Below are 100,780 nucleotides of genomic sequence, written 5' to 3' on the forward strand. Positions count from 1 at the left end.
TTTGGATTTATTCGATTTCTGGCTAAAACCGCCCACCTGCTCGATATAATCCCTAGCATTCAGTCCGTTACTGTATTCAATCCCGTTCGGGAAAGCAACTTCGCCATGTACCATGATGACCGAGGTCTTTTCCGGAATATAGAGAATATCGCCCTGTTCCAGGATCACATTCTGAAAAGAATCCGGATTGAGAACCACCTGTCCTTTAGGCTGCACCTGACGTGCTTTGACGATGAACTGCTTGACCAGTTCTGCATCACGCAAGCGCAAGGTGGCTTCTTCCTGGGTACTGGAGCGGGCATTGAAGGTGGTTTCCTCCAGCTTGTCCAGGGCAACATTCAGCATCTCTTTTTGTCGCGTAGCCACAGAAGCACGGTAAAGCTGTAAGGACTCGACTTCGGCCAAAGCATTGGGCTGCAGTTGTACCAGGACATCTCCGAGTCTGGCACCATAAGGCAATACAATAGCATGGGCACCATTATGTGCACCGTCAATCCGTACCTGAATAGTGCCTGCATAGCGGTCAGCTGTTACCGTAACCACATCACCATCTTCAACCGTGATATTCGGTGCCTGACTCAGCGAATAATATTCACTGCGGTATTCTGTACCCTGCCGACGCTGAATGCTGACATTGGTCGCGCCCGGTTTGAGTTTGGCAAAAGTCAGGGCCTGAGCCAATGTGATGGCTGGAGAATTAAACTCAAAATCATTCTGGTTATAGACTTCACCCGAAACATTGAAGGTATGAGTCCGCTGTCCTACCACAATGACATCGCCATCGCGAAAGGAAAAAGGCTGAATCTGGCCTTGTAACAGGAAATCATACAAGTCGACCTGCTGCACGGTCCGGCCATTGCGCAGCACCTTGATATTGATATAACTGCCACGTTCCGGATCTACCCCGCCAGCACGGTCCAGGTAAGCAATCACGCTATCATTGGACACACCACCATAATTCCCGGGCTGATTGACAAAGCCGGTAACCATGACTTTGACTGGCTGGGCTTGTTCCAGCGCTGCATATACGCCTACATTCGAGACATAAATACGCCGTACCTGTGCTTCAACTACCGATTGCAGATTACCGTTTCGAACACCGGCAACCCTGACCGGGCCTACATTGGGAATAAAAATATTGCCTTGGGGATCGACGGTTTGTGTGCCATTAAACTGATAGGCGCCCCATAGACGTAAATTGATATTGTCGCCTGGATTAATCTGATAACTGCTATTAAACGTCGAGCCTGCCGTAGAGGCAAAAGCCCCCTTAAAGAGCTGCGAACCAAACATCCGGTTTACTGTCGGGTATTTCATCGAGCTACCGGGAGAAAGCTCAACGATCGATTGACTATTCAGCAGCGTATTATTATTGGTACTGGCTGGCGCCAGATTTAGACTATTCAAATCCTGAGAGATTTCAGTAGGCAGCAGGCTGGAATCCAATGCATAGGTTTGTGCCGCACATGCCAATGATAAAACTGATAATAAAGCAATTTTTTTCATAATTTATTCCCTGTGCTCACGGATAATGGAATGGATCAGCAAGCCAATACCAAAAATGATATTCAATAACAGAAATGAGGTCAGGCTGATATACACTTTGCGTGGATATAAAGCTTCCTGCGCCAAACGCGGGGTGGAAATCACGATCAGCTTCTTCAGTTTACGTGAGGCTTCCAAACGCGCTTTTTCCAAAGAAACCAGGGAAATTTTATAAAGATCCGCTGCAAATTCGACTTGTGCTTTGAGTGCCTCAAAATCGGCAACATTTTTATTCAGCTTTAAATTATTCGGTGAAGTCAGTTTGGCATTTTCGGTATTGATCTGCTGTTGCAAGGCGGCAATCTGGCTACGTACAGCGATCACCTGGGCGGCTTCCGGGGTCAGATAGCTCAGCAAGGTGCGCTCTTCGGTTTTCAGTTGCGCCAGGCTACTCTGCAGACCTGCAATCAGTGTCGCTACCGCTTTGGCCTGTAATTCAGGATCGAAAATTTCATTTTCATTTTGATATTGAAGGACAGCCCGACGTGCCTGATCTAGCTGTTTAGCGGCATCGCTATACTGTTGCTGGGCAAAGACCTGCTGTTCTTCCGCGATGGCTTGCGAGATTTCATTAATGAAAGCATCACTCTGCTTCAGCAGTTCCTGATTCAGTTTCAATGAAAATTCTGGTGAAAAGCCCTGATCATGCACATGCAGCATCATGGTTTTTTCATCCAGTTCAACCTTGATCATCTTATTAAAGTATTTCACCAGATCTTCAATCGGTGCATCCTTGGGCAGGGCAAAGATCGGGTCATGGACGGATGAAAATTCTTCACGCAAATTCAGGGTCTGATCCAGTTTCTCAATCATGTCGCGCGAAGTAATGTACTCTTTAAGAATCTGTGAATCTTCACGGCTGGTATTGGGCATTCCCAGCAAAGCACCGATTCCTGAGGCATCTGCCACCGGGGTATCGGCGACCTGCTTTACCAGGACGATGGAAGAAGACTGGTAACGGTCTTTGGCAAAGGCGAACAGATAAATGACTATGATCACCACCGGGATCAGGACACAGCAGGTATAGGCGACCCAGAGTCGCTTATTTATTTTAGCTTGCATACGCTTTATAGACCTCTACTGCATCTTGCACATTATCAAAATATTCCGCCTGGCCATCTCGCACCAGAAAGGCGACATCACAATTACGGGTTAAATCTTTCAAGTCATGAGAGACCATAATAATATTTGAGTTTTCTTTGAGTTCATCCAGCAAAGCCTGACTTTTCTTGCGAAAAGAAGCATCCCCGACCGCACCGGCTTCGTCCAGCAAATAATAATCAAAATTAAACGCCATGCTTAAACCGAAACCGATCCGGCCGCGCATGCCGCTTGAATAGCTTTTCATCGGCATATCGAAGTATTTACCAATTTCGGCAAACTCTTCAACGAATTTGACTACATGTTCAACTTCATCATGATTACTCACATAAAGTCTGGCCACAAAGCGTACATTTTGCCGGGCAGTCAGGCTGCCCTGAAACCCCCCGGACAATGCCACCGGCCAGGAAATGGTTTTATTGGTGATTACCTTGCCCGAATCTGCGTAGTCAATTCCGCCAATCACACGCAGCAAGGTACTCTTGCCCGCACCGTTTTTCCCCAACAGGGCCACGCTTTTATTTTCCGGTAAAACTGCATTTAAATCTTTAAACACATAATGCCGTCCTTTGGGTGTGGCGTATGATTTTGTTAGATTTTTTAATTCAATCATTTTGATTTCACCATATGGCGTTCAAAGCGTTTATATAGTAATAATCCGATGAATAAGGAGACAATGATCCATATGACAAAGTAACTCAAACTGATTCCGGGCACTAAACTATAAGTCGGCGCAACCGCATGGCGCATTAATTCGAAGATATGAATCAACGGGTTATAGAGTAAATATTCGCGATATTCGACTGGAACAATATGGATGGAATACAAAATCCCGGACAGGAAATAAAGAATTAAAAAGAACACCGAAAGAAACTTGTTCAGTTCCCTGGAAAAATCACCAATCACGATAAAAATCAGGCTACATGCCGTCATGAATAGAAATAACAGCACCCAGTAACCCAAAAGCTCAGGAATGTGTTCAAAACTGATGCTGTAACCAAACCACACAAATGCCGCGGTAAATGCAACATAAGCAGTAAATTTAAGCAGAAATTCAAGAACATTCCGTGCCAGTAAGGCATCGATCGGTTTGACCGGACGGTAGCTGAATAATCCCCGGTTGGATTCGGTGGCACTGATCGCCAGGGTAACCCCTGTCCTGAACATAAAGAATGGAATAATGCCGTTAATCAAAAAAACCGGATAATCCATACCCGGCAAGGTCCTCTGCATGAGCGTACCAAACAGCACCACCATAATCCCGATGGTCAGCAGAGGCTCAAGAAAGACCCATAAATATCCCAAACGGTATTGACCAAAGCGGGTTTGTAACTCCCGAAGCAATAATGCACGTATAGATGCATACATCACTTGTAAACCACCTCGAGCTTTAAGCCGCGGGAGTTTTTTTAAGGGCATCTGTGACTGTGATTCCATTATTATTACTTGTAAATTTTTTATGTAAAATTTTCACTATCATACAGCGATCAATAGGCAGAAGAAAGTTAAACTCCTGAAAATATCTCTCACCATACTTAAGTTGTAGAAGGCCAGATTGAATAACAGATCGGCTTTATTTCCAGAGCAATCAGGAGTACTTAGTACCCTCCCCTATGCCTGCTCTAACTGAAACCCGACCCTACTTATTTACTGGTGAGAACGGCAGAATCAGTGGCACGCTTATTACCCACTTTCTTCCAGGGATTATTGCGCTGGAATTTCTTTTCCATAAAGTCCAGACCTGACCAATATAAAGGCACTAGATTTGACTTCAGAAAGGGCAAGGAAAGTGGATCACCCCCCAACCAGGGCACAAATGGATTTCGACGTGCATAGGCCCATAGCTCAATCCTGACTGAAGGTTTGAGACTCTTTGCTCTGGCATGAAAACCATAGGTATCCGCAATCACCAGGGTATTGGCTTTTACAGCAAAAGCTTGCGGTTTTGCATAGCCTAATTCCAGTATTTCACTTTCAGAAACTCGAAAAGAGCCTCGGCGGGTCATCACATCAGTTTTTGCTGTAATTGCTTCAGATTTCTGCTGTTCCCAGTTTAATCGTGCAGGATTTAACAGATGCGAGCCGGGTACATACACAAACGGACCTTCATCTTCAGCGACATCTTCTAGAAATAGCCAGGCTTTTGCACTAGGGTGAAAAGTATCACTGTGTAAATTCGTTTGCGGGTCCGCTTTGGCTTTTCTGACATGCGAAAAGATGACTTGCAGATAAGAGATGGGTTGAACTTTAAAGCTAGCCACATAGTTCAGCAGGTTTCTCCATTTCGCTGAATGCAGGAATTGTCGGGTTACCGGCATGTGCTTCAAGGTTTTGCCATCCAATGCCATACGGCGTGTTACCGTATCCCCCTGTAAGGTTTCCCGTGTTTCCAGAGGCGTGGTCAGCAATTCCTGTTTTAATTGCGAAAACTCTTCTGCAGCTAAAAAGTTTTCTCTGAATATAAACCCGTTTTTTTGAAAATTTTCAACGTCTGCGGGATGAATGAACTTCGCTAACTTTGATCTGCGTTGAGCTGCCATTTGTGCAGCAAACTGCACCCGAAAACGGTGTAAGCCGAGTTGGTTTAATCTGGAGTTTCCCAAGACAGAATTGGCTTCAAAGGATTTAGACTGCGTGAACAAAGCCATACTATCTAAGATAAATTTGCTTGGGGAGTGAATAAACATCTTGCCTAGTTCCTGAGCCACAGCTATTTTTTTTTGTTTTTTCTGGTCCAGTTTTTTAATATTTTCAAAAATATTTTTTTTAAATAAATTCAATGGAAGTAGCCTTATTCTATACTTGATTCATATTTGGAAAAATTATAACTAAAAACAAAGTTGTCCGTTAATACTTCTCTTCTCTCATTTACACCCGAACCCTTAAGCCTCTAATAAAATTGTCTTTATCTTTTTAAGCTGGAAGTCTGAGGTTGCAGTCTACTTTGCCTGCTTCAGCTGTAAGGCCCTGATCTTTTTTTATGAGGGTTATTTTTATATTCGAACTCTTTCATCCACATTTTTCAAACATTAAAAAATTTTCAAGGGAGCCCCTTCTTGCGGAAACAAGAAGAGGCTTTAAATACTATTTAAAATAGTAATGTATGATTATTTCCTGATTAATCAAACAATCCTATTCTTGCCCGGGCATCAAATAAACTCAGGCTAGCACAGCAAAATTTATTTGACCTCATTAAAAGGTGCTTCGCTTATAATCACGGTATTTTGGCGTCCAGAAATTACGCTCAATTGCCTGCTGTAAGCTTTCCACACTGACTTTCGGTGCTACCCCGTCTTCAATCGCAGCAAGCGCTACTTTTAATGCAATCTGCTTTGAAATAGTCTGCAAACTATCCAGACTTGGCAGTAAATCTGCCTGAGGATCTTGCAGTTTTGGTGAACAATCGGCCAAAGCATTACTGGAAGCTATCAACATATTATCTGTCACACGCTTGGCACCCGAAGCAATCACTCCCAAACCTATACCCGGAAAAATATAAGAATTATTACACTGGGAAATATGATGGATCTGACCCTGATAATTCACGGGAGCAAATGGGCTGCCCGTCGCAATCAGTGCCCTGCCCTGGGTCCATTGCAAAATATCTGCCGGCACGGCTTCTACTTGGGAGGTCGGATTCGACAGGGGGAAAATAATCGGTTGCATACTGTTTTCAGCCATGGCTTCAATCACTTCCTGAGTGAATAAACCGGGCTGTCCTGACACTCCAATCAGTACCGTCGGTTTGGCGCGCTTGACTACATCCAGCAGAGAAATCATGCGTTCGGCATCTGCCCAGTTTTCTACATTTTCAAGCGGCTGTGCCAGTTTACGCTGGAAGTTCAGTAAATTCGGCTGATTTTCAGTGATCAGACCAAAGCGGTCGACCATAAATATGCGTGCACGCGCTTCAGCATCACTCAAGCCTTCAGCCACCATTTGCTTAATGATCTGTTCTGCAATCCCGCAACCGGCCGAACCTGCTCCTAGGAATGCAACGACCTGATCTTTAAGCTGCTTGCCTGCTGCACGCGAAGCAGCAATCAGACTACCGACAGACACCGCAGCGGTGCCTTGGATATCATCATTAAAACAGCAGATCCGATCACGGTATTTTTCCAGCAAAGGCATGGCATTTTTCTGGGCAAAGTCTTCAAACTGGATCAAGGCATCAGGCCAACGCTGTTGAATCGCCTGAATCACGGTCTCGACAAAAGCATAATATTCATCGCCGCTGATCCGCGGTTGGCGCCAGCCCATATAAATCGGGTCACTCAACAGTAGCTGATTATTGGTGCCGACATCGAGGGTAATAGGCAAGGTATAAGCCGGACTGATCCCGCCACATGCGGTGTAGAGCGCCAGTTTGCCAATGGGAATCCCCATGCCGCCAATGCCCTGATCTCCAAGACCCAGAATGCGCTCACCGTCCGTAATGACAATAACTTTCACATTTCTTTTACTGATATTGTGAATAATCTGGTCGATCTGGTCGCGGTCCGGATAGGAAATAAAAATCCCGCGGTGACGGCGATAAATATCAGAAAAGTGCTGACATGCCTCACCTACTGTTGGAGTATAAATAATCGGCATCATCTCGCTAAGATGATGTTCAATCAGATGGTAAAACAGGGTCTCATTGGTATCCTGGATATTTCGCAGATAAATATGCTTGTTAATATCACTGTTAAACGCACTATATTGCTGATAAGAACGCTGACTTTGTTCCTCAATCGTTTCGGTAACATGAGGAATCAAGCCATGTAAATTAAAACTTCTGCGCTCTTCTTCAGAAAATGCAGAGCCTTTATTGAGTAAAGGGAGTTCTAACAGAGTATTTCCAGCATAAGGAATATATAAGGGGCGCTTACTGTTCAAATTTTCTCTGGGCATTCTTTAACTCATCTAATCAATTTTCGGCAATCCTACCAAAACAATCACATCACTTTGCTTATTTTATATAGCTTAGCCTGATTCTGAGCGGTTAGGTCATTTAGTAAATTGATAATACTTTTAGCAGGATTTTATAATCTGATAACACTCATTTTCCCGCATAGGTTCGGGGCTGATTTTAAAATGAACCGGTATTGGTATTATTAATTCAAGTGAGCAGCAAGTTCCGTTTGACAAAAAACTGCAGCTCATCAAGGATAAAGTATAATTTCAAGAAAACGATGAGTATAACAATGAGTGAACTACAGCCCCTTTATCAGCCCGATATCCTAGGGACAGGTTATGAGCAAGCGACCTTGAACTTTCCCGACGATTATGAGGGCAAGGTAGTCGCCACGCTGATCCGTAAAAAAGCGGCACAACCTACATCCAAAGCAGTTTTATATATTCACGGATTTATTGACTATTTTTTTCAGACTGAAATGGCAGAGCGTTTTAATCAGCAAGGCTTTGATTTTTATGCGCTGGATTTGAGAAAATACGGCCGTTCGATTCTGCCCCATCAAAAATATTATAACGTGCATGATCTGTCTGAATATGATGCAGAAATTACCCAGGCGCTCGACATTATAGCAGCAGAGGGCCACGATGCTGCCCTGCTCTGTGGTCATTCTACCGGTGGTCTGATTACGACCTTATATGCAGCGCATCATCCGCAGCACCCTTTAATCAAAGCGCTTTGGGTCAATAGTCCATTTTATGACTTCAACATGAATCCGATCAAACGCGCGCTGGGTCTCCCCCAGCTGAGCAGGCTGGCTAAAACCTTCCCGAATCTTAAATTTCCAAGTGAGTTAAACACGTGGTATACCGCCAGTCTGCACAAGGACTTAAAAGGAGAATGGGACTTCAATCTGGACTGGAAAAAGACCCGTTACCCTAGAGTAAGGATCAGTTTTGTTCGTGCCGTTCATGAGGCACAAAAGGAAATTCATCGCGGTGTTCAGATTGATATTCCGGTACTGGTCATGCATTCGCACCAAACGCTCAATCCTAAAAAATGGGGCAAAGCGGCACAGAGCAGTGATGTGATTTTAGGCATTAAAGACATTCAGAAATATGCCAAAAAAATCAAAGGTGATGTCACGGTTCTGAGTATTCAGAACGGTTTACATGATCTGGTACTTTCAGAGAAATCAGTACGTGAGCAGGTTTATCAGCAGCTGTTTCAGTGGCTGCATGACCAAGGCCTTTAAACACTTTAAATAAAGCAGCGAGGAGAAATGAAAATTTCATTCGTTTCTCCATTTTGGCTGTCTGGTAAAACCCGCACTATGGTGTGAATGTAAGCAGACACATTGAAAATATGCCAATCTTTCGACATTTTTAAACTTCCATAACTCATTGTTTTTAAATTTAAGAATTGAGAATTTATAGCTTTTATTTCTCTAACGCTTGTCTCCAAATATTGTCTTTTGTAGCAAGCCTGTAAACAAACAACCGTCCGTCTTGTTCCCTCTTTATAGTAGAGCTGAATGCAGAAGCGCCTATATTTTTTGATCAGCAAAATGCGCTCAGCCTGCACCACTAACAATCATATAAAGGAATAGATTATGCGTTATGCAGATCCCAATACTGACGGTTCAAAAATTCAATTTAAAGCACAATACGATAATTTCATTGGCGGCGAATGGGTCGCTCCGGTCAAAGGCGAATACTTTGACAACATTTCTCCGGTAGATGGCAAAGTCTTTACCAAAGTGCCGCGTTCCTCTGTAGAAGACATTGAGTTGGCGCTTGATGCAGCGCATAAAGCCAAAGAGCAATGGAACCGGTCATCGCCGACCACCCGCTCCAATATCCTGCTGAAAATTGCAGATCGTCTGGAACAAAATCTGGAAATGCTGGCCGTGGCAGAAACCTGGGACAATGGTAAGCCCATTCGTGAAACACTGGCTGCCGATATTCCACTGGCGATCGACCATTTCCGTTATTTTGCCGGCTGTATTCGTGCCCAGGAAGGTGGCATTTCCGAAATCGACGAAGATACTATTGCTTATCATTTTCATGAGCCGTTGGGTGTGGTGGGCCAGATTATCCCGTGGAACTTCCCGATTCTGATGGCTGCATGGAAACTGGCACCTGCCCTGGCTGCGGGTAACTGCATTGTGCTGAAACCTGCGGAACAGACTCCGGTCAGTATTCTGGTGCTGGCTGAACTGATTCAGGACATTTTGCCACCGGGCGTGTTGAATATCGTCAATGGCTACGGGGTTGAGGTGGGCCGTCCGCTTGCGACCAACCCTCGTATTGCCAAGATTGCCTTTACCGGCTCGACCGCAGTGGGTCAGCTGATCATGCAATATGCCACCGAAAACATTATTCCGGTGACCCTCGAGCTTGGTGGTAAGTCACCGAATCTGTTCTTTGCCGACATCATGGATCAGGAAGATGACTATCTGGATAAAGCGCTGGAAGGCTTTGCCATGTTCGCCCTGAATCAGGGTGAAATCTGTACCTGCCCTTCCCGTGCCCTGGTGCAGGAAAGCATTGCCGATGAATTTCTGGCGCGTGCAGTAGAACGGGTGCAACGCATTAAAACCGGTCATCCACTAGATACTGACACCATGATTGGCGCGCAAGCCTCACAAGAACAGCAGGACAAGATTCTGGGCTGTATTGCCACTGGCCGTGAAGAAGGCGCACAAATCCTCACCGGTGGTGAAGCACGTCAGGAAGTGGGTCAAGGTTTCTATATTGAACCGACCATCTTTAAAGGCACCAATGACATGAAGACCTTCCAGGAAGAAATCTTCGGGCCTGTCCTGGCTGTGACCACCTTTAAAGACTTCGATGATGCGATCAAGATCGCCAATGATACGATTTACGGACTCGGTGCCGGGGTCTGGTCGCGTTCTGCGCATACCTCCTACCGTGCCGGTCGTGCCATTCAGGCGGGTCGGGTCTGGACCAACTGTTATCACATCTACCCTGCGCATGCAGCTTTCGGTGGCTATAAAAAATCCGGTATTGGCCGCGAGAACCACAAAATGATGCTGGACCACTATCAGCAAACCAAAAACCTGCTGGTGAGCTATTCAACCAAGCCTGCCGGTTTCTTCTAAGAAATAAAGTCAGTTTAAAGCGAGCTTCGGCTCGCTTTTGATCCCCTGATATTCATTTTTTAATATCAGGTAAAAATTTTCTGCTATTTCCCTGCCTGCTCCTGTCAGTCCAGCTTCAAAATTCTATTGGCTGAACCAGTGAGGATAAAACCTGGATAAAACATCTGCCGAATGTCTGCACTTATATTAACTTCACCTAAGTTTCTAATTTTTTATGCTTTTTGTTTGTTCAAAAATTCCGCATAAAGTTCAGGCTTTCATTTAAAGTTGGCTTTTCATGTTTATTAAGACTGTGTATAACAATGGACCACTAGAGGGAAAACAATAAGCATAGGCAAAATTGCGCAAAAAGCGTTAGACTATGTACCCAATAATGTCATGATTCGGTCTGATCAAGATCAAAAAAGAAGGTGAAGGTTGATGCCGCTCAATACTGTTGAAGAGCTTGTAGCAGATATCCGTGCAGGAAAAATGGTCATCCTGATGGATGATGAAGATCGTGAAAATGAAGGTGACCTGGTCATTGCTGCCACGCACGTACGTCCTGAAGACATCAACTTCATGATCACCCATGCACGCGGTCTGGTCTGCCTGACTTTAAGTAAAGAGCGCTGCCAGCAGTTAAATCTGCCGTTGATGGTAGATGCCAACGGTGCGCAGCATGGAACCAATTTCACCCTGTCGATTGAAGCAGCCAAAGGTATTTCTACCGGTATTTCACCGGCTGAACGTGCGCACACGATTCAAACTGCAGTGGCTGCCCATGCCAAACCGGCAGACATTGTACAGCCAGGACACATCTTCCCGTTGATGGCGCAACCAGGCGGTGTCTTGCACCGTGCCGGGCACACCGAGGCAGGTTGTGACCTTTCTCGTTTAGCAGGACTGGAACCCGCATCAGTTATTTGTGAAATCATTAATGAAGATGGCACGATGGCGCGCCGTCCGGATCTGGAAGTCTTTGCTGAAAAGCATGGCCTGAAAATCGGCACGATTGCCGATCTGATTCATTACCGCATGACCAATGAACAAACGGTGGAGCGTATTGATCAGCAAAGTATTGATACTGAATACGGCAGCTTTGACCTGTACCGCTATCGTGAACTGGGTAATCCGGATATCCATCTGGCCTTGGTCAAAGGTGAGCCTAAAGAGGGCGTGACCACAGTGCGTGTACATGGTTTTAACCCGACCCGCGACTTGCTCAAACTGAAAAAACAGGATGGCGAGCCAGCCTGGAACCTGGATCGTGCCCTGAAAGAAATTTCCAATAGTGATCGTGGTGTCTTGGTCTGGATTGGCCAACGTCATTTACAGGATTTGGGCCCGGCATTAGATACCCTGAAAACACCAAAAAATGTAAAATCAAATTCTGCACTGTCTCAGCAGTATCAGACCATTGGTGTGGGTGCACAAATTTTGCGTGATCTAGGCGTTGAAAAAATGAAGCTGCTGAGCTCTCCATTACGTTTCAATGCCCTGTCAGGCTTTAACTTAGAAGTGGTGGAATACATCACCGCACAACAAACATCTTAAGAAATCATCGAGGTTGTTATGGCAGTTCGCCGTATTGAAGGTATGTTACATCTCGCGAACGAAGACCGTTATGCGATTTTAGTTGGTCGTTTTAACAGCTTTGTGGTTGAACATCTGTTAGAAGGTGCTATTGATACATTGAAACGTCATGGTGTATCAGAGGATAATATCACTGTTGTTCATGCACCTGGTGCCTGGGAACTTCCTGTGGTTGCGAAAAAACTGGCAGCTTCAGATCGTTTCGATGCCATCATTGCGCTTGGCGCCGTGATTCGTGGCAGCACGCCTCACTTCGATTTCGTTGCAGGCGAATGTGCCAAAGGTTTGGGCGTTGTTGGCCTGGACACTGGCTTGCCTGTCATTAACGGTGTACTCACTACGGATAGTATTGAACAAGCGATTGAACGCTCTGGAACAAAAGCAGGCAATAAAGGTAGCGAAGCTGCCCTGACTGCGATTGAAATGGTTAACTTGTTAAAGGCTATTTAACGCTATGTCGCAAACACTTCAAGCAACTTATGCAGCAAAACGTAAAGCACGTCGCTTTGCTGTACAAGGAATTTATGAATGGCAGATGAGCCACAATCCGGTGCATGAGATTGAAGCACGTACGCGTGTGGAAAATGCCATGCACAAAGTGGATCTGAGCTATTATCATGAATTGTTGACTCAAGTGGTTGCCAATCATGAAGAGCTGGATGCGCTCTTGGTTCCGGTACTTGATCGCGAACTTTCAGCACTGGATGGTGTCGAGCTTGCAACCCTTCGTCTAGGCGCTTATGAACTCAAAGAACATCTTGAGATTCCATATCGCGTGGTTCTGGATGAAGCAATCGAACTGGCTAAACATTTTGGCGGTGCCGACAGCCATAAATACATCAACGGTGTATTGGATCGTTTAGCGACAACCTTGCGTGCAGCAGAAAAACAGCAGTCTAACTAATAGCGTAGATATGTTGGATGGCTGAATTTTCGATTATCGACACCTATTTCAATCGCAAGAATGCCAATTCTGTCGATTTAGGCGTCGGTGACGATTCAGCCTTGCTCACCCCCCCGCCTCAGCAACAACTGGTCATCTGTGCCGACACTCTGGTTGCTGGACGCCATTTTCCAATAGACACCGAACCGCATGCGATTGGCTGGAAAGCCGTGGCTGTCAATTTATCTGATATTGCCGCGATGGGCGCAACTCCACACAGTATTTTACTCGCATTGAGCCTACCCCAGATTGATCATGACTGGCTAAAAGCTTTTAGTCAGGGCCTATATGATTGCTGCGATCAATTTGGGGTGAGTTTAATCGGTGGTGATACCACTCAAAGTCCTCATTTAACCCTGTCTGTCACTGCATTAGGCTGGGTTGATATTGGCCAGGCTGTGCCACGCTCAGGGGCCAAACCGGGTGATCTGGTCTGTGTCAGCGGCACCGTTGGAGATGCGGCTTTTGCACTACAGCATCTTGGCCATCCGCTACAGCAACGTCTGGACTATCCAACGCCACGCTGTCAGCTTGGTGCTGCTCTAAAGGGACTGGCCCATAGCATGATTGATGTCTCGGATGGTTTGGCTCAAGATCTTGGACATATTCTCAAAGCTTCTCAAGTCGGTGCCAGGCTGCAACTTGAAAACCTGCCAATCAGTCCTGCCTTGCAGGCATTAGACGATGCACAAAAATGGCAGTATGCACTGGCAGGTGGTGACGATTATGAATTATGTTTTACAATAAGCCCGCAAAATTACGAAAAATTATTGCAAAAACAACTTGATGTTTCGATTAATATGATCGGCACAATTCAGCAGCAAGACGGCTTAACTTTTGAAAAAGATGGCACAGACCATTTATTTCAATTCAATGGGTATCAACATTTTGCATAAACCTGCGATCAATTTTAAAGCCATGTCATGGACCGACCGACTGATTGTATTTAGTGGGGTAGGATTTGGTTCTGGCCTCATTCCCAAAGCACCGGGTACTTTCGGTTCGGCCTTTGCACTTTTATTTACCCCTATCTGGCTGCATCTTGGTTTTCTAAACAGTGTTTTTGCCATTGCCATCATGTCCCTGATTGGCATATATATCTGCGGACATACTGCCAAGGTCATGGGAGTTCATGATGATGGCCGCATCGTCTGGGATGAATTTGCCGGACAATCTATTACCTTCTTACCACTGATTTATTTAGGTCAGATGAACTGGTTATGGTTGCTGGTCGGTTTTGCCCTGTTCAGATTATTTGATATTTGGAAACCTTGGCCGATCCGGGTGGTTGACCGACAGGTCGACGGAGGCTTTGGCATTATGCTGGATGATATTATTGCCGGTCTTTGGGCTGCTCTTTGTATTTTGCTTTATTTTTACTTCATCGTGGCATAAGCCATATTTAGGATTAGAACATGTCAACGACTGTTATTATTCTTGCTGCAGGTAAAGGAACGCGCATGCGCTCTAGCTTACCGAAAGTATTACAACCCCTTGCAGGACGTCCTTTACTGGGTCATGTCATTGAAACGGCAAAAAAATTAAACGCAGATAATATTATTACCATTTATGGTCACGGCGGTGATCGGGTTCAGTCAGCATTTGCACAACACGCTATTAAATGGGTAGAACAGGCTGAACAACTCGGTACCGGTCATGCAGTGCAAATGACCCTGCCTGTCCTGCCTCAAGATGGCGTATCACTGATCCTCTCCGGTGATGTACCCTGTATTAATCCTGTGACCTTGCAAAAATTACTCGATGCCACTACAGCAACCGGCATTGGTCTGGTAACCCTTACCCTGCCAGATGCCAGTGGTTATGGTCGTATTGTCCGTGAAAATGGTGAAATCCAGGCCATTGTAGAGCACAAGGATGCTTCCGAAGAACAGCGTCAGATCAAGGAAATCAATACCGGTATTTATACCGTCAGCAATGCTAAATTACATGAATGGTTGCCAAATTTAAGCAATGACAATGCGCAGGGTGAATATTACCTGACTGATATTGTCGCGATGGCTTTGGCAGATGGTATGCAAGTTGCATCGGTAGAACCTGAGCAGGCTTTTGAAGTTGAAGGGGTAAATGACCGTGTACAGCTCGCTGCTTTAGAGCGTCAGTTCCAGTCTTATCAAGCCAAACAGCTAATGCAGCAAGGTGTACATCTGATTGATCCTAGCCGCTTTGACCTGCGTGGCAATTTAACTGTCGGCCAGGATGTCCGCATTGATATCAATGTGATTATCGAAGGTGATTGCGAGTTGGGCGACAACGTTGAAATTGGCGCCGGCTGTATTATCAAGAATACCAAGATTGCAGCTGGCACCAAGGTTCAGCCATATAGCATTTTCGATAGCGCCATCGTTGGGGAAGATACCCAAATTGGACCTTTTGCACGACTACGTCCGGGCGCACAACTGGCCAATGAAGTGCATATCGGTAACTTTGTTGAAGTTAAAAATACCACGATTGGTCTAGGCTCTAAAGCCAACCACTTTACCTACCTGGGTGATGCAGAAGTTGGCAGTGGTTCAAACATCGGTGCAGGGACTATTACCTGTAATTATGATGGTGCAAACAAATTTAAAACGATTATTGGTGATCAGGCCTTTATTGGTTCGAACAGTTCATTGGTTGCACCTGTGAGAATTGGCAACGGCGCCACAGTGGGTGCAGGCTCGACGATTACCCGTGATGTGGAAGATAACAGTTTGGCAGTAGAGCGCTCTAAGCAATTTGTCAAAGAAAACTATCCACGTCCGCAAAAAATCAAGAAATAAGGGGAACAAATATGTGTGGTATTGTCGGTGGCATTGCGGAACGTAGTATTACCAATATTTTGGTTGAAGGCTTAAAACGCCTGGAATACCGTGGTTATGATTCAGCAGGTTTGGCCCTTATCAACAATCATCAGGTCTTACGTGAACGCCGTGTCGGTAAGGTTTCCAACCTTGAACAGGCGGTGAATGAATCAAAAATTAGTGGTTCACTTGGCATTGCGCATACGCGCTGGGCAACCCATGGTAAACCGACTGAAGAAAATGCCCATCCGCATATTTCTGAAAATGTGGCAGTGGTGCATAACGGAATTATCGAAAACTATCAGGAGCTCAAGGATGATCTTGAAGCTTTGGGCTATGTGTTTACCTCACAGACCGATACTGAAGTGGTTGCCCATCTGATCAATGATGCGCTGAAATCTACCCCGAGCCTCTTAGAGGCTGTACGCCAAGTGGTTCCGCAACTGAAAGGTGCTTATGCTCTGGGCATCGTGCATACGGATCATCCAGATGAACTGATTACCGTGCGTGAAGGTTCGCCACTGGTGATTGGTGTCGGTATTGGTGAAAACTTCATTAGTTCCGATCAGTTGGCATTGCTTCCAATTACCAATCGTTTTATTTATCTTGAAGAAGGTGATATTGCCCGTTTGACCCGTACCACGATTGAAGTCTTTGTCGATGGTCAACTGGTCGATCGTCCGGTCAAGGAACTGGATGCTGCCGTCAGCAATGCTTCTAAAGGTGAATACAAGCACTATATGCTCAAGGAAATTTATGAGCAGCCGGAAGCAATCCAGCAGACCATTTCACAAGCATTAGATGGTCATGAACTGCGTGAAGACTTCCTGACCAATGCAGAACATGACTTCTCAAAAATCCAGCAAATCCAGATTATTGCCTGCGGTACCAGCTATCATGCCGGTATGATCGCCAAATACTGGTTTGAACAGCTGATTGATCTGCCTTGCCAGGTCGAGATTGCCAGCGAGTTCCGTTATCGCACTCCGGTGATTGTGAATAATACGCTATATATATGTATTTCCCAGTCCGGTGAAACTGCCGATACCTTGGCTGCCTTGCGTGATACACAGAAACGTGCAACTGCCAAAGGCCTGGACATTAGCACGATGACGATCTGTAACGTGGCAACCTCTTCGATGGTACGTGAAACAGATTTCAGCCTGCTGACTTTAGCTGGTCCTGAAATTGGCGTGGCTTCCACCAAAGCCTTTACCACCCAGCTTGCCGCCTTGATGCTGTTGGTACTGAAAATCGGTTCTGTAAAAAATACTATTTCTACAGAAAAAATGACGGAAATTACCACAGGACTTTGGCATATGCCTAAAGTCATGCTGGATACCTTGCGTCATGATGATGAAATTTTACGCCTTTCTGAACTTTTTGTTGAGAAGCAGCACTGCCTGTTCCTGGGTCGTGGTACGCACTTCCCGATCGCGCTGGAAGGTGCACTCAAGCTGAAAGAAATTTCATATATTCATGCGGAAGGTTATGCTGCAGGTGAGCTGAAACATGGGCCATTGGCACTGGTCGACAATGACATGCCGGTGGTGATTCTGGCACCACAGGATGACATGCTGGACAAGCTCAAATCCAATATGGAAGAAGTTCAGGCACGTGGTGGTGAACTGTTTGTTTTTGCTGATGAGCACAGTGGCATTAAAGCTAAAGAGCGCAAGCATGTGGTCCATATTCCGTCAGTCAATGCAGTACTGGCACCGATTGTGTATAGCATCCCGGTGCAGTTACTCTCTTATCATGTGGCAGTGCTACGTGGTACGGATGTGGATCAGCCCCGTAACCTGGCAAAATCGGTTACTGTAGAATAATTAAAATTGAATCGAGGCTGGGAAACCGGCCTTTTTTCTTCTAAATGGAGAGCCTCTAAATGACAAAACTGACTTGCTTCAAAGCCTATGACATTCGCGGCAAACTCGGCACAGAACTCAACGAAGAAATTGCCTACAAAATTGGCCGGGCTTATGGACAGATTTATCAACCTGAAACAGTAGCCATTGGTTGTGATATACGACTCAGCAGTGAAGAGCTAAAACAGGCCACCATTCGCGGCTTGAATGATGCCGGGGTCAATGTGCTGGATCTTGGCATGACCGGGACTGAAGAAGTTTATTTCGCAGCTTTCCACCTGGATGTCCAGGGTGGTATTGAAGTCACTGCCAGCCATAATCCGATGGACTATAATGGCATGAAACTGGTGCGTGAAAATGCCCGTCCGATCAGTGCAGATACCGGTCTGAAAGAAATTCAGGCCTTGGCAGAATCAGGGCAATTCATTGAAGTTAGCAAAAAAGGTCATACGGAAAAATATAATATCCTGCCAGAATTTATCGACCACCTGATGACCTATATCGATCCGGCAAAAATCCGCCCGATGAAACTGGTGATGAATGCGGGGAATGGTGCCGCAGGTCATGTGGTGGATGCGCTTGAACAGAGGTTTCAACAACTACAGATCCCGGTTGAATTTATCAAAATTCACAATGAGGCCGATGGTAACTTCCCGAATGGCATCCCGAATCCAATTCTGGTTGAAAACCGTGATAGCACCCGTGATGCGGTCATTCAGCATGGTGCGGATATGGGCATTGCCTGGGATGGTGACTTTGATCGCTGTTTCCTGTTCGATGAAAAAGGGCAGTTTATTGAAGGTTATTATATTGTTGGCCTTCTGGCGCAGGCATTTCTGCTGAAGCAGTCTGGTGAAAAAATTGTCCATGACCCGCGTCTGGTCTGGAATACGCTGGATGTCGTGGAGCAATATCAGGGGATTACCGTCCAATCAAAATCGGGGCATGCCTTCATTAAAGATGTCATGCGTGAACATAATGCAGCTTATGGCGGGGAAATGAGTGCCCATCACTATTTCCGTGATTTTGCTTACTGTGACAGCGGCATGATTCCATGGTTACTGGCTATGGCGGTACTGTCTGAAACAGGAAAATCCTTATCTTCTCTCGTGGAAGAAATGATCGCCAAGTTCCCATGTTCAGGTGAAATTAATTTCAAAGTGACCGATACCCAGGCAACCATCCAAAAACTTTTCGATCATTATGCCGATCAAAAACCAGAAATCGACCAGACCGACGGCGTCAGCCTGAATTTTGGCACATGGCGTTTTAATGTGCGCGCCTCCAATACTGAACCATTATTGCGTTTGAATATTGAAAGCCGCCGTGATCATCATCCACGCCCAATGCAGGACTATGTCGATGAGCTGACCCAGCTGATCCAAGGCGAAGCTTAAGTCCTCAAAAAAAACCTGAAAACAGTACCCTTTAAACCAGACAAAAGATTCCAGTTTTTAGGGTACTTTTCCGGCCTGAAGCTTTTATGGAAAATGTTTTTTGAGTATATCCACTGTGATATTTGTATTCATTTTTCGCGCAAACAGCATGCCTGACTGCTTCATTTTATCAAAATCAGACACATCTAAAGTTCTTGGATAATCCGGCCCGGAATCCCAGTCAATATATCTTAGCCCTGTTTCACAATCCTCTATCCTATGCTGGACATGATAGATGCGTTGCTGAAAATGGGAATTATAAATAATGGTATGGAAAAAGATTTCATCTGCACAGAGTGAAGATTTAAAGGTTTTTGCATAATCCGGATTCGCTTCCAGATAATCCAGAATAAATGTCACCGCCTGATCGGTGAGAGTAATCCAGTTTGAACCTTTATATAGTTTAGGTAAATGAGAAATATCCTGTTTACGGAAGTGCCGGCAATACCATAATGCCCATCTGTTCAGGAACTGAAATAATGGTGATTTAGCTTTCTGATACATAATCGGTAAATACAGGACATTAACCCGTTGTTTCACATCATCTGCTAAATCATCATGACCCACAAACTCGGTCTGTTTCTGATATTCTTTTTCTAGAAATAATTCTCTTGCGGTATTGGAACATAAAGGAATGTCATCTCCAGACAGGAAGAAAAAATAGCCGTAATCATATTTTTGCGCTTCCTGCAGGAGTTTTAACATGACTTCAATTTGGCTATAGCTGCCCCATCGTACATCTGTCCGGTCTGCTAAAAAATATACCTGATCATGCTGTCCGAATTGAGTATGAAATGGGGCAAGGTCGGCTTTCTGATCGACATGAATAAGAATAATACTATGAGGACTTTTCAGCAGCTCATTCACCAGGAAAACCAGTGAATGGGTAAGTTGATGACAAATAACCCCATAAATAAAATTCATATCTATGATCCATATCCTTTGGGATTCTGCTTCTGCCATTTCCAGCTGTCAGCGAGCATATCCTCCAAGCCATATTCGGGTGTCCAGCCCAACTCTTTTACTGCACGCGCATTGTCTGCATAGAAACTTGCCAGATCACCGGCACGTCGTTCAGCAAACTCAAATGGAATCTGGATCTGATTCACTTTCTCAAAAGTATCTTTCAGGGTTAATACCGATATCGGTTGGCCCGTACCAATATTCCAGGCCCGGCAGCCTTGATGATTTAAACGATTCTGAATGGCTAAAACATGTGCTTTCGCCAAATCCACCACATGAATAAAGTCACGTTCACAGGTACCATCAGCCGTGTCGTAATCATTCCCGAAAATACACAGCTTTTCACGCAGACCTACCGCCACTTGCGTCACAAAAGGCATCAGGTTATTGGGAATACCCAATGGATCTTCACCAATCTGGCCGCTTTTATGCGCACCGACCGGATTAAAATAACGCAACAAAGCAATGGACCAACGTTCATCTGCAATCGCTGCTTTTTCTAACATCTGCTCAACAACCAACTTGGTGTAACCATAATTATTATTCGGCATATTTAAGGGCATGTCTTCCTGATAGGGAGACGGATTATTTTCCCCATATACCGTGGCTGAAGAGCTGAAAACCAGTTTAAATACCTGTGCGCGCTGCATCGCCTGAACCAGACTGATGGTACCGGCAATATTGTTGTCAAAATAGTCCAAAGGAATCTGCTGACTCTCACCAACGGCTTTCAGTCCGGCAAAATGAATCACTGCATCAATCGAATTTTGCTGAAAGACCTGATCGAGTAACTGGCTATTCCGAATATCACCTTCCACAAAGGTCAGACTTTTCTGGGTTAGCTTTTCTACACGGTTTAAGGATTCAGCTGAGCTATTACACAGATTATCCAGTACAACGACCTCATGTCCGGCATTCAGCAATTCCACACAGGTATGTGAACCAATATAGCCTGCCCCGCCTGTGACCAGAATTTTTGCCATTTTACTTTCCTAATAGAACCTTAATGAGGCCTTGGGTAGACCCATCCAGACCACTCAAGTCAGCCTGCTCACCATTCAGGATGGGCAGTAACTGGTTGGCAATTTCCTTGCCCTTTTCCACGCCCCACTGGTCAAACGGATTGATATTCCACAGCACCGACTGGACAAATACCTTATGTTCATAGAGTGCAATTAGCATGCCTAAACTGTAGGGATTGAGCTCCTGCAATAACAGGGTACTGCTCGGTTGATTACCTTCATACTGTTTATAGGCTGGCAAGCTCGCCAATTCAGACTGATCCAGGGCTTCATTACCAAAAGCCAGTAAGCGCGATTGCGCCAGACAGTTGGATAAGGCCAAATGATGTTGTTCTACCAATGCTTCGGCACTGTCTACATAGGTATATTGCTGGCTGTTATAACGCTCTACCGGCGCAATAAAATCACAGCTGACTGACTGAGTGCCCTGATGCAATAACTGATAGAAGGCATGCTGGGCATTCGGCCCCACCTCACCCCAGATGATCGGACAGGTATCGAACTGGACTTTCTCCCCATTGCGCTGGATTGACTTACCGTTGGATTCCATTTCCAGCTGTTGCAGATAGGAGGCAAAATATTTCAGTCGGCCATCATAAGGTAGAATTGCATGGGTCTGGATATCCAGAAAATTGGTATTCCAGGCTCCTAATAATCCCATCAATACCGGAATATTGCGCTCAAAAGGCTGGTACTGGAAATGCTGGTCAACGGCATAGGCACCCGCCAGCAGCTGCTTGAAGCCTTCAATCCCGATACTCAAGGCAATTGGCAGTCCGATACAGGACCAGAGTGAATAACGCCCGCCGACCCAGTCCCAAAGCAATAACTGGTTTTCCGGTGCGATACCCCACGCGGTCATTTTTTCCGGTTTGGTCGATACCCCAATAAAATGATGCTTAAGAATATAAGGATGCTGACCTAAAGCCTTTTCCAGCCATAAACGGACTGTTTGTGCATTGGTCAGAGTATCAATAGTGCCAAAGGATTTAGAAGAAATAATAAACAGTGTCGTTTCCGGACGCAGCTGATGTAACAGCTCGGACAGCTGACTGCCATCCATGGTCGAAACAAAATGTACGTTGAGTGGCTGGGCAGACTGGTATTTAAAATCAGATAAAGCGTGCGTGACCATCAAGGGACCCAGATCCGATCCGCCAACACCAATATTGACCACATCCTGAATCACTTCCCCGGTAGCACCGCGGCGCTGTCCGGCATGAATCTGTTCCACCAGGGCATACATCCGTTCCAGCTGGGCATGTACATCCGCTGCCAGATCAGCATGCTGTTGATCCTGTTTGGGTAGGCGCAGTGCCCAGTGCATGGCAGCACGCTGCTCGGTATAGTTGATTTTTTGATTGGAAAATAGGGAGCCAATCCAGGATCTGAGATTCTGTGCATCGGCCCATTCGATCAGGCCCTGCAGCACATTTTTATTGATTCTGTGTTTGCTATAGTCAAACAGCAGTTGTTCAAACTGGATAGAATATCGATTAAAGCGCTCCGGGTCAGCAGCAAACAGCTCCCGCAGATGCTCAGACTGAAGCTGTTCTTTATTCGAGGCGAGTTTCTGACACACAGTTTCAGTGTCGAGATTTGGATTAAAATGGCTCAACATTAACGTCCTACCCCAATATAATTAAAACCACGTGTCTTGACATACGTCGGATCATACAGATTACGCCCATCCAGAATCAGGGGATGCTGCATCAGCTTGATCAAATATGGATAATCCGGACTGCCATACTGTTTCCATGCCGTAATCAGACACAAGGCATGCGCCCCTTCCACAGCCTGATACTGGTCTGTACACAGGATCAGGTCTTCCCGTGGCCCATAGACCTTTTCAATATTTGCGATTGCCTGAGGATCATGTAGCTTGACCGTCACGCCTTGCGCCCACAAAGCGGTCAACATGGCATGTACCGGAGACTGCTGGATACTTGGGGTATTTTCCTTAAAGGCTGCACCCCAGATCGCAATGACTTTACCCTTCAAGTCTCCACGGAAATAGTTCCAGAGTTTACGGAACAATAATTCTTTTTGCTGTTCGTTAATGTCCCAGACCTGTTCCAGCAGCTGGTTTTTTACCCCTGAATCTGCCACGGCGTGAGTAAGCGTCCGGATATCATGGGAGAAATTCTCTCCACCAAAACCAACGCCGGGGAACAGATAGGCAGAACCAATCCGGTTATCTGCAGCCATGCCTTGCCGTACCTGTTCAATATCAATGCCAAGCTTTTCTGCCACACTGGCCAGATCATTCATATAACTGATCCGGGTGGCCAGCATGCCGGAAATACTCAGCTTGGTAAATTCGGCATCCAGAACCGGCATAAATAGATACTGCTGTGCGCGTGGAAAAAGAGGCCGTAAGAGTTCTTTGATTTTAGGCTGGATATCTGCATGATCACAGCCCACAATCAGCTGGGTGGCCTGAGTAAAGCTACGCAGTGCATTCCCTTCCTGAATAATATCTGGCAGATAAATCCAGTCATCATTCGGCAGCAACTGCTGAAAGCGCTGGGTGCCATGCAAGCCAAAGGTCGAAGCATTAATCATTAGTTTGGGATGGGCAAAACAGGCATGCCGGATGGTGTCCAGCATCTGAAATGCCTGCTGTTCTTCAGTCGCATTAAAACTAAAGAAAAAAACATCCTGATTAAAATCTAGATGCTGAAAATCGCAACAGTTTAAAAAGCCAGATTTTTCCTGTTTTTGCAGTAATTGTTGTAGAGATTCATCCTGGAAATAGGGCCGGGCCGACTCATCTGCATTGAAGCTGTTACACCAGACCACCTGGTGACCACACTCAGATAAAAGAGCTGACATGACTCCGGAAAATAAGGTTTTTCCCAATACTGCGACTTTCATAATATTCCTTTCTTATAAAGCAAGTTCCTGAATCAATGCTTTAAACTCGCTACCGAGTTTAGGATGATCGATGCCATAATGTAAAACAGCCTTTAGATAACCCAACTTGCTGCCACAGTCGAAGGTCTGACCTTTCATGCGATAGGCTTCTACGGCTTCGGTTTGCTGCAGCATGGCAATCGCATCAGTGAGCTGGATTTCATTACCTGCCCCGCGTGGGGTCTGTTCCAAAAGCTGCATGATTTTGGCCGGCAGAATATAACGTCCGACCACAGACAGATTTGAAGGTGCAGTACCGACGGCCGGTTTCTCGACGATTCCTTGCATGACGATACTTTCCCCTTCCTCAGGTGATGCTGCAACATCAACAATGCCATACTGGTCGACCAGATGTTCAGGTACCGCTTCCACCATGATTTGTGACGCTTTAGATTCTTCATAACGCTGAATCATACGTGCCAGGTCATTTTCCGGATCCTGATCTTTCACCAGTACATCCGGTAATAACACCGCAAAATCATCATCGCCAATCACTGCTTTGGCACACAATACTGCATGGCCCAGACCCAGAGGCTGTGGCTGGCGTACACTAATCACACTCACGCCTGCAGGCAGAATCTCAGTAATTTCTTTCAGCAGGTCAGTTTTGTTTTTTTGCTCAAGAGTAGTTTCAAGCTCAAAGTTACGGTCAAAATAGTTTTCAATCGAAGCCTTGGAAGAGTGGGTCACCAGAATAATCTGCTCAATTCCAGCAGCAACTGCTTCACGGACCACATATTCAATCGCAGGGCGATCCACGACAGTCACCATCTCTTTCGGAATGGATTTGCTGGCAGGTAAGAAACGCGTACCTAGACCCGCCACAGGGAGAATTGCTTTTTTGATCATATCTATAAAAACCTAGTTCACTTTAATTTCGTTACCGCGTACATAACCGTCGACATAATGTTCCAGTTGTGCCAGTGCCCATTCAACATCGGCCTGAGTCGCGGTAAGTTCATGTATACGGTTAAATACTGCCAGAATTTCTGCCAATGGATAATGTTTTTCGACAGAACGCAGAATACGCGTATGCGCGGTAATTTCCGTATTTTCTTCATCAATCAACAGCTCTTCATACAGCTTCTCGCCCGGACGTAATCCGCTATATTGAATTTCAATATCACCATCTGGAGTTTGTTCTTCACGAACCTTGAGTCCGCTCAGCGCAACCATTTGTCGTGCCAGATCCTGAATCCGTACCGGTTCGCCCATATCCAGCAGGAATACGTCTCCACCGGTACCCAAAGCACCGGCCTGAATCACCAGTTGCGAAGCTTCCGGAATGGTCATAAAGAACCGGGTCACTTCCGGATGAGTCACGGTAATCGGTCCACCCTTGGCAATCTGCTGTTTAAACAGCGGCACCACCGAACCCGAAGAACCGAGTACATTACCAAAACGCACAATACTGATCTGGGTCTGGTTCTGGGCTTCTGCCATGGCCTGACAATACAGCTCTGCCATACGCTTGGTCGCTCCCATCACATTGGTGGGACGTACCGCCTTATCAGTTGAAATTAACACAAAGGTTTCGACGCCTTTTTTTACTGCTGCATTCACACTAAAGGCGGTTCCGACGGCATTGTTTTTCAGCCCTGCTAAAGGATTACACTCCACTAGCGGGACATGTTTATAGGCGGCAGCATGGTAAACAGTCTGTACACCATATTGTTCAATTACCCGTTCCAGCTTGGATTCATCCAGTACAGAGCCCAGAATCGGAATAATTTCACAGCTAGCGCTAAGGCGTAACTCTTTTTCAATACTATACAGCGCGAATTCAGTCAGTTCATAAATAACCAGTTTGGCCGGCTGGTTTTTAATGATCTGGCGGCAGAGTTCTGAACCAATCGAACCACCCGCACCGGTGACCATCACCACTTTATCTTTAATGTTTCTGGCCAGCAGCTCCGGCACTGGCGGCACCGGATCACGCCCCAGCAAATCGATAATATCCACTTCTTGAATATCAGAAATTCGGATTTCACCATCCACCAGTTTGGTCAGCCCCGGAATCTCGGTAATTTTTAAATGTGCCGGTTCTAAAAACTTGATGATTTCACTTTTACGGACCCGCCCTACTGAAGGCAAGGCAATCAGGATTTCATCAATTTTTTGCTTGCGCATGAGTTTTAAGGCAGTCTGGGCATCATAGACTTTAAGTCGACCCAGCTGCTGTCCGGTCAAGGAGCGTTTGTCATCAATAAACATGACGGGTAAATGCTCATTGGAGCGATACAGTGCAGCAGCGACCTGTTGGCCTGCATTACCCGCGCCATAAATCGCAATGCGTTTTTTCTGTACGTCGGCCTGCAAATAGGAACGTATAATAAAACGGATGATGCCCCGGCTAAACCAGATCCAGGCAAACATCATAAAGCCAAACATGAGTGGAATAGAGGTCGGAATAAAGGCCGGGGTAAAATAGGCCAGGGCATAAAGACCAGCGACAGTCAATGCTGTCGCCAGTCCCATCTTGATCATAAACACTTCATTATACGTACGGACAATAAAGCGATAGACCCCACACACGAATAGGGACACGACTGCAATTACACTGACCCAAACTGCACCAAAAGCCAGATCCGGTACCACTTCTGCACCTAAATCAAAACGGCGAATGGCATAACACAGCCAGATCAAGACAGGAAAAGCACAAAAATCTAGAATAATTAAAAATGCAAGTTTGGCGGCTCGTGGTGATTCTACGAAAGGCGTAATGATCGATTTCACTGGATGCGTTGTCTCAATTCTAATAAATTTTTAATAAGTCACAATGCGATGAGTAACTTAAAAACATATTCTATATAAGTTAAATGCACCGAACACGGTGCACTTATATTCTTAAAGTTTAAGCAACTATTCTATTAATAACTTGTTGAATTGCGGTGACTGTTTTGTTAATACTTTCATCGCTTAAAGTAGGATGAACCAAAAACATCAGACTGGTTTTACCCAATTGCTGCGCATTTTTCAAACGCTGTGCTGGACGCCATGGCGTGCCATCAAATGCATGTTCCAGATAGACCTCTGAACAGGAGCCACTGAAACAAGGCACATTCTGCGCACTGATTTCCTGCATAATCCGGTCACGTGACCACCCTTCAGGCAAAGCATCGATATTGACCTGCACATAACATTTATAGGCAGCGTGCATATAATCACCTGATGGACGATGGACGCTAAAATATGGACTGTCTGCAAATGCCGCATAAATCTTTTCCATATTGGCAAGGCGTTTTGCCGTCCATTCCGGCATTTTTTTCAGCTGAATACGGCCGATCACACCCTGCATTTCCATCATGCGCCAGTTGGTGCCAAAGGAGTCATGCAGCCAGCGGAAACCCGGTGGATGCTGCTTGTTGTAGATGCTGTCAAAGTTTTTGCCATGATCTTTATAGGACCACATCTTTTTCCACAGGGTTTCGTCATTGGTGGTGACCATGCCGCCTTCACCGCCTGTCGTCATAATCTTGTCCTGACAGAAGGACCAGGCCGCAACATGACCGATTGAACCGGCAGATTTACCTTTATATTTCGCGCCATGCGCCTGTGCACAGTCTTCGATTACATACAGGCCTTTATCGGTAGCCAGCTGCATGATCGGGTCCATGTCGCACATCCAGCCTGCCAGATGCACACAGATGATGGCCTTGGTATTGGGTGTGATCACCGCTTCAATGGTACGGCGGGAAATATTTTGGGAATCCAGTTCAACATCGGCAAAGACTGGATTGGCACCAGCGGTGACAATGGAACTGGCAGATGCAAGGAAAGTACGTGAAGTCACAATTACGTCATCGCCTGCACCAATGCCTAATGCTTTAAGCGCGACATCCAGCGCGACCGTTCCATTGGCCAAAGCCACTGCATATTGGGTTTCTGCGAACTGGGCAAATTCTTTTTCGAACTCGCGGCATTCCTGTCCGGTCCAGTAGTTGACTTTATTCGACAACAAAACCTGGGAAACCGCATCCGCTTCTTCCTGAGTAAAACTTGGCCATGGTTCAAATGCAGTGTTTAACATGATGTGTCCTGAATTTTTAAAATTTAAAAACTTATTTTTTCTCTAAGATCCGTGCCGGATTGCCGACTACGGTCACACCCGGTGGAACGCTCTTGGTGACCACAGCCCCCATACCAACCACAGCCCCCTTACCAATCACTAAAGGCTTGTCAGGTGTACCCTGTTTAATCACAGCACCTGTACCAATATAGGCATGATCTTCGATATGGATATTGCCATTGCATTTCACCCCGGGAGCAAAGGTGACGTAATCGCCAATCACACAGTCATGAGCAACATAGCTATAAATATTGGCATGAAAGAATTTTCCAATTTTAATATTGGATGTCAGACAAGTGAAAGGACAAAGTAAGCTTCCTTCACCCATATGCACTTCATCTAGAATAACGGTATTACTGGCCTGAACATCTAAATGCTGAATCTGGTCTTCAGTTAAACGCTGGACCAGTTTTTCACGAACTTGGCTGTTTGCTATAGCAATCGTTACAGCCTTATGTGTATTCGGTTTAGCAAGAAAATCCTGATAACTTAAAACAGCATAGTCATTTAAACTATTGCCGGCTTGGCCATCATCGATAAAAACAAAGCTATCTTTGGCTAAGGTTGGAAATTGCTGGCGAACCAATGGCATAACTTCTTTACCAAAACCACTTGCACCATAAATACCAATATATAAAGCTGTCATCATGTTTCATCCTTGTTTTGTGAGCCAGTAAAGCGTGTCATAGTGGCTTCGCCTTCGGCACTGATATCATCTTTTGCTAAAACTTTATGTACCGTTTTAAACATGATTTTAAAGTCGAGCCAAATCGACTGATTTTCCACATACCAGGTATCCAGCTTGAATTTTTCTTCCCAGCCAATTGCATTGCGGCCATTCACTTGTGCATGACCTGTCATACCCGGACGAACATCATGACGTTTGGCCTGTTCAGGGCTGTAAAGCGGCAGGTATTCCATCAACAGTGGGCGTGGGCCGACAATACTCATATCGCCTTTAATCACGTTCCACAGTTCCGGCATTTCATCCAGACTGGTAGAACGCAGCATTTGTCCAAAAGGCGTTAAGCGTTCACTGTCTGGAAGTGGATTGCCCTGTTCATCCACAGCATCTTTCATAGTTCGGAACTTGATCATTTCAAAAGGCTTGCCATGTAAACCGGGACGTACTTGACGAAATAGTACAGGCGAGCCCAGATTTTTTCGTACTTTGTAAGCGACAAAGGCATAAAGTGGTGAAAGCAGGATCAGGGCAATGGAGGCAATGATAATATCAAGTAAGCGTTTAATCATAATATTTCTGAGTAATTGAATCTGGTGTGATATTACTTGTGTTAACAGTATTCATTAAAACCTGGTTTAATTGCTCTGCAAGCACATCTCGATGAAATTGAGTATTTGCCAGTCTTTTAGCATTAGCTGCAGAAATTTCATAAGATTCTGAGTCAGCTATAAAACTAGCAACCTTTTGAGCAGCAGATTCGATATCTAGATTCCACGTCACTAAACCACAGTTATTTTTTTCAATTAAATCAACCATCCACCCACCATAATTGATCATAATTGGTTTTCCAGCAGCAAGTGCATCAAAGAATTTATTTGCTGAGTTTGCCCGCATTTCAGGTTTATCAATGAATAAAGCTGTACATAAGGTTGCAGCATTCAATATAACTGGAATATCTTTTTTAGGTACTTGTTTCATCATAAACAGGTTATTGTTTAGTACACCTTGCTCTTGAGCAAATGAAGTTACTTGGTCAAATTCAATACCATCACCCACCAATAAGATGCGAATTTCAGGATTAATATCCTTTAACTTCGCAGCCAACTCTACAAGGTAGCCAACGCCATTAATATGACCAAAAGTGCCCGTATATACAATGAGCGGACGATTTTGCAACCAAGTCAAAGATTCTCTAAATTGCGTAATCTTTTCATTTTCGATATTAAATAATTCCAAATCAGAGCTATTTGGAATTACAGCCACTTGCTGTTTAGGGTAGCCAGTTTTGACAATACCCTCTTTCATACCAGGAGAAAGAGCAACGATCGCTTTTGAATTGTTATATGACCAACGCTCTAAACCATGCGCTAACTTTTGTGCAAGGGGGTTATTAAGAGCCCCCATAGCGATAGGAAGTTCTGGCCATAAATCTCTGACTTCAAATACCATGGGTACTTTTAACTTTTTAGCCGTAGAGACCGCAGGTAAAGCAATAGTTAAAGGCGTACTTGTTGCAAAAACCACATCAGCATCTTTAAAAGTTTTTCCCTTTTTAGCCGCATGAAAAGCAAATCTAAAAAATGCTTTAATGCGATCTATATAAGACATTTTATTATTATAATAGTTTGGAAACCAATGGACATGAATTCCTGCTTCATTCGTCACATACCAATCGGTTTGATCCGTTTCTTTAACCCAAGAAGTAATCATATGGATTTCATGGCCAGCAGCAACTAAGCGACGAGCCATTTCATACGAACGAGTGCCACCTGACATTTCTGGTGTGTTAAAATATTGATGGAAATAAAGAATTTTCATGATTTCTCTCAGTTGATATTAAAAAGATCACGAGTATAAACTTTATCTACAATATCAAGCAGATCATCATCCATACGATTACATAAAACTAAATCAGATGATTTTTTAAAAGCTATAAGATTATGTTCAACAGGACATTCATTAAATATATCTAAGCTTAAAGTCGGTTCATAAATAACCACTTTAACACCGTTTTTTTGCAATGAGGAAATAATACTATGAATCGCAGAATATCTAAAATTGTCTGATCCATGTTTCATTATAAGTCTATATATACCTACTGTCTTAGGCTTTCCAGATAAAATCTGATCAACTATGAATTTTTTCCTAGTATTATTTGAATTAACTACAGCTGTAATAATATCATTAGGAATATCTTTATAATTGGCTAATAACTGCTTTGTATCTTTAGGCAAACAATAACCTCCATATCCAAAAGAAGGATTATTATAATAATTACCAATACGTGGATCTAAGCTAATACCTTCAATAATTTGTTTAGTATCAAGATTTTTCAATTCTGCATATGTATCCAATTCATTAAAAAAAGATACTCTCAATGCTAAATAGGTATTTGCAAAGAGTTTAATCGCTTCAGCTTCATTTGAATTTGTTAAAAGAATTTCTACATCTTTTTTTAGGGCACCTTCTACTAATAAATTAGCAAATTCACGAGCTCTCTCTGATTTTTCACCTACAATAATTCTCGATGGATACAAATTATCATATAAAGCTTTCCCCTCTCTTAAAAACTCAGGAGAGAAAATCAAATTCTCTGTATCAAATTTTTCTCTCGCCTTATCAACAAAACCTACTGGAATAGTTGATTTAATCACTATTAGTGCTGTGTTATTAACAGTAAGAATATTTTCAATCACAGACTCTACAGATGATGTATTAAAATAATTCTTTTCTTCGTCATAATCTGTAGGTGTAGCAATAACAATTATATCTGACTGTTGATAAGCAGTTTTCCAATCTGCAGTAGCTGTAAGATTTAAATTATGGTCTTTCAAGTAAGAATTAATTTCAACATCTTGAATGGGAGATTTTTTTTGATTGATAAGATCTATACGATGCTTATCCGTATCTATTGCAATAACATTATTTCTTTGAGAGAGTAAAATTGCATTAGATAATCCTACATACCCAAGCCCAACCACACAAATACTTTTATTCATAAACTTTGCTCAACTACTCAACTATAATAACAAAAAGCTTCTTAAAGAACTTGATATAAAAAAAGGAAACAGAACAAAAAATACCAAAATTAACTTTAAAAATATTCTTTCATACTTTAAAAAAGTAGAATCAATAGACATATATATATAATATAAATAGAAAATTAAACCTATCATTGCTATTCTTTTTACTTGGGCCTCGCCCATAAGGACACTAGAAACAAGCGATAGAATCAATACATAAATACAAACAATATATTTGTTAATATTTTTTTGACTAATCCTAAATTTATCTAACAACAGTATAATCAAAAATAAAACAAACAAAATAAATAAAAATATATTAGAACCAAAAACTCCTGCAGAATCAGTTTGAGATTTAGTATCTGAGAATAAAATTGTTAAAGCCATAACAACTAAAGATGAAAAAATAAAATATAGAGTATTAACCTTATTCTTCTTCGAACCTAAAAATATTAATGGAAAAAATAAAATAGCAACATTATGAAGAAATAGCGAAAGTAAAAAAACAAAAGATCTTTTAATATATCCGGTTTCTATCAACAAGCATGAAAAACAAAAAATTAAAATTGTAGCTAAAAACTGCCTATAAACATTTAAAAAACCTAAAATTGAACAAAAAAACAATAAAAACAGAAAGCCAAATAACAAACTCACATTTTTTTTATATAAAATGTAAGCTAAAAAAGATAAAAACAACATATCAATAATTATAAAAGTAAAGGCTTCACTACTTGTTAAAACAAATATTGATCTCGAAAAAAACCAATATAAAAACTCTTTAACATAGTAAAAATTATCAATCATAATTGATATTGGAATATATAAAGAATCACGATAAACTAGAAAATCTACTCCATAATCACTAAATCTCGAAACTATAGAAAAAATAAAAAAATAAAAAAATAAAAAAATAAATCCAACTTTTGACTTATTATCAAAAATACACAAGAATAAACTTACAATACAGCCAAAAATATATACACTTAATATACTTATCATTATAAAATCTCAAACAACAAAATTATAAGCACTATTAATCCAGATATAAAGAATACACCAAATATCCTTCCCAAAATTAATGAAAAAAGCATATCTATACTAGATTTTGTATCTATATTATTATCAATAGTTCTAGATATTTTAGGCTCAATAAAAAAAGTAAGTAATACAGTTGCTAAAGCATTTGTTACACCTGAAAGTTGACTAATCATAGTTCTATAGTCTGGAAAAAATAATGCAATATAGAAAACCATAAAAACGGAAAGACTATATATACTAAATACTATTGCAGAACTTAAAAATATATCTTTATAATACTTAACTTTAATCTTTTCATTTATATTTTTATCTTTAAAAAAATATATTGGGACAAATAATATTTCTTTAAAGACACCACTCCCATTTGAAATATTATTAATTACTTTAGAAAAAACGTAAATGATACTTTCTTTAAGCATATAAGCTACTGAGGCTAAAAGTGCACCACCCAGTAACGACGATAAAACCATAATTAAATAGTGATGCTTATTAATTCCTTGATCTATCAAAAAACCTAACAAAGGCATTAATGCAAGGGTAAAAAACCGTGTTAGCATAAAAATTGCATTTTGAAGACTATATGCCAAAGATCTTTTATTTTCCTTAACCCCTGAAATTCGAGCAATAAAGGACATCACCTCGATTAACTGAATACAGCTAAAACAAACTATAACTCCTAATATTAAAAACTTATAATCCATGGAAAAATTTTAACTCTTCATCAACTAATCTATAGGAATTAAATTTTGTCTTATTTGCAATTTTACCCCTATTAATAAACTCGATATTCTGAGAAAAATCATTTAAATCAAAGAATGTAACATTTTCAAATTCTTTTAACATTTCTATGCATACTGTAAAATTTGTTGTAATTACAGGGATACCAAACGTTGCCATTTCGCACATCATTACACCCTGTGAATCAAACCTAGTTGGCATAACCGCACAACTATAATTATTCAATAGTTCTGCAATATCTTTTTGCAGAATAAATTTATGAAATACCGTTACATTTTCGGGACATTCATTATGTTCAAAATATTCTCCCTTACCATATATATGAAATGTTTTTTTTGGATTTTCTTTAGCTATATCCAGCACTAAATCCAATGCATACTTGGAATCATCAAATGGTCTTATCGTCACACAATCGGCCAATAAATTACCATTTTTGGGATTATAATTTTGGTTAATAAATACACTATTTGCTGCATTGGGTATAATTGTTGTCCTTACGAAATCCTCTGGATAAAAACCCATATTTTGTACAAACTTTTCCCTCATCCAATCACTAACAAATATCATCCCCAATTTGTTATTTTTTGAAAACCTCCCCTTAAGCCACCTCGTTAAAATTTTTAATTTGAAAATTTGATAACAATTCTGAATTTGTGATTTAATAAAACTTTGTTTTACCCAACTATAAGGCTTAGGATAATCTAAATTTCCTCTAAGAACTTCATGCCCATGAAATACAAAAACAATTTTTTTAGAGTGTAATTTTCTTAGTGCTCTGTAATGATTTTTTAAATTTGGGGCATGTGAAATAATTAAATCATAATTTTCAAAATTAATATTTTCTTCAGGCAATACATTAATACCTTCATAATTATATTGCTCATTTGTACTAAAATTTAGTACATCCACCTGACATTTATTTTCAACATATATTATATTTCTAGAATGTACATAGGACATTGCATAAGGGTTTTCATTACTAGGGTAATTCTGTACGAGTACTAATAATTTCATTATTCATTCTCTTTCAAAAAAATAGCTATTTTCTGACTAGTAGTTCCATCACCATACGGATTATGCGCCGCTGCCATGGTTTGGTATAAATCTGGATTTTCTAACAGTTCGATGACCGACTGTTGAATGAGTGTTGCATCTGTTCCCACAAGTTTTACTGTACCTGCATCCACTGCTTCTGGACGCTCTGTAGTATCTCGCATCACCAATACAGGCTTGCCCAAAGAAGGTGCTTCTTCCTGAATCCCACCAGAGTCGGTTAAAATCAAATAACTGCGGTTCATTAAGTATACAAAAGGCAAATAATCCTGAGGTGCGATCAGATGGATATTAGAAATATCCGAGAGCAATTCATTCACAGGTTTTTGTACATTCGGGTTTAAATGGACAGGGTATACGATCTGAACTTCAGGATGCTGCTTGGCAATGTTAGCCAAAGCTGAACAGATATTTAAAAAGCCTTGACCAAAGTTCTCACGACGATGTCCTGTGACTAAAATCAGTTTTTTAGTAGGATCCAAGAAATCAAATTTCTGTTCAAATTGAGAAATAATCTCTTGATCATTTTCAACTTTTTCTTTTACAGTTAATAACGCGTCAATAACCGTGTTACCTGTAATGGTAATATTTTCAGGGTTAATATTTTCTTTAATTAAATTATTATAGGAAGATTGTGTTGGTGCAAAATGATAAGTGGTTAATGCACCAGTTAACTTACGATTGGCTTCTTCCGGCCATGGCGAGTAAATATCACCTGTACGTAATCCTGCTTCTACATGACCTACTGGAATTTTATGATAATAGGCAGCTAAAGAAGCGGCAAAAGTCGTTGCAGTATCGCCATGTACCAGTACTACATCAGGCATCCATTCTTTTTTAAAAACCTGCTCTAAACCTTTTAATACGCCTGAAGTAATATCAGATAAGGTTTGGCCAGGTTTCATCAGATTCAAATCAAAATCTGGGCTAAGATTAAAAAGTTCAAGTACCTGATCGAGCATTTGTCTATGTTGACCTGTTACACAGACTCTAGTTTCAAAACAATCCTCTTGCTGTTTTAATTTCAAAGCCAATGGTGCCATCTTGATTGCTTCTGGTCTTGTACCAAATACCAGCAATACTTTCTTTTTCACTATTACTCGCCTTTGTGCATGAAAATGCTATAACTAATTAAGAGTATGTTTGAGTACAAAATTTCACTGTAAAATGATTTCTAAATAGTCAAAAAAACTCTTATATATCCTCATCTCAATCTTTATATTGATAACTTAAAATGCTGAAATATCACATTAATGATGATAGGCATCCTTCTTTCGGCAGGCATACTAGCAGAAAAACATGAAAATTCTGTTGTGATTTAACACCAAAAAACAAAAAAAATAAGAAAATATTTAACTAAGCTTATGCAGGAATGCTCTAGAAAAAGATTTGGATGGGCAGGCAGGCCTTATTCTCTTTGTTCACTGTTCAATTAAAATCAGATACATTTTGTTATAATAAAATCAAAGTTCTCAGGTAGAATATCGCAGATTTAACGAATTAAATATTAAAAACGGGATTTCATGTGCGACAAATTCAACTGGCTTTTTTACTGACTTGCGGTCTCACTTTGACCGGCTGTGCAGTGACCTCTGGTCTGCAAACTTATGACCTACCAGCAGAAGGTGTTTATCAAACCGAACTCGGCACTTCAGTCAATGTGATCAAACTCACTCAAGACTCTATGCTGGCCGTTCAGCCTGCTGTACAAAATATTCAACAAGACTACGCCCATTTGTTTAGCACCCCACATCGTAGCTACAGTCTGAGTCCGGGCGATATCTTGTCCATCTATTTATGGGCCTATCCGGAAATGACCCCGCCAAGCAGCACCATTAGCAGTGACCAGTCTGCCCAGGCTAACGGTTATCAGATTGACTCACAGGGTTATATCCAGTTTCCAATTATTGGCCGCTACAAGGCTGCGGGCAAATCCCTGACCCAAGTCAACCGCGAGTTGCGCAGTCAGTTGGCCCGTTATTTAAAAACTCCGGATGTCATTGTACGGGTTCTGTCCTATCAGGGTCAGCGCTACTCCGTTCAGGGCAATGTCATCAAAGGCGGTCAGTTTTATTTAAGCGATCAGCCGGTAAGTGTCTATACGGCATTGGGCATGGCCGGTGGTGTCAATGCACAGCAGGGCAATAATGCTTCCATTACCTTGGTTCGTCAGGGACAGACCTATACCCTGAATACCGTAGAACTGGAAAAAGCAGGTTTTTCACTGCATAACTTGCTGATCCAGCCAAATGACACTTTATATGTGAACAATCGCGAAAATCAAAAAATCTATGTCATGGGTGAATCTGGCAAAAACCAGTCCTTGCCACTGCGCGATCAGGGGATGAGTTTAAGTGATGTATTAGGTGAAAGTTTGGGCCTAAATCCACTCTCTGCCAGCCGCAGCAAGATTTATATCGTGCGCAGTCAGCCAAATGCTGTGCACACTGAAGTTTATCAGATGGACCTGAGCAGTATTGCCGACTTCGGTCTGGCCAACCAGTTCAAGATGCGCAGCAATGACATTGTCTATGTCGATGCTTCAGGTCTGGCACGCTGGCAACGTGTCGTAAACCAGGTGATTCCATTCTCGAATGCACTTTATAACCTGGATCGCTTGGGGCAATAATGCAGATTAAACATATTTTACTGGTCTGTATTGGCAATATCTGCCGTAGTCCTATGGCCGAATACTTTTTAAAACAACAGTATCCGCATTTAAAGATTGAATCTGCGGGTATTGCGGGCATGGTAGGACATGCAGCAGATGAAAAAGCCAGTCTGTGCATGCAAAGTTTGGGCATTGATATGAGCCCGCATGTCGCTCGAAAGCTGAATGCCGAGATGATTAAACAGGCTGATCTGGTTCTGGTGATGAGTCAAAACCAACAAAAACATATTGAACAGACCTGGCCTTTTGCCAAAGGTAAAACCTTCCGTTTGGGGCACTGGCAAGCCAAGAATATCGCTGACCCTTATCAGCATGACCAAGCTGTATTTGATGATACCTGCCAGTTAATACAGAGCTGTATTGCTGACTGGAAAAAATATATTTAAATTTGAAATCAAGATTATGAGCCAAAATAGCAATACTGAAGATACGATAGACTTAAAAGAATTATTTTTTTCACTCATTGCCCAGTGGAAGCTGATTGCGCTGTGTGTCATCTTAAGCGTGATCTGCGCATTGCTGTATTTAAGAGTCACCCCGGACACCTATTCAGTCGATGCACTGGTACAGGTCGAAGAGAATAAAGGGGCTTCTGCTGCCTTATTGGGTGATCTATCCAACATGATAGAGCAAAAGCAGCCGGCTCAGGCAGAAATAGAACTCCTGAAATCGCGTCTGGTGCTGGGTTCGGCCATTAAAGCCTTAAACCTCGATCTACGCATCGCTGGCACTGAAAACAGCTTTACCGACCGTTTACTATCACCGCATGACTATCAGACCGAATACAGCAAAACATCTGTTTTGTTTAAGGACAATGGTAAATCCTTTGATATCCGTCAGTTTGAAGTACCGGCTTATTTTCATGACAAAAATTTACGTCTAGACTTTCAGCCGGGTAAATACACTTTAACTGATCCGGCCACAGAACAGGTGGTATTCTCTGCGCCATTAAACCAGCGCAGTCAATTACAGTCCGAACATGGTGAGTGGAAAGTTGCCATTTATAGCCAGGACCAGTTTAAGGCACCTTATCTTGTTCAAAAGCAATCCCTCCCCGCTGCAGTCAAATCAATTCTCGCCAATTACTCGGTTGCAGAAAAAGGCAAAATGACTGGTGTATTAGGTCTGAATTATCAGGGCACGGATAAACAGCATATTACTGAGGTTCTCAATGCCATCCTGGCTGCCTATAGCCAGCAAAATATTGAACGTCGTTCTGCAGAAACGGCCCAAACACTTAAGTTTCTGGATGAACAGTTACCTGAATTGCGCCAGCAACTGGATGTAGCTGAGCGAGAATTCAATACTTTCCGTCAGCAATTCAATACGGTCGATGTCACCAAAGAGTCAGAACTGTATCTGACCCAAAGTATTAGCCTGGAAACCCAGAAAGCACAGCTCGAACAGCAAGTCGCTGAAGCTTCTGCCAAATACACCAATGAACATCCGGTGATGCAGCAGATGAATGCACAACTGGCTGCCATCAACAAAAGAATTAACCAGCTGGAAGGTACTTTAAAGCAGTTACCCGATCTGCAACGCCGATACTTGCAACTCTTCCGTGAAGTTGAAGTGAAACAGCAGCTCTATACTGCCCTGTTAAACTCTTATCAACAGCTACGAATTGCCAAAGCCGGTGAAATTGGTAATGTACGTGTAGTCGATACTGCTGTTGAACCATTAGAACCAATCAAACCGAAAAAACTGCAAATCCTGATTTTATCCATCTTCTTGGGCGGTTTCCTGGGAACCTTGCTGGCACTGCTACGCAACATGCTACGTTCGGGCATTAAAGATTCCAGCCAAATTGAAAATGAACTAGATTTGCCGGTATATGCGACGGTTCCTCGCTCGCCTGCACAAAATGGCTATATCAAGCTGGCCAAGAAGAAAAAATATATTCCTATCCTGGCGGTTAAAAACAGTGATGATATTGCGATTGAGAGTTTGCGTAGTATGCGTACTGCCATTCACTTTGCCTTAAGCAATGCACGGAACAATATTGTGATGATTTCTGGGCCTGCACCAGAAGTGGGTAAATCTTTTATCTCGACCAACCTGGCTGCAATTTTGGCACAAAGCCAGAAACGTGTGCTTTTGATTGATGCAGACTTACGTCGCGGTTATATTCATAAATACTTTAATCAAAATCATCAGCCTGGTTTAGCCGAGTATTTAAATAAACAGGCTACTTTAAATGAAGTGATCAAAGCCACAGATATTCCAGGATTAGATCTATTGACTCGGGGTAAAAGCCCGGTGAATCCGTCCGAGTTACTCAGTACTCCATTATTTGGGGAAATGCTGACTCAGTTATCCAGTCAATATGATCATATCCTGATTGATACCTCACCTATTCTTGCAGTGACTGACGGGATTATCATCTCGCAATATGCAGGTGTAAATTTATTGATTGCACGTTATGCACAAACTCAGATGAAAGAGCTGGAATTAACAGTCAATCGCTTTGAACAGGCTGGAGTTAAGGTGAATGGTGTGATCTTGAACGATATCCAGCGCTCCAGTGCAGGTTATGGCTATGGTTATAATTATGCTTATTCCTATAAGGCTTCAAAAAATGAAGACTAGGTCTTTGACCTAGATATCCTGCTTCAAACAGATTCAGAATCATTCAATTTAAATCTGTTTGAAGCTTTTTATATTTATCTGAATAATAAATATTATTATAACCAAACCGATATTCAGTAATTAGAACGCTACTGAACAAGACAGCTTAAGCAAATCAAGCTGAATAGATTGTCTAACGCTGCACTGTAAATCTAAATTACTGACTCAATATGCAGACATTTCCAAAATAAAATATCAGTCATGACCTTTTTTAAAGATTTTTATTGTTTGTCCAACGGACACCAATTAAAAGTTTCCAAGCTGGATAAAACAAGCTCTTTTTAAAAAATACAGGATTAAAAATAGATATTGAAATTCAATCTCTCTAGCAATCAATCACTTCTGACTAGAAAATAGCTTCCTAAACCAGCAATAAAAGAAGTAATTTCTTAATCATATTATCTCTTTGGTATATAAAGGAGTTTCAGTTATATTTTTCCCTGAAAATCGTGCAGCACCGACTTCCTGATCAGGAGCATTAATTCCCTCCTGACTCAACATCACTTTAGCTGTTTTAAACATGATTTTAAAATCAAGCCACACGTTACACTGTTCAACATATTTTACATCGAATGCAAATTTTTCTTCCCAAGACAAATTATTGCGGCCACTTACCTGGGCAAGTCCTGTCATACCTGGCTTTACTTCATGACGTCTCATTTGTTCATCAGTATAATATTCAAGAAACTCTTTCATTTGAGGCCGGGGTCCGACAATACTCATATCTCCTTTTAGCACATTAATGAGCTGCGGCATTTCATCTAAACTGCTAGAACGTAACCTTTGTCCAAATGGAGTAATACGGAATTTATCTGGTAAAGGATTACCCTCTTTATCTACAGCATTCCGCATAGACCGAAATTTAATCATTTTAAATAATTGACCATTTTTACCCGGTCTTTCCTGATAAAAGAAAACAGGCGACCCTAAATTTTTCCGCACCTTATAAGCTATTATAATAAAAACAGGAAATAATATGAGCAAAGCCAGGCAGGCAATCACTATATCAATCAATCTTTTCAAGATATCCTGCTTATATTTAAGCATATCAGCAACAGAATAAACATATAGCTGAGGCATTAAAGAATTTTTTAAAATTAAATTATTTTTATGCATAAAATTCCTGAATGGCTTTTTATCCACTTTATTAAGTTGATCTTTATTTAAAGAAAACTGTATTATTTTATTTTTATAATGCCCCTCATTCATCGAATGTTCTTTTAAAAAAATATTATTTTTTTCATTAAATAAAGGCTTATATATTAAAATAGTACTTTCTTCATTTCTTTTAATATTATTTTTTTCTTTTTCTATTATCATTAATAAACACCTCGATATGTCTATTTTTCAGAATCATAGCAAGGATATTTAATTTTAAAAATAAATTATGTTTTAACTAGATAACAAGCAATCAAATGAAATCAAAATAACCTGATATTAATATTTTTTTTATTATTACTTTAAATCCAAGTAGTATTAGTGAAATTTTATTTGATAATTAAATTAAATTTTTATAGAATTTGCAATTAAATTAGCCACTTATAAAATTATACCCAGCTAGTGCAATCTTCCATATATTTATAACAGAGAAAGAAAATTATTGTTAATTAACAAAAATATCAATTACAAAATACAACACAGCTCACACTAAAAAAAATGTGACAAAATGTGTTCTAATTTTCCATTTTGTGACAAAATACACAGATTTACTTATAAGCGGATCAAATCCTTAACTTCTGGAAGCTCATTCAAAAAACATAAAATAGACACAAGCTTTTGAAATTATTATAAATAAATGAATTATATATTTTTAAAGTTGGAGCTATTGATAAACAGGTCATTTTCAGCATGGACGGACATATTAAACTTAATTTTTTATCCCGCCGGCACAGCATTTAGCCTGTGTATAACTTACCCTCAAATAAAATACTGTCGTTACAGTAATATTGATACATTATCTGTATCGCTTTATTGTCGTTAAAATACTGGATATCCTTGTACCATTCAGGCAAGGACAGATGGCCTGTGACCAGGTTGTATACAATGAAAGTAAATATTACATTAAGATAGTAGCCCATGATTACACAGATTAAATTTGCAATCTAATCTCTGCCCTATTTGTCATTCACTCTTGGTTCGTCGAAGCAAGTGGTGGTACAAGTAAATAGGACATAGGCTGGCTTAGCCAAGCGCCGAGTTTTATAAATCTATACTATAATAATCATGCACAATTGCACGTGCACCAAATCGTTCTTTTTGATTGATTAAGCCCTTATTCAAAAATTTTCCTTCATTCTCGTTAGAAGTACCAAAATCAAATATTTTAGCAAATTTTTTACTATTATTTATCAAGAAATCAATCAGATAGTCTAGAACCTTTTCTTCCCGACCTTTATCATTACTGGCCAAATACTGGGTATGTACCACTCTATCAGTTTCAAAAGTGACTGCTGCTGCCACAATATGACCATCAATACAGCACTTATAAGCTTTTATATTATTAGGGAATCTACTTTTTAATAAATCTATTTCAATTTCATTATGTACAGGTTGCTGATTATGATGCTGAAGTAACACCTCACGCAGAACCCCCCAAACTATACTGGGCTGATCTACTTCTTCACAACTAACCCCGTTTTTTTTAAGTTTCTCAATTGATCTTCTTTTGCTTGCTGAATATGAATATTCTTCCTCTAAATAAATAGAAGTACTAATATCTCTACGATAAAGATGTGCATGATTTATGAATAAAGCATATAAGTCTTCTTGTGCCGGATAATTATGATAAATTACCGGGATACATTTATATATAATTTTTTTAATATTTCTTTCTTTTAAAAAAATCTTTAATTGATTGAATAATTCAATCATATCAATGGCATGCAAGCCTCTATTAATTAAAAACCCACCAAAAGTTAGACCTTGATGGCTATAAAAAATATTATCTTTAATATTGCCAGGCAACAATGCCATGATTTTACCTCTATCATTTTTAAATATTAAAGAGAAATCTTCAAAACGATCAGAATGATATTCCATAAAATCCCGATTAAATATAAAATGATAATTTTTACATGTTAATAAAAATTCATTCCACCCACACTTATCAGAATCTTCATATTTTTTTATTTGAAAGCTTATATCTTCGATCACTATAATCTCCTATATCATATAAATCTTTATTATTTTTAAAATTAGGTATAGCTAAAATTTAATTTTTATAATTAAAAAATATTTTTAAGAGCTAAATCATTTCTAATATTTGTAACAACCGATGATTAACATGATCAGCATTAAAATTCTTTTTGGCATACAAAAATCCTTGATATCCCATTTTATTTACCTGTTCCGGATGCTCTATAAAATAAATCATTTTGTTTACTAATGCCCTTACATCCCATTTTGGAATCAGAAAGCCCGTAACTTCATTTACTACAGTCTGATTGCAGCCTGGTACATCAGTAGTAATTACCGGCCTTCCTATTGCCATTGCTTCTTGAGTACTGCGAGGTACGCCTTCTCGATAATAGGAAGGTAATACAAAAACTGCACTCTGACGTATTTGTTGATCTACATCCTGTACAAAGCCAGCGTATTCTATAATTCCTGTTTCTATCAATTGATCTAATTGTGCCTGTTTCAGACCCGTGGGGTTTTCAGGATCCAGCCCCCCTATAATTTTAAATGTTATATCGGGATATTTTTGCTTCACTATTTTAGCAGCTTCTAAATATTCAAATATACCCTTTTCAGCAATGAGCCTGGCAATAAAGATAAAAGATAATTTTTTTTGATCATCCCATTTCGTATAAGCATAATCATGCAAATTAAGACCAATTGGTCCCAGGACTTGAATTGCATTTCTTTTATGGGGAAGGTTATAACGATGGACTAGATCTTTGGGGTCTTCGCGATTAAGAAAAATAATTTTGTCTAGATATGGAAAGGCCAGCCGATATAGAGAAATTTGTACAAAGCGTATGAATTGGGCTTTCAGACTGAGCCCATGTTTATGAATGGTAAAAGGCGAACCCAATCCTTCAATCATGCCATAGATATAAGGAACCTTGGTTCTGTAAGCAGCCAAAGTTGCATAAATAACCGGTTTAGTTGAATATGAAAATACAATATCAGGTTGAATTTCTTTTATTTTTTTAATCAGCTGATAGGTTGAACCCAGATCAGCCAATGGGTTTAATCCACCACGACTAAGTTTATAGGTAACCAGCGTAACTCCTAAACTTTTTATTTTTTCCAACCATTCACTGGTGTATTCAGACACAAAAGCATAAACATGATAATTCTGTGCTAAACAGGACAAAATGAAATCTTTGCGGAAGCCATAAAGATTAGAAGCTGTTGTTCCAATGATAATAATTTTTTTAGAGACCATTATTTTATACGCTCTATGAGTTCTAATTGTGATATATAAAAGTTTTTATCCTCATCAGAAACAGCGGTTATCCTACGACTATGTAAAATCTTCATTAACTTCAAAAAATCTAATGTTTTTACAATAATTTTTTTTATCTCAAATTTTAAAAGAATCCTATTTTTCTCGCGATCAGCGATTATATTATTATAATATTTTTTGATTACTTCAATCTGGGTATTATAACCACGGATCATTTTCTCTTTTTTTACATTTTCTACTTCTCGATAAAAATACAAGGGTTCTTGCATCACCACATAATTAAAATCATTTTTTATAGCTGCTGAGAGCCATAATTCATAATCTTCAGCTAGGCAGTTATTTTCCTGATAAGGATTTCTTTGACACCAAGCCTTACGTGCAAGAAGTGAAGGATGTAATAAATTTGTCAACCCTTGCAAAATTTCTTTTGGCTGCATCTGGTGGGTAGAAAAAATTCTTTTTCCCAGAATTTCATTTTTATTTCCAATGGAATACAAGCTGGTAACAACTAAATCAATTTCTGGATTTTCATTTAGGACTTTAATCTGTTTTTCAAGCCGGTCTACAGCCATTAAATCATCAGCATCCATACGCGCAATAATGTCATATTTTGCTTCACTAATAATCTGATTTAAGCGATAGGGTAATCTTCTATTATAGCCATCAGAAATGATACGGATTCGATGATCGAGAAATGATCGGGCTATTTCTAAAGATCGGTCTGTTGAACCATCATCTACCAGTATGAGTTCCCAGTCTTGAAAAGTTTGGGCAAGGACAGATTTAATCGCATCTTCCAAGAATTTTTCAGCATTAAAAAATGGAATTCCGATAGAAATATACATATTTATTCATCCTTATTATTATTTGAAAATAATAAAAAAGCCGCCAATAAAAACCAAAAAATAATTGTTCTTGCGCTATAAGTGGTGAATCCATATAACATTGGCCCTAATAATATCATCTTATTGGAAAGCGATAGTTTCTTGAATATTTGATATAAAAATATTAAAAATAAGGATATTCCTATAATCCCATAATAAAATAAGATACCTAACCAAGTTGAGTGAATTTCATTTCCTGTAGGGTTATATAACCAGTGGGCGCCTTGCCCAGCACCAAAAATTAAATATTGAGGATAATCTAAAAAACTAAAAAGACCACGCCCTTCTACCTGACTGTCTCGTTGATCTAACCCTTCCATAAAGCGTAGTACAACGCTATCAAAGACCCCCAAGTTATATAAAAAGTAGCTTAAGCTTCCAAAAAGCACTAATGTTCCAATGAATACAAATATTCTTTTATTCAGGTCCCCTTTTTGACTAAATATAAGTCCCAGAGTTAACATTAAAAAACCAATTGAAGCAGATCGTGACATGGTCAATAAAATCAAGAATAAGGCTAAAAAATAGACAGTTATTTTTTTAAAGCCGTTTCCTGAAATATATAGGTAAATTGCACAGCTACTCAGCACCCAAAATGCCATCTGGTTAGGATCATTAAAAAGACCATTGTATCGAGGTTCAAAATCATAACGACCTAAGTTGCTTGCCCAGATAATAATTTCAACAATATAGGAAAAAGGGATCAGGAATAATAATTTTTCATAGAAAAAATTAATCTGAACTTGATTTAAATTCATCATTAATAGAAAAAACAATAAATTAAATATCCAGTAAACAGTCGACATCATATAACTTGAATCGAGAACAATTAAATACCAAGCAAAATTTACACAAATTGCATAAGCAACAAATAATAAAATTATATTTGAATATTCAATATTTATTTTAGAGCTTTTGCTAAATAGCAATAAAATAGCACCCATAATAAAAATATGGCTGAATTGGGGAACTCCACTTGACCAAAAATAAAACTGAGATAAAAAAAATGAAAATAGTATAAGATATATAATTGATTTATCTCTTATATTAGTATCACTTAAAAAAATAATGTTATTTTTTGAATTAGTTTCATTTAAAATAATCATTATCTATTCCTTTTTTATTGTCCTTTACTTAGCAGAAAAGCAAAAGAACCGATTAATATTTATATTATTAATTTAATTATTTTCTTATTTAAGATATTTTAAAATTATGTTTTCTAACAAAATTAATAATATTTATCAAACTTATTTATATTAAAAATCTTTTTTAATAAGTAACCAGTAAAAAAACCTGAAAAAATCATATGTTAAAATTTCAGATGGATATTCTCTCAAAATACTGAGCATTTTTTCTAATGATTGCTTTTTGGAAAACAACCCCAACTCAAATGCATTTATCCATAAAGCTCTTTTTTTTGCTTTATTAAATAGAATATGATTTTGGTAGTCATTTAAAATCATCATTCTCGAATCATGCATAAGTGACGTCTGTTTATGCATATTATTATCATGTAGCCTGTATTTAGCAAAAATAACAGGAAGATAACATAACTCCCCTTCCTGTGCTAAAAGCAGCCACATATACCAATCTTCGATTTTTACCTTAGCATCATAACCGCCAATTTTTTTCAAAGCTTTAGATCGGATCAGTTGGGTCGTCGCTGGCAAATCATGTTCTAATAATAAAATTTTTTCAAAATTATAACTTTGTCTTTTTTTTACCCTGTTTTTAACAAGCTTAGAATCATTATCAATAACTGCCACTCCTCCAAATACTGCGATACAATTTTTGTTCTGGTTTAAAAATTCGGATTGTATTTTTATTTTATCTTTTAAGATTATATCATCTGAAGCCAGAGAAGAAAAATATTCTCCCTGTGTCCATTCTAATGCTTCATTCAAGGTTGCACTCAAGCCCTGATTGGGTCGATGTCTAAACTCAAATCGGGTAAATCGTTTTTCACAGAGCGGAATCAGTTCTTGGATTTTTTCTACGGAAGAATCTGTAGATCCATCATCAATGACAATTAACTCAATATTCTGATACGACTGGTCAATGACACTCCGGATACTGTCACACACAAATCTCTCATGATTATAACTTGGTATAATGATAGAAATTAAAGGGTATTCAATTTTCATATTATATCTCTTTTTATTTTAATGGTTTAAATATAAATAAACTGATAACTATCCAATATATCCCGTAATTTACCAGGTAAGCAATTGAAACCCCTTCAAATCCAAAAACCTGGGTACATACATAAGTCAAAACCAGAAGGGACACAGTAAATATAATTTCTGTAGAAATATACAGTTTGGTCATGGCTTTGCTTAACATTAAATAAGCAAGTATCCAGCTCCCTATTTTTAATGCATCACCCATCATTTGCCAAAAGAACAGGCTTTGCATGGGTGCGAAAGAGGGACTGAACAATACGTTGATAATCCAATCACGTAGCACAAAAACGATGATTCCACCTGCCACAGCCAGTGGAAACAGGAACTTGTAGCCTAAATAGATTTCTTTCTTAATTTCATCAAGCATCTTGAGTTCTGATAAACGTGGTAAGTAATAGACTCCCAATATTGTTGTAACCAGCATCAGGTATACGGTACTTAGACGGATCATCGCTTCCCAGTATCCTGCATATGCCAGACCAAACTCCCGGCTTAAATAGGCGCGAATCAGCATTTGTGATAAAGGCACACAGATGGCACTCACCAATGCCATCCAGACAAAAGAACTAAATTTTTTAGTAATTTCGAGGTCTATTTTTCCAAACAGAGATGAAAATTTAAACCACTTCGCTCGATAACACAGAAATAAAGTCACTATAAATGCAATAGACTGATAAATAGATAATGCAATCAAGGCACCATATAGATGTAATTTTATAGCCAAAATACTGGTAATAATAAGCGCGAATAAACTGCCTGCAATATTGGCAATGACCAGTTTTAATATTTCTTTTTTGCCATTTAGTATTGCTAAAAACAAGGTATTAAAATTAAAAAATACTAAAAATACTGCGAACCATACGAAAACATTTTGATATTCAAGAGTATGAAATATATACAATGATAGCTGGCTTTGGAAAATTAAAATTAATATTGCAAAAATCAGGCTGAATAGAAAAACAAGACTGCCTGCCGTTTTCCAGATTGCACGTTGTCTGTTTTGGTCTTCATGATACTCGGCCGTATATTTAATGACGGCAGTATTAATTGCACTACCCGCAAAAGTGGTCACCATTTGAATAAAATTTTGAAATTGTCCTAAAGCGGCATATCCAGTCGGTCCCAGATATACAGCCAGAATTTTATTCAGTACAAACAGGGTTAGGGTCTTAATCAACACCGCCACACCATTGAGTACGCTGGTCGTAAGTAAATTCATCTATATTTGAAAACCATTACATAACTGAACAACCTGCTTCGCTTCATCTACAGATAAAGTAGGCCCGATGGGCAAGCTCAAGACCTCGGCATGAATTTGTTCTGAAATTGGTAAACTTAAGTCATTCCACTCTTTATAAGCTTGTTGTTTATGCGGTGGAATCGGATAATGAATCAGTGTCTGTACCCCATGGTCTGCCAGATATTTTTGTAATTCTTCCCGATGTCGGGTTCGAATGACAAACAAATGCCAAACATGCTGGGTATAAGTTTCCGTGTCTATATTTATGAGTGGAAGCTCAAGGGCCGGATTTTGAATTCCTTTTAAATAGAGATCTGCAATCTGGCGGCGATGCTGGTTCTCCCGGTCCAAAAATTTCAGTTTTATATTTAGAATTGCAGCCTGGATTTCATCAAGGCGACTATTTACTCCAGGTACCAGATTTTTATATTTTTCATGTGAACCATAATTACGTATAGCCTTTAGCATATCGGCTAACTCGGCATCGTTGGTGGTAATCGCGCCCCCGTCTCCTAATGCACCCAAGTTTTTACCCGGATAAAAACTAAAGCCTGAGGCATCTCCCCAATTTCCTGCTTTTTTACCCCCTATTTCAGCACCGTGAGCTTGGGCTGAATCCTCTAAAACCAGTAAATGGTATTTCTTGGCAATACTCATAATTTCTGGCATTGCAGCAAGCTGTCCATATAAATGAACTGGTAAAATTGCCTTGGTTCGGTCTGTAATGGCTGCTTCAATTTTTTTAGTATCAATATTAAAGGTATGAATATCCGGTTCGACCAGCACCGGTTTTAAATTATTTTGTGAAATCGCCAGAATACTTGCGATATAGGTATTTGAAGGCACAATGACTTCATCCCCTTCATGGAGTTTGCCCAATTCCTTCCAGGCACGCAGGGTCAAAATAAGTGCATCCAGTCCATTCGCCACTCCGACGGCATACTGTGTACCACAATAGTTTGCAAAATTTCGTTCAAATTCTTCTAATTCTTTGCCACATATATACCAGCCTGAATCAATGACCTGCGTACAAGCAGTGATAAGTTTTTCACGGTATTGTGCATTTATTGCTTTTAGATCAAGAAAAGGAATCATTCTTATCAATCTCACATCATTTTTTATTTATTTTTGAATTTCAATTTTATTAAAATCAAAGTTTATTTATTTAGTCCATAATTCTTAGATTTAAAACCTGGTTCTAATAAAAATTGTTTCATTTTCCTATTGAGAGGTTTTTCGATATATTTATACATTAAAAAACTAGCGATCAAGGTAATTATAAAAATAATTCCTGAAAACAGCATTAAATCTATATCGAATGACAGTAGCTTTTTTATATAATTTAAAACTTGAATTTCTAAAACATGAAGCAGATAAAAAGAAAAACTAATTTCACCCGCTAGTACCATATATTTACTTGATAAAAATCTAGTAATAATGCTCTTTTCCTTTGCAACATGAGATAATGCAAAAACAAGGATAATAGCTGCCATCGGTAGCCAGTAGTAAATAGAATACCTGTAACTTATATTGATATCATCATGAAATACAAAGAATAGAACAAAAAGCAAAATTGCTGCAATTTCAATAACGAAAACAGGTCGGTTTATTTTAGAGTAACTTAATTTTATTTTTTCAAAAATATCAAACAGGACCATGCCCAGTAAAAAATCAGAAAAACGCACAAATGGCGAGATATATAACCAATAGTGATTCTGATTTTTATCCAGCTGAAAATTTAATAGTAAAATACCTATAAAATACAAAATAAAAATATAGCCTCTTAATTTTTCAGAGATTAAAAGTGCAAAGGGAAAAAGTAAGTAAAAGAACATTTCATCAGAAATACTCCAGGAAGGAGAATTTAATGAAAAATGAATATTTTCTTCCAGAAAAAAGCTTTGCATCAGAAAAATATGCTGAAACAGGTATTCCCACCCTTGTCCATACTGGATAAAGGTTAATAGAAGCACAATCACCGTAGTTGCAATATGTACCGGATATACCCGTGCTAAGCGAGAAATATAAAACTCTTTTTTTGAAATACTTCCAGTGAGAAATTTTTCTCTATAGTTATAGGCTAAAATAAATCCGCTTAATATAAAGAAGAAACTGACACCTAAAAATCCTTCATTAAAAATATTATTAAAAACATCTGCATAATATGTGTCATTTTTAAGAAAAGCCAAATGACTCAGAAAAACAAATAGTGCAAAAAACATACGCAACGATGTAAGCGGCTTAATCATCTCATACATCTCCTTAATATTTATTATTATTTAAAACCCTGTTTTTTGTTATGCTATTATTTTAATTCACTATTGCGTACAGGTCTTATGCAGTTCTTTTAAAAACTGGTCATAATTGCGGATATAATCGCTTTCTTCATAATAATCGCTTGCCAATACCAGCAATATGCAATCTTTGGAAAAATCATGCATCTCATGCCAAACCATTGGCGGGATAAATAATCCTTTATTAGACTGACCTATTAAGACCTCTAGCTTTTCTTTGCCATTATCCATCAGCATTTTGCAACTGCCTTGAATGCAAAAAGCAATTTGTTGAAGGTCTTTATGTGCATGAAATCCACGAGGAACATCAGGCTGAGCAGCGAAAATATAATAGAGCCTCTGTATACTAAAAGGAACATTCCGATTGGCTTCGGCGACCACCAAGCGGCCACGATGATCTCCCAGATTAGGTAATTCTATCCATTCGATAAGATTCATCGTTATTACCCCACTAAAGAAATCAGATATTGTCCATAGCCATTTTTATTCATTGTTTGACCAATCGCTAAAACTTCCTCTCTGCTCAGCCAGCCATTATTCAATGCAATTTCTTCCAGGCAGGCCACTTTATAACCCTGACGTTTTTCAATAGTTTCTACAAATTGAGCTGCCTCAAGCAGACTGCCCTGTGTTCCTGTATCCAACCAGGCAAACCCACGCCCCAACAATTCAACATTTAAATCACCTCGTTCCAGATATGCCTGATTAATCGAGGTAATTTCCAGCTCACCCCGTTCGGATGGTTGCACCTGTTTGGCAATTTGAATCACATCATTGTCATAAAAATACAGGCCAGTTACGGCGAAGTTAGATTTAGGATGTTTCGGTTTTTCTTCAATTGAAATCACACGGTGCTGTTCATCAAATTCCACCACGCCAAAGCGCTCAGGATCTTTCACCTGATAACCAAATACCGTTGCTCCTTTTTGCCGTGCTGCAGCTTGACGTAGCATAGGGGTAAAACCTTGCCCGTAGAAAATATTATCGCCCAGCACCAGGCATACATTGCTTTGGCCAATAAATTTTTCGCCCAGGATAAAGGCTTGTGCCAAACCATCAGGGCGAGGCTGAATTGCATAACTCAGCTCCATGCCAAACTGTGAACCATCTCCTAATAAACGCTTAAACCCCTCAATATCCTCTGGCGTACTAATAACCAGAACGTCACTGATACCGGCTAACATCAGGACAGATAATGGATAATAAACCATCGGTTTGTCATAAATCGGAAGTAGCTGTTTCGAGATGCCTTTGGTAATAGGATGCAAACGTGTGCCCGAACCACCGGCTAAAATAATCCCCTTGGTTGTGCTAGCCATTAGACTGCCTCCCCTAAACGTTCACGCTGATAAGAACCATCCTGAACGCGATGACACCATGTCAGATTATCCAGATACCACTTCACAGTTTTACGGATACCGGTCTCGAATGATTCCTGTGGCTTCCACCCCAGTTCCCGTTCAATTTTTGATGCATCAATGGCATAGCGCAGATCATGTCCAGGCCGATCATTAACAAAAGTGATGAGGCTTTCATAACGTTCCCCATTCAGTTGAGGTTTTAATTCATCTAAAATCTGACAGATGGTTTTGACTACGTCTATATTTTGTTTTTCATTCCATCCACCAATATTATAGGTCTCACCTACAATGCCTTGAGTCGCAACCTGATATAAAGCGCGGGCATGGTCTTCTACGAAAAGCCAGTCTCGAACCTGCTGACCGTTACCATACACTGGTAAGGACTTCCCTTCCAAAGCATTGAGGATCATCAAAGGAATCAGTTTTTCAGGAAAATGATAAGGTCCATAGTTATTGGAACAGTTTGTGATCACGACTGGCAAACCATAAGTTCTATGCCAGGCACGTACCAGATGATCCGAGCTGGCCTTACTGGCCGAATAAGGTGAACTTGGCAAGTAAGGTGTGGTTTCTGCAAACAGATCGGTTGTGCCTTCCAAATCTCCATAGACCTCATCTGTTGAAATATGGTGGAATTTGAATCTGGATTTTTTAATTTCAGGCAGCTTTTGCCAATACTTTCGTGCAGCTTCTAATAAGGTATAGGTACCGACAATATTTGTTTTAATAAATTCGGCTGGGCCATCGATGGATCGGTCCACATGAGACTCTGCCGCTAGATGCATGACCACATCGGGTTCAAAGCTTGCAAATAGTCGTGTTAAAGCTGCATGATCACAAATATCAGTTTGAGAGAAATGGTAACGTGGGTGATCCGATATAGAAATTAAAGATTCTAGATTACCCGCATAAGTTAACTTATCAACATTTAAGACTTGATGTTCAGTCTCCTTGACCAGATGCCGGATGACAGCAGATCCAATAAAACCGGCTCCACCAGTCACTAATATTTTCATCACCATTTTAAATACCCTTTAATATTTTTATTCTACTTTTCACTAATTATTTTTAATATATTGATGCCTTTTAAGCGTCTCTTTTTTATTGATTTGTTTATAAGATATATTAATTCTATTACACAAGCCACTTACAAAAAAAGCCGATACTTAAATGTAGTTACATTTTATGAATCTATTTTAGTTTTTAAAAATATTTTTACCCTATATTGATCTTAATCTTGTACATACCTTCTAGCCAATATTGCTCTAATATTCATCATTTTTTTTATTCCAATACTTTAATTAACAATGTTTTATTTTAATTGCATAAGGCATAATTATTTTATAAATTATTAAACTAATGCTTAAATTAAATAAAAATCAACAATCTAAGAAACCTTTAGATCAGATAAAAATTATATGAAAATACTTTCCTCGATTAATTTCTATCGTTATTGCTTCTTTCATAGGATTCAACTCATCTATTAAAAAATAACAATTAGAAACAATTAATCTTCTTTATAACCTTAAAAAATTTTCTATATCTCTACCGCTTGTTCGATCAAGCTTTCACGTCCATTTTCGTCCATCTTTTTGCAAAATCTTAGCCTGGCGTTATTTAATTGGGTCAAAAATAGCTATAGACAAGGTATGTGATATATTATATTTTTTAGACGTTAATCACATAAATCGAATTAAAAAAATTAATAATTATTAATAAATACCAATTCTGAACATATAAAAATAAAGGGGTTTCAAGTGAACCATAGACACCTTTTAGGTATTTTTACCTTAAGCCTATCTTTAGTTGGATGTGCAGCAATATCCGGCTTTCAAACCTATAATTTACCGAAAGAAGGTATCTATCAAACTGAGCTGGGAACGCCTGTCAATCTGGTGCAATTAAATCAGCAAACCCTGCCTGTCGTACAGTCGGCCCAAACAAATAATCTCAGTCATTATGCTGCTTTATTTCAGACCGAGGTGCAGGATTACCACTTGAATCCGGGTGATATCTTATCTTTTCAATTATGGGCTTATCCTGAAATCAGTGCCGCCCCTACGGCCAGCGATAATAATAACGGCTATCAAATTGACCGGAATGGTTATATCCACTTTCCATTCATTGGACGCTATAAAGCAGCAGGAAAAACTCTTCCGCAAGTGAATCAGGAAGTACGACGCCTATTAACACCTTATTTAAACCGCCCGGATGTAGTGGTACGCGTGATTTCATATCAAGGACAACGCTATTCTGTGGTTGGCAATGTGAAATCGGCAGGACAGTTTTACCTGTCTGACCAACCGATCAGTGTTTATACAGCATTAGGTCTGGCTGGCGGTATCAATGAGCAGGGTGACTCGACTTCAATTCAACTGGTACGTCAGGGGGTGACCTATGACCTGAATACTATTGCACTGGAAAAGGCTGGATATTCTTTACATAAACTCTTGATTCAACCAAATGACACTCTTTATATCAGCCCTCGTGAAAACCAGAAAATCTATGTGATGGGGGAAGCAGGTGCCAATAAACCGTTGCCAATACGTGATCAGGGAATGACGCTTGCGGATGTGCTGGGTGAAAGTGAAGGCATCAACCCCTATTCAGCGAGTGCTAGCCGGATTTATGTCTTACGTGGCAATTCCGATAACAAGATGACCGACATATATCACTTAAGTTTAAACAACCTTGGAGATTTTGGCCTGGCCAAACAGTTCAAGATGCGTAGTAACGATATTGTCTATGTAGATGCCACAGGTCTGACTCGTTGGGAACGCGTTGTGAGCCAGATTCTTCCATTTTCATATGTCGCTGACTCGGCTATACGATAGGTAATTTAGCTATATATAGTACCAGGTGCTTAATACTGAATAGGAAACAGACATAATAAGAACTGTCTTCTTCTGATCATTATTAAAATATCTGGCCTTATGCGGGTTAGATATTTCAGGAAAGGACCATATAACCAGAATTTTAGAGTCCTTTTTCGAAAAGGCAGCAAGTCTTTGATTATTTTATATAATTTTGTTAAAAAATAACTCACTGACTGGAAAAATCACTTTTAAACTTTTAGATAGTAAAATTATGAACAAAAATAACAATACCGAAAATATGATTGACCTAAAAGGGGTGTTCTTTTCCCTGCTCGCGCAATGGAAACTCATCCTGTTATGTGGCTTGCTCAGCCTGATTGTCGTGCTGCTGTATATACGTACCGCAGCCCCTAGCTATAAGGTAGATGCAATTGTCCAGGTCGAGGAAAGTAGAGGGGCATCAGCTGCTTTATTAGGCAGCCTGTCAAGTATTATTAGTCAGATGTCTTCGTCGAATGCTGAGATTGAGGTGTTAAAATCACGCACTATTCTTGAGTCCGTGATTGATCGTTTAAATCTGGATCTGCATATCGCCAGTACTGAAGAATCTTTTATCAACCGTCTTATTCAGGGAAGAAACTCGCAAACCGAATATCAGCCTGAAACAGTACGCTTTAAAGAAGGTTTTAAAAGCTTTGATATCCGTCAGTTTGAAGTTCCTGCAGCGTATCTGGATAAAAGTCTTCTGCTAAAATTTCAACCACAGAGCTTTAGCCTGATCAATCCAGCTACAGAAGAAATTGTCTTTCAAGGGCCACTTAACCAGGCCGTTCAAGGCAAAGCTGCACAGGGAGACTGGAAAGTTGCCATCTTCACTCAGGATAAGCTAGATAACAGCTATCGGGTACAAAAACTCTCGTTACCTACAGCGATTGATTCCATACTCGCCAATTACTCCGTTACAGAAAAAGGCGAACTGAGTGGTGTTCTGCAGCTTCGTTATCAGGGACAAGATAAACAGCACATCACCAAAGTACTGAACACGATTTTAGCCCTTTATAGCCAGCATAATATTACTCGCCGTTCCACAGAAACAGCCCAAACACTGGCGTTTCTGGATGAACAATTACCGGATTTAAGAAAACAGCTGGATAATGCAGAATTTGCCTTTAACAAATTCCGCCAACAGCATAATACTGTTGATATTGCTAAAGAATCTGAATTGTACTTAAACCAGAGCGTCACCCTGGAAACACAAAAAGTCTTACTCGAACAGAGACAGGCTGAAATAGGTGCCAAATATGCAGCACTACATCCGGCCATGCGGGAAATTACGGCTCAACTTCGGGTCATCAATGGTAAGATTGGCGAGCTGAATACCGCACTTAAAAATGTTCCAGAGATCCAACGCCAGTTCTTGCAACTGTCACGTGATGTAGAAGTCAAACAACAACTGTATACCAACCTGGTAAATTCCTATCAGCAACTGCGCATTGCCAAAGCGGGTGAAATTGGCAATGTCCATATCATTGATACCGCACTTGAACCGATTGACCAGATGCAACAGAAAACACCCCTGATTCTGTTCCTCGCCTTCTGGTTCGGTATTTTCCTGGGAATCCTGGTGGCATTATTCCGCAATATGCTGCGTTCCGGGGTGAAAGAGAGCAGTCAGATAGAATATCAACTCGGACTTCCGGTCTATGCAAATATCGTACACTCACCGAGTCAGAAACCTGGGCTAAAACTCCTGAAAAAGAAAAATATTCCTTTCGTATTGGCCCTTAAACATAGCGATGATATTGCGATCGAAAGTTTGCGCAGCATCCGCACCGCGAGCCATTTTGCCCTTGGCCAGGCCAAGAACAACATCATCATGATTTCAGGTCCCGCACCCAAAGTTGGAAAATCATTTGTTTGTAGCAACCTGGCGGTCATCATGGCAGAAAAAAACAAACGCGTACTGGTGATTGATGCAGACTTGCGTCGTGGACATATCCACAAATATTTTGATCTGGATCATCAAAATGGATTAACTGAATACCTGAATGAGCAAATTACATTAGAACAGACGATACAAAACACCAATCTTCCGAACTTAAATGTCATCACCTGCGGTAAAAGCTCAACCCATCCATCTGAGCTTCTCAATTCAGTACGCTTTCAGGAGCTACTGCAATCTGTGATTCCACACTATGACCATATCATTATTGACACACCACCTGTATTGGCGGTCACGGATGCGACTATCGTAGCCCGATATGTCGGACTCAATTTGGTCGTAGCACGCTATGCAAAAACTCAAATGAAGGAGCTTGAGCTGACATTGAACCGCTTTAAACAAGCCGGTTGTATCGTAAATGGCTTTATCCTGAATGATATTCAACCTTCGGCCGCAGGAAGCTATAGTTACGATTACATTTACAGTTATAAGTCTAGAGTACAAAATAGCTGACCTCATTCATAAAAAAAACCAGCAATTGCTGGTTTTTTTTATGTCTTCCAGCTTCAACAGAATTGCGGTATTCGCTTGCTAAAAAACCACCCATTCTGCAAGATTTCTCAAAATTTTCTGCTAAGATGGAATGAACCTCCACGATAACATTAGATTGGAATAATACATGAGTAAGGCCTTACCGATTGCTGTCGCTGTTCTTTTAGGCGGTGCCGCGCTAGTACCTGTTTACTATGCAACTCAAAACCCAGCTGCTCAAACAACAAAAGCATCTAAAAATGCCTCAGCTGTTTCTAAAATCAGCTATGCACTTGGTTATGAAGTTGCTCACCAAACTCCACCTGAGCTGGATATTGACAGCTTTGTGACAGGTGTTCGTGAAGGTCATGCCCGTACTGCACCTGCTTATACTGAAGAAGAATTACAGGCCGCTTATGAGCAGTTCCAGAAAGAAATGCAGCAAAAGCAAGTCGACAGTGCCAAGCAGGCTCAGGCATCCAGCGATACTTTCCTGACTGAAAATGCCAAAAAAGCAGGAGTAAAAACCACAGCATCTGGTTTGCAATATCTAGTCACTAAAGAAGGCACCGGCAAACAGCCTGCGGCATCGTCAATCGTGAAAGTCCATTACACCGGAAAACTGGTTGATGGTACCGTATTTGACAGCTCGGTCGAACGTGGTGAGCCGATTGAGTTCCCACTCAACCAGGTAATTCCAGGCTGGACCGAAGGGTTGCAACTAATGAAAGAAGGCGGTAAAGCCACGCTATATATTCCGGCAAAACTGGCTTATGGCGAACAGGGCGTACCAGGAACTATTCCTCCTAACAGCACTTTGATTTTTGATGTGGAACTGATCGAAGTCAAATAATCCACGAATAAGGAGAGCATTGTGCTCTCCTTTATTTTGAGAAATGATAATGAAAATACAAATAAGCTTGCTGGTTTTACTGCTAAGTTCTGGCAGTCTTTTTGCCAAAGACATCACCACTAAAAGTTCTGAAGCAGAACAGGTGGGTTACAGCTTTGGTTATCTGATGGGAAAAAGCAATGCAGACTCTTTACAAGGTATTGATCTGGATGCCTTCAGTGCCGGTTTAAAAGCTGCTGCTGCCGGAAAACAGGCGACTTTAAGTGAAGAAGAGATGGCGCGGGTATTGACCCAGTTCAAGCGTCAGGCTGAAGCCAAAGAGCTGATTACCCTAAAAAAACAGGCTGATGAAAATGCCAGAATTGGTCAGGCGTTTCTGGCAGAGAATGCCAAAAAACCTGGGATCAAAACCACCAAATCAGGCCTGCAATATCAGATTCTTCAGGAAGGTAAAGGCAAATCGCCGAATGCAAACAGTAATGTCCGCGTACATTATGAAGGCCGTTTGATTGATGGTACAGTTTTTGACAGTTCGATTGCCCGTAATCAGCCCGTGGTATTCCGTACCACCCAGGTCATTACTGGCTGGACCGAAGGCTTGCAGCTGATGAAAGAAGGTGCCAAATATCGTTTCTTCATTCCGGCTGAACTGGCCTACGGACAAATTGGTTCAGGGGATGTAATTGAGCCGAACAGTACCTTGATTTTTGATGTGGAATTACTGGAAATTATTAAATAATAAATCCTATTTTTCCTGATAAAAAAGCAGAGAGGTTCTAGATTTACCTCTCTTTTTTATGCCTTTCAACCTCCCTAAATTGCAAGTTTTCATGTCACATTCCAATCAGTTTTGCTATGTTATGTTTTAATCAAGCGATTCAACAACAATAGAGGACGTCAGCATGGCAGCAATCAAGACCCGCGAAATTCATTACACTGCACAGGATGGCAGCCCATTAATCGGTTATTTTGCCGCACCAGAAACTGATACTCCTGTTGCTGGTGTACTGGTCGCACCAGAATGGTGGGGTCGTAACGAATATACCGAACAGCGTGCCCGTGAACTTGCAGAACATGGCTATGCGGCCTTGGCCATGGACATGTATGGGGATAAAAAAGTCACCACCAATTCTGATCAGGCATATCAGTGGATGATGCAGACTTTTGCAGATCCTGACACCATCGTTAACCGTGCCACAGCGGCTTTGAATACTCTGGCAGCGCAGGATGAAGTTAATCCCGAAAAACTCGCAGCGATTGGTTTCTGCTACGGAGGCAAAGTCGTACTGGATCTGGCCCGTTCCAATGCCCCATTAAAAGCAGTCGTCACTTTTCATGCCAATCTGACGCCAAAAGCACCGGCTCAGGAAGGTCAGGTACAGGCAGAAATCCTGGTGCTGCATGGAGAACTGGACAGTATGGTAACGCTGGATGATGTTGCCAGTTTCCGCGAGGAAATGCAGGCTGCCAAGGTCAAACATGAAGTGATTGTTTTTGAAAATGCCAAACATGGCTTTAGCAACCCGCTTGCCGATGAACGGGCCAAAGCCAATGGCGTGGATCTTGGCTACAATCCAGAAGCGGAACAAAAAGGCCTGGCAGCAATGTACGCCCTACTGGATCGCTGTTTGGCATAAATAGAAACAACTATTCGGCTTGTTTACAGGCTGAATATTTCAGATACTTCATGAAGAAAAGAAAGATAAATCCTACCAGAGGAGAATGTATATGACGGCTGAAACCAACTGCCCCTACTGCAATTTTGACGAATATGATGTCATTGCCAAAAATGATTATGGTGTGGTGTTGCCTGAACCGAATTCATTGTCCGAAGGTCACTGTGTCGTGATTCCATTACGGCATGTGGCCTCATTTTTTGAAGTGACCGACAAAGAACGTAAAAGTTTGATGTCTTTACTGGAACAGGCACGTAATGAACTGCAATTACGCTACCAGCCTGCCGGATTTCATGTCGGTTTTATTGATGGTGAAGTATTTCAGGAAAAGGTAGAACATCTGCATATTCATATTATTCCGCGTTATGCAGGCAAAACCTTGAAGTTGGATGAGCGCTGGGGAATTAATGATTAACCAGGTTCTATATCAAAAATAAATGCTCTACGGAGCGTTTATTTTTTTGAAATCACTCTTCTGCCCAAATAAATGAGCAGCCATTTTTATCCTACTTTTCACATTCCCACCCTGCTGATTCCGCTATACTAGCTGCTGCTTATTCGGTTGCTAGGTGTTCATGTTCGTATTTTCAGATGCCCTGTTGGAATGGTTTGATGTGCATGGTCGTCATGACTTGCCCTGGCAGGTGACAGATGATCCGTATAAAGTCTGGGTCTCTGAAATCATGTTGCAGCAAACCCAGGTCAAAACTGTACTGCAATATTTCGAACGATTTATCCAGCGTTTTCCGACTGTTCAGGACTTAGGTCAAGCCTCATGGGATGAGGTTGCACCTTACTGGGCAGGTCTCGGTTATTATGCTCGCGCCCGCAATCTGCATAAAGCGGCCGGCATCGTGACGGCACAGCAGCAATTCCCTCATACTCTGGAAGAATGGATGGCTTTGCCCGGCATTGGCCGTTCTACCGCGGGCGCCCTGATGTCACTGGGTTTACGTCAATATGGCGTAATTATGGATGGGAATGTTAAACGGGTATTGTCACGTTTCTTTGCCATTGAAGATGATCTGTCCAAACCGGTGCATGAACGTGCCCTATGGCAACTGGCGGAACAGCTCTGTCCTATTGAACGCAATCATGACTATACCCAGGCGATTATGGATCTGGGAGCAACCGTATGTACGCCAAAAAAGCCTTTGTGTCTGTATTGTCCCATGCAGCAGCATTGCAAGGCACATCAGCAAGGACTGGAAAATGAATTGCCTTTCAAGAAGGCTAAAAAACCGGTTCCGGTACGTTCTGCGCAGGTCTTGCTGATCCAGTCCGGTACAGACTGGCTCTGGCAGCAACGTCCCAATAGTGGTCTTTGGGGCGGTCTCTGGTGTCTGCCGATTATTGAAAATGCACATGAATTGGAACAGCGATGCCAGCAACTGGGCCTGAAAAATATCGTCAAAAAGACCCAGATTAGCCACAGTTTTACCCATTTCACTTGGCACCTTGAAGCGATTGTTTTTGCTGTAGATCAAGATCAGCAGGAGCATCTGGCGATTGAACTGCAAGGCGGCTGGATGAGTCCACAAACAGCAACCGATGCCGGTATTCCGACTGCCATGAAAAAATTGATCACTAGCGTCAATCTGTGACATAGTCTGGACAAAGCAAAATATCGATCAGCTCGACATGAGCATTGCCAATATTTAAGGATGAATAAAGTGCGCCAATACCTTGCTTTGACATGGATTGCTTTCATCACTGTGCTGCTGGCAGCCTGTAGCAGTACACCGAAAAAATCTCCCGCTGTACAACTGAACCCTATCCTGGTGAATAAGCTCAACAGCCTGCAGATGCCTAATTCATTGGCAATCCCGGTGGCACGCGTACAGGCACGTGAATTAACAGATACCTGGGGCGCTTCGCGCAGTCGCGGACGTCTGCATGAAGGCATTGATATCCTGGCTCCACGTGGAACCAAAGTTTTTAGCGCCACTGAGGGCCTGATTGCGGATTTACGTAATAACAATTTGGGTGGTAAAGTAGTCTGGATTCTGGGTCCAGGCGGCTCCTGGCATTATTATGCGCATCTGGATAGCCATAAACGTGGCTTAAAAGTAGGCGACCATGTTAAAAAAGGCCAGCTGATCGGTTATGTCGGCAATAGCGGTAATGCCCGGCATACTGCTCCTCATCTGCATTATGGAATCTATTTACAGGGCAAGGGCCGCGGTGTGGTCAACCCTTATCCCTATTTACGTTAATTTTAGGATATTTACATGTCAGAAGCGTTGATCAATCGTCTGGTGGAATTTGCTGAATCAGGTAATCAACAAAAAATTGTATTGAATGGTCAAACTTACCAGGGCTGGGTGATGGAAATTACCGAGGATGCGCTTCTGATCAGTACCGGCTATGCTGACAAGGCCGGTAAAGATATGTGGATTCAATTTAGCGATCTGGATCAGGCTGAACTGTGGTACTGGGACAATCAGCAGGATCAATGGACTGTGTTTAAATTATAAAAACATCAAAACAAGGAGCATCACATGACTGTGCAACGCTGTGGCTGGTGCTCCGATGATCCGCTGTATATCACCTACCATGACCAGGAATGGGGACAGGCCCTGCTGGATGAAAATCGCCTGTTTGAAATGCTGTGTCTGGAAGGACAGCAGGCCGGTCTGGCCTGGATTACCGTTCTTAAAAAACGTGAAGCTTATCGTGAACATTTTTTTCAATATTCAATCGAATCTATCGCCTCACTTACAGATCAACAACTCCAAATAAAACTCGAAGATGCTAGCCTGATACGGCATCGCGGCAAACTCAATGCCATTCGGGAAAATGCCCAAGCATGGCTAAAGCTGCGACAGCAAGGGATTAATCTGGTGGATTGGCTCTGGTCTTTTGCACAGCAACCGCGACTGAATAATGATGTTGTGGATTATCGGCAAGCACCCGCTCAAACCATTGAGAGTCAGCAGATGTCTAAAGCCCTTAAACAGGCCGGTTTTAAATTTGTCGGACCCACCATTTGCTATGCCTTTATGCAGGCCGTTGGTATGGTCAATGACCATGAAAATCATTGTGACTTTAAAACAATATCCTCCCATTTAAATAAGAGTCAAAATCATGTCGAATAATATTATTCAAGCTTATGCAGCCATGTCTGCAGGTGCGGAACTTGAACCTTATCAGTTTGATGCCGGAGAACTGCAACCGCATCAGGTCGAAGTCAAAGTGGAATACTGCGGTCTCTGTCATTCCGATATTTCAGTGATCAATAATGACTGGGGTTCATCCGTTTATCCGGTCGTGGCAGGACATGAGATTATCGGTACCATTACCCATCTGGGTGCAGAAGCCAAAGGCCTGAAAGTTGGTCAACGAGTGGGTATCGGCTGGACGGCAGAAAGTTGCCAATATTGCGATCCTTGTATTTCAGGCCAGCAGGTGCTGTGTACTGGCGGTCAGGTAGCTACCATTGTCGGACATGCCGGTGGTTTTGCCGACAAAGTGCGTGCCGGATGGCAATGGGTCATTCCCCTACCCGAAGATCTTGATCCTGAAAGTGCCGGCCCCCTGCTCTGTGGCGGGATTACCGTATTTGATCCGATCCTGAAACATCAGATTCAGGCCATTCATCATGTTGGCGTAATTGGTATTGGTGGTTTAGGGCATATGGCCATCAAGCTGCTGAAAGCCTGGGGCTGTGAGATTACCGCTTTCACCTCAAATCTCGATAAAAGTGATGAGCTGAAAGGTATGGGTGCTGACCATGTGGTCAATAGCCGTGATTCAGCTGCCTTAAAAGCCCAGCGTGGCAAGTTTGATTTATTGCTGAGTACGGTCAATGTGACTCTGGATTGGCAGGCTTATCTGGCGACTCTGGCACCCAATGGTACTGTACATATGCTCGGTGTACCCTTGGAACCGATGCAGATTCCGGCTGGCATGCTGATTGGTGGGGCCAAGTCAGTAAGCGGCTCACCGACAGGTTCGCCGGCTGCACTGCGCCAGCTGCTGAAATTTGCTGCACGTAAAAATATTGCTCCGCAAATTGAAGTATTCCCGATGTCACAGCTGAACCAGGCGATTGAACATCTGCATTCAGGCAAAGCCCGTTACCGGATTGTGCTTAAAGCAGATTTTACAGCTTAAATCCTGCTTATTTTCAGCTGTTAAAAAGACCCAGAAATTGGGTCTTTTTTATTGCAGGGCTTTAGGCAAGACCGCAATACTGGCAGGTTTGGCCAGTTCAGTCTTCATCTTTTGCAGCATCTGATAAGGCTGCTGTTGCACAAACATATTCACAAAAGTCAAAGGAATGGAACCTTCCGGATTGGCATAACCATAGGTTGAAACCTTGACCTGGTTATTGGCCAGTTTCTGAAAAGTCCAGTCCCCCTGATAATCGGTTAAACGCACATAATCCGGGTTTAAAGGATAACCACTTTGGATGGCTTTATTCTTGATGGTGATCTGGCCATTGGCTTCCTTGATCATCTTGCCCTGTACAATCAGGTCACGGTCTTTTAAGGGAAATGGAAAATCCAGCACCATATACAGGGTAAAGTCGCCTTTTTTATCATCACGGGACAGGATCTTGATGCTGCCCATATAGGGAACCCACTGTACGGCATGCTCGACATTTAGAATCAGGGACACGGCATTTTCAATGGGTGCGGTATAGGTGGTTTCAGCTTTATAGAGAAAGACCGGGTTTTGTTCATTCTGGTAGGTCCAGACCTTGATATTATTTTTATGAATACTGAGTTTAGGCGTCCCGACAGGCTTGGCCTGCGCAATGGCACCAAGCGCCACTGCACAGAGCAGGAAAATCATTTTTTGCATTTTTTATTCGTCTTATTTTAGTTTTAGATTTTTTATAAATGATTTTAACTCGATTTTAAACCTGAATATCGTTAAAACCAAGCACGTCCTTCATATCATATTTACGCGCTTCACGGCCCACTACCCAGGCAGCAGCACGTACCGCACCAGAAGCAAAGTTCATGCGATTGGTGGCTTTATGGGTAATTTCCACACGCTCCCCGTCGGCAATAAACATTGCGGTATGTTCACCGACAATATCGCCACCACGAATGGTCTGGAAGCCAATGCTCTTACGCTCACGCGGACCAGTATGACCTTCACGGCAATATACCGCATCTTCTTTCAGGTTACGGCCTAAAGCACCCGCAATCGCCTCACCCCACATCAAAGCTGTACCCGATGGCGCATCGACTTTATGACGGTGATGTGCTTCAATCACTTCGATATCAACCGTATCACCAAACACCTTAGAGGCCAGTTCAAGCAGTTTGATCGAGACGTTTACGCCCACTGAATAATTCGCTGCATAGACTACAGGGGTTTCCGTCGCAGATTGTTCCAGATAGGCTTTTTGCTCGTCATTCATACCCGTCGTACCAATCACGATGGCGACACCCGCTTCACGGCAGATTTTAAGATGATTGACGGTGGCTGCGGGTGCAGTGAAATCGATCACGACATCACAGTCTTTGACTACATCTGTAAGGCTACCCACGACCTTCACACCTGTTGCGCCAATTCCGGCAAGTTCGCCCGCATCAGCACCCAATAAGGTACTTTCAGGGCGTTCTACTGCAGCCGCCAATTGATAACCTGCTTCATGCACAGCCTGAATAAGGATACGCCCCATACGACCGCCTGCACCCAAAATCCCAATGCGTGGTGTAGCTGACATAACATAGTCCTGATGTTGATCCAAAATTGTTCTTACTATAACAAAACTCTGGAATAACACTAAGATGCATTGCATAAATTCAATAAAAATACTTTTTTACGAAACTCCCTGACAGTGAGCATGTCACAAAGCCGTTCTTATAGACACTTGCTACAGTTCCTGTTTCAATTGTGGCTGACCATGAAGCTCCCTGACAAAGGACTGAAAACAAGCGAATAGGAGGAAAATATAAAAAATTATGGTTCTCCATCATATTGATTATATTTATAAAAATTAATATATTGTATATAAAATAGTAAGTTGATTTTAGAAAAATTGATTACTTAGAACGTAATAATGAAGCTTTTTCCTCATATTTTTTAACTGCGTTTGGGGTTTTATAAGAGGAATAATTTATAATATAGTTTTTCTATTTCCAATAAAATTACTTATTTATCTATCCAACAAGACTCATTAATTATATTTGCAAGCTGAATATAATTTTATATAAATAAATGATATCCAGGGTTTAATTTTGAATAATATAAATTTAGTAGGTTTCCATGGTGGTATATTGGGCTATGACCTAGAGACCAGTTCATTAAAATGCTATAGGGATGGTATCCCGATTGGTATATATGAAGTACTGTTTGATGGAAAAAACATTTTTATTCAGCTAAATGATTCCAAGAAATATATATTCTTTCTAGAAAATAAATTTTCTTTAACTGATAATTTACAAGAAGTAAATCTGATCGTTCATCATCATGGATATCACCTTAATATAAAAATAGAAAATAAATATTTATCCTGCAGATCAGATCTCAATATTGTGAATGGCTCAGATAAACCTTTAGGATGGGAAGAATTCTATTTAAAATTTAATGATTATGTTGATACAACAGAAAAATTTCATTATTCAGATTTGTTTGAATACAATAAACTCACTCAACCCAAATCTATTGAAAAAAATATATGGTTATATTGGGATTCAAATCCTCCCCCGCTCATTAACAAAATAGTTAAAAAACTTGAAAATTTAAACCCGGGCTATGAGATTACCTTAATTAATAAAGACAATATAAGAGACTATACAGAATATGATTTATTTAAGGATGATATGAATCCTACTTTTCGGAGTGATTTATTAAGGCTTATTCTACTATACAATTATGGCGGTTTTTGGATTGATGCCTCCACTCTGACCAACACCTCGATCAATAACATTACTGGCTTAAATCAATATAATCAAACTCATTATGAACTTATTGGCTTTTATAGAAAATGTCATTTTATTCATGATCTGCCGTGTGTCGAATCCTGGTTCTTAGGTTCTCCAAAAGGTAGTTTTATCATTGGAAAGTGGTTAGAAGTTTTGCTAGAAGCCTTATATTCTTCACCCGAGGCACTTTTAGAAAAATTAAAACAAGATATTAACTTTGAAAAAATTAAAAATACCTATTCAGAAGGATCATTCCTCTATTTTCTAGCTTATTTATGCCAGCAGAAAGTCTTTATAGATTATAAACAATATATGAGTATTCAGGCATTCTGTGCAGATTATTCAGCTTTCTATTTTAAAGATAGACATGGCTGGTCTAATCCAGATCGATATATCAACTTGTTGTTTAGTAGAGAAAATGAAATCATTTTCTTGCCTAAAATCATTAAATTTACTAAGGGCGACCGGGATCTTTTTGAAAAAATCAGGGCAGAGAAAAGATTTAAAACCTATTCATATTTAGGAAACTATATCTAAAAATGGGGTTTGCCGGGATTGATAAGACTTGAGAATATGCAGGCCCTTCTGATTGAGAAACCTACAGCAGAATAAAATTTGCTATAAGCCATAAAAAAGGACGCCAAAGCGTCCTTTTTCTAGTTTCATTCCATTAATCGAATAAACGGTCAAAGAATGATTTTTTCTTCGGTGATGACTTGCTGTCGTCACCATCCATGGTTTCCTGGAGTTCTTTTAACAGTTCGCGCTGACGTGAACTTAAATTGACTGGCGTTTCAACCACAATCCTGCACAGCAAATCGCCTTGCATACTGCTACGTACCGGCTTAACACCCTTACCGCGTAAACGGAACAGTTTACCAGTTTGCGTTCCTTCAGGAATTTTCAGGCTGACACGACCGTCGAGGGTCGGAATCTGAATTTCCTTGCCTAAGGCAGCATCCACGATCGATACCGGAACATCCATATACAGATCGGCCCCATCACGCTGGAAGATTTCGTGCTCACGCACCACCACTTCTACGTACAAGTCACCAGGCTGGCCATCACGGATCGCTTCACCTTTACCAGTCAAGCGTACACGGTCGCCATTGTCTACCCCAGCAGGAATAGTCACTTCCAGGGTTTGCTGACGGTCTACTACACCAGAACCATGACATTTATTACATGGGTTCTTGATGATTTTACCTTGACCACGACAGGTGCTGCAGGTCTGTTGTACCGAGAAGAAACCTTGCTGCATACGCACCTGACCTGCACCATGACAGGTCGGACAGGTTTCTACATCGTTTGGATTTTTTGATCCCTTACCATCACAGGCATCACACGGTGCCGGAGCCGTAAAGGTAATGGTTTTCTTGACACCCTTAACTGCTTCTTCCAGGGTCAATTCCATCACATAGCGTAAGTCTGAACCACGGCGGGCACGTTGCTGGCTACGACCACCACCCCCAAAAGCACCCCCGAAAATATCACCAAACTGACTGAAAATGTCTTCTGCGCTAAAACCGCCGCCGAAGCCACCACCGCCCATACCACCTTCAAAGGCCTGATGGCCCATACGGTCGTACATGCTACGTTTTTCACTATCAGACAGGACTTCATAAGCTTCTGAAGCTTCTTTGAATTTCTCTTCTGCTTCAGCATTGTCCGGGTTACGGTCTGGGTGATATTTCATCGCCAACTTACGGTAGGCTTTTTTGATTTCATCATCACTAGCGGTTTTAGCGACACCCAAAACCTCATAATAATCACGTTTAGCCATGTCTGGCGATGCTCCTCACGGAATTTTGTTTAATATTCAATTGAGGTTTAAAATTGGGGGTTAAACCTGATTTTACAAGGGGAAATTTTAAAAAAATTATATGTTTTTAGAAGACTGCTTTGTTTTGCGAAAACTTGTAGATACCTTTAAACCAGGCATTGATTAGAAAAATAAAAGCAATGAAGCTGAAAATCACCCCGGTCACTACACAGGCTTTGACCCAGAGCTGACTATCCCAGGCAAAGAAAAACAGTGGAATAAACCACAGTGCAGCAAAGATCGCCAAAATGGTATAAATCACGATATTACGCATGATCCATAGTGCCTGTGCCTGTAACCAGACTTCTGCATAATCGACCTGGGTGACTTTACGGGCAAACCAGTAGGCGAATAATCCACTAACCAGCGTAAATAAGGCCAAAAACATGAAGACATAAGCCATCGCTACGGAGCGTCGCATTTTGGTTAATGGAACTTGAGTCATGTTTGGATCAACCTCGTTACCATATTGGCAGTTCGGCCAATGCAGCAAATACTTATTTTTTTAAATTATAAAAATCTCAGGTGCTACTATATTGAAAATTTCAAAATTTCGCACCTGAAATTATGACAAATTTAAACAGAATTTAAACTTTTTTTCACTTTAAACCACTGTGCATATAAGGCAGGCAGGAAAAACAGGGTTAATAGTGTGGCTACAATCAAACCGCCCATAATCGCCACTGCCATCGGCCCGAAGAAAATACTGCGGGACAAGGGAATCATGGCCAGCACCGCAGCCAGTGCGGTCAATACGATCGGACGACAACGGCGTACCGTGGCATTGATGATGGCATCCCACTGCGACTCTCCGGCCTGAATATCCTGCTCAATCTGGTCAATCAGAATGAGCGAGTTGCGCATGATCATTCCGGATAAGGCAATCGTCCCAAGCATCGCCACAAAACCGAAAGGTTTATTGAAAATTAACAGGAATAACACTACTCCGATAATGCCCAAAGGTGCAGTCAGGAACACAATAAAAGCCCGTGAGAAGCTCTTGAGCTGAATCATCAATAAAGTCATGACGACTGCGAGGAACAAGGGCATACCGGCATTCACCGAGTTCTGTCCACGAGCCGATTCTTCAACTGTACCGCCCACTTGCAGCAGATAGCCATTCGGCAGCTCTGACCGGATTTTTTCCAGTGGCTCTTTGAGTTCATTGACCACAGTAGCGGGCTGCAACTTGCTACGAATATCGGCACGCACGGTAATGGTCGGCAAGCGGTTACGATGCCAGATCAGGCCTTCTTCAAAGCCGTATTCAATTTTGGCAAGCTGCGCCAAAGGTACCGATCTACCGGTTGCGGTCGGAACAGCCAGACTGGCTAAAGATGCTACCTCCACCCGTTCAGCCTGAGCACCACGCAAACGGATTTCAATCAGTTCACGTTTTTCACGGTACTGGTCAATGCCGGCCCCCAAAATCGAGCTGTTGAGTACATTGGCCAGTTCACTGCTGCTCACCCCAAGCTGACGGGCACGATCCTGATCAATCTGCAATTTGATGACTTTGCTCGGCTCTCCCCAGTCCAGATGCACATTGGTGGTATTCGGATTCTCACTCACGGTGGCAGCGACTTTCTGCGCCCATTCACGCACCAGCCCCAAGTCTTCCCCCGATACCCGGAACTGCAGTGGATAGCCCACAGGTGGACCATTTTCCAGCAAGGACACCCGGGTACGCACTTCCGGCAATAACCTGCGAATCTGGTCACTTAAGGATTTGCGGATTTCATTACGGTCTTCCAGCGATGAAGCCAATACCACAAACTGGGCAAAGCTGCTTTGCGGCAACTGCTGATCGAGCGGTAAATAGAAACGTGGAGACCCAATCCCGACATAAGCCACATAGTTATCAATGCCCTCTTGTTTCGATAAAAAGGCTTCGACTTTTTTTACTGCAGCTTCAGTGGCCTTCAGTGATGCACCTTCTTCAAGTTTCAGATCTATCAGAATTTCCGCCCGGTTCGAAGGCGGGAAAAACTGCTGCGGCACCAGCTTAAACATTAAAATAGACAGGATAAAAATTCCGACGGTGGCAGCAATGACAGTTTTACGATAGGTCACACAGGCATCGACCCAACGGCGAAAACCCTGATAAAACCGGGTTTCATAAGGGTCATAATGTTCACCGGCATGATGCACAATCGGCGCCGGTTCCGGCTGTTTGCGCAGACGTGCCCAGAGCCGCTGATACCACGGTGCTTTTTGAATTAAATCTTTGTTGAAATCCGGTAGAAGTTTATCGCCTAAATATGGCACAAACAGTACCGCGGCCAGCCAGGATACCAGCAATGCGATGGTCACTACCTGGAAAATCGAACGGGTATATTCCCCGGTACTCGAGGCTGCAGTGGCGATCGGCAGAAAACCGGCAGCGGTAATCAGGGTCCCGGTCAGCATCGGAAAAGCCGTGGTGCGCCAGGCATGCCCGGCCGCTTGTAAACGGCTATAACCCTGCTCCATTTTAATCGCCATCATTTCAATCGCGATAATGGCATCATCGACCAAAAGACCGAGGGCCAGAATCAGCGCCCCTAAGGAAATTTTATGCAGTCCGACATCAAACAGCTGCATACCGGCAAAGGTCATGGCCAGCACCAGCGGAATCGAGAAAGCCACCACCAGACCGGTCCGGAAACCGAGCGAGAAAAAACTGACCAGCAATACGATAATCACCGCTTCTGCCAGCACTTTCATAAATTCGTTAATACTGCGTTTGACCGCCACCGGCTGATCAGAGACTTTTTGTAGCTCCATGCCGAGTGGCAAGGTTTTTTGCAGGCGGGAAAATTCCTGTTCCAGATGTTTACCCAGGGCAATGATATCGCCGCCCTTACGCATGGAGACCGCAATGCCAATGCCGTTTTCGCCCATAAAGCGCATACGGGGCTGGGCCGGATCGCTAAAGCCACGATAGACTTCCGCGACATCCCCCAGCTGAATGGTTTTGCCATTGACCAGCAGCGGCATCTGTCTTAATTCTTCAACACTGTTTAATGCACCACTGACCCGCACCTGTATCCGGTCTGAACCGGTTTCAAAAAAACCAGACTGGGTGGTGGCATTTTGCTGCTGCAGGGCTTGCTGAATCGCCATGACTGGAACGCCCAGCTGAATGGCCTTGGTATTGGAAATTTCAATCCAGATTTTCTGGTCTTGCAGGCCAATCAGCTCAACTTTGGCAACATCTTTGACCCGTTGCAGTTGCAGCTGTAAGCGGTCGGCGTATTCCTTGAGGGTCGCATAGTCAAAATCTTTACCCTTGAGCACATAAATATTGCCAAAGGTATCGCCGAATTCATCATTAAAGAACGGACCTTGTACCCCTTGTGGCAATTCATGCCGGATATCGCCCACCTTCTTGCGCACGTTATACCAGACATCAGCGACATCTTTCGAAGCCAGGGAATCCTTGGCAACAAAAGTCACCATGGATTCACCCGGACGCGAATAGGCCATGATACGGTCATACTGTCCCGTGGTCATCAGTTCCTTTTCAATCCGGTCAGTGACCTGCAGGGATACTTCTTTGGCACTGGCACCCGGCCAATAGGTCTGGATCACCATGACTTTAAAAGTAAAAGGCGGATCTTCACTTTGTGACAGTTTGGAATAAGAGACGATGCCGATCAGACCCAGCAGGATCATAAAATACAGCACCAGACCTTTATTTTTTAAGGCCCATTCCGACAGGTTAAAGTTCATGCTTAACTCCCTGCCTGAATGGTCACACGACGGTTTTCACGATCAATCGGATTGATTTTTTGCTGGTTACGCAGCAGATGTACGCCGCCAATCACCACATAGTCTTCCGGCTTGAGGCCACTGAGTACAGGAACACTGTCCCGGCCATAGGCACCGAGCTGGACCGGGACTTTACGTAAGGTATGATCCGGCTGGACCACCATGACATAAGCCTGCTGATCCGTTGCCGAGACACTGGATAGCGGCACACTAAGCATATTATCGCGGCTGTGCTGAAAAAATACCCGGGCACTTTGTCCCAGCTGGATCTGGCCATTGCCTTCACGTAAGGAAACTTTAACCCGGAAGGTACGCGACTGGTCCGCTGCTGGTGAAATCTCACGAACAAAAGCGGCAAATTTTTCTTCAGGTTTGGACCATAATGTCACTGTAGCTGCCTGTCTAACCTTGATCTCCGAAATAGCCTGTTCCGGTACGCCAATTACCACTTCACGCTCACCGGCAATCGCCAGTTCATACGCCGCCTGCCCGGCAGCGACCACCTGACCTGTTTCAATATTGCGTGCAGTGATTACGCCGTTTCTGGTGGCAATCAGCTGATTATAAGCAGTCTGGTTTTTAGCGGTATCATAGTTGGATTGTGCCTGCTTCAGATTTGACAGGGCGGTCTTGTACTGATTTCCGATCGCGTCATATTGTGAGCGGCTCACGGCATTGGATGGCAATAACTGCTTGAAACGTTGTAATTCATCCTGAGCAATCTTAGTGGCAGACTGCGCGCTTTCCAGCTGGGCACGTGCTGCATCCAGCTGCAGCTGGGCATCTTTGACATCCAGAGTTGCCAGCACCTGTCCGACTTTGACCTGGTCACCCACATCGGCGAAGCGCTGGGTCACCTGTCCAGCGACCCGAAATGCCAGCGCCGTTTGCTGACGTGCCTGCACATCACCGGCATAACTTTTTAATTCATGCTGTGAAGTGGTGGGTGTGGCCACCATGACAAAGGGAACTTCCTGTTCTGCTGCAGCAGTATCTTTGCTGCACCCGGTTAAGGTCACGCTGCAAAGCACCACCATGCCAGCCAATACGCTGTAAATCCTGCTCATCTTATTCGCTCTTATCTGATCGTCTTTTTTAGGGCAAACTATGCTGATATATTGAATTGCTTGTTTTTTAATTAATATACCACCCGGTACACTAATTATAACTCAAGCTTCAAAGCAATGACCGTATTGACTTTTTTTGGAAGAAATTGTGCAAATACCTGTAGGACGACCCAAGGATCTGGAAAAGCGTCAGCGCATCCTGAGTGTGGCCAAAGCGCTGTTTTTAGCGCATGGTTATCATGCCTCCAGCATGAACCAGATTGCACGTGAGGCAGGTGTGACCAAGCTGACGGTGTATAATCATTTTCAGGACAAGGCGACCCTGTTTAGCTGTGCGATTGAGGATACCTGTGAAGCCATTCTGCACGAACATCCTCAGCTCTTGCAGCCAGGCAGTGACTTTACACAGGAGTTTTATCAGGCCTGTCAGCGCGCTTTAAATATTATTCATTTGCCTGAAGCGATCAAGCTGGACCTGTTGCTGATGGAACTGGCCTCGCAGCAAAGTCCTCTGGCAGAACAGTTTTATCAGGCCTCGCATAGCAAACTGGATGCAGTCTGGAATGATTTTTTTAACCTGGCCCAGCAATACCGCTTTATTCAGGTCGATCTTCCAGAAAAACAGACCGAGCTGATCGTGTCCCTGCTGACCGGAACCCGTCATCAGAAAATCCTGCTGGGTCTCAGCCCTCCCCCTTCAAGCACAGAACAGCAACAGATTATTAGCGAGGCGATTGAACTGTTTATGCTGAAATATGCCCTGCCGGATTAACTCCTTTCCTTCGGACTGATCACCGATAACCGTATGTGGCCTAAAAGTTGCTAAAAAAGCAGCCAATGCTCTGCAACTTTTGTCTCTAGGGGACTTGGATTGTCATGCAGTCGCGGTATAGTCAAAGCATGCATGTGAGGGAATAAAAAATGATTCAACAGATTGATGCACCACTACGCGAAGACGTACGCTTACTGGGTAATTTGCTTGGGGAAACCTTAAAATTACATGCCGGGCAGGATTTGTTTAATCAGATCGAGCAGATCCGTGCCCTGTCCAAAGGCGCTCGCGATGGACAGGTCGAAGCAGAAAAACAACTGGAACAGCTGTTTTTGAGTCTGGAAGATGCAGAAATCCTGCCGCTGACCCGCGCCTTTACCCACTTTTTAAACTTTGCCAATATTGCCGAACAATATCATGTGGTACGTCGTCGCCGTCAGAGCGAGTTTGATGACACTGCAGAATCGCCCAATCCTCTGGTGCCTTTATTTGAAAAATTTAAACAGCAGGAGATTTCTGCCGATACGCTGTATCAGCAAATCTGCGAACTGAAAATTGAACTGGTCCTGACCGCGCATCCCACAGAAGTCAGCCGCCGTACCCTGATTCAAAAATATGATGGCATCAATAATGCCCTGTCCAAATTCGACCAGCAGAAACTGACTCCACGTGAACGTCAGGCAGTTCTGGCCGACCTGAAACAGCTGATCAGCTCCGCCTGGCAAACCGATGAAATCCGTCAGCATCGCCCGACTCCGATTGACGAAGCCAAATGGGGCTTTACCACTATTGAGCAGACCCTGTGGAATGCGGTCCCGAAATTTATCCGCGAACTAAATGGCATGGTTCAGGCGCAATGTGGCCAGAACCTGCCCTTAGATGTCGCACCAGTACGTTTTGCCTCATGGATGGGTGGTGACCGCGATGGCAACCCCAATGTCACCCACACCGTCACTCAGGAAGTACTGTGGCTGTCGCGCTGGAAAGCAGCCGATCTCTATGTACGCGATATTGAAAACCTGCGCTGGGAACTGTCCATTCAGCAATGCAGTCCGGAAATTTCCGAAGCCTTGGGCCAGCCCCATCCAGAACCCTATCGTGAATATTTACGTGACACCCGTACCCGCCTGAAAGCGACGCGGCACTGGCTGGCAGAAAAATTAAAAGGCAATGATGCCGATGACAGTCTGGTGATTAAAAGTAAAGACGAACTTTTACAACCGCTCCTGACCTGTTACCGCTCGCTGATGGACTGCAATCTGGCTGAAATTGCCAATGGCAGCCTGCTGGACTTTATTTACCGGGTCAACAGTTTTGGGATCGAACTACTGAAACTGGATATCCGTCAGGAATCCGGGCGTCACCGTCAGGCGATTTCAGCCATTACTGAATATTTGGGACTGGGGAATTTTGAAACCTGGACCGAACAGGCCCGTCAAAACTTTTTACTGCAGGAATTGCAAAGCAAGCGTCCGTTACTGCCTAAACATCTGAATGAACCGGCCGGCAGCCTGATTGAACATCCGGATGTACAGGAAGTCTTTGCCACCATGCGCACACTGGCAGAACAGCCGAGCGAGTCTCTGGGTGCCTATATTATTTCCATGGCAGAATATCCAAGTGATGTCTTGGCGGTACTGCTGTTACAAAAAGAAGCCGGCATCGAGCAGGCCTTACGGGTGGTTCCTCTGTTTGAAACCTTGAAAGATCTGGATGGTGCAGCCGCAACCATGTCGACCCTGTTCAATATGCACTGGTACAAACAGCATATTCAGGGCAAACATGAAGTCATGATTGGCTATTCGGATTCTGCCAAGGATGCCGGTTTTATGTCAGCCAACTGGGCGCAGTATCGTGCCCAGGAAGAACTGACCGCAGTTGCCCAGCAACATGACGTGCAATTGACCCTGTTTCATGGTCGTGGCGGTTCAATCAGCCGTGGTGGTGCGCCCACCCAGCAAGCCTTGTTCTCTCAACCACCGGGTTCTATTTCCGGTACGATCCGGGTGACTGAACAGGGTGAAATGATCCGCTTTAAATTCGGGCTGGAAGAAATCGCGCTGCAAAATCTGGAAATTTATACCGCTGCAACCCTGGAAGCGACACTGCTCCCGCCACCTGAGCCAAAACCGGAATGGCGCGACCTGATGCATCAAATGACCGAACTGTCGGTTCAGGTCTATCGCCAGACCGTACGGGAAAATCCGCATTTTGTAAAATACCTGCGTACCGTTACCCCTGAGCTTGAACTGCAGATGCTGCCTCTGGGTTCACGCCCCGCCAAACGTAAAGTCAGTGGCGGGATTGAATCCCTACGTGCGATTCCCTGGGTATTTGCCTGGACCCAGATCCGCCTGATGCTGCCTGCCTGGCTCGGTACCGGTGCTGCACTGAATGAAGTCCTGGATCAGGGACAGCGTACTGTACTCGATGAGATGCTGGCCGAGTGGCCATATTTCCAGACCCTGATTGATATGCTGGAAATGGTACTTTCTAAAGCCGATGCCCATGTGGCACTTTATTACGAATCGCATCTGACCCAGGATGAAGATCTGAAAATTCTGGGGACAGCGTTACGCCAGCGTTTGCAGGATGCCGTACAAACCCTGTTAACCTTGAAAGGTGAATCGAAACTTCTGAGCAGCAACGGCGTACTGGATCAGTCCATGAAGGTGCGTAAACCGTATCTGTTACCCTTGCACTTGCTGCAAGCCGAACTGATGAAACGTCGCCGTTTATATCTTGAACAGCAACAGGCCGAAAACACCCCGGTGGATCATGCGCTGATGGTCAGTATTGCCGGAATTGCGGCCGGTTTACGCAATACCGGTTGATTTTCTGACTTCTATTTAAAGCACATCTATACGATGTGCTTTTTTATTGACCAGTCAATAGCTAAAAAAAGCTTTATTTATATATCAAATTAAAATTAGTTATAGAAGTTGAATATGAATTGTTCGGGAATTAATCTACTGATTTAACTTTAGTTTTAATTTTAAAAACTTTTACCGCACGGTAAAATATTAAATAAAGTCATAGAATTAATTTGAACAAATTTTTTGTTCTGGTAATTAAATCTTGAAAAAAACAAGAGTATGATGTGCACAATTTATCTTTCGAGTGCTCATTTTATGTCCAATTGGTTTCCCAAATGGCGCCCTTACGAGGGTAGTATCGATGCACGACCAGTAGGTACCGCAGAGTATTTACCGCCTGCCCAGACCCTGATCCTAGGGGTACAACATGCCTTTGCCATGTTCGGTGCAACGGTACTGGCACCATTTTTGATGGGCTTTGACCCAAATCTGGCAATTTTAATGTCAGGGATCTGCACCATTCTGTTCTTTCTGATAACAGGTGGCCGGGTTCCAAGTTATCTAGGTTCAAGCTTTGCTTTTATTGGGGTAGTGATCGCAGCAACCGGTTATGCAGGTGGTGGCGGACTCAATCCGAATATTGGTGCTGCAGCCGGCGGTATCATTGCCTGTGGTATCTTCTATGCGCTGATGGGCTTTCTGGTCATGGCGACGGGCACCCGCTGGATTGAAAAGCTGATGCCCCCGGTGGTGACCGGTGCCGTGGTGATGATCATTGGCCTGAATCTTGCTCCCGTCACGGTGAAGAGCGTGATGGGCAATACCTTTAATATGTGGATGTCCCTGGTCACCGTCCTGTGCATGGGTTCAATTGCCGTATTTACCCGTGGCTTGTTACAGCGTCTGCTCTTGCTGATTGGCCTGCTCCTGGCCTATCTGATCTATTTTGTACTCAGCAATGTCATGGGCTATGGCACGCCCATCAACTTCCTTCCCGTGCAACAAGCTGCCTGGTTCGGTTTACCAACTTTCCACGCACCGACCTTTGAATTAAACGCCATGCTGATTATTGCACCGATTGCACTGATTCTGGTGGCTGAAAATCTGGGGCATATTAAAGCTGTAAGTGCAATGACCGGTGAAAATCTGGATCCATATATTGGTAAAGCCTTTGTTGCAGATGGCGTTGCCACGACGCTGGCCGGTAGTGTGGGTGCGCCGGGTATGACCACCTATGGTGAAAACATCGGTGTAATGGCCGTCACCCGGGTCTACTCGACCATCATCTTTGCCGTCGCGGGTGTCTTTGCCGTGTTTCTGGGGTTATCGCCAAAGTTTGGTGCAATTATTCACACGATTCCAACAGCGATTCTGACGGGTGCTTCGATTGTGGTGTTTGGTCTGATTACCATTGCCGGTGCCAAAATCTGGATTGAAAACAAGGTTGATTTCTCGCAGAACAAAAACCTGATGGTAGCCGCGGTGACCATTATTCTGGGTACAGGTGATTTTGCCCTGACCTTTAGCAGCTTCAATCTGGGTGGGATTGGTACCGCAACTTTCGCTGCCCTTCTATTGAACTGGTTCTTTGGTCTGGCCGATAAAAAATAATTCTCAGACTTAATTTTTCAAGCAGCCACATGGCTGCTTTTTTTATAGCACAAGAATTGTTTAAGATAAGGCTGATCTTTTGTGTGAGCATCCTGCCGATGCGTCTGGATTTTTTTGATTTAGATCTTTTTCTCAATATTGTCGAAACAGGTAGTCTGACCAAAGGTGCTGAACGCTCTGCCATTTCCCTGCAAGCGGTCAGTGAGCGGATTAAAAAGCTGGAACAACACTATCAGGTCAGTCTGTTTACCCGTCATTCAGGCGGGGTGAAACTGACTTGTGCAGGACAGGTCTTTGCTGATCATGCTCAAGTGCTCTTGCAACAGGGACACCAACTGTCTCAGGCCATGGCCAGCTTTGGCGAGGAACTGAACGCCAACATCAGTTTATGGTGTAATTCCTCAGCACAGAGCGAATACCTGCCCTTACTGCTGCCACAATATCTGGTTAAAAATTCCCATATCCAGATTGATTTAAAAGAAGCAGAAAGCAATGACATCATTACAGCTTTAAACAACGGTACTGCCAAACTCGGACTAATCTCGAGCTTTTTCCCTGCATTTGAATTACAGACACTGGAATTTGCAGATGATCCTTTGGTCCTGATCTGTCCGGAACAGCATGATTTAAGTCACATTCAGACATTAACATTAGCAGACTGTTTAAATTACCCCTTTGTCGGTTTGATGCAATATCACTCATTACAGCAGTCGATTGAAACCCAGGCCCGTTTGCTGAACTGTGAGATTGAATACCGCCTGCGTTTACCGAATTTTGCAGCGGTTGCCCAAGTCGTGGCCAATAGTGTTGGCATTGCCATCATGCCAAAACGCGCCGCGCAACGTCTGGCAAAATTATATGCATTTAGGCAAATCAAGCTGGATGGGGATTGGGCTAACCGCAAACTGTTATTGGCCGCAAAAAATTTTGATGAACTCAATACGACTTATCGGCACTTCAGCCAGTTTTTAGTTTCTGCAGATCTACAAAAAATTCTGGATTAAATCCAGCCGAATTGATGCAGCATCATATAACTGCCCAGGACCATCAGGCCAATAAAAAATACCGTCCGGAATTTCTGTTCAGGAATACGATAGCGGATTTTCTTGCCGAACCACATCCCGATCAGCGCAGGAAGGAGTGCAATCGCTGACATCGTATAATCGGTCGGGATATCTTCAACAGGATTTTGATGCAAAAAGATGGCCAGACATACAGTCGAGGTGGTAAATACCAAGCCTAAAGCCTGGACCAGATCGTCACGTTTTAAATGTAAAGTCTGTAAATAAGGCACGACCGGAATTACGATGACACCGGTCGCCACGGTCAAGGCACCGCCCAGATAGCCCATCATCGGAGAGAGCCATGTTTCATGCCGGCTTAAATCTGGCATTGTTCTGGCGTATAGACCGTAGAGACCATACAGGGCCAGCATTCCTCCCAAGAGGGCTTCACTATGAAATTCAGCATGACCTAAAGTCGGAAAAATACTCCATACTGAACCTATGATAATACCGGTCAGCAGTAGCCAGAAACGGCGGATTAATTGCAGGACATGACCTTCGGCAAATAACTGCCAGAAATTGGTTAGCAGTGAAGGTACGATCAGTAAGGTCGCGGCCTGAAAAGGACTCATAAATATGGTCAGCAAACCCATAGATACTGCAGGCAGGCCTAAACCAATCGTGCCTTTAATCAGGCCAGCCAGAGCAAAAACAGCAATAACGAAAGCAATCATCCGATAGCCCTAAATTTATTTAGAACCATGGTATAGATATTGCTGATAGAGAAAAATCAGGTTTTTAAGGAGACAGCCTCAAGCAAATCTTGAGGCTCGAGTTTGATATGCCAGAAACCATCATATTCATCAGCAGAAAATGAATCTGAACATCACTTAAGGACGAAACTCTTTCAGTTCACGTTGAATAAAGTAATGGAACATTTCACGGTACAGATGTTCTATAAATTCCTGATCAACGCCCTGCTTTTGCGCCAGAGCTCTCACATTTTCTACAATCTGCTCCATACGTTCGGGTGACTGCAAATCGGTCTCGGTTTTCTTGAAACGGGTCGTTTGATCAACATAAAATTGACGCGCAGCGATCAGCTCAACTAAAGCTGTATCAATGGCATCGATCTGGTGACGTGCATGTTGTAATGATTCAGCTTTGATCTTTTCCATGTTTTTTCAGTTCACTTTCAGTTTGATTATTACTCTTATACTTTTCTTCTAACACATTACTGAAAATACTTTCAATCATCCAGACCCGATATAAGCTATTAAATGTATAACTTTGATCATCTATGCGTAATTCCAGCACTGGAAAGTTTGGTTGCGACTTCATTTCACACAGCATATCGTTATCCTGCAACTTGGCCAGAATGTCGTCCTGGGTCAGCTCCACAATATTTAACTGCTGTTGCAAACGCTTGAAATGTGGCGCATAAGACAGGTCTGCCCCTTGGGTCCACACGGCTTGCAAAATCTCATACATAGCCTCGATCCGCTGTTCTTCAGGACAGCTATAAAATAACTGGGCCATAGGTACGATTGCCTGCTCGGTCGGCCGGCAGAACGGGGTGAATTTAACATCAGTCCGTTTGGATAAACGAGTGGCCAGACTCCAGTCAAACTTGTCCCGGCCACGATAGGACAAGGGATAGACATTCAGCTGGATATTATAAAAATCCGCCAGCTCTTCCTTGATGTAGGCAAGCAATAGCCAGGAAATCGGATCTTCTAGCGCGATATACAAGTCCAGTTTCGGATCCATCGACTGGATCTCGTTCAGCTCTTCGGCATCACTGATCAGATGCTCACGCCATTCAATGTGATCGATCATAAAAATCGGATTACCGGTCAGCAGTTTTTGCTGCTCCAGACGCCGGGTGAGACGCAACAGATCATCGACTGCCTGATACTGGCGTCCGCCTAAATTAAAATAGCTGGCCAGTATGGGCGTCTGGTCAAAAATACGTTCGGGAAAATCCTGTGGCTGATGATGGCGACTGGCCATGACATACAGGGTGCGCAACTTTCCGGTCTGTTTCTGCCAGAGCATATGGAATACATCTTCCAGCAAGTACAGAAAATCCTGTCCCCGCAGCGGTGTATAGCGCAAAATCAGTTCGGCCTGTTTTAAGGCCTCAGCACTCGGTAATTCCGGTGTGTCGTGAAAACTGAAGCGATGCTGTTTCGACAAGATCTTGGCATCATTAATCGTGTAGTGCTGCCATTCATCAAAAGACATCTGGTTCGGCGGTTCGGCATGCTCACTGGAAATGATCACTTTTAGCGGTTTTAATGCCGGACTTAAAATTTCTTCGAGCTGGGGCAACTGCTGTACCGCCAGATAACTGTACACATCGTCCAGTCTTAAATGGATACTCAGCCCATCTTCAATAGACAACACCGTTTGACGGGTCGGTTTTTGGTAAAACCAACTCGATCGGATTGGATCAAACCAACGGCGTAACAGGGACATGAGATCGGCCTCGACAAGAATGACTGTGCACAGCGCCATACAGTAGCAGCTGCACAGAATAATCTATTTTTAAAATTGCAGAACCAAAGCTCTGCATGGTGTAAAAACTTATATCAAGTCATAAGCAAATGTTCAATGTTTAACAATAGATTAGAGATCAAGATTCAGGTCAGTGACTGCTCCGGTTTCTGCACCTGAGGTCAGTTTGGCGAATTTGGCCAGCGCACCATGCGTATAGTTTGGCTGAGGTTTGGTCCAGGCCGCTTGACGTGCTGCAATCTCCTGTTCATCCACATGCCAGGTCATTTCCCGGGTTTCGGCATTAATCGAAATTTCATCGCCATTTTGCACCAGCCCAATCGGGCCACCTTCATAGGCTTCTGGCGTCACATGACCAATCACAAAACCGTGACTGCCGCCAGAGAAACGTCCGTCGGTAATTAATGCCACTGAATCACCCAGACCTTTACCAATAATCGCAGAAGTCGGTTTCAGCATTTCTGGCATACCTGGCCCGCCTTTAGGGCCGACGCCACGAATTACCACTACTTCACCCGGCTGGACTTCGCCATCCAGAATGCCACGCATCGCGCCCTGCTCACCTTCAAAGACCCGTGCCGGTCCTTTGAAGTGCAAGCCTTCCTTACCGGTAATTTTCGCCACGGCGCCTTTTGGTGACAGGTTACCTTTGAGAATCACCAGATGTGAGTCTTTTTTTACCGGCTTGTCAAAAGGTAAAATGATCTGCTGACCTTCCGGATAATCTTTTACATCGGCCAAGTTTTCTGCCAGCGTCTTACCTGTGACCGTTAAACAGGACCCATCCAGCATGCCGGCATCCAGCATGCGCTTCATCAGTGGTTGAATCCCGCCTATCGCGATCAGTTCTGACATTAAATATTTACCTGATGGACGTACATCGGCCACCACCGGAATATCTTTGCCAATCCGCACGAAATCATCCAGGCTCAGTTCCACCCCTGCGGTATGCGCCATGGCCAAAAGATGTAGTACCCCGTTGGTCGAACCACCCAGTGCAATCAAGACCTTGATTGAATTTTCGAAAGCAGCCTTGGTCATGATGTCACGTGGCTTGATATCCAGGCGCAACAGATTCATGACTGCTTCACCGGCACGGGCACAGTCGATTTGCTTGTCTTCCGAAACTGCTTCCTGCGCGGAGGAACCCGGCAGGCTCATGCCAAGTGCTTCAATTGCAGAGGCCATCGAGTTGGCCGTATACATGCCGCCACAGGAGCCCGGACCCGGCAAGGATACTTCTTCAATATGCTTGACCTGAATCGCGTTAATTTCACCTTTGGCATACTGACCTACCGCTTCAAATACCGAAATCATGTCAGTATGACCTTCACCGGGTTTGATGGTACCGCCATAAATAAACAGACCGGGGCGGTTTAGACGAGCCAGTCCCATAATGCAGCCCGGCATGTTTTTATCACAGCCGCCAATCGCAATAACCCCATCATAGGCCTGACAGCCAACCACAGTTTCAATCGAATCGGCAATAATTTCACGCGATACCAATGAATATTTCATCCCTTCCGTACCGTTGGAAATCCCGTCAGAAATGGTAATGGTATTGAAGATAATACCCTTGCCGCCCGCAGCACTCACGCCCTGCTCGACAGTTCTGGCCAAACCATCAATATGCATATTACATGGTGTGACATTGGCCCAGGTTGAGGCAATCCCAATGAATGGCCGATCAAAATCAGCATCTTTAAAACCGGTAGCACGCATCATGGATCGCGCCGGTGCATTTTCAATGCCTTCATAAACGGGGGCTGAATGCTCGCGGATATTATCTTTACTCATTATTTTCTTCCTGGGCGATGACCAATTTTAAGCGTCGGTCTTGGACAATTTATTTTAAGGTCATTGTATAGAAAGCATTCAGTATGTAAAAGAAATTCGCCTACAGAAAAACATTTTGATGAATCCTTAAAAATTTGAATCACATGACCAAGCGACATGGATGTCGCTGTTCCGCTACCATACGGGCAAACGTGCGACTTCCTGTCGCACTCCACTGGGCAAAATTTGGCAAGTCTAAACATAGTTTCTTGTATAAAAAAAGCACCCCGTCTGGAGTGCTTTCTTGCGCTATAAAAATTTACAGCTTAGATTTCACGTACCGCACCTTTTGCCGCACTGGTGGTATGCATGGCATATGCTTTCAGGGCTTTCGAAATTTTGCGTGGGCGCTCCTCTACCGGGTGCCAGCCCTTAGCGTCCTGCGCTACACGGCGCTCTGCCATGACAGCGTCTTCAACAGCCAGGTGAATAGTACGGTTTGGAATATCGATTTCAATACGGTCACCATCTTCAACCAGACCAATCGCACCGCCTTCAGCTGCTTCTGGCGATACATGTCCAATCGACAGACCTGATGAGCCGCCAGAGAAACGGCCATCAGTTAACAGTGCGCATTCCTTACCTAAACCTTTCGATTTCAGGTAGCTGGTTGGATACAGCATTTCCTGCATGCCCGGCCCACCGCGTGGACCTTCATAGCGAATCACCACCACATCACCTGCAGTAATCTTGCCACCCAGAATCGCGTCTACCGCAGCATCCTGACTTTCAAAAACACGTGCAGTACCGTTGAATTTCAGGATCGAATCATCTACACCCGCAGTTTTTACAATACAGCCATCGAGCGCGATGTTACCGTAAAGTACAGCCAGACCACCGTCCTGAGAGAAGGCATGTTCTGCATTACGGATCACCCCATTTTCACGGTCACCATCTAGACGTGAATAATAACGGTCTTGTGAGAATGCAGTTTGTGTTGGTACACCACCTGGAGCTGATTTGAAGAATTGATACACTCCTTCATCATCAGTACGAATGATGTCCCATTTATCCAAGGCATCTTTCAACGTTGCTTCATGAACGGTGGGTACAGACGTATCCAGCAGACCTGCACGGTCCAACTCACCCAGAATTGACATGATCCCGCCAGCACGGTGTACGTCTTCCATATGCACGTCCTGCTTCGCCGGTGCCACTTTACACAGTACAGGTACTTTACGGGATAGACGATCGATATCATCCATAGTGAAGTCCACACCAGCTTCATTCGCTGCAGCCAGCAGGTGCAATACGGTATTGGTTGAACCACCCATGGCAATATCTAGGGTCATGGCATTTTCATAGGAGGCTTTGGTGGCAATTGAACGTGGCAGTACGCTGTAATCGTCCTGTTCATAATGACGTTTGGTAATTTCAACAATCAGTTGACCCGCACGTTCGAACAGTTTTTTACGGTTGGCATGCGTCGCCAGAGTTGAACCGTTACCTGGAAGTGACAGACCCAAGGCTTCAGTCAGGCAGTTCATGGAATTGGCAGTAAACATGCCTGAACATGAACCGCAAGTTGGGCATGCAGAACGTTCATACTCTGCGACTTCTTCATCGGTATAGCTGTCGTCTGCGGCTACAATCATCGCATCAATCAGGTCAATCGCTTTATCATTACCACGGATTTTGACTTTACCCGCTTCCATCGGACCGCCAGAGACAAATACCACTGGAATGTTCAGGCGCATCGCGGCCATCAACATTCCCGGGGTGATCTTGTCACAGTTCGAAATACACACCATGGCATCGGCACAATGTGCATTGACCATGTACTCAACCGAGTCTGCAATCAGATCCCGTGAAGGTAATGAATACAGCATGCCGTCATGTCCCATCGCGATTCCGTCATCCACCGCAATGGTATTGAATTCTTTTGCTACACCGCCTGATGCTTCAATTTGACGTGCCACCAGCTGACCCAGGTCTTTGAGATGTACATGACCCGGTACAAACTGGGTAAAGGAGTTCACTACCGCAATAATCGGTTTACCGAAATCTTCATCCTTCATACCGGTGGCACGCCATAAACCGCGTGCGCCAGCCATATTTCTTCCGTGTGTCGATGTTTTTGAACGATAGTCAGGCATTTTATACTTCCAACAAAGTTTGAGCTTGCAATGAATCGGACAGATCCACTCTGGCTAAATCATACTGACAAGGAGCTTAAATCAGTTGAATTTTAAACCTATCATACTACAAGCCCTTGTTTTACCAGATGGCCTTTTGGATGTAGATGCAGGCAAAAATGTCTATAGAGAGGTTTTGGCGATCTGACGATAAAAATTTCTGGATGAAATCTACTATAACGCCATCACCCTTGCGACAATACAAAACTTTCATGAATAATTTTTACAATTTGCATGATTTTTTTTTATATAAAAATTCCACTGAAATTCAAGCACTCACAGGTCCTATTCGATAAGTTTTGGTAAGGATTAGGCTGAAATTTGGCTTTTGGCTTATAATACGCTTTAAGTTTATTTGGAATTTCATGTGTGAAGATCATATTTGCAGGCACACCAGAATTTGCAGCGACTGCATTGGCTGCGCTGCTCAAAACCAATCATGAAATTGTGGCGGTTTATACCCAACCTGACCGCAAGGCTGGACGTGGACAAAAACTTACCGCCTCTGCAGTGAAGCAGCTGGCGCTTGAACACCATATTCCGGTCTATCAGCCTTTACATTTCAAGTCATCGACTGAAGAAGGTCTGGCGGCACAGGCGGAACTCAAAGCTTTAAATGCAGATGTGATGGTGGTAGCGGCTTATGGCCTGATCCTGCCACAAGTGGTTCTGGATACGCCAAAATATGGTTGCCTGAATATTCATGGTTCGCTGTTGCCACGCTGGCGCGGTGCAGCCCCGATTCAGCGCGCGATTGCTAGCGGCGATACCGAAACGGGTGTGACCATTATGAAAATGGCGGCCGGTCTGGATACCGGGGATATGATGTATAAAACACGATGTCCGATTACTGCCGAGGATACTTCTGCCAGCCTGCATGACAAACTGGCGCTGCAAGGTGCTGAGGCGATTGTGGCCGTGCTTGAATCGGAACAGACCTTACAGCACTATCTTGAGACTCGCGAAGTCCAAGATGAAAGCCTGACGGTTTACGCGCATAAACTGTCAAAAGCCGAAGCACAAATTGACTGGACCCAGCCTGCAGCAGCCATTGACCGTAATATTCGTGCTTTTAATCCCTGGCCGGTGGCATTCACCCCACTGGATGACGGCAACAATTTACGCATCTGGAATTCATCACTTTCCACGCAAAATGCAAGCAATGCCCTGCCTGGTGAAGTGATTGCCCTGGATAAAGACGGCGTACATGTGATGTGTGGCGATCAACATGCCATTTGCATCACCAATCTGCAATGGCCAGGCGGCAAAGCCCTGAATGCTGTTCAAATTAATCAAACTCAAAAACTATCGGTAGGATATAAATTCGCATGAGCCAAATTCAATCATCAGCTAAAAACTTGAATTTGCGCGCGCAAGTTGTAAAAACGCTATTGGCTGTACAAAATGGTCAATCACTTGCTTCTGTACTTAATCAACATATCAACATCGTCTCTGAGCGTGATCGTGGTCTTTATCACGAGTTAACTCTAGGCTGTTTACGTCAGTGGCATGGCCTGAAAGCCATCACCCTGCCGCTGTTAACCAAACCTCTTGATAACCAAGCTCTAGAAAGCTGCTTATATTTGGGTTTGTACCAGATTCTATGTACCCGTATTCCGGCACATGCTGCGATTTCAGAAACCGTGACTGCTGCCAAACAACTGGGCTTTGAGCCTTTAAGCGGTCTGGTCAATGCAGTACTGCGTCGTGTTTCACGTGAAACAGAAGAATTTGACCTGGCTTTAAATCAGGCGCATGGCCTGCCAAGCTGGCTCTACAAGCGTTTAAAGAAAGACTGGCCGGAACAGCTTGCCGAGCTGCCACATGACTTGAAACAGATTGCACCGCTCACCTTGCGTGTCAATGTCAATCAGGTCAGCCGTGATGAATATCTGGAAATTCTGGAAGAAGAAGGCTATGAGGCACGTGCCTGTACTCTTTCCGAAGTTGGTATCGTTCTGGAACAGAATGTGCATATTCCGAACCTGCCAGGCTACGAAGCCGGTGGTTTCTCGGTTCAGGACGAACATGCCCAGCTTTGCGCAACCTTGCTTCCTGACCTTGAAAACAAAGTCGTGGTCGATGCCTGTGCCGCTCCGGGTGGTAAGACTGCTCATATTCTGGAAAAATATAGCCCGAAAAAGCTCTATGCCATTGATCAGGACGCCAAACGTTTAGTCCGTGTGGCAGAAAATCTGGAACGTCTATTGTTAACTGAATATGCTGACGTTGAAATTATTGCGGCTGATGCGATCACCTGGACAGCTCCGGAGCCTGTCGACTGTATCGTTCTCGATGCACCGTGTTCTGCAATTGGTGTGATCCGTCGTCATCCGGATATCCGTTTACTGCGTCAGTCTACCGATATTCCGAAAACGGTTGAGCTGCAAAAGCAGATTCTGGAAAATATGTGGCAGCAACTGAAAGTCGGTGGTACTTTGCTGTACATCACCTGTTCAATTCTGAAAGCCGAAAACGAACAGCAGATGGCCGAGTTTTTTAATACCCATGCCGATGCCAAAGAAATCAAGATCGAAGCCGATTGGGGTATCGAACAGATTCATGGTCGTCAGTTGTTGCCGAAAGCAGATCAAGGCGACGGCTTCTTCTATTGCCGTATAGAAAAAACTGCATAAGTCATGTGTTTAAAATGAAAGGCAGCCTAAGCTGCCTTTTTTATGGCGCGTGATTCAGGAATATGAGGCTTATTGAATAAATTTAAAAATTACCAGACTAGTAGCCAAGGCAGCCATGCCGCTCACCAATCCATAGACTGTTTCATGCCCTTCAGAATAGCGTTTTGCCGTCGGCAATAATTCATCCAGCGCCAGATAAACCATCACACCGCCAATCACGCCAAAAATCAGGCCATAGACCGTTTCATTCATATAAGGCGCCAGAATAAAATATCCCAAGGCTGCACCCAGAGGCTCGGCCAGTCCCGAAACCAGGCTGGCCCAGAGAGCATAATCTTTACGGCCGGTGGCCATATAGACCGGCAAGGCAATCGCCACACCTTCTGGCACGTTATGAATCGCAATCGCGACCGCCAGAGGTGCACCCAGAGCAGGACTTTCCAGAGTGGCAAAAAATGTTGCCAGTCCTTCCGGCAAGTTATGGGCACTAATCGCAAACAGGGTCAGCATGCCAGTACGCAGTAACTGTTGTGAACTGACTCCCTTGGCAGACTGGGTTTCAATAGTATCATGCGGATTCGGGACAAAGCGGTCCAGCAATAACACCAGAACCACGCCCAGTAAAAAAGCAAAAGTGCCAAAGGCAAAACCGGTTTTTTCACCAAAATCCAGAGTGAAAGACGCAATCGACTTGTTCAGAATTTCGGTTAAAGAAACATAGACCATGGCACCGGCAGCAAAAGCTAGACCAAAAGCAAGCAGGCGGAAATTGGGTTTTTTTAAGAACAGTACCAGTCCCCCCCGACTACAGTAGCCAGACCGGCCAAAAAAGTCACGGCAAAAGCTGTATAGACTTGTCCATCTGAAACGGAAATCATGTCAAAGCATCCGCCATTAAAAAAGTCATTATCATCAAAGATGATAATGACTTCCATTGCTTGTAACAGTAGGTTTATGTCAAGATTTTTAGTCTTCTGGTTCTTCCGGATTTTTTGCCAGATGAATAACCGCCAGTACCAGCCCCCCCCATAATAGAACGATGGAGAAAATCATCATGATCAGTGCAGATGTATTCATATTCATTCTCCTAACTACGACGGTCTTTGACTAGACTTAACAGAATGGCGCCCAGGATAAAGAATGCCATGACGCCTCCGCCAACCAGCCATAAGGTACTGGCAGGATAATCACCATAACCTTCAGTCATAATCGATTTCAGAGTCAGGCCCAGTGCCAGTAATAAAGACAAAGGGGTGACGAAGGTCAGCATGAAATTCCAGCTGCGTCCCAGCTTCACGCTGGCAAACTGGTTAACATGGTCTTCCAGTTGTTTCATCAATGGACGGCGGAACCACGACAACAGAATAATCGATACCAGTCCACCACCGACAATACCAATATTATTGGCAAAATAATCAATGATATCGACAAAGGTAACGGCACTATGCGTCGAGAACATCAGGGTAGAAATGACCGCCGAACCACCCGCAATGATTGTGACTGACTTGTTCTTCGACCAGCCCAGTTTGTCCTGAAACGCTGCAATCGGAACTTGCAGGATGCTCACCATCGAAGTAATACCGGCAACCGTCAATGACGCGAAGAACAGGAAGCCAAACAGGTCACCACCTGCCCCTAAACTTGAAATGATTTTCGGGAATGCAATAAAGGCCAGACCAATACCGCCAGACACTACATCTTCAACTTTAGCACCTGAACTGAACGCCATAAAACCAAGCGCTGCAAATACCCCAATACCCGCCAGAATTTCAAAAGACGAGTTGGCCAGTGCCACCACGATTCCCGAACCGGTCAGGTTAGTTTTGCGTTTCAAATAAGAGGCATAGGTCAACATAATCCCAAAGCCCACCGACAGTGAGAAGAAGATATGACCAAAAGCGGCCAGCCAGACTTTATAGTTGGTCATGGCTTCCCAGTTCGGGGTAAAGAAAGCATTTAAGCCATCAACTGCACCCGGTAAGCGCACTGCCTGAATCACCAGAATGGAAAATAAAACCACCAGCAATGGCATAAAGATTTTATTGGCCAGCTCTACTCCACGGCGTACCCCACCGTAAAGAATCAACATAACTGCAGCCCAGACCACCACCAGACCAAAGAACAGTGTAGGCACAAAACCTAAGGTCAGACCTTCACCATTTTGCAGGTAGGAGTTGAAGAAAAAGGCTTGGGTATCTGTACCCCATTGCTGTCCAAAGGAATAGAACATATAACTGCCGGCCCAGGACAATACGCTGGCATAGTAAATCCCGATCACTAGCGTCACCATGACCTGCCACCACCCCAGGGATTCGGCATTCATGAGTTTCTTGTAGGCCATAGGCGGCGCTTTGCGGAACTTGTGTCCGACTGCGTAATCTAAAAATAGTAAAGGTAAACCTGCTGCGAAAATCGCAATCAGATAAGGGATCAGGAATGCCCCGCCACCATTTTCATAGGCCACATAAGGGAAACGCCAGATATTCCCCAAACCAACGGCGGAACCAATCGCTGCAATAATAAATCCCGAGCGTGCGGACCAATTCTCACGAGTTTCTGTCATAGAACACCTAAACTTTTAACTCCTTCAGATGCTGCTTGTTATGGTTATAGCGCAAGCAAAAAAAGAAGCATTTCAATAATTTTGGGTGTTTGAATTAGAGGGCACCTTGTGGGTGTCGAATTCTAATATACAAACAGGTCAGCAGGTCTTACAGCTTGCTTAAAGTCTGATCGAAAAACTGACCTTGTAGATGATTTAACAATACTGACTTTTGTAAATTTTTTCTGTAAATTCTGCTCAAAATATTCGTTATTTATAATCTGTTTGAATTAATTGCTCAATAATTCTACGGAAAAGACTTTATTTTTAATGTTATATATTGACAAACTTTTTGGAATATATTTTTTATTAAGTTTTACTACAGACTTATGGTTCTTAAAGCTTTTCCTGTCATCAAGATAAATCGCTGTTTAATACTCTGTGTTTAAGCGCTACAAATCTCTACGGATGAATCCCCTTTTTCTGGTGGAAGTATATATGGAGCAGAGTCTTTCCCTGCTCCGGCCTGAAATTTAAGATTATGCAATAGCCCCAGACCTCCATCACCCGATTGAAAAACCACCCGGCTTGCGATCTGGGCAAAGAACATGCTGAACTTAAGCTTTAATGACCAGCATGCGCTCTTCCTGCATGTCGCGAATGGCGGACTGAATCCCTTCACGGCCCAGACCCGAATCTTTTACCCCGCCATAGGGCATGTTATCCACCCGGAAAGACGGTATATCATTGATGATGACACCACCGACATGCAGATGATCCCAGGCATATAGCATCTTGTTCAGATTCTGGGTATAGACCCCGGCCTGCAGGCCAAAACGGCTGCAGTTGATACAGGCAATACCGGATTCAAAATCGGTATAAGGTTCAATCATGGCCACTGGACCAAAGACTTCATCCCGATAGATTTCCAGATTCTGATCCACATTCTCCAGCAAGGTCGGTGCGAACAGTACCTCGTCCAGTTTGCCACCAGCCAGAATTTTTGCATCTTTTTTCACGGCTTTATCTAGCCATGCTTCTAACCGTTTGGCTTCGGCTTTCTTGATCATCGGCCCCACCAAAGTCGTGCTCAGATTCGGATCATCTGCTTTAAGCGTTTTCAGCTTGGCTACCATTTTCTGTTTCACGTCATCATAGATATCCTGATGTACCAGAATCCGCTGCACACTGATACATACCTGTCCGGCATGACCATAAGCACCACCGATCAGGCGGCTAATCAGTGCATCATTAATCTCTGTATCTGGCTCGATCATCACTGCAGCATTGCCGCCCAGCTCCAGGGTAACTTTTTTACGGCCGGCACGGGCTTTCATGTCCCAGCCCACTGCATCAGAGCCGGTAAAGCTGAGTAATTTAAAGCGGTCATCGGTGACCAGCACATCGGCCAGTTCTCGTGGACAGGGTAAAACTGAAAATGCCCCATGAGGCAACTCAGTTTCTGCCAGAATCTCGGCAATTTTAAGCGCAGAAATTGGAGTCAAACTTGCCGGTTTCAGTACAAAAGGACATCCGGCTGCAATCGCAGGTGCAATTTTATGCGCAGTAAGGTTCAAGGGAAAATTAAAGGGACTAATCAGAGACACCGCACCAATCGGCACCTGTTTGACCATTCCCTGATACCCTGAAGCTGCCGCAGTGACGGCCAAAGGCAGGATGCGTCCCTGATCCATCTGGGTCACGGCATCTGCTGCGATCTGAAAGGTATTGATCAGGCGTTCTACTTCAGCTTCTGCAGCTTTACGTGGTTTACCGCCCTCTGCAATCAGGATTTCAGTCAGTTCTTCATGAATTTCGCGGAAACGTCGCACACAGTGCAGCAGAATTTTCTGTTTCTGGAACGGCTCTAATGCGGCCATCTCGGTTTCAGCATCTGTCGCAGACTGAATTGCCTGTTCCAGCGTGCTGGCATCTGCCAGGGCGACACGTGCATACAGCTTCTGGCTATATTTATGTTTAACCTCCAGCCATTCCCCTGTCTGAACAGCCTGACCGGCGACATATAATGCATAATCTTTATGCTGTTTTGCTTCTACAGATACCATCTTCTCGTCCTTCAACATCCAAGGATATACATTTTTGAAATTCTCTATATCATGCACTTGCTCAGACATATAAAGAAGATGTTTTTAAGTAACAGACCGGCCCGATTTGAAGCAAGCTATAAGGAAATAGAGCCATGCGCGCAAACATACTCACCTCACTATTATTAGGTTTTGGACTCAGCTCATTCAGTCATGCAGATGTGATTGGCGTAAAAGCTGATCTTAGTTACTGGAATTTTGATGGCTATAGTCAAGACAACAATTTCAAGCATAAACTGGATCGGCAAGGTACCGCACAGCTATCTGTTGCTGTGGAGCATCCTGTACCCTTGCTACCAAATGCGAAAATCAGATATGTCAATCTGGACAGTAACAGCGAACAAAGCTCGCCTGCCAATGCCGCAGATATCAAGCTGAATAACATTGACTATATTCTGTATTACGAACTACTTGATACCGTAGTACATGCCGATATTGGTGCTGGTCTTAGCAATCTGGATGGTACGGTGAGAAACCTGAATGCAGGTGCTCTGAACCAATATGATCTGGATGAATACAGTCCGCTACTCTATGCAACAGTTGGCGTAAAACTGCCATTTACCGGTATGAGTGCCAAAGCCGAGGCCATTTACACGCATGGCAGTGATAGCAAAAAAACCGATGTACAGGCCGAACTGCAATATGACTTTATTGATAATCTGTTGGTCGATGTCGGTGCCAAAGTCGGTTATCGCATGATGCAGGTGGATTTTGAACAGGATCAACGACCAGATTTACGGCTGGAATTTAAAGGTCCTTATATCGGTCTGGATGTACACTTTTAATGACATGCCACTGCTTCAGTCTACACAGCTCAATTTCTCTGCGCTGTTGTAAGCCAAAGCGTACATTGATAAGCGTAATCTGCTGCTAGTAGCCTGTCGGGATGTATATTATCTTATAAACATAGAGAGCAGGATGCTCCAAGAAGACCTAAAAACAAGAATAACATCGCAACACCAGGACGTGAGGTACGACAGGAGTTATACCTAAATCACGAGATACGGAAAAGCCCCGACAGGATGTCGGGGCTTTTTTTCTGCATATTCCTTTTCATATACATTGCTTTATTTATCATTGCTTAACAGTTCCGAGTTAAAACTCCAACATTGTAAAAATCTGCTTGTTGTTAAGCTAAAAATCCTCACATTTTTTGGGAACAGCAATCATGGTAAAAAAGGTCCTCTTTATTACATCCAATCAAGGCGTTGAACATGATGAACTGACTGAGCCTTTAAATTTTTTAAAGTCCAAAGGTTTTGAAGTGATTCATGCCGCAGAAAAAAATGAAGATGTCGCCACTGTCAAAGGTGATACCAAAGCTGCTACCCAATATACGCCGGATACCAGTTTCGACCATGTCGATCTGAATGATTATGATTTGTTGGTGATTCCAGGCGGTACAGTCAACGCGGATACTCTAAGAATCAATCAGGATGCGCAGAAAATCATTCAGCATTTTGCCGACAATCACAAACCGATTGCCGCGATCTGTCATGGGCCATGGGCCTTAATTGATGCACAGCGCATCAAAGACAAGAATCTGACTTCATATAAGAGTATCAAGCTGGATCTGGAAAATGCTGGCGCGAAATGGGTCGATGAAGAAGTTCATCGCTGCAATACAGGTGACTGGGTACTGATTACTTCACGTAATCCGGATGATATTCCGGCCTTTAATGAAGCCATTTTAAAAGAACTTGAAGATGAAGCTGCTTAAGCTCCTACACTAAAAAAAGAACCTCAGCATTGAGGTTCTTTTTTTATATTCAGACGCCACCAGCCAGACTTTTCAGATAAGCCACCACCTCTTTGTTACCTGCCATTTCGGCCAGTTCCAAGGCAGTATTTGGACTACGATGGGCAATATCTGCGCCTTTGCTAATCAAGAGTTTGACCACTTCCAGATGATCATTTTCAGCAGCCGCCTGTAAGGCGCTATAGCCTTCTTCATCGGCAGAATTGACATCCAGACCTTCCTGTAGCGCCTGTTCGACCTGTTCAACGTCACCTAAAGATGCCCAGTACACCAGTTCAGGAAGATGCAGTTCATCATCATCTTCAGGGATTGGAGAGATAGAATTAAATTGCATAAGAGTTTCACCTTAAACTTTAAATCTTAAAATTTTATAACTTATTAAATATAGGCTATACATCACTTAAATGTGTATTGATATCTCGTATGAATCTATCTCTTTTTCTTTCCCAAGCTGAGAAAGTTAATTTACTTTCTATCCTGAAATCATTTTCTAGCTTATCTTTAAAACTATTAAGTTTAGAAGAATCATTAATTAAAAGTCCTTGAGTTAATGGAATTACAGCCTGAATATCAATGTAATTTAAAGGAGGAACAACTATTGGCACATGGTTTTTAGACAAAGCCCATGCCGCCCCCATTTCACACAAGCAAATTTTACTTTCATAAAAATTTTGAGTTAGAACGAATAAAACTAGTACTTCTGAGGATAATTCCTGCTTAATTTGCTCTAAAAAGTTTTCACCTAATGGAATGCCATAACCTTCAAAAGAAGAGCAGAAAATTTTTTCTGACTCTACACCTATAGACTCTATAAGCTCGATTATTTCTTCTACAAGAGTTTTGTCTTTAGTAGCGTGACTTATAAATATTTTCTTATTCATTGTATCGACGTTCTTATTAAATATATTTTCTCTACTAACTTCATAATTCTTTATTTCATCAATATATTCGATTAGTGACTTCTTTAATAAAGAATAATCCTTATCAAAACATTGCCTATGAGATGAACTATCATCTCCTCCACTCATCCTGGCTACGGTATAGCAAAATCTAAGTTTAGAAAAATGAAAAAACTCTGTAGATTCTCTGCCATAAATTTTCTCAAGATTCCTTTCAACTTCATTTTTCCAATTTAAAAAATTTATATCTTGATAGGAGAAATTTGCATTATTTGCTCTATCTAAGAGATGCTCTAATCTTCTTAGTTTTTCTTTTGATTCCATACATCCACATAAATTTTAATTTGATTTTTAAAATAACATTATTCAAAAATAAAAAAAGCCCCCTTTCGGAGGCTTCTTATTTAATACTTAGCTTTAAGCTTTAGACACTGCTGGTTCAATTGAACCAATCTTTTCAGACTCATCGTCATGCATGATCAATGCAACCGCAATTGCAGTAATCAATACCGGTAAACCAACTGCCATAAAGTTAAAGTAAGCAGGCAGGTTCATCCCCAGTAAGCCACCAATCAGGATCGGCCCTACAATCGCACCCATACGACCAATCGCAGAAGACCAGCCAATACCTGTCGAACGTACCGCAAGTGGGTAGAACTGCGCAACATAGCTATATAGCAACATTTGTGAACCAATTGACGCTGCACCGGCCAGGAACACCAGGATGTAAAGTAAGAATTGGTTAGATGCAAAGCCCATTGAGCTCATCACAATCGCACCCATCATACCGAGGAACATCAGTACCGGTTTCAGGTGGAAACGATCCGCAAGAATACCGCCACCGACAATACCTACAACCGCACCCACATTCATGACCATCATGAACATCAGACTGTTGTCCATCGAGTAACCTGCTGCCATCATCAACTTCGGTAACCAGCTGCTCAGCGCATACATGGTTAACAGACAGGTGAAGAACGCGACCCAGAACAGTAAGGTATTCACCGCACGACCACGACGGAACAAGCTCACCACGTTAGCGGCTTCAGGCACATTTTCCTGCGGCAAAGTAAAAGTCGTGTTCTCGGTGACTTTCAGGTTTGGTTCCAGGCGACGTACGATGCGACGCGCTTCCGTCTGCTTGTTCTGTTTCACAATGAAGGCAAGTGATTCAGGCAGGAATTTCCAGATCACTGGCAATAAAAACAGTGGAATACCCGCGATAAAGAACATGATTTGCCAACCAAAACTTGGCGTGAACCATGAACCCAATAACGCAGCCATTACGCCACCGACTGCATAACCGCTAAACATGGTGGTCACCAGCGTACTACGCATTTTTTGTGGGGCATATTCAGACGTCAATGCCACCAGGTTTGGCATGACACCACCAATACCTAAGCCGGCAAGAAAACGTAAAATACCGAATTCGGTTGGGTTTGAAGCAAAGCCACCGGCAAAAGTTAAACCACTAAATAATACAATACAGATCATGATCACTTTCTTACGACCAATCTTGTCCGCTAGGGAACCAAAGATCATCGCACCAAACATCATGCCAGCCAGTGCAGTACTTGCAAGCATTCCTGCCTGCACTGCACTTAAGCCCCAGTCTTGCATCAATAATGGTAAAACTACACCATTAATTGCTAAATCGTAGCCATCAAATAGGATAATGAGTAAACACCAAGCAACTACATTGAAGTGGAAAGGCGTGAATTTCGCATTATCGACTACAGAATTTATATCTACTGTTTCCGTTGTCATCGTTCTCATCTCCCATGAGTACTTGTCCGTAAAATCCTTTTGAATATACGAGTGAATATTCAAGTTTTAGCAATATACGCAAGTGGAATTTGAGGCACAATAAGACTAATTGATATTCTGCTATGCATATTTCAATATCATTTTTTTTCGTGATATATCACGTTTTCATTAAGATAAACTACTGAATATTCGAATCATTGTAATTTTAATTAAACTGAACTTATAACAGGTGTTTGAATTATTTATTTTTTGATTTATTCAATTCTTTATGAACTGTATGCAAAAGCCCCTTTTATCGAAGGGGCTTTTGTCATCCAATAGAAGTTTAAGTCATTGTGATTGGCAAAAAGTGACTAGGTTTTAACCGAATTCAGTTTCTGTTTGGAGAGTAAGGTTTCCGCATTTCTTTCCGCGTTCAGATCTTTGCGTACAATCAGAGCGACTGAAATTGCCCCAATAATGGCTGGAATAGCAACTGCCAGGAAGTTCATCTTGTGGGGCAGCTCCATACCCAACAGGAATCCAATAATAATCGGCCCCACAATGGCGCCTACCCGACCGACTGCTGAAGCACAGCCAATACCTGTAGAACGGATTGACAGTGGATAGTACTGGGCTACAAAGCTGTAGAGCAGAATACTACTTCCGATCGCTGAAGCACCGGCAGCGGCAACCAGTAGATAGATCACGGCTTGTGGAGAGTTAAAGCCTAATCCGACCAGTGAAACTGCACCTAGCAGGAACATACCAATAATGACCGGTTTCAGATGGAAACGGTCAGCCAGAATACCGCCACCAATAGTTCCAATCACTGCGCCAATATTCATGGCCATCAGGAACATCAGACTGTTACCCAGAGAATAACCCGCTGCCATCATCAGTTTTGGTAACCAGCTACCCAATGCATAAACCATCAGCAGACACATAAAGAAGCAGCACCAGAATAATAAAGTACTCATACTCCTCCCCTGTCTGAACAGGGCAGCAATTGAAGCATCAGGTGCGTGTACTTCATTCAGTACAAACTGGGTACGAGCAGTAGCATTTTGCTCAGGACTGATCTGCTGAACAATTTTACTGGCCTTGTCATTTTGCTGTTTTTTCACCAGAAAAGTTAAAGATTCTGGTAAAAAGAACCATAAAACCGGAATAATTAATAATGGAATTCCGGCAATGTAGAACATGATTTCCCAGCCAAAACTTGGGGTTAACCAGGCACCGAGCAAGGCCGCCATAATACCACCCACCGCATAACCGCTAAACATGGTGGTGACTAGAGTACTACGCATTTTTTGTGGCGCATATTCAGAAGTGAGTGCAACCAGATTGGGTAATACACCGCCAATACCTAAACCTGCAATGAAACGCAGGATACCGAATTCAGTCGGATTAGAGGCAAAACCACCCCAGAACGTAAATCCGCTGAACAAGGTTACACAAATCAGAATGACATTTTTTCGTCCAATTTTATCTGCCAGCATACCGAAAAACATGGCACCAAACATCATGCCTGCCAGAGCAGTACTGGCCAGCATTCCGGCTTGAACTGCCGTCATATTCCATTCTTGCATCAGTAGCGGTAAAGCAACACCGTTAATTGCCAAATCATAACCGTCAAAAATCACGACAAATACGCACCAGAGTACGATCTTTAAATGAAAAGGTTTAAACTTTGCCTCATCCACTACAGCATTCACATTTACCGTTGTTGCTGTCATTTTTCCTCACCTCCAATTGTGAGCTTTTTTATTCTATGAAAAAATGAATGGTCATTCACTTTTGTATACAAAATGGATGATTATTTTTACTTTGTCTACTGCAAAACATACCAAGTTAAGTAATTTTAAAAAATTTGGACTAAAGTTTTAGCAGGAATGGTTTTAAATAAAGTGCTAGTAACATAAAGCTAGCTTAATTTAATTATACTTTTCACATTATTTATATTTTTATTAATCACATTTAATAAGAGTTTCTACTTATCTTTCAATAAATTCCCGCACATAAAAAAACACCCCCGGCCTTTAGACCGGGGGTGTTTCGAATAATGAGCTGGCGATGACTTACTCTCACATGGGTAATCCCACACTACCATCAGCGCTAAGAGGTTTCACTTCTGAGTTCGGGAAGGGATCAGGTGGTTCACTCTTGCTATGGTCGCCAGCACAACTGTTTATGACTTTGCCTTTGGTCTTATTTAGATGCCAAGGCTTGGTCAAATAGAATTCATTAACAGGTATATCTGAGTTCTTGCGAGTAGAACTAAGCAGTGCTTAATTATACTCTCATTTGTTCTTTAGCGTTCACTAAATCAAGCTGTTTTGCTGAATTTCGAATCAATCGAGCGTTATACAACAACTGTTTGGGTGTTGTATAGTCAAGCCTCACGAGCAATTAGTATTGGTCAGCTTCATGCATCACTGCACTTCCACATCCAACCTATCAACGTCGTAGTCTTCAACGGCTCTTTAGAGGACATAAAGTCCTGGGGAAATCTTATCTTGAGGTAGGCTTCCCGCTTAGATGCTTTCAGCGGTTATCCCTTCCGAACATAGCTACCCGGCG

The 100,780-nt window shown here is 42.6% G+C and carries 85 protein-coding genes, 2 rRNA genes and 1 pseudogene (1 of these 88 running past the window's edge); 33 read left to right on the plus strand and 55 right to left on the minus strand.

Annotated features, from left to right (window positions below):
* From VXQ92_RS07490 to VXQ92_RS07515, 6 genes are all read right to left on the minus strand, one after another.
* A protein-coding gene (locus VXQ92_RS07490; protein WP_064096921.1) for a polysaccharide biosynthesis/export family protein crosses the window boundary here: on the minus strand, window positions 1-1,506 show its 5' portion. 180 nt of this gene lie to the left of the window's left edge; only the first 1,506 of its 1,686 coding nucleotides appear in the window; the start codon lies at window positions 1,504-1,506; the stop codon falls past the left edge of the window.
* 3 nt (window positions 1,507-1,509) lie between these two features.
* Window positions 1,510-2,607, minus strand: a complete 1,098-nt coding sequence (locus tag VXQ92_RS07495) for a capsule biosynthesis protein (protein WP_416680983.1) — start codon at window positions 2,605-2,607, stop codon at window positions 1,510-1,512.
* Window positions 2,597-3,259, minus strand: coding sequence for an ABC transporter ATP-binding protein (locus tag VXQ92_RS07500; protein WP_064101697.1), 663 nt, complete (start codon window positions 3,257-3,259; stop codon window positions 2,597-2,599). Before VXQ92_RS07500 ends, VXQ92_RS07495 begins: the two co-directional genes overlap by 11 nt.
* Window positions 3,256-4,083: an ABC transporter permease gene (locus tag VXQ92_RS07505; RefSeq protein WP_064096918.1), complete on the minus strand. Its 828-nt coding sequence runs from the start codon at window positions 4,081-4,083 to the stop codon at window positions 3,256-3,258. The genes VXQ92_RS07500 and VXQ92_RS07505 overlap by 4 nt, the downstream gene beginning before the upstream one ends.
* Window positions 4,084-4,289: 206 nt before the next feature.
* Window positions 4,290-5,333: a phytanoyl-CoA dioxygenase family protein gene (locus VXQ92_RS07510; RefSeq protein WP_416680984.1), complete on the minus strand. Its 1,044-nt coding sequence runs from the start codon at window positions 5,331-5,333 to the stop codon at window positions 4,290-4,292.
* A gap of 505 nt (window positions 5,334-5,838) precedes the next feature.
* On the minus strand, window positions 5,839-7,539 hold the full coding sequence (locus VXQ92_RS07515) for an NAD-dependent malic enzyme (protein ID WP_416680985.1): 1,701 nt from the start codon (window positions 7,537-7,539) through the stop codon (window positions 5,839-5,841).
* Between the two features lie 293 nt (window positions 7,540-7,832).
* Here VXQ92_RS07515 and VXQ92_RS07520 point away from each other — a divergent pair, with 293 nt between their 5' ends.
* A complete protein-coding gene (locus tag VXQ92_RS07520) occupies window positions 7,833-8,795 on the plus strand; it encodes an alpha/beta hydrolase (RefSeq protein ID WP_416680986.1) in 963 nt (320 codons plus the stop codon).
* A gap of 5 nt (window positions 8,796-8,800) precedes the next feature.
* Here VXQ92_RS07520 and VXQ92_RS07525 read toward each other — a convergent pair whose 3' ends face one another.
* Window positions 8,801-9,127 (minus strand): hypothetical protein, encoded by a 327-nt coding sequence (locus tag VXQ92_RS07525; RefSeq protein ID WP_416680987.1) that lies wholly within the window; start codon window positions 9,125-9,127, stop codon window positions 8,801-8,803.
* A 25-nt stretch (window positions 9,128-9,152) separates the two neighbouring features.
* Here VXQ92_RS07525 and VXQ92_RS07530 point away from each other — a divergent pair, with 25 nt between their 5' ends.
* The 9 genes from VXQ92_RS07530 (at window position 9,153) to VXQ92_RS07570 (ending at window position 19,248) form a co-directional block, all read left to right on the plus strand.
* The gene (locus VXQ92_RS07530; RefSeq protein ID WP_416680988.1) at window positions 9,153-10,664 is read left to right on the plus strand and encodes an aldehyde dehydrogenase family protein; all 1,512 of its coding nucleotides are present in this window, start codon (window positions 9,153-9,155) and stop codon (window positions 10,662-10,664) included.
* 420 nt (window positions 10,665-11,084) lie between these two features.
* Window positions 11,085-12,200 carry a bifunctional 3,4-dihydroxy-2-butanone-4-phosphate synthase/GTP cyclohydrolase II gene (gene ribBA / locus VXQ92_RS07535; RefSeq protein WP_005173756.1) on the plus strand — a complete coding sequence of 372 codons (1,116 nt, stop codon included), beginning with the start codon at window positions 11,085-11,087 and terminating at the stop codon, window positions 12,198-12,200.
* An 18-nt stretch (window positions 12,201-12,218) separates the two neighbouring features.
* Complete coding sequence (gene ribE / locus VXQ92_RS07540; RefSeq protein ID WP_004280926.1) at window positions 12,219-12,689, plus strand: 6,7-dimethyl-8-ribityllumazine synthase; 471 nt, start codon at window positions 12,219-12,221, stop codon at window positions 12,687-12,689.
* Window positions 12,690-12,693: 4 nt separating this feature from the next.
* Complete coding sequence (gene nusB / locus VXQ92_RS07545; protein WP_005173752.1) at window positions 12,694-13,143, plus strand: transcription antitermination factor NusB; 450 nt, start codon at window positions 12,694-12,696, stop codon at window positions 13,141-13,143.
* A gap of 17 nt (window positions 13,144-13,160) precedes the next feature.
* Window positions 13,161-14,078: a thiamine-phosphate kinase gene (gene thiL, locus VXQ92_RS07550; protein ID WP_416680989.1), complete on the plus strand. Its 918-nt coding sequence runs from the start codon at window positions 13,161-13,163 to the stop codon at window positions 14,076-14,078.
* Window positions 14,056-14,577, plus strand: a complete 522-nt coding sequence (locus VXQ92_RS07555) for a phosphatidylglycerophosphatase A (protein ID WP_416681041.1) — start codon at window positions 14,056-14,058, stop codon at window positions 14,575-14,577. The genes thiL and VXQ92_RS07555 overlap by 23 nt, the downstream gene beginning before the upstream one ends.
* A gap of 20 nt (window positions 14,578-14,597) precedes the next feature.
* The gene (gene glmU, locus VXQ92_RS07560; protein WP_416680990.1) at window positions 14,598-15,962 is read left to right on the plus strand and encodes a bifunctional UDP-N-acetylglucosamine diphosphorylase/glucosamine-1-phosphate N-acetyltransferase GlmU; all 1,365 of its coding nucleotides are present in this window, start codon (window positions 14,598-14,600) and stop codon (window positions 15,960-15,962) included.
* Between the two features lie 11 nt (window positions 15,963-15,973).
* Window positions 15,974-17,812 carry a glutamine--fructose-6-phosphate transaminase (isomerizing) gene (gene glmS, locus VXQ92_RS07565; protein WP_416680991.1) on the plus strand — a complete coding sequence of 613 codons (1,839 nt, stop codon included), beginning with the start codon at window positions 15,974-15,976 and terminating at the stop codon, window positions 17,810-17,812.
* A gap of 59 nt (window positions 17,813-17,871) precedes the next feature.
* Window positions 17,872-19,248 (plus strand): phosphomannomutase CpsG, encoded by a 1,377-nt coding sequence (locus VXQ92_RS07570; protein WP_416680992.1) that lies wholly within the window; start codon window positions 17,872-17,874, stop codon window positions 19,246-19,248.
* 84 nt (window positions 19,249-19,332) lie between these two features.
* Here VXQ92_RS07570 and VXQ92_RS07575 read toward each other — a convergent pair whose 3' ends face one another.
* From VXQ92_RS07575 to wecB, 15 genes are all read right to left on the minus strand, one after another.
* Window positions 19,333-20,211 (minus strand): beta-1,6-N-acetylglucosaminyltransferase, encoded by an 879-nt coding sequence (locus VXQ92_RS07575; RefSeq protein WP_416680993.1) that lies wholly within the window; start codon window positions 20,209-20,211, stop codon window positions 19,333-19,335.
* Window positions 20,212-20,213: 2 nt separating this feature from the next.
* Complete coding sequence (gene galE, locus VXQ92_RS07580; RefSeq protein WP_416680994.1) at window positions 20,214-21,233, minus strand: UDP-glucose 4-epimerase GalE; 1,020 nt, start codon at window positions 21,231-21,233, stop codon at window positions 20,214-20,216.
* Window position 21,234: 1 nt separating this feature from the next.
* Window positions 21,235-22,893, minus strand: a complete 1,659-nt coding sequence (gene pgi / locus VXQ92_RS07585) for a glucose-6-phosphate isomerase (RefSeq protein WP_144723873.1) — start codon at window positions 22,891-22,893, stop codon at window positions 21,235-21,237.
* On the minus strand, window positions 22,893-24,149 hold the full coding sequence (locus tag VXQ92_RS07590) for a nucleotide sugar dehydrogenase (protein WP_416680996.1): 1,257 nt from the start codon (window positions 24,147-24,149) through the stop codon (window positions 22,893-22,895). The genes pgi and VXQ92_RS07590 overlap by 1 nt, the downstream gene beginning before the upstream one ends.
* A gap of 12 nt (window positions 24,150-24,161) precedes the next feature.
* Complete coding sequence (gene galU, locus VXQ92_RS07595; protein WP_416680997.1) at window positions 24,162-25,037, minus strand: UTP--glucose-1-phosphate uridylyltransferase GalU; 876 nt, start codon at window positions 25,035-25,037, stop codon at window positions 24,162-24,164.
* Window positions 25,038-25,049: 12 nt separating this feature from the next.
* A complete protein-coding gene (locus tag VXQ92_RS07600; RefSeq protein WP_416680998.1) occupies window positions 25,050-26,924 on the minus strand; it encodes a polysaccharide biosynthesis protein in 1,875 nt (624 codons plus the stop codon).
* A 118-nt stretch (window positions 26,925-27,042) separates the two neighbouring features.
* Window positions 27,043-28,218, minus strand: a complete 1,176-nt coding sequence (locus VXQ92_RS07605; protein ID WP_416680999.1) for a DegT/DnrJ/EryC1/StrS family aminotransferase — start codon at window positions 28,216-28,218, stop codon at window positions 27,043-27,045.
* Between the two features lie 31 nt (window positions 28,219-28,249).
* On the minus strand, window positions 28,250-28,903 hold the full coding sequence (locus tag VXQ92_RS07610) for an acetyltransferase (protein ID WP_416681042.1): 654 nt from the start codon (window positions 28,901-28,903) through the stop codon (window positions 28,250-28,252).
* Window positions 28,903-29,511 (minus strand): sugar transferase, encoded by a 609-nt coding sequence (locus tag VXQ92_RS07615; protein WP_416681000.1) that lies wholly within the window; start codon window positions 29,509-29,511, stop codon window positions 28,903-28,905. The genes VXQ92_RS07610 and VXQ92_RS07615 overlap by 1 nt, the downstream gene beginning before the upstream one ends.
* Window positions 29,504-30,760, minus strand: coding sequence for a glycosyltransferase family 4 protein (locus VXQ92_RS07620; protein ID WP_416681001.1), 1,257 nt, complete (start codon window positions 30,758-30,760; stop codon window positions 29,504-29,506). The genes VXQ92_RS07615 and VXQ92_RS07620 overlap by 8 nt, the downstream gene beginning before the upstream one ends.
* 8 nt (window positions 30,761-30,768) lie before the next feature.
* Entirely contained in the window at window positions 30,769-31,941 is a 1,173-nt protein-coding gene (locus VXQ92_RS07625) for a nucleotide sugar dehydrogenase (RefSeq protein WP_416681002.1), read from the minus strand.
* Between the two features lie 21 nt (window positions 31,942-31,962).
* Window positions 31,963-32,964 (minus strand): EpsG family protein, encoded by a 1,002-nt coding sequence (locus VXQ92_RS07630; RefSeq protein WP_416681003.1) that lies wholly within the window; start codon window positions 32,962-32,964, stop codon window positions 31,963-31,965.
* Window positions 32,964-33,704: a lipid II flippase family protein gene (locus VXQ92_RS07635; protein WP_416681004.1), complete on the minus strand. Its 741-nt coding sequence runs from the start codon at window positions 33,702-33,704 to the stop codon at window positions 32,964-32,966. Before VXQ92_RS07635 ends, VXQ92_RS07630 begins: the two co-directional genes overlap by 1 nt.
* Complete coding sequence (locus tag VXQ92_RS07640) at window positions 33,694-34,755, minus strand: glycosyltransferase family 4 protein (RefSeq protein WP_416681006.1); 1,062 nt, start codon at window positions 34,753-34,755, stop codon at window positions 33,694-33,696. The genes VXQ92_RS07635 and VXQ92_RS07640 overlap by 11 nt, the downstream gene beginning before the upstream one ends.
* Window positions 34,755-35,888, minus strand: coding sequence for a non-hydrolyzing UDP-N-acetylglucosamine 2-epimerase (gene wecB, locus VXQ92_RS07645; protein ID WP_416681007.1), 1,134 nt, complete (start codon window positions 35,886-35,888; stop codon window positions 34,755-34,757). Before wecB ends, VXQ92_RS07640 begins: the two co-directional genes overlap by 1 nt.
* Before the next feature lie 431 nt (window positions 35,889-36,319).
* Here wecB and VXQ92_RS07650 point away from each other — a divergent pair, with 431 nt between their 5' ends.
* Genes VXQ92_RS07650 through VXQ92_RS07660 form a run of 3 tightly spaced genes read left to right on the plus strand, consistent with a single transcriptional unit; the run spans window position 36,320 to window position 40,054 of the window.
* Entirely contained in the window at window positions 36,320-37,423 is a 1,104-nt protein-coding gene (locus tag VXQ92_RS07650; RefSeq protein ID WP_416681008.1) for a polysaccharide biosynthesis/export family protein, read from the plus strand.
* Window positions 37,423-37,851, plus strand: a complete 429-nt coding sequence (locus tag VXQ92_RS07655; protein ID WP_416681009.1) for a low molecular weight protein-tyrosine-phosphatase — start codon at window positions 37,423-37,425, stop codon at window positions 37,849-37,851. The genes VXQ92_RS07650 and VXQ92_RS07655 overlap by 1 nt, the downstream gene beginning before the upstream one ends.
* 16 nt (window positions 37,852-37,867) lie before the next feature.
* Window positions 37,868-40,054 carry a polysaccharide biosynthesis tyrosine autokinase gene (locus tag VXQ92_RS07660; protein WP_416681010.1) on the plus strand — a complete coding sequence of 729 codons (2,187 nt, stop codon included), beginning with the start codon at window positions 37,868-37,870 and terminating at the stop codon, window positions 40,052-40,054.
* Window positions 40,055-40,486: 432 nt separating this feature from the next.
* On the opposite strand, the gene VXQ92_RS07665 is transcribed toward VXQ92_RS07660, so the two are convergent.
* The 12 genes from VXQ92_RS07665 to rfbB all read right to left on the minus strand — a co-directional run bounded on the left by VXQ92_RS07665 (window position 40,487) and on the right by rfbB (window position 53,485).
* Entirely contained in the window at window positions 40,487-41,116 is a 630-nt protein-coding gene (locus VXQ92_RS07665) for a sugar transferase (RefSeq protein ID WP_416681043.1), read from the minus strand.
* A 1,176-nt stretch (window positions 41,117-42,292) separates the two neighbouring features.
* Window positions 42,293-43,246: a GNAT family N-acetyltransferase gene (locus VXQ92_RS07670; protein ID WP_416681011.1), complete on the minus strand. Its 954-nt coding sequence runs from the start codon at window positions 43,244-43,246 to the stop codon at window positions 42,293-42,295.
* Between the two features lie 91 nt (window positions 43,247-43,337).
* Window positions 43,338-44,486, minus strand: coding sequence for a glycosyltransferase family 4 protein (locus VXQ92_RS07675; RefSeq protein WP_416681012.1), 1,149 nt, complete (start codon window positions 44,484-44,486; stop codon window positions 43,338-43,340).
* The gene (locus tag VXQ92_RS07680) at window positions 44,486-45,352 is read right to left on the minus strand and encodes a glycosyltransferase family 2 protein (RefSeq protein ID WP_416681013.1); all 867 of its coding nucleotides are present in this window, start codon (window positions 45,350-45,352) and stop codon (window positions 44,486-44,488) included. Before VXQ92_RS07680 ends, VXQ92_RS07675 begins: the two co-directional genes overlap by 1 nt.
* Window positions 45,353-45,354: 2 nt before the next feature.
* Window positions 45,355-46,497: an O-antigen ligase family protein gene (locus tag VXQ92_RS07685; RefSeq protein WP_416681014.1), complete on the minus strand. Its 1,143-nt coding sequence runs from the start codon at window positions 46,495-46,497 to the stop codon at window positions 45,355-45,357.
* Window positions 46,498-46,647: 150 nt separating this feature from the next.
* Window positions 46,648-47,535 (minus strand): glycosyltransferase family 2 protein, encoded by an 888-nt coding sequence (locus VXQ92_RS07690; RefSeq protein WP_416681015.1) that lies wholly within the window; start codon window positions 47,533-47,535, stop codon window positions 46,648-46,650.
* 13 nt (window positions 47,536-47,548) lie between these two features.
* On the minus strand, window positions 47,549-48,793 hold the full coding sequence (locus tag VXQ92_RS07695) for an O-antigen translocase (RefSeq protein ID WP_416681016.1): 1,245 nt from the start codon (window positions 48,791-48,793) through the stop codon (window positions 47,549-47,551).
* A complete protein-coding gene (locus VXQ92_RS07700; RefSeq protein WP_416681017.1) occupies window positions 48,794-49,909 on the minus strand; it encodes a DegT/DnrJ/EryC1/StrS family aminotransferase in 1,116 nt (371 codons plus the stop codon). It lies immediately after the preceding gene.
* A 62-nt stretch (window positions 49,910-49,971) separates the two neighbouring features.
* Window positions 49,972-51,063, minus strand: coding sequence for an acyltransferase family protein (locus VXQ92_RS07705; protein ID WP_416681018.1), 1,092 nt, complete (start codon window positions 51,061-51,063; stop codon window positions 49,972-49,974).
* Between the two features lie 69 nt (window positions 51,064-51,132).
* Window positions 51,133-51,546: a sugar 3,4-ketoisomerase gene (locus VXQ92_RS07710; RefSeq protein WP_416681019.1), complete on the minus strand. Its 414-nt coding sequence runs from the start codon at window positions 51,544-51,546 to the stop codon at window positions 51,133-51,135.
* 5 nt (window positions 51,547-51,551) lie between these two features.
* Window positions 51,552-52,427, minus strand: a complete 876-nt coding sequence (rfbA, locus tag VXQ92_RS07715; RefSeq protein WP_064096885.1) for a glucose-1-phosphate thymidylyltransferase RfbA — start codon at window positions 52,425-52,427, stop codon at window positions 51,552-51,554.
* Window positions 52,427-53,485, minus strand: coding sequence for a dTDP-glucose 4,6-dehydratase (rfbB, locus tag VXQ92_RS07720; protein WP_191730838.1), 1,059 nt, complete (start codon window positions 53,483-53,485; stop codon window positions 52,427-52,429). The genes rfbA and rfbB overlap by 1 nt, the downstream gene beginning before the upstream one ends.
* 741 nt (window positions 53,486-54,226) lie before the next feature.
* Between rfbB and VXQ92_RS07725 the strand changes: the two genes are divergently transcribed.
* The 11 genes from VXQ92_RS07725 (at window position 54,227) to ahr (ending at window position 64,403) form a co-directional block, all read left to right on the plus strand.
* Window positions 54,227-55,303 carry a polysaccharide biosynthesis/export family protein gene (locus tag VXQ92_RS07725; RefSeq protein WP_416681020.1) on the plus strand — a complete coding sequence of 359 codons (1,077 nt, stop codon included), beginning with the start codon at window positions 54,227-54,229 and terminating at the stop codon, window positions 55,301-55,303.
* 253 nt (window positions 55,304-55,556) lie between these two features.
* On the plus strand, window positions 55,557-57,740 hold the full coding sequence (locus tag VXQ92_RS07730; protein ID WP_416681021.1) for a polysaccharide biosynthesis tyrosine autokinase: 2,184 nt from the start codon (window positions 55,557-55,559) through the stop codon (window positions 57,738-57,740).
* Between the two features lie 166 nt (window positions 57,741-57,906).
* Window positions 57,907-58,611 (plus strand): FKBP-type peptidyl-prolyl cis-trans isomerase, encoded by a 705-nt coding sequence (locus tag VXQ92_RS07735; protein WP_064096882.1) that lies wholly within the window; start codon window positions 57,907-57,909, stop codon window positions 58,609-58,611.
* Window positions 58,612-58,660: 49 nt separating this feature from the next.
* Window positions 58,661-59,350, plus strand: a complete 690-nt coding sequence (locus VXQ92_RS07740; RefSeq protein ID WP_064096881.1) for an FKBP-type peptidyl-prolyl cis-trans isomerase — start codon at window positions 58,661-58,663, stop codon at window positions 59,348-59,350.
* A gap of 163 nt (window positions 59,351-59,513) precedes the next feature.
* Window positions 59,514-60,248 carry a dienelactone hydrolase family protein gene (locus tag VXQ92_RS07745; RefSeq protein WP_416681022.1) on the plus strand — a complete coding sequence of 245 codons (735 nt, stop codon included), beginning with the start codon at window positions 59,514-59,516 and terminating at the stop codon, window positions 60,246-60,248.
* Between the two features lie 91 nt (window positions 60,249-60,339).
* Window positions 60,340-60,702, plus strand: a complete 363-nt coding sequence (locus tag VXQ92_RS07750; protein ID WP_064101661.1) for an HIT family protein — start codon at window positions 60,340-60,342, stop codon at window positions 60,700-60,702.
* A gap of 160 nt (window positions 60,703-60,862) precedes the next feature.
* A complete protein-coding gene (gene mutY / locus VXQ92_RS07755; protein ID WP_416681023.1) occupies window positions 60,863-61,891 on the plus strand; it encodes an A/G-specific adenine glycosylase in 1,029 nt (342 codons plus the stop codon).
* Window positions 61,892-61,951: 60 nt separating this feature from the next.
* Window positions 61,952-62,503 carry a M23 family metallopeptidase gene (locus tag VXQ92_RS07760; RefSeq protein ID WP_416681024.1) on the plus strand — a complete coding sequence of 184 codons (552 nt, stop codon included), beginning with the start codon at window positions 61,952-61,954 and terminating at the stop codon, window positions 62,501-62,503.
* Window positions 62,504-62,518: 15 nt separating this feature from the next.
* The gene (locus VXQ92_RS07765; RefSeq protein WP_064096877.1) at window positions 62,519-62,764 is read left to right on the plus strand and encodes a hypothetical protein; all 246 of its coding nucleotides are present in this window, start codon (window positions 62,519-62,521) and stop codon (window positions 62,762-62,764) included.
* A 24-nt stretch (window positions 62,765-62,788) separates the two neighbouring features.
* Window positions 62,789-63,385, plus strand: coding sequence for a DNA-3-methyladenine glycosylase I (locus tag VXQ92_RS07770; protein ID WP_416681025.1), 597 nt, complete (start codon window positions 62,789-62,791; stop codon window positions 63,383-63,385).
* On the plus strand, window positions 63,375-64,403 hold the full coding sequence (ahr, locus tag VXQ92_RS07775) for an NADPH-dependent aldehyde reductase Ahr (RefSeq protein ID WP_191730834.1): 1,029 nt from the start codon (window positions 63,375-63,377) through the stop codon (window positions 64,401-64,403). Before VXQ92_RS07770 ends, ahr begins: the two co-directional genes overlap by 11 nt.
* 48 nt (window positions 64,404-64,451) lie before the next feature.
* Here ahr and VXQ92_RS07780 read toward each other — a convergent pair whose 3' ends face one another.
* Both VXQ92_RS07780 and dapB read right to left on the minus strand, forming a co-directional pair.
* A complete protein-coding gene (locus VXQ92_RS07780) occupies window positions 64,452-65,096 on the minus strand; it encodes an START domain-containing protein (RefSeq protein ID WP_064101659.1) in 645 nt (214 codons plus the stop codon).
* A 55-nt stretch (window positions 65,097-65,151) separates the two neighbouring features.
* Window positions 65,152-65,973: a 4-hydroxy-tetrahydrodipicolinate reductase gene (gene dapB / locus VXQ92_RS07785; RefSeq protein WP_064096873.1), complete on the minus strand. Its 822-nt coding sequence runs from the start codon at window positions 65,971-65,973 to the stop codon at window positions 65,152-65,154.
* Window positions 65,974-66,487: 514 nt separating this feature from the next.
* Here dapB and VXQ92_RS07790 point away from each other — a divergent pair.
* Window positions 66,488-67,711 carry a glycosyltransferase family 32 protein gene (locus tag VXQ92_RS07790; RefSeq protein ID WP_064096872.1) on the plus strand — a complete coding sequence of 408 codons (1,224 nt, stop codon included), beginning with the start codon at window positions 66,488-66,490 and terminating at the stop codon, window positions 67,709-67,711.
* Window positions 67,712-67,844: 133 nt separating this feature from the next.
* On the opposite strand, the gene dnaJ is transcribed toward VXQ92_RS07790, so the two are convergent.
* The 4 genes from dnaJ to VXQ92_RS07810 all read right to left on the minus strand — a co-directional run bounded on the left by dnaJ (window position 67,845) and on the right by VXQ92_RS07810 (window position 73,816).
* The gene (dnaJ, locus tag VXQ92_RS07795; protein WP_416681026.1) at window positions 67,845-68,957 is read right to left on the minus strand and encodes a molecular chaperone DnaJ; all 1,113 of its coding nucleotides are present in this window, start codon (window positions 68,955-68,957) and stop codon (window positions 67,845-67,847) included.
* A 106-nt stretch (window positions 68,958-69,063) separates the two neighbouring features.
* Window positions 69,064-69,441: a sodium/proton-translocating pyrophosphatase gene (locus VXQ92_RS07800; RefSeq protein ID WP_144723900.1), complete on the minus strand. Its 378-nt coding sequence runs from the start codon at window positions 69,439-69,441 to the stop codon at window positions 69,064-69,066.
* A 131-nt stretch (window positions 69,442-69,572) separates the two neighbouring features.
* The gene (locus VXQ92_RS07805; RefSeq protein WP_416681027.1) at window positions 69,573-72,710 is read right to left on the minus strand and encodes an efflux RND transporter permease subunit; all 3,138 of its coding nucleotides are present in this window, start codon (window positions 72,708-72,710) and stop codon (window positions 69,573-69,575) included.
* Window positions 72,711-72,712: 2 nt separating this feature from the next.
* Window positions 72,713-73,816: an efflux RND transporter periplasmic adaptor subunit gene (locus VXQ92_RS07810; protein ID WP_416681028.1), complete on the minus strand. Its 1,104-nt coding sequence runs from the start codon at window positions 73,814-73,816 to the stop codon at window positions 72,713-72,715.
* A 148-nt stretch (window positions 73,817-73,964) separates the two neighbouring features.
* On the opposite strand from VXQ92_RS07810, the gene VXQ92_RS07815 reads away from it, so the two are divergent.
* From VXQ92_RS07815 to VXQ92_RS07830, 4 genes are all read left to right on the plus strand, one after another.
* Window positions 73,965-74,588: a TetR/AcrR family transcriptional regulator gene (locus VXQ92_RS07815; RefSeq protein ID WP_416681029.1), complete on the plus strand. Its 624-nt coding sequence runs from the start codon at window positions 73,965-73,967 to the stop codon at window positions 74,586-74,588.
* Between the two features lie 149 nt (window positions 74,589-74,737).
* Window positions 74,738-77,422, plus strand: coding sequence for a phosphoenolpyruvate carboxylase (ppc, locus tag VXQ92_RS07820; RefSeq protein ID WP_416681030.1), 2,685 nt, complete (start codon window positions 74,738-74,740; stop codon window positions 77,420-77,422).
* A gap of 297 nt (window positions 77,423-77,719) precedes the next feature.
* Window positions 77,720-79,015 carry a solute carrier family 23 protein gene (locus tag VXQ92_RS07825; RefSeq protein WP_416681031.1) on the plus strand — a complete coding sequence of 432 codons (1,296 nt, stop codon included), beginning with the start codon at window positions 77,720-77,722 and terminating at the stop codon, window positions 79,013-79,015.
* A 98-nt stretch (window positions 79,016-79,113) separates the two neighbouring features.
* Entirely contained in the window at window positions 79,114-80,019 is a 906-nt protein-coding gene (locus VXQ92_RS07830) for a LysR family transcriptional regulator (protein WP_416681032.1), read from the plus strand.
* Here VXQ92_RS07830 and VXQ92_RS07835 read toward each other — a convergent pair.
* The 5 genes from VXQ92_RS07835 to ilvD (VXQ92_RS07855) all read right to left on the minus strand — a co-directional run bounded on the left by VXQ92_RS07835 (window position 80,016) and on the right by ilvD (VXQ92_RS07855) (window position 86,471).
* A complete protein-coding gene (locus VXQ92_RS07835) occupies window positions 80,016-80,753 on the minus strand; it encodes a sulfite exporter TauE/SafE family protein (RefSeq protein ID WP_416681033.1) in 738 nt (245 codons plus the stop codon). The genes VXQ92_RS07830 and VXQ92_RS07835 overlap by 4 nt on opposite strands.
* A gap of 156 nt (window positions 80,754-80,909) precedes the next feature.
* Window positions 80,910-81,197: a chorismate mutase gene (locus VXQ92_RS07840; RefSeq protein ID WP_064096862.1), complete on the minus strand. Its 288-nt coding sequence runs from the start codon at window positions 81,195-81,197 to the stop codon at window positions 80,910-80,912.
* Window positions 81,178-82,500, minus strand: a complete 1,323-nt coding sequence (locus VXQ92_RS07845) for a hypothetical protein (RefSeq protein WP_416681044.1) — start codon at window positions 82,498-82,500, stop codon at window positions 81,178-81,180. Before VXQ92_RS07845 ends, VXQ92_RS07840 begins: the two co-directional genes overlap by 20 nt.
* A gap of 150 nt (window positions 82,501-82,650) precedes the next feature.
* The gene (gene ilvD / locus VXQ92_RS07850; protein WP_416681034.1) at window positions 82,651-84,336 is read right to left on the minus strand and encodes a dihydroxy-acid dehydratase; all 1,686 of its coding nucleotides are present in this window, start codon (window positions 84,334-84,336) and stop codon (window positions 82,651-82,653) included.
* A 305-nt stretch (window positions 84,337-84,641) separates the two neighbouring features.
* Window positions 84,642-86,471, minus strand: a complete 1,830-nt coding sequence (gene ilvD / locus VXQ92_RS07855) for a dihydroxy-acid dehydratase (RefSeq protein ID WP_416681035.1) — start codon at window positions 86,469-86,471, stop codon at window positions 84,642-84,644.
* Window positions 86,472-86,879: 408 nt separating this feature from the next.
* Here ilvD (VXQ92_RS07855) and fmt point away from each other — a divergent pair, with 408 nt between their 5' ends.
* Together fmt and rsmB are read left to right on the plus strand one after the other, a co-directional pair.
* Window positions 86,880-87,842, plus strand: a complete 963-nt coding sequence (gene fmt / locus VXQ92_RS07860; protein WP_416681036.1) for a methionyl-tRNA formyltransferase — start codon at window positions 86,880-86,882, stop codon at window positions 87,840-87,842.
* Window positions 87,839-89,146: a 16S rRNA (cytosine(967)-C(5))-methyltransferase RsmB gene (gene rsmB, locus VXQ92_RS07865; protein WP_416681037.1), complete on the plus strand. Its 1,308-nt coding sequence runs from the start codon at window positions 87,839-87,841 to the stop codon at window positions 89,144-89,146. The genes fmt and rsmB overlap by 4 nt, the downstream gene beginning before the upstream one ends.
* Window positions 89,147-89,215: 69 nt before the next feature.
* Here the strand turns inward: rsmB and zupT are convergent.
* From zupT to VXQ92_RS07885, 4 genes and pseudogenes are all read right to left on the minus strand, one after another.
* A pseudogene (zupT, locus tag VXQ92_RS07870) lies at window positions 89,216-90,024 on the minus strand (zinc transporter ZupT).
* A gap of 88 nt (window positions 90,025-90,112) precedes the next feature.
* Window positions 90,113-90,223 (minus strand): methionine/alanine import family NSS transporter small subunit, encoded by a 111-nt coding sequence (locus tag VXQ92_RS07875; RefSeq protein WP_081406379.1) that lies wholly within the window; start codon window positions 90,221-90,223, stop codon window positions 90,113-90,115.
* 10 nt (window positions 90,224-90,233) lie between these two features.
* A complete protein-coding gene (locus VXQ92_RS07880; RefSeq protein ID WP_416681038.1) occupies window positions 90,234-91,709 on the minus strand; it encodes a sodium-dependent transporter in 1,476 nt (491 codons plus the stop codon).
* A 596-nt stretch (window positions 91,710-92,305) separates the two neighbouring features.
* The gene (locus VXQ92_RS07885; RefSeq protein ID WP_191730823.1) at window positions 92,306-93,754 is read right to left on the minus strand and encodes an aldehyde dehydrogenase family protein; all 1,449 of its coding nucleotides are present in this window, start codon (window positions 93,752-93,754) and stop codon (window positions 92,306-92,308) included.
* A 134-nt stretch (window positions 93,755-93,888) separates the two neighbouring features.
* Between VXQ92_RS07885 and VXQ92_RS07890 the strand changes: the two genes are divergently transcribed.
* Both VXQ92_RS07890 and VXQ92_RS07895 read left to right on the plus strand, forming a co-directional pair.
* Window positions 93,889-94,578: a TIGR04219 family outer membrane beta-barrel protein gene (locus VXQ92_RS07890; RefSeq protein ID WP_416681039.1), complete on the plus strand. Its 690-nt coding sequence runs from the start codon at window positions 93,889-93,891 to the stop codon at window positions 94,576-94,578.
* 383 nt (window positions 94,579-94,961) lie between these two features.
* Window positions 94,962-95,513 (plus strand): type 1 glutamine amidotransferase domain-containing protein, encoded by a 552-nt coding sequence (locus tag VXQ92_RS07895; protein WP_416681040.1) that lies wholly within the window; start codon window positions 94,962-94,964, stop codon window positions 95,511-95,513.
* A 49-nt stretch (window positions 95,514-95,562) separates the two neighbouring features.
* On the opposite strand, the gene VXQ92_RS07900 is transcribed toward VXQ92_RS07895, so the two are convergent.
* The 6 genes from VXQ92_RS07900 to VXQ92_RS07925 all read right to left on the minus strand — a co-directional run.
* Window positions 95,563-95,886: an ankyrin repeat domain-containing protein gene (locus tag VXQ92_RS07900; protein ID WP_144723910.1), complete on the minus strand. Its 324-nt coding sequence runs from the start codon at window positions 95,884-95,886 to the stop codon at window positions 95,563-95,565.
* Between the two features lie 55 nt (window positions 95,887-95,941).
* The gene (locus VXQ92_RS07905) at window positions 95,942-96,775 is read right to left on the minus strand and encodes a toll/interleukin-1 receptor domain-containing protein (RefSeq protein ID WP_144723911.1); all 834 of its coding nucleotides are present in this window, start codon (window positions 96,773-96,775) and stop codon (window positions 95,942-95,944) included.
* Between the two features lie 93 nt (window positions 96,776-96,868).
* Window positions 96,869-98,218: an aromatic acid/H+ symport family MFS transporter gene (locus VXQ92_RS07910; protein ID WP_064096849.1), complete on the minus strand. Its 1,350-nt coding sequence runs from the start codon at window positions 98,216-98,218 to the stop codon at window positions 96,869-96,871.
* Window positions 98,219-98,571: 353 nt separating this feature from the next.
* Window positions 98,572-99,936, minus strand: a complete 1,365-nt coding sequence (locus tag VXQ92_RS07915) for an MFS transporter (protein ID WP_064096848.1) — start codon at window positions 99,934-99,936, stop codon at window positions 98,572-98,574.
* Between the two features lie 329 nt (window positions 99,937-100,265).
* Window positions 100,266-100,380, minus strand: a 5S ribosomal RNA gene (gene rrf, locus VXQ92_RS07920).
* 208 nt (window positions 100,381-100,588) lie between these two features.
* Window positions 100,589-100,780, minus strand: a 23S ribosomal RNA gene (locus VXQ92_RS07925); the annotation flags it as partial.

The sequence above is a fragment of the Acinetobacter sp. 228 genome (assembly GCF_048147885.1).

Excerpts from the sequence above, each read along its gene's own strand:
- rfbA (WP_064096885.1), bottom strand. The coding sequence starts at position 52,427 with ATGGCTAGCACAACCAAGGGGATTATTTTAGCCGGTGGTTCGGGCACA.
- VXQ92_RS07690 (WP_416681015.1), bottom strand. The coding sequence starts at position 47,535 with ATGAAAATTGAATACCCTTTAATTTCTATCATTATACCAAGTTATAAT.
- VXQ92_RS07780 (WP_064101659.1), bottom strand. The coding sequence starts at position 65,096 with ATGCAAAAAATGATTTTCCTGCTCTGTGCAGTGGCGCTTGGTGCCATT.
- VXQ92_RS07800 (WP_144723900.1), bottom strand. The coding sequence starts at position 69,441 with ATGACTCAAGTTCCATTAACCAAAATGCGACGCTCCGTAGCGATGGCT.
- VXQ92_RS07905 (WP_144723911.1), bottom strand. The coding sequence starts at position 96,775 with ATGGAATCAAAAGAAAAACTAAGAAGATTAGAGCATCTCTTAGATAGA.
- VXQ92_RS07530 (WP_416680988.1), top strand. The coding sequence starts at position 9,153 with ATGCGTTATGCAGATCCCAATACTGACGGTTCAAAAATTCAATTTAAA.
- ilvD (WP_416681034.1), bottom strand. The coding sequence starts at position 84,336 with ATGAGTAAAGATAATATCCGCGAGCATTCAGCCCCCGTTTATGAAGGC.
- VXQ92_RS07685 (WP_416681014.1), bottom strand. The coding sequence starts at position 46,497 with ATGATTATTTTAAATGAAACTAATTCAAAAAATAACATTATTTTTTTA.
- VXQ92_RS07900 (WP_144723910.1), bottom strand. The coding sequence starts at position 95,886 with ATGCAATTTAATTCTATCTCTCCAATCCCTGAAGATGATGATGAACTG.
- VXQ92_RS07575 (WP_416680993.1), bottom strand. The coding sequence starts at position 20,211 with ATGAATTTTATTTATGGGGTTATTTGTCATCAACTTACCCATTCACTG.
- VXQ92_RS07875 (WP_081406379.1), bottom strand. The coding sequence starts at position 90,223 with ATGAATACATCTGCACTGATCATGATGATTTTCTCCATCGTTCTATTA.
- ppc (WP_416681030.1), top strand. The coding sequence starts at position 74,738 with ATGATTCAACAGATTGATGCACCACTACGCGAAGACGTACGCTTACTG.
- VXQ92_RS07630 (WP_416681003.1), bottom strand. The coding sequence starts at position 32,964 with ATGATAAGTATATTAAGTGTATATATTTTTGGCTGTATTGTAAGTTTA.
- galU (WP_416680997.1), bottom strand. The coding sequence starts at position 25,037 with ATGATCAAAAAAGCAATTCTCCCTGTGGCGGGTCTAGGTACGCGTTTC.
- VXQ92_RS07805 (WP_416681027.1), bottom strand. The coding sequence starts at position 72,710 with ATGAACTTTAACCTGTCGGAATGGGCCTTAAAAAATAAAGGTCTGGTG.
- VXQ92_RS07895 (WP_416681040.1), top strand. The coding sequence starts at position 94,962 with ATGGTAAAAAAGGTCCTCTTTATTACATCCAATCAAGGCGTTGAACAT.
- rfbB (WP_191730838.1), bottom strand. The coding sequence starts at position 53,485 with ATGAAAATATTAGTGACTGGTGGAGCCGGTTTTATTGGATCTGCTGTC.
- VXQ92_RS07700 (WP_416681017.1), bottom strand. The coding sequence starts at position 49,909 with ATGATTCCTTTTCTTGATCTAAAAGCAATAAATGCACAATACCGTGAA.
- glmS (WP_416680991.1), top strand. The coding sequence starts at position 15,974 with ATGTGTGGTATTGTCGGTGGCATTGCGGAACGTAGTATTACCAATATT.
- VXQ92_RS07890 (WP_416681039.1), top strand. The coding sequence starts at position 93,889 with ATGCGCGCAAACATACTCACCTCACTATTATTAGGTTTTGGACTCAGC.
- VXQ92_RS07730 (WP_416681021.1), top strand. The coding sequence starts at position 55,557 with ATGAACAAAAATAACAATACCGAAAATATGATTGACCTAAAAGGGGTG.
- VXQ92_RS07610 (WP_416681042.1), bottom strand. The coding sequence starts at position 28,903 with ATGACAGCTTTATATATTGGTATTTATGGTGCAAGTGGTTTTGGTAAA.
- thiL (WP_416680989.1), top strand. The coding sequence starts at position 13,161 with ATGGCTGAATTTTCGATTATCGACACCTATTTCAATCGCAAGAATGCC.
- VXQ92_RS07740 (WP_064096881.1), top strand. The coding sequence starts at position 58,661 with ATGAAAATACAAATAAGCTTGCTGGTTTTACTGCTAAGTTCTGGCAGT.
- VXQ92_RS07505 (WP_064096918.1), bottom strand. The coding sequence starts at position 4,083 with ATGGAATCACAGTCACAGATGCCCTTAAAAAAACTCCCGCGGCTTAAA.
- VXQ92_RS07760 (WP_416681024.1), top strand. The coding sequence starts at position 61,952 with ATGAATAAAGTGCGCCAATACCTTGCTTTGACATGGATTGCTTTCATC.
- dnaJ (WP_416681026.1), bottom strand. The coding sequence starts at position 68,957 with ATGGCTAAACGTGATTATTATGAGGTTTTGGGTGTCGCTAAAACCGCT.
- glmU (WP_416680990.1), top strand. The coding sequence starts at position 14,598 with ATGTCAACGACTGTTATTATTCTTGCTGCAGGTAAAGGAACGCGCATG.
- VXQ92_RS07625 (WP_416681002.1), bottom strand. The coding sequence starts at position 31,941 with ATGAATAAAAGTATTTGTGTGGTTGGGCTTGGGTATGTAGGATTATCT.
- rsmB (WP_416681037.1), top strand. The coding sequence starts at position 87,839 with ATGAGCCAAATTCAATCATCAGCTAAAAACTTGAATTTGCGCGCGCAA.
- VXQ92_RS07885 (WP_191730823.1), bottom strand. The coding sequence starts at position 93,754 with ATGGTATCTGTAGAAGCAAAACAGCATAAAGATTATGCATTATATGTC.
- VXQ92_RS07810 (WP_416681028.1), bottom strand. The coding sequence starts at position 73,816 with ATGAGCAGGATTTACAGCGTATTGGCTGGCATGGTGGTGCTTTGCAGC.
- ahr (WP_191730834.1), top strand. The coding sequence starts at position 63,375 with ATGTCGAATAATATTATTCAAGCTTATGCAGCCATGTCTGCAGGTGCG.
- VXQ92_RS07510 (WP_416680984.1), bottom strand. The coding sequence starts at position 5,333 with ATGTTTATTCACTCCCCAAGCAAATTTATCTTAGATAGTATGGCTTTG.
- VXQ92_RS07635 (WP_416681004.1), bottom strand. The coding sequence starts at position 33,704 with ATGGATTATAAGTTTTTAATATTAGGAGTTATAGTTTGTTTTAGCTGT.
- VXQ92_RS07620 (WP_416681001.1), bottom strand. The coding sequence starts at position 30,760 with ATGAAAATTCTTTATTTCCATCAATATTTTAACACACCAGAAATGTCA.
- nusB (WP_005173752.1), top strand. The coding sequence starts at position 12,694 with ATGTCGCAAACACTTCAAGCAACTTATGCAGCAAAACGTAAAGCACGT.
- VXQ92_RS07745 (WP_416681022.1), top strand. The coding sequence starts at position 59,514 with ATGGCAGCAATCAAGACCCGCGAAATTCATTACACTGCACAGGATGGC.
- VXQ92_RS07840 (WP_064096862.1), bottom strand. The coding sequence starts at position 81,197 with ATGGAAAAGATCAAAGCTGAATCATTACAACATGCACGTCACCAGATC.
- VXQ92_RS07705 (WP_416681018.1), bottom strand. The coding sequence starts at position 51,063 with ATGATTAAGCCGCTTACATCGTTGCGTATGTTTTTTGCACTATTTGTT.
- VXQ92_RS07830 (WP_416681032.1), top strand. The coding sequence starts at position 79,114 with ATGCGTCTGGATTTTTTTGATTTAGATCTTTTTCTCAATATTGTCGAA.
- VXQ92_RS07520 (WP_416680986.1), top strand. The coding sequence starts at position 7,833 with ATGAGTGAACTACAGCCCCTTTATCAGCCCGATATCCTAGGGACAGGT.
- ribBA (WP_005173756.1), top strand. The coding sequence starts at position 11,085 with ATGCCGCTCAATACTGTTGAAGAGCTTGTAGCAGATATCCGTGCAGGA.
- galE (WP_416680994.1), bottom strand. The coding sequence starts at position 21,233 with ATGGCAAAAATTCTGGTCACAGGCGGGGCAGGCTATATTGGTTCACAT.
- VXQ92_RS07835 (WP_416681033.1), bottom strand. The coding sequence starts at position 80,753 with ATGATTGCTTTCGTTATTGCTGTTTTTGCTCTGGCTGGCCTGATTAAA.
- VXQ92_RS07710 (WP_416681019.1), bottom strand. The coding sequence starts at position 51,546 with ATGAATCTTATCGAATGGATAGAATTACCTAATCTGGGAGATCATCGT.
- VXQ92_RS07750 (WP_064101661.1), top strand. The coding sequence starts at position 60,340 with ATGACGGCTGAAACCAACTGCCCCTACTGCAATTTTGACGAATATGAT.
- VXQ92_RS07500 (WP_064101697.1), bottom strand. The coding sequence starts at position 3,259 with ATGATTGAATTAAAAAATCTAACAAAATCATACGCCACACCCAAAGGA.
- VXQ92_RS07515 (WP_416680985.1), bottom strand. The coding sequence starts at position 7,539 with ATGCCCAGAGAAAATTTGAACAGTAAGCGCCCCTTATATATTCCTTAT.
- VXQ92_RS07880 (WP_416681038.1), bottom strand. The coding sequence starts at position 91,709 with ATGACAGAAACTCGTGAGAATTGGTCCGCACGCTCGGGATTTATTATT.
- dapB (WP_064096873.1), bottom strand. The coding sequence starts at position 65,973 with ATGTCAGCTACACCACGCATTGGGATTTTGGGTGCAGGCGGTCGTATG.
- VXQ92_RS07615 (WP_416681000.1), bottom strand. The coding sequence starts at position 29,511 with ATGATTAAACGCTTACTTGATATTATCATTGCCTCCATTGCCCTGATC.
- ilvD (WP_416681035.1), bottom strand. The coding sequence starts at position 86,471 with ATGCCTGACTATCGTTCAAAAACATCGACACACGGAAGAAATATGGCT.
- ribE (WP_004280926.1), top strand. The coding sequence starts at position 12,219 with ATGGCAGTTCGCCGTATTGAAGGTATGTTACATCTCGCGAACGAAGAC.
- VXQ92_RS07915 (WP_064096848.1), bottom strand. The coding sequence starts at position 99,936 with ATGACAGCAACAACGGTAAATGTGAATGCTGTAGTGGATGAGGCAAAG.
- VXQ92_RS07765 (WP_064096877.1), top strand. The coding sequence starts at position 62,519 with ATGTCAGAAGCGTTGATCAATCGTCTGGTGGAATTTGCTGAATCAGGT.
- VXQ92_RS07570 (WP_416680992.1), top strand. The coding sequence starts at position 17,872 with ATGACAAAACTGACTTGCTTCAAAGCCTATGACATTCGCGGCAAACTC.
- VXQ92_RS07695 (WP_416681016.1), bottom strand. The coding sequence starts at position 48,793 with ATGAATTTACTTACGACCAGCGTACTCAATGGTGTGGCGGTGTTGATT.
- VXQ92_RS07605 (WP_416680999.1), bottom strand. The coding sequence starts at position 28,218 with ATGTTAAACACTGCATTTGAACCATGGCCAAGTTTTACTCAGGAAGAA.
- VXQ92_RS07555 (WP_416681041.1), top strand. The coding sequence starts at position 14,056 with ATGGGTATCAACATTTTGCATAAACCTGCGATCAATTTTAAAGCCATG.
- VXQ92_RS07675 (WP_416681012.1), bottom strand. The coding sequence starts at position 44,486 with ATGGTCTCTAAAAAAATTATTATCATTGGAACAACAGCTTCTAATCTT.
- VXQ92_RS07495 (WP_416680983.1), bottom strand. The coding sequence starts at position 2,607 with ATGCAAGCTAAAATAAATAAGCGACTCTGGGTCGCCTATACCTGCTGT.
- VXQ92_RS07735 (WP_064096882.1), top strand. The coding sequence starts at position 57,907 with ATGAGTAAGGCCTTACCGATTGCTGTCGCTGTTCTTTTAGGCGGTGCC.
- VXQ92_RS07660 (WP_416681010.1), top strand. The coding sequence starts at position 37,868 with ATGAGCCAAAATAGCAATACTGAAGATACGATAGACTTAAAAGAATTA.
- VXQ92_RS07590 (WP_416680996.1), bottom strand. The coding sequence starts at position 24,149 with ATGAAAGTCGCAGTATTGGGAAAAACCTTATTTTCCGGAGTCATGTCA.
- mutY (WP_416681023.1), top strand. The coding sequence starts at position 60,863 with ATGTTCGTATTTTCAGATGCCCTGTTGGAATGGTTTGATGTGCATGGT.
- VXQ92_RS07825 (WP_416681031.1), top strand. The coding sequence starts at position 77,720 with ATGTCCAATTGGTTTCCCAAATGGCGCCCTTACGAGGGTAGTATCGAT.
- pgi (WP_144723873.1), bottom strand. The coding sequence starts at position 22,893 with ATGTTGAGCCATTTTAATCCAAATCTCGACACTGAAACTGTGTGTCAG.
- VXQ92_RS07640 (WP_416681006.1), bottom strand. The coding sequence starts at position 34,755 with ATGAAATTATTAGTACTCGTACAGAATTACCCTAGTAATGAAAACCCT.
- VXQ92_RS07910 (WP_064096849.1), bottom strand. The coding sequence starts at position 98,218 with ATGACAACGGAAACAGTAGATATAAATTCTGTAGTCGATAATGCGAAA.
- VXQ92_RS07680 (WP_416681013.1), bottom strand. The coding sequence starts at position 45,352 with ATGTATATTTCTATCGGAATTCCATTTTTTAATGCTGAAAAATTCTTG.
- VXQ92_RS07845 (WP_416681044.1), bottom strand. The coding sequence starts at position 82,500 with ATGTCCCTGTTACGCCGTTGGTTTGATCCAATCCGATCGAGTTGGTTT.
- VXQ92_RS07655 (WP_416681009.1), top strand. The coding sequence starts at position 37,423 with ATGCAGATTAAACATATTTTACTGGTCTGTATTGGCAATATCTGCCGT.
- VXQ92_RS07770 (WP_416681025.1), top strand. The coding sequence starts at position 62,789 with ATGACTGTGCAACGCTGTGGCTGGTGCTCCGATGATCCGCTGTATATC.